Origin of the sequence: Mesorhizobium sp. B4-1-4 (assembly GCF_006439395.2) — a bacterium.
Classification (GTDB): Bacteria; Pseudomonadota; Alphaproteobacteria; order Rhizobiales; family Rhizobiaceae; genus Mesorhizobium.
In genome coordinates this window covers 2,546,114-2,658,548 of record NZ_CP083950.1, presented here as the reverse complement: position 1 = coordinate 2,658,548, position 112,435 = coordinate 2,546,114, and the positions used below count along the sequence as shown (strand labels likewise).

General features: G+C 63.8%; 107 protein-coding genes, 1 tRNA gene, 2 pseudogenes and 1 riboswitch. Of the genes and pseudogenes, 76 read left to right on the top strand and 34 right to left on the bottom strand.

Annotated elements, in window-relative coordinates; genetic code table 11:
- The first annotated feature begins 793 nt into the window (after positions 1-793).
- The gene (locus tag FJW03_RS12910; RefSeq protein WP_140767309.1) at positions 794-2,326 is read left to right on the top strand and encodes an acid phosphatase; all 1,533 of its coding nucleotides are present in this window, start codon (positions 794-796) and stop codon (positions 2,324-2,326) included.
- A gap of 44 nt (positions 2,327-2,370) precedes the next feature.
- Here the strand turns inward: FJW03_RS12910 and FJW03_RS12905 are convergent, their stop codons facing one another.
- Positions 2,371-2,928 carry a DUF922 domain-containing Zn-dependent protease gene (locus FJW03_RS12905; protein WP_140767312.1) on the bottom strand — a complete coding sequence of 186 codons (558 nt, stop codon included), beginning with the start codon at positions 2,926-2,928 and terminating at the stop codon, positions 2,371-2,373.
- A gap of 149 nt (positions 2,929-3,077) precedes the next feature.
- Here FJW03_RS12905 and FJW03_RS12900 point away from each other — a divergent pair, with 149 nt between their 5' ends.
- From FJW03_RS12900 to FJW03_RS12880, 5 genes are all read left to right on the top strand, one after another.
- Positions 3,078-3,572: a hypothetical protein gene (locus FJW03_RS12900; protein WP_226890644.1), complete on the top strand. Its 495-nt coding sequence runs from the start codon at positions 3,078-3,080 to the stop codon at positions 3,570-3,572.
- A gap of 262 nt (positions 3,573-3,834) precedes the next feature.
- Complete coding sequence (locus FJW03_RS12895) at positions 3,835-4,017, top strand: hypothetical protein (RefSeq protein ID WP_226890643.1); 183 nt, start codon at positions 3,835-3,837, stop codon at positions 4,015-4,017.
- An 84-nt stretch (positions 4,018-4,101) separates the two neighbouring features.
- Complete coding sequence (locus FJW03_RS12890) at positions 4,102-5,271, top strand: PLP-dependent aminotransferase family protein (protein ID WP_181173390.1); 1,170 nt, start codon at positions 4,102-4,104, stop codon at positions 5,269-5,271.
- Between the two features lie 108 nt (positions 5,272-5,379).
- A complete protein-coding gene (locus FJW03_RS12885) occupies positions 5,380-5,997 on the top strand; it encodes a C39 family peptidase (protein WP_140767307.1) in 618 nt (205 codons plus the stop codon).
- A 15-nt stretch (positions 5,998-6,012) separates the two neighbouring features.
- A complete protein-coding gene (locus FJW03_RS12880; protein WP_140767306.1) occupies positions 6,013-7,092 on the top strand; it encodes a D-alanine--D-alanine ligase family protein in 1,080 nt (359 codons plus the stop codon).
- Between the two features lie 163 nt (positions 7,093-7,255).
- Here FJW03_RS12880 and FJW03_RS12875 read toward each other — a convergent pair whose 3' ends face one another.
- A complete protein-coding gene (locus FJW03_RS12875) occupies positions 7,256-7,693 on the bottom strand; it encodes a hypothetical protein (protein WP_226890642.1) in 438 nt (145 codons plus the stop codon).
- A gap of 140 nt (positions 7,694-7,833) precedes the next feature.
- On the opposite strand from FJW03_RS12875, the gene FJW03_RS12870 reads away from it, so the two are divergent.
- The gene (locus tag FJW03_RS12870; protein ID WP_140613197.1) at positions 7,834-8,100 is read left to right on the top strand and encodes a hypothetical protein; all 267 of its coding nucleotides are present in this window, start codon (positions 7,834-7,836) and stop codon (positions 8,098-8,100) included.
- A 69-nt stretch (positions 8,101-8,169) separates the two neighbouring features.
- Entirely contained in the window at positions 8,170-9,276 is a 1,107-nt protein-coding gene (locus FJW03_RS12865) for a sensor histidine kinase (protein WP_140767304.1), read from the top strand.
- 137 nt (positions 9,277-9,413) lie between these two features.
- Here FJW03_RS12865 and FJW03_RS12860 read toward each other — a convergent pair whose 3' ends face one another.
- From FJW03_RS12860 to FJW03_RS12840, 5 genes are all read right to left on the bottom strand, one after another.
- Positions 9,414-9,644: a DUF378 domain-containing protein gene (locus tag FJW03_RS12860; RefSeq protein ID WP_140741595.1), complete on the bottom strand. Its 231-nt coding sequence runs from the start codon at positions 9,642-9,644 to the stop codon at positions 9,414-9,416.
- 198 nt (positions 9,645-9,842) lie between these two features.
- Positions 9,843-10,088 (bottom strand): DUF982 domain-containing protein, encoded by a 246-nt coding sequence (locus FJW03_RS12855; RefSeq protein WP_140613195.1) that lies wholly within the window; start codon positions 10,086-10,088, stop codon positions 9,843-9,845.
- A gap of 166 nt (positions 10,089-10,254) precedes the next feature.
- On the bottom strand, positions 10,255-10,458 hold the full coding sequence (locus FJW03_RS12850) for a hypothetical protein (protein WP_140767303.1): 204 nt from the start codon (positions 10,456-10,458) through the stop codon (positions 10,255-10,257).
- Positions 10,459-10,559: 101 nt separating this feature from the next.
- A tRNA-Gln gene (locus FJW03_RS12845) sits at positions 10,560-10,633 on the bottom strand.
- Positions 10,634-10,670: 37 nt separating this feature from the next.
- The gene (locus FJW03_RS12840; protein WP_181173389.1) at positions 10,671-10,967 is read right to left on the bottom strand and encodes a hypothetical protein; all 297 of its coding nucleotides are present in this window, start codon (positions 10,965-10,967) and stop codon (positions 10,671-10,673) included.
- A gap of 672 nt (positions 10,968-11,639) precedes the next feature.
- Between FJW03_RS12840 and FJW03_RS12835 the strand changes: the two genes are divergently transcribed.
- Positions 11,640-11,936: a hypothetical protein gene (locus FJW03_RS12835; protein WP_140767302.1), complete on the top strand. Its 297-nt coding sequence runs from the start codon at positions 11,640-11,642 to the stop codon at positions 11,934-11,936.
- Between the two features lie 87 nt (positions 11,937-12,023).
- Positions 12,024-12,158 carry a hypothetical protein gene (locus FJW03_RS30035; protein WP_264296522.1) on the top strand — a complete coding sequence of 45 codons (135 nt, stop codon included), beginning with the start codon at positions 12,024-12,026 and terminating at the stop codon, positions 12,156-12,158.
- 129 nt (positions 12,159-12,287) lie between these two features.
- On the opposite strand, the gene FJW03_RS12830 is transcribed toward FJW03_RS30035, so the two are convergent.
- The 4 genes from FJW03_RS12830 to FJW03_RS12815 all read right to left on the bottom strand — a co-directional run bounded on the left by FJW03_RS12830 (position 12,288) and on the right by FJW03_RS12815 (position 13,607).
- Positions 12,288-12,533 (bottom strand): DUF982 domain-containing protein, encoded by a 246-nt coding sequence (locus FJW03_RS12830; RefSeq protein ID WP_140767301.1) that lies wholly within the window; start codon positions 12,531-12,533, stop codon positions 12,288-12,290.
- Between the two features lie 12 nt (positions 12,534-12,545).
- Entirely contained in the window at positions 12,546-12,782 is a 237-nt protein-coding gene (locus FJW03_RS12825; protein WP_140613191.1) for a DUF982 domain-containing protein, read from the bottom strand.
- A 122-nt stretch (positions 12,783-12,904) separates the two neighbouring features.
- On the bottom strand, positions 12,905-13,348 hold the full coding sequence (locus tag FJW03_RS12820) for a GFA family protein (RefSeq protein ID WP_140767300.1): 444 nt from the start codon (positions 13,346-13,348) through the stop codon (positions 12,905-12,907).
- Between the two features lie 79 nt (positions 13,349-13,427).
- On the bottom strand, positions 13,428-13,607 hold the full coding sequence (locus tag FJW03_RS12815; protein ID WP_140613189.1) for a DUF3606 domain-containing protein: 180 nt from the start codon (positions 13,605-13,607) through the stop codon (positions 13,428-13,430).
- Positions 13,608-14,309: 702 nt separating this feature from the next.
- Here FJW03_RS12815 and FJW03_RS12810 point away from each other — a divergent pair.
- On the top strand, positions 14,310-14,738 hold the full coding sequence (locus FJW03_RS12810) for a DoxX family protein (protein WP_140767299.1): 429 nt from the start codon (positions 14,310-14,312) through the stop codon (positions 14,736-14,738).
- 48 nt (positions 14,739-14,786) lie between these two features.
- Here FJW03_RS12810 and FJW03_RS12805 read toward each other — a convergent pair whose 3' ends face one another.
- A complete protein-coding gene (locus FJW03_RS12805; RefSeq protein ID WP_140613187.1) occupies positions 14,787-15,092 on the bottom strand; it encodes a hypothetical protein in 306 nt (101 codons plus the stop codon).
- A 190-nt stretch (positions 15,093-15,282) separates the two neighbouring features.
- Here FJW03_RS12805 and FJW03_RS12800 point away from each other — a divergent pair, with 190 nt between their 5' ends.
- The 10 genes from FJW03_RS12800 (at position 15,283) to FJW03_RS12755 (ending at position 21,403) form a co-directional block, all read left to right on the top strand.
- Entirely contained in the window at positions 15,283-15,651 is a 369-nt protein-coding gene (locus tag FJW03_RS12800) for a phospholipid-binding protein (protein ID WP_140767298.1), read from the top strand.
- 496 nt (positions 15,652-16,147) lie between these two features.
- A complete protein-coding gene (locus tag FJW03_RS12795) occupies positions 16,148-16,531 on the top strand; it encodes a hypothetical protein (protein ID WP_140767297.1) in 384 nt (127 codons plus the stop codon).
- A complete protein-coding gene (locus tag FJW03_RS12790) occupies positions 16,524-16,910 on the top strand; it encodes a hypothetical protein (RefSeq protein WP_140767296.1) in 387 nt (128 codons plus the stop codon). Before FJW03_RS12795 ends, FJW03_RS12790 begins: the two co-directional genes overlap by 8 nt.
- Before the next feature lie 97 nt (positions 16,911-17,007).
- Positions 17,008-17,562 (top strand): terminase large subunit domain-containing protein, encoded by a 555-nt coding sequence (locus tag FJW03_RS12785; RefSeq protein ID WP_264296521.1) that lies wholly within the window; start codon positions 17,008-17,010, stop codon positions 17,560-17,562.
- 230 nt (positions 17,563-17,792) lie between these two features.
- Positions 17,793-19,076 carry an IS4 family transposase gene (locus tag FJW03_RS12780; protein ID WP_181168954.1) on the top strand — a complete coding sequence of 428 codons (1,284 nt, stop codon included), beginning with the start codon at positions 17,793-17,795 and terminating at the stop codon, positions 19,074-19,076.
- Positions 19,077-19,207: 131 nt separating this feature from the next.
- Positions 19,208-20,365 carry a glycosyl hydrolase 108 family protein gene (locus FJW03_RS12775; protein ID WP_140766434.1) on the top strand — a complete coding sequence of 386 codons (1,158 nt, stop codon included), beginning with the start codon at positions 19,208-19,210 and terminating at the stop codon, positions 20,363-20,365.
- A gap of 2 nt (positions 20,366-20,367) precedes the next feature.
- Complete coding sequence (locus FJW03_RS12770; protein WP_140609077.1) at positions 20,368-20,568, top strand: hypothetical protein; 201 nt, start codon at positions 20,368-20,370, stop codon at positions 20,566-20,568.
- Positions 20,565-20,804 carry an ABC transporter permease gene (locus FJW03_RS12765; RefSeq protein ID WP_140609075.1) on the top strand — a complete coding sequence of 80 codons (240 nt, stop codon included), beginning with the start codon at positions 20,565-20,567 and terminating at the stop codon, positions 20,802-20,804. The genes FJW03_RS12770 and FJW03_RS12765 overlap by 4 nt, the downstream gene beginning before the upstream one ends.
- On the top strand, positions 20,789-20,983 hold the full coding sequence (locus FJW03_RS12760) for a hypothetical protein (RefSeq protein WP_140609073.1): 195 nt from the start codon (positions 20,789-20,791) through the stop codon (positions 20,981-20,983). Before FJW03_RS12765 ends, FJW03_RS12760 begins: the two co-directional genes overlap by 16 nt.
- A gap of 102 nt (positions 20,984-21,085) precedes the next feature.
- Entirely contained in the window at positions 21,086-21,403 is a 318-nt protein-coding gene (locus FJW03_RS12755; protein ID WP_140609140.1) for a hypothetical protein, read from the top strand.
- A 158-nt stretch (positions 21,404-21,561) separates the two neighbouring features.
- Here the strand turns inward: FJW03_RS12755 and FJW03_RS12750 are convergent, their stop codons facing one another.
- A complete protein-coding gene (locus FJW03_RS12750) occupies positions 21,562-22,269 on the bottom strand; it encodes a hypothetical protein (RefSeq protein ID WP_140609071.1) in 708 nt (235 codons plus the stop codon).
- A 196-nt stretch (positions 22,270-22,465) separates the two neighbouring features.
- On the opposite strand from FJW03_RS12750, the gene FJW03_RS12745 reads away from it, so the two are divergent.
- Both FJW03_RS12745 and msrA read left to right on the top strand, forming a co-directional pair.
- Positions 22,466-23,980, top strand: a complete 1,515-nt coding sequence (locus FJW03_RS12745; protein ID WP_140609069.1) for an ArnT family glycosyltransferase — start codon at positions 22,466-22,468, stop codon at positions 23,978-23,980.
- Positions 23,981-24,136: 156 nt separating this feature from the next.
- Positions 24,137-24,655 (top strand): peptide-methionine (S)-S-oxide reductase MsrA, encoded by a 519-nt coding sequence (gene msrA, locus FJW03_RS12740; RefSeq protein ID WP_140609067.1) that lies wholly within the window; start codon positions 24,137-24,139, stop codon positions 24,653-24,655.
- A 172-nt stretch (positions 24,656-24,827) separates the two neighbouring features.
- Here msrA and FJW03_RS12735 read toward each other — a convergent pair whose 3' ends face one another.
- Positions 24,828-25,136 carry a hypothetical protein gene (locus FJW03_RS12735; protein WP_140609065.1) on the bottom strand — a complete coding sequence of 103 codons (309 nt, stop codon included), beginning with the start codon at positions 25,134-25,136 and terminating at the stop codon, positions 24,828-24,830.
- A gap of 183 nt (positions 25,137-25,319) precedes the next feature.
- A riboswitch (TPP riboswitch) is annotated at positions 25,320-25,433 on the top strand.
- Here FJW03_RS12735 and FJW03_RS12730 point away from each other — a divergent pair.
- From FJW03_RS12730 to FJW03_RS12715, 4 genes are all read left to right on the top strand, one after another.
- A complete protein-coding gene (locus FJW03_RS12730; protein WP_140609063.1) occupies positions 25,424-26,032 on the top strand; it encodes a YkoF family thiamine/hydroxymethylpyrimidine-binding protein in 609 nt (202 codons plus the stop codon). (Overlaps the previous riboswitch by 10 nt.)
- A gap of 265 nt (positions 26,033-26,297) precedes the next feature.
- A complete protein-coding gene (locus FJW03_RS12725; protein ID WP_140609061.1) occupies positions 26,298-27,134 on the top strand; it encodes an ABC transporter permease in 837 nt (278 codons plus the stop codon).
- A complete protein-coding gene (locus FJW03_RS12720) occupies positions 27,131-27,895 on the top strand; it encodes an ABC transporter ATP-binding protein (RefSeq protein WP_140609059.1) in 765 nt (254 codons plus the stop codon). Before FJW03_RS12725 ends, FJW03_RS12720 begins: the two co-directional genes overlap by 4 nt.
- A 27-nt stretch (positions 27,896-27,922) precedes the next feature.
- Complete coding sequence (locus FJW03_RS12715) at positions 27,923-28,948, top strand: ABC transporter substrate-binding protein (protein ID WP_140609057.1); 1,026 nt, start codon at positions 27,923-27,925, stop codon at positions 28,946-28,948.
- Positions 28,949-29,101: 153 nt separating this feature from the next.
- Here the strand turns inward: FJW03_RS12715 and FJW03_RS12710 are convergent, their stop codons facing one another.
- A complete protein-coding gene (locus FJW03_RS12710; RefSeq protein ID WP_181165568.1) occupies positions 29,102-29,941 on the bottom strand; it encodes a hypothetical protein in 840 nt (279 codons plus the stop codon).
- A 378-nt stretch (positions 29,942-30,319) separates the two neighbouring features.
- Between FJW03_RS12710 and FJW03_RS12705 the strand changes: the two genes are divergently transcribed.
- The 17 genes from FJW03_RS12705 (at position 30,320) to FJW03_RS12625 (ending at position 45,838) form a co-directional block, all read left to right on the top strand.
- Entirely contained in the window at positions 30,320-30,955 is a 636-nt protein-coding gene (locus FJW03_RS12705; RefSeq protein ID WP_226890641.1) for a methyltransferase family protein, read from the top strand.
- A gap of 345 nt (positions 30,956-31,300) precedes the next feature.
- Positions 31,301-31,864, top strand: coding sequence for a hypothetical protein (locus FJW03_RS12700; protein WP_140766433.1), 564 nt, complete (start codon positions 31,301-31,303; stop codon positions 31,862-31,864).
- A 322-nt stretch (positions 31,865-32,186) separates the two neighbouring features.
- Positions 32,187-32,351 (top strand): DUF3309 family protein, encoded by a 165-nt coding sequence (locus FJW03_RS12695; RefSeq protein ID WP_140609053.1) that lies wholly within the window; start codon positions 32,187-32,189, stop codon positions 32,349-32,351.
- A 416-nt stretch (positions 32,352-32,767) separates the two neighbouring features.
- The gene (locus FJW03_RS12690) at positions 32,768-33,493 is read left to right on the top strand and encodes a GntR family transcriptional regulator (protein ID WP_140609051.1); all 726 of its coding nucleotides are present in this window, start codon (positions 32,768-32,770) and stop codon (positions 33,491-33,493) included.
- A 3-nt stretch (positions 33,494-33,496) separates the two neighbouring features.
- Positions 33,497-34,537 (top strand): ADP-ribosylglycohydrolase family protein, encoded by a 1,041-nt coding sequence (locus FJW03_RS12685; protein WP_140766432.1) that lies wholly within the window; start codon positions 33,497-33,499, stop codon positions 34,535-34,537.
- On the top strand, positions 34,534-35,508 hold the full coding sequence (locus FJW03_RS12680; RefSeq protein ID WP_140766431.1) for a PfkB family carbohydrate kinase: 975 nt from the start codon (positions 34,534-34,536) through the stop codon (positions 35,506-35,508). The genes FJW03_RS12685 and FJW03_RS12680 overlap by 4 nt, the downstream gene beginning before the upstream one ends.
- Before the next feature lie 40 nt (positions 35,509-35,548).
- Complete coding sequence (locus tag FJW03_RS12675) at positions 35,549-36,610, top strand: ABC transporter substrate-binding protein (RefSeq protein WP_140766430.1); 1,062 nt, start codon at positions 35,549-35,551, stop codon at positions 36,608-36,610.
- A 67-nt stretch (positions 36,611-36,677) separates the two neighbouring features.
- A complete protein-coding gene (locus tag FJW03_RS12670) occupies positions 36,678-37,547 on the top strand; it encodes an ABC transporter permease (RefSeq protein ID WP_181173327.1) in 870 nt (289 codons plus the stop codon).
- Complete coding sequence (locus tag FJW03_RS12665) at positions 37,547-38,335, top strand: ABC transporter permease (protein ID WP_140766429.1); 789 nt, start codon at positions 37,547-37,549, stop codon at positions 38,333-38,335. Before FJW03_RS12670 ends, FJW03_RS12665 begins: the two co-directional genes overlap by 1 nt.
- On the top strand, positions 38,335-39,402 hold the full coding sequence (locus tag FJW03_RS12660) for an ABC transporter ATP-binding protein (protein ID WP_140766428.1): 1,068 nt from the start codon (positions 38,335-38,337) through the stop codon (positions 39,400-39,402). Before FJW03_RS12665 ends, FJW03_RS12660 begins: the two co-directional genes overlap by 1 nt.
- 232 nt (positions 39,403-39,634) lie before the next feature.
- Positions 39,635-40,885, top strand: coding sequence for an aconitase X (locus FJW03_RS12655; RefSeq protein ID WP_140609041.1), 1,251 nt, complete (start codon positions 39,635-39,637; stop codon positions 40,883-40,885).
- Entirely contained in the window at positions 40,882-41,331 is a 450-nt protein-coding gene (locus tag FJW03_RS12650) for an aconitase X swivel domain-containing protein (RefSeq protein WP_140609039.1), read from the top strand. Before FJW03_RS12655 ends, FJW03_RS12650 begins: the two co-directional genes overlap by 4 nt.
- Before the next feature lie 160 nt (positions 41,332-41,491).
- Entirely contained in the window at positions 41,492-42,580 is a 1,089-nt protein-coding gene (locus FJW03_RS12645; protein ID WP_140609037.1) for a Gfo/Idh/MocA family protein, read from the top strand.
- 57 nt (positions 42,581-42,637) lie between these two features.
- Positions 42,638-43,552 carry a sugar phosphate isomerase/epimerase family protein gene (locus tag FJW03_RS12640; RefSeq protein WP_140609035.1) on the top strand — a complete coding sequence of 305 codons (915 nt, stop codon included), beginning with the start codon at positions 42,638-42,640 and terminating at the stop codon, positions 43,550-43,552.
- 18 nt (positions 43,553-43,570) lie between these two features.
- Positions 43,571-44,650, top strand: coding sequence for a fatty acid desaturase family protein (locus tag FJW03_RS12635; protein WP_140766427.1), 1,080 nt, complete (start codon positions 43,571-43,573; stop codon positions 44,648-44,650).
- A gap of 28 nt (positions 44,651-44,678) precedes the next feature.
- Positions 44,679-44,993: a MocE family 2Fe-2S type ferredoxin gene (locus FJW03_RS12630; protein WP_140695105.1), complete on the top strand. Its 315-nt coding sequence runs from the start codon at positions 44,679-44,681 to the stop codon at positions 44,991-44,993.
- Between the two features lie 44 nt (positions 44,994-45,037).
- Positions 45,038-45,838 carry a 3-methyl-2-oxobutanoate hydroxymethyltransferase gene (locus FJW03_RS12625; protein ID WP_140609029.1) on the top strand — a complete coding sequence of 267 codons (801 nt, stop codon included), beginning with the start codon at positions 45,038-45,040 and terminating at the stop codon, positions 45,836-45,838.
- Here the strand turns inward: FJW03_RS12625 and FJW03_RS12620 are convergent.
- Positions 45,803-47,314: an HAL/PAL/TAL family ammonia-lyase gene (locus FJW03_RS12620; protein WP_140766426.1), complete on the bottom strand. Its 1,512-nt coding sequence runs from the start codon at positions 47,312-47,314 to the stop codon at positions 45,803-45,805. The two genes, FJW03_RS12625 and FJW03_RS12620, sit on opposite strands and share 36 nt — an antisense overlap.
- Positions 47,311-48,312 carry an ornithine cyclodeaminase family protein gene (locus FJW03_RS12615; RefSeq protein ID WP_140695114.1) on the bottom strand — a complete coding sequence of 334 codons (1,002 nt, stop codon included), beginning with the start codon at positions 48,310-48,312 and terminating at the stop codon, positions 47,311-47,313. The genes FJW03_RS12620 and FJW03_RS12615 overlap by 4 nt, the downstream gene beginning before the upstream one ends.
- 117 nt (positions 48,313-48,429) lie before the next feature.
- On the opposite strand from FJW03_RS12615, the gene FJW03_RS12610 reads away from it, so the two are divergent.
- The 7 genes and pseudogenes from FJW03_RS12610 to FJW03_RS12580 all read left to right on the top strand — a co-directional run bounded on the left by FJW03_RS12610 (position 48,430) and on the right by FJW03_RS12580 (position 55,405).
- Complete coding sequence (locus FJW03_RS12610; protein ID WP_140766425.1) at positions 48,430-49,875, top strand: DHA2 family efflux MFS transporter permease subunit; 1,446 nt, start codon at positions 48,430-48,432, stop codon at positions 49,873-49,875.
- Positions 49,876-49,951: 76 nt separating this feature from the next.
- Positions 49,952-50,191 (top strand): annotated as a pseudogene (locus FJW03_RS12605) (carboxymuconolactone decarboxylase family protein); the annotation flags it as partial.
- Between the two features lie 184 nt (positions 50,192-50,375).
- Positions 50,376-51,212 carry a metallophosphoesterase family protein gene (locus tag FJW03_RS12600; protein WP_140766424.1) on the top strand — a complete coding sequence of 279 codons (837 nt, stop codon included), beginning with the start codon at positions 50,376-50,378 and terminating at the stop codon, positions 51,210-51,212.
- The gene (locus tag FJW03_RS12595) at positions 51,209-52,366 is read left to right on the top strand and encodes an ABC transporter ATP-binding protein (RefSeq protein ID WP_140766423.1); all 1,158 of its coding nucleotides are present in this window, start codon (positions 51,209-51,211) and stop codon (positions 52,364-52,366) included. Before FJW03_RS12600 ends, FJW03_RS12595 begins: the two co-directional genes overlap by 4 nt.
- Complete coding sequence (locus tag FJW03_RS12590) at positions 52,359-53,282, top strand: carbohydrate ABC transporter permease (RefSeq protein WP_140766422.1); 924 nt, start codon at positions 52,359-52,361, stop codon at positions 53,280-53,282. Before FJW03_RS12595 ends, FJW03_RS12590 begins: the two co-directional genes overlap by 8 nt.
- Positions 53,279-54,115 carry a carbohydrate ABC transporter permease gene (locus FJW03_RS12585; RefSeq protein ID WP_140766421.1) on the top strand — a complete coding sequence of 279 codons (837 nt, stop codon included), beginning with the start codon at positions 53,279-53,281 and terminating at the stop codon, positions 54,113-54,115. The genes FJW03_RS12590 and FJW03_RS12585 overlap by 4 nt, the downstream gene beginning before the upstream one ends.
- A gap of 24 nt (positions 54,116-54,139) precedes the next feature.
- Positions 54,140-55,405, top strand: a complete 1,266-nt coding sequence (locus FJW03_RS12580; protein WP_140609014.1) for an ABC transporter substrate-binding protein — start codon at positions 54,140-54,142, stop codon at positions 55,403-55,405.
- A 52-nt stretch (positions 55,406-55,457) separates the two neighbouring features.
- Here FJW03_RS12580 and FJW03_RS12575 read toward each other — a convergent pair.
- The 3 genes and pseudogenes from FJW03_RS12575 to FJW03_RS12565 all read right to left on the bottom strand — a co-directional run.
- Positions 55,458-55,892, bottom strand: a pseudogene (locus tag FJW03_RS12575) (amidohydrolase family protein); the annotation flags it as partial.
- Between the two features lie 45 nt (positions 55,893-55,937).
- Complete coding sequence (locus tag FJW03_RS12570; RefSeq protein ID WP_140609012.1) at positions 55,938-56,936, bottom strand: ABC transporter permease; 999 nt, start codon at positions 56,934-56,936, stop codon at positions 55,938-55,940.
- Between the two features lie 60 nt (positions 56,937-56,996).
- Positions 56,997-57,740, bottom strand: coding sequence for an ATP-binding cassette domain-containing protein (locus FJW03_RS12565; RefSeq protein ID WP_140766438.1), 744 nt, complete (start codon positions 57,738-57,740; stop codon positions 56,997-56,999).
- A 454-nt stretch (positions 57,741-58,194) separates the two neighbouring features.
- On the opposite strand from FJW03_RS12565, the gene FJW03_RS12560 reads away from it, so the two are divergent.
- Complete coding sequence (locus FJW03_RS12560; protein WP_140695131.1) at positions 58,195-59,184, top strand: sugar-binding protein; 990 nt, start codon at positions 58,195-58,197, stop codon at positions 59,182-59,184.
- Positions 59,185-59,373: 189 nt separating this feature from the next.
- Entirely contained in the window at positions 59,374-60,156 is a 783-nt protein-coding gene (locus FJW03_RS12555) for a FadR/GntR family transcriptional regulator (protein WP_140766420.1), read from the top strand.
- A gap of 252 nt (positions 60,157-60,408) precedes the next feature.
- Here FJW03_RS12555 and FJW03_RS12550 read toward each other — a convergent pair whose 3' ends face one another.
- A complete protein-coding gene (locus tag FJW03_RS12550; RefSeq protein ID WP_140766419.1) occupies positions 60,409-61,347 on the bottom strand; it encodes an NAD(P)-dependent oxidoreductase in 939 nt (312 codons plus the stop codon).
- Positions 61,348-61,465: 118 nt separating this feature from the next.
- Between FJW03_RS12550 and FJW03_RS12545 the strand changes: the two genes are divergently transcribed.
- Together FJW03_RS12545 and FJW03_RS12540 are read left to right on the top strand one after the other, a co-directional pair.
- Entirely contained in the window at positions 61,466-62,362 is an 897-nt protein-coding gene (locus FJW03_RS12545; RefSeq protein ID WP_140766418.1) for an NAD-dependent epimerase/dehydratase family protein, read from the top strand.
- Positions 62,363-62,464: 102 nt separating this feature from the next.
- On the top strand, positions 62,465-63,241 hold the full coding sequence (locus FJW03_RS12540) for a FadR/GntR family transcriptional regulator (RefSeq protein WP_140766417.1): 777 nt from the start codon (positions 62,465-62,467) through the stop codon (positions 63,239-63,241).
- Between the two features lie 14 nt (positions 63,242-63,255).
- Here FJW03_RS12540 and FJW03_RS12535 read toward each other — a convergent pair whose 3' ends face one another.
- Positions 63,256-63,546 (bottom strand): DUF3175 domain-containing protein, encoded by a 291-nt coding sequence (locus FJW03_RS12535; RefSeq protein ID WP_140609000.1) that lies wholly within the window; start codon positions 63,544-63,546, stop codon positions 63,256-63,258.
- Positions 63,547-63,706: 160 nt separating this feature from the next.
- On the opposite strand from FJW03_RS12535, the gene FJW03_RS12530 reads away from it, so the two are divergent.
- The 7 genes from FJW03_RS12530 (at position 63,707) to FJW03_RS12500 (ending at position 71,613) form a co-directional block, all read left to right on the top strand.
- A complete protein-coding gene (locus FJW03_RS12530; protein ID WP_140766416.1) occupies positions 63,707-64,936 on the top strand; it encodes an MFS transporter in 1,230 nt (409 codons plus the stop codon).
- Between the two features lie 156 nt (positions 64,937-65,092).
- The gene (locus tag FJW03_RS12525) at positions 65,093-66,127 is read left to right on the top strand and encodes a LacI family DNA-binding transcriptional regulator (RefSeq protein ID WP_181173326.1); all 1,035 of its coding nucleotides are present in this window, start codon (positions 65,093-65,095) and stop codon (positions 66,125-66,127) included.
- Positions 66,128-66,351: 224 nt separating this feature from the next.
- The gene (locus tag FJW03_RS12520) at positions 66,352-67,479 is read left to right on the top strand and encodes a sugar ABC transporter substrate-binding protein (protein WP_140608996.1); all 1,128 of its coding nucleotides are present in this window, start codon (positions 66,352-66,354) and stop codon (positions 67,477-67,479) included.
- Positions 67,480-67,554: 75 nt separating this feature from the next.
- Complete coding sequence (locus FJW03_RS12515) at positions 67,555-69,102, top strand: sugar ABC transporter ATP-binding protein (RefSeq protein ID WP_140766415.1); 1,548 nt, start codon at positions 67,555-67,557, stop codon at positions 69,100-69,102.
- A complete protein-coding gene (locus FJW03_RS12510) occupies positions 69,099-70,079 on the top strand; it encodes an ABC transporter permease (RefSeq protein WP_140766414.1) in 981 nt (326 codons plus the stop codon). Before FJW03_RS12515 ends, FJW03_RS12510 begins: the two co-directional genes overlap by 4 nt.
- Positions 70,076-71,062, top strand: a complete 987-nt coding sequence (locus FJW03_RS12505) for an ABC transporter permease (RefSeq protein ID WP_140766413.1) — start codon at positions 70,076-70,078, stop codon at positions 71,060-71,062. Before FJW03_RS12510 ends, FJW03_RS12505 begins: the two co-directional genes overlap by 4 nt.
- Before the next feature lie 2 nt (positions 71,063-71,064).
- A complete protein-coding gene (locus FJW03_RS12500; RefSeq protein WP_140608988.1) occupies positions 71,065-71,613 on the top strand; it encodes a gluconokinase in 549 nt (182 codons plus the stop codon).
- On the opposite strand, the gene FJW03_RS12495 is transcribed toward FJW03_RS12500, so the two are convergent.
- From FJW03_RS12495 to FJW03_RS12485, 3 genes are all read right to left on the bottom strand, one after another.
- Entirely contained in the window at positions 71,608-72,750 is a 1,143-nt protein-coding gene (locus FJW03_RS12495) for a hypothetical protein (RefSeq protein ID WP_140766412.1), read from the bottom strand. The genes FJW03_RS12500 and FJW03_RS12495 overlap by 6 nt on opposite strands.
- A gap of 9 nt (positions 72,751-72,759) precedes the next feature.
- Entirely contained in the window at positions 72,760-73,209 is a 450-nt protein-coding gene (locus FJW03_RS12490) for an RrF2 family transcriptional regulator (protein ID WP_023768256.1), read from the bottom strand.
- 251 nt (positions 73,210-73,460) lie between these two features.
- Positions 73,461-74,447 carry a sulfate ABC transporter substrate-binding protein gene (locus FJW03_RS12485; protein WP_140766411.1) on the bottom strand — a complete coding sequence of 329 codons (987 nt, stop codon included), beginning with the start codon at positions 74,445-74,447 and terminating at the stop codon, positions 73,461-73,463.
- A gap of 222 nt (positions 74,448-74,669) precedes the next feature.
- On the opposite strand from FJW03_RS12485, the gene FJW03_RS12480 reads away from it, so the two are divergent.
- Positions 74,670-74,942 (top strand): antitoxin, encoded by a 273-nt coding sequence (locus FJW03_RS12480; RefSeq protein WP_140766410.1) that lies wholly within the window; start codon positions 74,670-74,672, stop codon positions 74,940-74,942.
- A gap of 8 nt (positions 74,943-74,950) precedes the next feature.
- Entirely contained in the window at positions 74,951-75,340 is a 390-nt protein-coding gene (locus tag FJW03_RS12475; RefSeq protein ID WP_413466490.1) for a type II toxin-antitoxin system VapC family toxin, read from the top strand.
- Between the two features lie 7 nt (positions 75,341-75,347).
- Here FJW03_RS12475 and FJW03_RS12470 read toward each other — a convergent pair whose 3' ends face one another.
- The 4 genes from FJW03_RS12470 to FJW03_RS12455 form a co-directional block, all read right to left on the bottom strand.
- Positions 75,348-76,403, bottom strand: coding sequence for a sulfate/molybdate ABC transporter ATP-binding protein (locus FJW03_RS12470; protein ID WP_140766409.1), 1,056 nt, complete (start codon positions 76,401-76,403; stop codon positions 75,348-75,350).
- 70 nt (positions 76,404-76,473) lie between these two features.
- Positions 76,474-77,358 (bottom strand): sulfate ABC transporter permease subunit CysW, encoded by an 885-nt coding sequence (gene cysW / locus FJW03_RS12465; RefSeq protein WP_140766408.1) that lies wholly within the window; start codon positions 77,356-77,358, stop codon positions 76,474-76,476.
- The gene (gene cysT, locus FJW03_RS12460) at positions 77,351-78,202 is read right to left on the bottom strand and encodes a sulfate ABC transporter permease subunit CysT (RefSeq protein WP_140608974.1); all 852 of its coding nucleotides are present in this window, start codon (positions 78,200-78,202) and stop codon (positions 77,351-77,353) included. Before cysT ends, cysW begins: the two co-directional genes overlap by 8 nt.
- A gap of 17 nt (positions 78,203-78,219) precedes the next feature.
- Positions 78,220-79,248: a sulfate ABC transporter substrate-binding protein gene (locus FJW03_RS12455; protein WP_140766407.1), complete on the bottom strand. Its 1,029-nt coding sequence runs from the start codon at positions 79,246-79,248 to the stop codon at positions 78,220-78,222.
- 54 nt (positions 79,249-79,302) lie between these two features.
- On the opposite strand from FJW03_RS12455, the gene FJW03_RS12450 reads away from it, so the two are divergent.
- Entirely contained in the window at positions 79,303-79,473 is a 171-nt protein-coding gene (locus tag FJW03_RS12450; RefSeq protein WP_181168847.1) for a hypothetical protein, read from the top strand.
- A gap of 15 nt (positions 79,474-79,488) precedes the next feature.
- Here FJW03_RS12450 and pbpC read toward each other — a convergent pair whose 3' ends face one another.
- Positions 79,489-81,579, bottom strand: coding sequence for a penicillin-binding protein 1C (gene pbpC, locus FJW03_RS12445; protein ID WP_226890639.1), 2,091 nt, complete (start codon positions 81,577-81,579; stop codon positions 79,489-79,491).
- 212 nt (positions 81,580-81,791) lie between these two features.
- Positions 81,792-87,272 carry an alpha-2-macroglobulin family protein gene (locus FJW03_RS12440; RefSeq protein WP_140766976.1) on the bottom strand — a complete coding sequence of 1,827 codons (5,481 nt, stop codon included), beginning with the start codon at positions 87,270-87,272 and terminating at the stop codon, positions 81,792-81,794.
- A 281-nt stretch (positions 87,273-87,553) separates the two neighbouring features.
- On the opposite strand from FJW03_RS12440, the gene FJW03_RS12435 reads away from it, so the two are divergent.
- From FJW03_RS12435 to FJW03_RS12410, 6 genes are all read left to right on the top strand, one after another.
- Positions 87,554-89,482, top strand: a complete 1,929-nt coding sequence (locus tag FJW03_RS12435; protein ID WP_140695168.1) for an autotransporter assembly complex protein TamA — start codon at positions 87,554-87,556, stop codon at positions 89,480-89,482.
- A gap of 1 nt (position 89,483) precedes the next feature.
- Positions 89,484-95,537, top strand: coding sequence for a translocation/assembly module TamB domain-containing protein (locus FJW03_RS12430; protein ID WP_140766977.1), 6,054 nt, complete (start codon positions 89,484-89,486; stop codon positions 95,535-95,537).
- Between the two features lie 252 nt (positions 95,538-95,789).
- Complete coding sequence (locus FJW03_RS12425) at positions 95,790-97,448, top strand: ABC transporter substrate-binding protein (RefSeq protein WP_140608963.1); 1,659 nt, start codon at positions 95,790-95,792, stop codon at positions 97,446-97,448.
- Positions 97,449-97,597: 149 nt separating this feature from the next.
- Positions 97,598-98,632, top strand: a complete 1,035-nt coding sequence (locus FJW03_RS12420; RefSeq protein WP_140766978.1) for an ABC transporter permease — start codon at positions 97,598-97,600, stop codon at positions 98,630-98,632.
- 11 nt (positions 98,633-98,643) lie between these two features.
- Positions 98,644-99,801 (top strand): ABC transporter permease, encoded by a 1,158-nt coding sequence (locus tag FJW03_RS12415; protein WP_140608959.1) that lies wholly within the window; start codon positions 98,644-98,646, stop codon positions 99,799-99,801.
- Between the two features lie 50 nt (positions 99,802-99,851).
- The gene (locus tag FJW03_RS12410) at positions 99,852-102,197 is read left to right on the top strand and encodes an ABC transporter ATP-binding protein (protein ID WP_140699398.1); all 2,346 of its coding nucleotides are present in this window, start codon (positions 99,852-99,854) and stop codon (positions 102,195-102,197) included.
- A gap of 107 nt (positions 102,198-102,304) precedes the next feature.
- Here FJW03_RS12410 and FJW03_RS12405 read toward each other — a convergent pair whose 3' ends face one another.
- Positions 102,305-102,895 (bottom strand): transglycosylase SLT domain-containing protein, encoded by a 591-nt coding sequence (locus FJW03_RS12405; protein WP_140699400.1) that lies wholly within the window; start codon positions 102,893-102,895, stop codon positions 102,305-102,307.
- Positions 102,896-103,112: 217 nt separating this feature from the next.
- Here FJW03_RS12405 and FJW03_RS12400 point away from each other — a divergent pair, with 217 nt between their 5' ends.
- Together FJW03_RS12400 and FJW03_RS12395 are read left to right on the top strand one after the other, a co-directional pair.
- Positions 103,113-104,651 carry a trimethylamine methyltransferase family protein gene (locus tag FJW03_RS12400; protein WP_140766979.1) on the top strand — a complete coding sequence of 513 codons (1,539 nt, stop codon included), beginning with the start codon at positions 103,113-103,115 and terminating at the stop codon, positions 104,649-104,651.
- Positions 104,652-104,890: 239 nt separating this feature from the next.
- Positions 104,891-107,317 (top strand): GcvT family protein, encoded by a 2,427-nt coding sequence (locus FJW03_RS12395; protein WP_140766980.1) that lies wholly within the window; start codon positions 104,891-104,893, stop codon positions 107,315-107,317.
- Between the two features lie 22 nt (positions 107,318-107,339).
- Here FJW03_RS12395 and FJW03_RS12390 read toward each other — a convergent pair whose 3' ends face one another.
- The gene (locus FJW03_RS12390) at positions 107,340-107,732 is read right to left on the bottom strand and encodes a DoxX family protein (RefSeq protein WP_140608947.1); all 393 of its coding nucleotides are present in this window, start codon (positions 107,730-107,732) and stop codon (positions 107,340-107,342) included.
- A gap of 222 nt (positions 107,733-107,954) precedes the next feature.
- On the opposite strand from FJW03_RS12390, the gene FJW03_RS12385 reads away from it, so the two are divergent.
- Positions 107,955-108,443 (top strand): hypothetical protein, encoded by a 489-nt coding sequence (locus tag FJW03_RS12385; RefSeq protein ID WP_140766981.1) that lies wholly within the window; start codon positions 107,955-107,957, stop codon positions 108,441-108,443.
- Positions 108,444-108,519: 76 nt separating this feature from the next.
- Here the strand turns inward: FJW03_RS12385 and FJW03_RS12380 are convergent, their stop codons facing one another.
- Complete coding sequence (locus FJW03_RS12380) at positions 108,520-109,296, bottom strand: VOC family protein (RefSeq protein ID WP_140766982.1); 777 nt, start codon at positions 109,294-109,296, stop codon at positions 108,520-108,522.
- A gap of 274 nt (positions 109,297-109,570) precedes the next feature.
- Here FJW03_RS12380 and FJW03_RS12375 point away from each other — a divergent pair, with 274 nt between their 5' ends.
- A complete protein-coding gene (locus FJW03_RS12375; RefSeq protein ID WP_140766983.1) occupies positions 109,571-110,935 on the top strand; it encodes an NAD(P)-dependent oxidoreductase in 1,365 nt (454 codons plus the stop codon).
- Between the two features lie 2 nt (positions 110,936-110,937).
- Positions 110,938-112,251 (top strand): NAD-dependent dihydropyrimidine dehydrogenase subunit PreA, encoded by a 1,314-nt coding sequence (gene preA / locus FJW03_RS12370; RefSeq protein ID WP_140699422.1) that lies wholly within the window; start codon positions 110,938-110,940, stop codon positions 112,249-112,251.
- The last annotated feature ends 184 nt before the right edge of the window (positions 112,252-112,435 follow it).

Here is a 112,435-nt window from a genome sequence, read left to right as displayed (position 1 = left end):
ACCTTGTCTCCGGCACAAACAGGAGGGTTAGGGTGGGGGTCCCTCTTCGCAAGAATCCACATGCGATTACCCTGCCCCCCGCAAGAGGCCGCAAGGGGGGAGATCGGTAGGTTTAGCGGCAGCTCCCTTCAAACTTTGGTGATTGGCAGAGGCGGCTGTCACCCCTTGTGGGCAGGGCGAGCGCAGAAGGATTCTTACGCAGAAGGACCCCATCCTAACTTGCCGGGGCGAGCCACGGGTCTCGCCCGTCCTACGGACCCCCACAAAAGGGAGGGAATGCTGCCGCGCGCCCTTTGATCCTATTTTAGTGCCGAGCTTCGGCAATCTGCCGAGATCAGCGCCCACAGAGTCTCCCTCTCCCTTGTGGCACGGCTATCGCGTATGGAGTCTTGCGAAGAGGGACCCCCACCCTAACCCTCCCCACAAGGGGGAGGGAATGCTGCCGCGCGCACCTTTACTTACGCCTTGGGATCGAAAACCATGCTCAATTTTGCCAGGATCGGCGTCAACGGAAGTCTCCCTCCCCCTTGTGGGGGTCCGAAGGACGGGCGAGACCCGTGGCTCGCCCCGGCAAGTTAGGGGTGGGGGTATTCGTAGGGCGAAAGCCTCGGCTTTCCATATGCGATTGCCGTGCCCCATGCGGGAAGATGTTCGGCAGAATAGAGGGGGCGCTGTCCCGCCAGCTTTCTTCGTGCCTCCTTGCGTCATCCTTGTCCTGTCACAAAGCTGACAAGCGCCGGCCCTAGCGTCGAACAGTTCCTCCAGCCATCCCCAGCCACGAGGCATCTTCCCCATGACCCGATCCTTCCTTTCTCTCTGCCTCGCCTCCACGGCGCTGGCATCGTTCGCTGGCGCTGCCCACGCCGCCCCTCCCGGCTACGACAAGATCGACACAGTCGTCGTCATTTATGCCGAGAACCGCAGCTTCGATAATCTTTATGGCGGCTTCCCCGGCGCCGACGGGCTCGCCAATGTTTCGGCCGACCAGGCGCGCCAGCTCGACCGTGACGGCAAGCCGCTTGCGGAACTGCCGCCGGCCTGGGGCGGGCTGACCGGCAAGGGCGTGACGCCGGCGATGACGGAGGCCCAGACCGCGCATCTCGCGAATGCCGTCTTCTCGATCGACGACCCCAAGGGTTTCAACGAGAATATGGCGGTCGTCACCCGCGACCTCTGGCACCGCTTTTATCAGGAGCAGATGCAGATCGATGGCGGAAAGAACGACAAGTTCGCCGCCTGGGCTGATTCCGGCGGCCTGGTGATGGGCCATTATGATGGCTCCAGCCTGCCGATGTGGTCGGTGGCGAAAAAATATGTGCTGGCCGACAATTTCTTCCAGGGCGCGTTCGGCGGCTCCTTCCTCAACCACTTCCAACTCGCCTGCGCCTGCGCGCCGTTCTATCCGCATGCCGACACCAGCCCGGCGAAGGGGCAGATCGCGGCCGTCGAGGCCGACGGCAAGACGCTGAAGGTAGCCGACAATTCGCCGGCCTCGGCATTGGGCGGGGCGCCGAAATTCGTCAATGACGGCGCCATCACGCCCGATTTCTACGCCGTCAACACCATGCAGCCGCCCTATCAGCCGAGTGCCAATAAGCCGGTCGAAGGCGGCGACAAGGCGCTTGCCGACCCGGCGCAGCCGAGCACGCTGCCGCCGCAGCACGACATCACCATCGGCGACCTCCTGTCGCTGAAAGGCATCGACTGGGCCTGGTATGCCGGTGCCTGGCAGGCCACGCTCGACGGCAAGAACGCGACGCCGGTGCCGAATTTCCAGTTCCACCATCAGCCGTTCAACTATTTCACGGCCTACGCGCCCGGCACCGCTGCGCGGACCGAACACCTCAAGGATGGTGGCATGGGGGGCTCCGAGTTCATCAAGGTGATCGACGAGGGCAAGCTTCCGGCTGTCGCCTTCTACAAGCCGCAGGGCAACCTCAACGAGCATGGCGGCTACACCGATGTCACCAGCGGCGACCAGCACCTTGCCGATCTCGTTTCGCATCTGGAGAAGAGCCCGCAATGGAGCCACATGCTGGTGGTCATCACCTATGACGAGAATGGCGGCTTCTGGGATCATGTCGCGCCGCCCAAGGCCGATCGCTGGGGCCCGGGCAACCGCGTCCCAGCCTTCATCATCTCGCCCTATGCGAAAATGGGCACGGTCGACCACACGCAGTATGACACGACGTCGATCCTGCGCTTCATCACGGCGCGTTACGACTTGCCGGTGCTCTCCGGCATCGTCGCCCGTGACAAGGCGCTTGCCGTGAATGGCGAGCCGCCGATGGGGGATCTGAGCGCGGCACTTGACCTGAACCGGTAAAGGCGGCCGAGGCAAAAGGGGCCATCGCGTCGCGAAGGCCCCTCTCAGCCGCCAGTGACCAAGGCAAGAATGAGCTTCTGCAGATTGCCGCCCTGACCGAGTTCGACGCGGTCGAAATCGCGGCTGGACTGCCGCTGCGCCTGCGAGAGTTCGGACAGGCGCTTGGTCATTTCAGTCCGGATTTTGCTGCATTGGGGATCATCCGGGACCGTGAGGCCGACGGTCGCCGCCTCGATCTTGCGCACCATGTCGACAATGCTCGCGCCATGCACTTTCTCATGGGCGCTGACGCCGGCGAGGAAAACCTCCCAGTTCTTCTGGACGGCTGACGGCAGCGGCGCGGTGGGACTGGGCAAGGTGTAGGTGATGATCAGCTTCGGCTTGGCCGACACCAGCACGCAGGCCCCGCCACGCGCCTGATAGTCCCTGGTCCAGGTCAGCTTGAAATTGGTGTGTGCGATGGCGCGGGCAATGCCAACATTCGGCCCGTTCTCGCCGATCGACCGGTAGAGCTCCAGCCCCGACTGGCCCGATATGGCATAGGTCTCCACCGTCTCGACCGGCTTCCAGCCGGCCGCGGCGGCTGCCAGGGGCCAGGCCATCAGCGCGACCGGCAAAAGACGCAGATGAACATGGTTTCTCGGCACCACTCTCTCCAAATCGGGACCGGATGTTTTGCCGAACAGGGCAATGTCGCCGGACTGCTTTTCCTATATGCTGCCGGCGGGTGCTGCAATGTGCGAGGGAAGTCATGAAAGCGGGATACTTCTTCGTTTGTGCCATGACCGTATTGCAGGCCGCGCAACCGGCTGCTGCCGCATCGTGCAGCGGCTGGAACGCGAAGATGGAGGAAGACGAGGGCGGCAGCGTGCTGACCGCCTCGGTCTGCGGCGGGCCGAAAGCCGATGCGCGCCTGATGCTGACCTGCTTCGATAATCCGGTGCTGAGCTATGATCTGGGCGCCGGCGGCCAGCAACTGGAGCCCGGCATCAGCGGCGCCTTCGATTTCAAGGCCGACGGCAAGACGGTGACCAAGACACTGCAGCTTGAAGCCATGTACAATTATTTCGTGGCGGACCTGGCCAAGACCGATCCGCTGCTCGACCTGTTGCGCGGGAAGGGCGAGGTGAGCGTGAGCGCGGACAAGTATGGTGCGAACAGCTTTCCGCTGAAGGGCTCGGGCGGGGCCATCGGCAAGGTGCTGGCGCAGTGCGGCAAGACCAAGCCGGCCGATGATGCGGATTGAGTCTGAAAGGTCGCGCCGCCCCTCATTGTCCTGCCGGACATTTCTCCCCGTATAGTGACGGGGAGAAAGGCGCCGGCCGCGACGCCGGCGTCCTTTCCGCAGCGTTGATAATTGGCGAAATCAGCGGCGAGAGCGTCCTTCTCCCCGTCACTATACGGGGAGAAGGTGCCGGCAGGCGGATGAGGGGCAGCGCAAGCCTTTACCCTTGATCTCCAACCTCTTCCGCTTGCCGTTGCCGCCCCCTGGCCGTATCTCATCCACCATGACCGACATCCAGTTCCGCAAGGCGCAAGCCTCCGACCTGCCAGCCATTGTCGCCAAGCTCGCCGACGATCCGCTGGGCGCTGCCCGGCTTCTCGCGCGTCGTCCGTCCCGGGTCGTCAGCGGCTGGCGTATGCGGGAATTCTTTCAGGCTCTATTCAATTTGCCGGCAAGAGGGATATAGGTCAGCTAAGTTGACCTATATTCGAAACATCCGGGGAGGCGTGTCTTGACCCTTTTGAACCTGTTGGCTTCGCGCTCCTCGCGCATGAAGGCTTCCGAAATCCGCGAACTGCTGAAGCTGCTCGACCAGCCTGATATCATCTCCTTCGCCGGCGGCATCCCCGATCCGTCACTGTTTCCGGCCGATGCCATCCGCGATGCCTATGCCGAAGTGCTCGGCGGCGCGGAGGCGGGGGCGGCGCTGCAGTACCAGGTCTCGGAAGGCTATCTGCCGCTGCGGCGCTGGCTCGCCGGGCAGATGGGCAAGCTTGGCGTCGCCTGCGACGAAGCCAACATCTTCATCACCTCCGGCTCGCAGCAGGCGCTGGATTATCTCGGCAAGCTGTTCCTGTCGCCCGGCGACACCGCGCTGGTGACATGGCCGACCTATCTCGGCGCGCTGCAGGCCTTCAACGCCTACGAGCCGCGCTATGACCGGCTGCGGCCGGAAGGCGGCAACATGACGCCTGATGCCTACCGCGCGGCGGCGGCTGCGAATGGCGGCAAGGTCAAGTTCGCCTATCTGGTGCCCGACTTCGCCAACCCGACCGGCAACACGCTGGACCGGAAGCAGCGCGAGGCCGTGCTCGACCTCGCAGGCGAACTCGACATCGCCGTCATCGAGGATGCCGCCTACCGCGCGTTGCGCTATGACGGGGAGGGCGTGCCGCCGATCCTGGCGCTCGACTGCATCAGGTCCGGCGGCATCGACAAGGCGCGCACGCTCTATTGCGGCTCGTTCTCGAAGATCCTGTCGCCGGGCATGCGCGTCGGCTGGGTGTGCGCGCCGCGCCATGTGGTGGAGAAGCTGGTGCTAATGAAGCAGGCTTCCGACCTGCACAGCCCGTCGATCAATCAGCTGGTCATGCACCGCGTTGCCGAATCGGTGTTCGACGACCAGGTGGAAAAGCTGATCGGCGCCTATCGCGAGCGCCGCGACGGCCTGCTTGCCGCGCTCGAGGCCAACATGCCCGACGGCGTGACCTGGAGCCGCCCGGAAGGCGGCATGTTCGTCTGGGTGACGTTGCCGGAAGGGACCGACGCCACCGAGCTGCTGGCACGGTCGGTGAAGGAGGCGCGCGTCGCCTTCGTGCCCGGCAATGCCTTTTATGCCGACGGCAGCGGACGCAACACGCTGCGGCTGTCCTTCACGCTGGCCGACCGCCGCGCGGTGACCGAGGGCATCCCAAGGTTGGCGGCCCTGCTGAAGGGGTAATCCCGCCGCGCCAGAGGTCCAGGGCCGTTGTGCGTGCCCTTGATGCTGCCGCCTTTTTTCTTCGTATCTCGTATACGAGATTGGATTGGGCCGCACCCGAGGAGCCGCATGAAACCATTGCCTGAAGCCGTACCGTTTTTCAGCCAATGGGAGACGCCCGACATGACACTGGCCGTGCTCGCCGAAGGGGCCGACATCGCGCTGCGGCGGGATCCGTTGTGGCGGGGTTCGGGTGCTGAAACGTTCGACGAATACGCTCTCTGGGCCGCCAACATCTGCGGCATGGCGTGTCTCAAGATGATCCTGGCGACGCGCGGCGAGATCGTGCCGACGGTCGAACTCGCCAGGCAATGCACTGGATATGGCGGCTATGTCGTCAGCGAGGGATCGATCAAGGGGCTGATCTACGCGCCCTTCGTCACTTTCGTGAAGGCGGAGTTCGGCCTGGACGCCGAGGCGATGACCGGTGTCGCGACAGCGGACATTCCGGCGATCCTTACCCGCTCGCGCTTCTTCATCGCCTCGGTCAGCAGCTCGATCCGCTGGCCCGAGCGCGAGCCGCGATCGAAGGGCGGTCACCTGGTGCTGGTCACTTCGGCATCCGATCAGGGTTTTCGCTTCCACAACCCGTCCGGCCATACCAGCGCCACACAGGCAAACGCAGTGTTGGCGCCATCCGATTTCGACCGCTTCTTTGCCAATCGCGGCATTGCCGTCGCCATTTGAGTTCGAGGGATTTCCATGAAGGACAAGATCAGGGTTGCCATCCTCTATGGCGGACGCTCGGCCGAGCATGACGTCTCGCGCCTGTCGGCGGCCAATGTGCTGAAGGCGATCGACCGGACGCGCTACGAAGTGGTCCCGATCGGCATTTCCAGGGAGGGCAAATGGCTGCTGCAACCGTCGTCCGATGCCATCGGCGACGGGGCAGGGGCTCCGCTGTCGGAGGATGGCCTCGAGGTCGCGCTGCTGCCCGGCGGCAAGGGCAGGCTGGTGGCCGCGCCGCAGGATGGAGCGCAGCCTGAACTGCCGCCGGTCGAAGTTGTCTTTCCTGTGCTGCACGGTCCGTTCGGCGAGGATGGCTCGGTGCAGGGCTACGCCGAAATTGCCGATGTCGCCTATGTCGGCTGCGGCATCCTCGCCTCGGCCGCCGCCATGGACAAGGATGTCGCCAAGCGGCTGATGCGCGAGGCGGGGCTTGCGGTTGCCCGCTCCGTCACCGTGCATCGAAACGATGTCGGTTCGTTCCAGGAGATCGCCGGGATGCTTGGACTGCCGTTCTTCGCCAAGCCGGCGCGCCAGGGCTCGTCCTTCGGGGTGAGCAAGGTGAATGACAGGGACGGTTTCGACGAGGCCGTCGAAACGGCTTTCCGCTACGACGGCAAGGTGCTGGTCGAGGAGTTCGTCGAAGGGCGCGAGATCGAGTGTTCGGTGCTGGAGCGGGCCGACGGCTCGCTCACGGTGTCGCTGCCCGGCGAGATCATCCCGGCCGGCAAACATGGCTTCTACACCTATGAGGCGAAATATCTCGACGCCGACGGCGCGGTGGTCAAGGTGCCCGCCGATGTGCCGGCCGCGATTGCCGACGGGGCGAGGGACAGGGCCACGCGGGCTTTCCGGGCGCTCGGCTGCGAGGCCATGGCACGCGTCGATTTCTTCCTGCGCGCCGACGGTTCGCTGCTGGTCAACGAGGTCAACACGCTTCCCGGCTTCACCGACATTTCGATGTACGCCAAGGCGCTGGCGGCAACGGGCATCGGCTACAGCCAGATCATCGACGTGCTGATCGAGCACGCGCTGGCCAGGTATGCGACGCGCTGACGGTCGATCCCGTTCGGGAGCATGTCCTCCCGGTCATGGCTGGTAGCGCAAGGCATCGACCAGCAGTTTGAAGGCCGGCTGGGCAATAGAAGTGGCAGGCCGGCGGCGGCGGTGTCCATTTGCCCAGCGCCTTGACCCGCCGCCCGATTTGGCGTTCGCCGGACTATTGCACCGAGACATGTTGACGAAGATCGGGCGGGACCATCGCGCCCTCGCCACCATCCTCGGCGAAACCATTTCCAGGCAAAGCCAATCCATTGCCTTGAGCGTCGAATTCTATCGGCGCGCCAAACAGTTGGGCGGCCTGCAGGACCAGATATTCGATATCCTCAAGGGCGACGTTTTCCACAAGGTTCCTGACCCTGACCTGCTCGGCCACCGCGGTGATGTTGACGATGCCCCTGTGGAATGCCGTCCGGACGGCCGAATTGACGTCATCGCGCAGGCGCATGGAGAAGTTGTACCGCATCGAAGCCTCCCACAGGCGATCGGTTTCTATTTTGGTGGGAGCATGCACCCATGGCCGACCCCTGACAAGTGGAAATTTGAAAATGTGCAAATAAATCAGCCAGTTAGCACATTCATGCAAACGTGCAACCAACGTCTGATCCCCATCATGCGCGGGTTGCGCTGTTCACCCATTGGCAGGACTTGACGCAGGATGGGAGCAATCCTAACTATGAGCTAAATGAGATAAATACTAACTAAGCGTATTTTTAGTCCTGAGCGAGGAAACGCGCAATGGCTGAACTGGAACGCCCGGAACGATTGCAGATCATGCTCACCGCGGACGAGCTGGCGGCCCTGGAAAACTGGCGCTTCGAAAAGCGCATGCCGAGCCGTTCGGCGGCGGTCAGGGAGTTGCTGCGGCGCGGTCTTGCCTCCGAAGGCTTCCTGACGGCGGAGCATGGCGTCAAGTCACAGGAATTCGGCGTTCTCATGCCCGACAGCGGGAACGGCAAGGTAACCGATCAGCCCGGTAAAGCGGCCGATCGGTCGTCGGAGTGAGGGGCGCTTCGGCTGACATGCGCCAACTGCACGGGGAGCGATTGCCTTGATCCGTTTGCGCGCTACCTCATGGCAATGAGCGAAATCGTGGCGGCGGTAACCGGCATTGTGGACGATGAGAGGCAGGACGCGACCGCCGATGCGCGTCTCGCGGCCATTGTCGATTCCTCCTTCGACGCCATCATCAGCAAGGATCTCAACAGCATCATCACCAGCTGGAACTCGGCGGCCGAGCGCATGTTCGGCTACAGCGCCGAGGAAGCGATCGGCCAATCGATCCTCATGCTTATCCCCGATCACCTCAAGGGCGAGGAAACCGAGATCATCAGCCGGGTTCGCAGTGGCGGACAGGTGGCAAGCTATGAGACGACCCGGCGGCGCAAGGATGGCGTGCTCATCGCCGTCTCGCTGACCGTGTCGCCGATCAAGAACGCGCATGGCGAGATCGTCGGCGCCTCGAAGATCGCGCGCGACATTTCCGCCGCCAAGGAGAGCGAGCGCCGGATCAGGCTGCTGATGCGCGAGGTCAACCATCGCGTCAAGAACCAGTTCGCCGTCATCCTGTCGATGGTGAGGGAGACGAGCAAGCGTTCGAGCGATCCGCGTGAGTTCGAGGAACTGATCCGTGCCCGCATCATGGCGCTGTCGCGCTCACATGACCTGCTTGTGACCTCGGAATGGGCGGGCGCCAGCCTCTTCGACTTGATCCAGGAACATTTGAAGCCTTTCGGCCGCGAGGAACAGATAACGCTCTCCGGCCCGGTTCTGACGCTGCAGTCGAACGCGGTGCAGAATCTCGGCATGGCTTTCCATGAGCTTGGCACGAATTCGTCCAAATACGGCGCGCTGGGCACCGAAGAGGGCCGGGTCGAGATCACCTGGACGATCGGCCCGGGTGACCAGGGTTCGCGTGCTTCAGGCGAACGGGAATTCCAGCTATTGTGGGAGGAGACATCCAAGCCCCGCCCAGGAACCAGGCGCGACGAGACCGCGCGCAAGGGTTTCGGCACGGTCGTGCTGAAGCGGGTAGCGCCGCAGTCACTCGGCGGCTCCGCCGTCCTGGAGCGATTGCCCGGTCATCTCAGTTGGCGTCTCAACGCGCCGCTGACCTCGATTATCGTGCCGCAAGTCGGCTCCGAGGCCGACAACGACGCCGCGGCGGGCTTCGGCCCCTGAAGAGCGTCCCGGTTGACGCTGGTCTGGCCGTCGGGAGCCGTGTCGGTCGCGACGGGGCAATCACGGTTTTGTTCAGTGCCGCTTAAGCGGCCTCATACGGGTGGGGCGGCGGGCTTCCCACCGCCCCACCTTACCGGTCACGGATGATGGAGATGCCTTTCGGCATCGACTTCTCCAACCGTGAAGCTCTGGAATCCCGGCATCAACTGCCATATGGCGGCAAGGCCGATGATTACATAGGCCAGGCGAGCCAGGGTAGCTCCCCCGAAAACCATGCCGATCACGTCATGGCCCGTCAAACCCATGACCAGCCAGTTGAGACCGCCAAGGATGATGAGGGCGAGAGTGACGAGGTTCATGACACGCATAGACGCCTCCTGATGTTGCCTGACAAACGTCTGCGAAAAAAACGCCTGTGGTTTCAGGCAGTTCCATTGGTCACGACATTGTGAACGATGGCGACGATCCGTGAGTGCCTCGCGAAACCAGGCCGGCGGGGTGGGACGGACCATTCGAAAGGCCGTTCCAACAGCCCGCCTCGGCGCCAAGACGAGTGGCGGGGCAACTCACTCGACCAGGATATGCGCCTCGCGCGCGGCCTCGACGAAAGCTTCCCTGGCAGTATCGGGAGAGACGTCGCCACTTGTCGCACGGCGGCAGGCGCGCAGTGCCGACTGATGCTTCGGGCTACCGGCGTCGCGCCAATGTGTCGTCAGCAATTCGATGGCCTGCTGTGTATTGGACAGGTTGCGGGTGGCCCCGGTGACGCCGACCGAAACCACCACGGGCTTGGAAAACCACGCGGTTTGCATTGGAACCTCGACAAGGTTGCGGGCTTAGAACGCATACCGCGGCAGGTGGTTTCATGCCTGCAATCACTCTAGCGTGAGGCCAGGGAGCATCCGCCCGTGGCATGGCTCAAGGCCTGTTTGACGCAATTGCGGTCGCAAAACCGTTTCACGCTTTTCCTGGAATGCTTCAAAGGATGTTGGTCGTCACCTCGACGATGATCGCGGCAGCTTCCAGTTTGCCGTCGGGGACGTGCACGACGCGCGAGACCCGCAGGTCCTGGGGACTTCCGTCGACCGACAAGGAAACCCTTTCTCCAATCCGCGGCACCGCCTGGAAAATGGCGTTGGTGGCCGGCCGGTTGTCGATGGATATACGGCAGTTGACGGTCATGGAATGTCTCCTGTCTAGCCATGCCCCCAATCGTCAACGCCGGGTCCATCGAATGGTTTCAGGAGGGGCGGCGCAAAACCGGTGCTGCCCTGATGAAGGGCTGGTTCCCGCTCATGGGCTCGAACCACGATTCACGCCTTCAAAGGGCGCTGTCCTACCATTAGACGAAGCGGGAGAAGCGAGAACGGTTATGACGCCGGCGCGGCGGAGCGTCAATTCGGGAAGTTGTTGACCGGCTCTTCGCAGTGATAGACCGGGCAATGCCCGTCGCGGGACGGGATATAGGCCGACATCGGCACTTCCGGCCAGTCGCATTCATTGCCGAACTGCCTGACATAGCGGTCATAGGTGTTCGGACCAGTGGTCAGCACCACGGCGCGATGGCTCTGGATCATGGCGCGGATCTCGGTGCAGCTCATGCCGCGGCTGTCGGGCCGGGCCTCGGCCAGATTGGTCGCCGCGAGCATGGGGACCAGGGTCATCAACAGGATTCGAACGCGAGCGGACATGGCGGTTTCTCTTGGTTCTGACGCGGTGTCGGGCTCTCGAGGCAACTGCGGGCGCAAGACCGCTTCACACCTTCCGGGAGTTGCCCGAGCGGACATGCATTGTCGCATAAAACCCATTATCTGTCCGCCAGTTCCGCGACAGGCTGTGCGTTGCGCATGGCGGGGCTCCCGCGCAACCAAATCATGCCTCGCGCATTGCTGGGCATGGACGGCAGGAAGCCTTACGAAACACCCCAATGGCGGCCCGGAAATGAAGGCCGCGAAGCTATGTGCTGTTCCTTCTGCGGCGGTCGCGACCACCGCTACGAGGAATGCCCGCAAAGGGCCGATCCGCCTGCCACGACGTCCGAGGATGACGCGGTAAGATCTTGCTGACCCGGCCATGGCCCGTTGCGAAAACTTGCACCACATCAGATCAGACATGGCCGCATGGGCATGATGCCCTGGCCTCGGGTTCCCGGCACGCTGTTGCGGACGCGGTCGGCGAGTAGGGCCAGGCATGCCTTCAGTCAACGTGACGGCCGCGCGTTGTCCGGATCGGCTGACGGCCTTGCCGGCGCCAGCGACGCTTCCAGCTGGCGGGAGGGAAGTGGCCAACCTTTTCGGCCGATGGACGTTGTTCCTGCGAAAGGAAGGCCGCCGTGGGCGGCCGCGTTAGAAAAGGAGGCCGGGATGAAACCTCTCGCCATCGCGTCCCTGATGTTGGCGCTGGCAATGCCGGCGGCGGCGCAGACGCAGCCGAACACCGACAGCCAGGCGAAACAGACCGACAAGTGCCGTGCACAGACGGATCAAGGCGGCAAACAGCCGCTTGGCGGCGGCAATTTGACCGAAAAACTCAATGATTGCGGCGGCGTGCTGAAGCCGCCGCCCACCGGCGACCAGGGCATGGCCACGCCGGCGCCTGACGAAGGCAATACACCGATCATCAAGCCGGGCGAAGTGCCGGCGCAGCCGCCCCAGAAGTAAAAGCCAATTCGTCTGCATTGCTGGGCGGAGGAACCTCGTACAATGCCAAACGTTTCTTTTGACAATTGGATTTGAAAGGAACGGATCGTGAGAGATATTGTCATCACCGCCACGTTTCTTGCTTCCATCGCCATCGTGATCGCCTTGATGCTGATGGCGCCGAAGAGTTTCGGGTTCGAGACCTCCCATCCGATCGTGAGCGGCGATCTGCCTTCCCCATAATCAGGAGCGGTTCGGCAACAGAAAAGGCAGGCGGGAATTGGCCTGCCTTTCTGTTCTTGAAACCGGACTGTTTCTTTGTCCTGGCGCGATTGCGGACGGAAACCGCTACGCAATTTTCCTGGAACTGCTCTAACGAACGAGAAGGCCGGCGTGATCGCACAGCGCCGTGAAGGCCTCCTGTGCCTGGGCCGCGCCGGCATTGCTTTCGAGCGCCGCCTCGATCTTTTCGCGCGCGGCCTGATAGAAGGGACCGCGCTTGGCATGCGGCCAGTCGATCAGGATTTCACTGGCGTCCTGAAGCGTGGTCACCTCACGGATCGTGTCCGAGCCGTGGGGCTTGACCCGCATCGGGGTCGGCAGCATCAAATCGGCCATTGGTTTTGCCCGCTATTGCAGGATCCGCGCTTCGCGCGCGGCGTCGATCATTGCCTCCATCGCCTTTTCCGGCGCCGTCCAGCCGTCCAATGCATCGCGGCAGCTGCGCCACGCCGCCCGGTATCGCCGGCCCCGACCGGCCGGCCAGTCGCCGAGGCATTCCAGACCCTCCCAGGCGCTGCGCACCACGCGCTCCCGCTCGGGGGCGAATTTCAGGCGGATTGGTCGGGGAAACATCTTGTCGTTCAACGGTGGTCTCCGTGACTGGTAATGTCGCCCAGCCGAGCTGCGTTTTCTGGAGAACGCCATGCAGGAAGGGCGGCGGATAACGCCGCCGACAACGGAGGGTTCCAATCCCGAAAAATCAATTTTCAGTCGTGCGCGACGACGTCCGACAGAGGTCTGGCCGCCGGCAAATCGGCGTCTGGCGCCTCCGGCCGGTCATGCTCGAACTGTTCGGTGCCGGGCAAGGCATGCAGCCAGGCCTCGCGCCGGCCGATCCACAATTCGTACTCGGGAGTAAGGTCGGTCGGCGCGACGTCGAGGCTGCCAAGCATCACCTCGGCCTCCTTGTCGCTAACCCAGGCAAGGCGGCCGCCGCAGGTCGGGCAAAAGCTGCGCGTGCCATAGGAGGCAACTTCGCCCGATGTCTCGAAAGCGTCGCGCGGCCAGATGGCAAAGGCCGAATAGACCGAGCCGCCCGCCTTGCGGCAGTCCTTGCAGTGGCAAAGACCGACCCGCGACGGCCGGCCGGTGACAACGAACTGCACGCCGCCGCACAGGCAACTGCCGGTCCTGCGTGTGGTGTCGGACATGATAGCGGCTCCTCCGTCAGTCTGGCCTCCGTCAGGCTGGCCCCGTCACTCTGGCTTCATCAGCCTGGCATGCCGCCGGCTATCCGCGCGCGGCCATGTGGTTGTCAAGCTTCTTCCTCGAAGGGCCGTAGCGCTTGATGATGGTCTGGGCTTCGCTCTGCGGGATGCCGTATTTGCGGGCGAAGGCGGCGACCTCGTAGGTCTCCTCGCTCGAAACCTGCTTGCGGTCCTGTTTGATCTTCGATTTGTCGTCGGGCATGCCAGGCCTCGCTTTCCGTCCGCGGCCGGTCGCGAAGGCGTCGAACCCCTGGTTCGCCACGCGATGCCGCGGTCAGACATAACAGCGATCGACGCCGCTGGTTCCATGGAAGGCGGCGGACGGACCGGATAAGGTCTGCCTGGCGCCGGTCGCAAGCGATCCGGTTCAGGCCGAGGGGCAGACGGGGTCGGCGTCGTGCCGGCTGGCGTCGCCGCATTCGGCGCAAGGCGCGCTTACGCCAGGGCAGCCGCGCTGGTGCGTGCCGGCCGGGCAGCAAAGGCCATTGGAACTCGTCCAGCGCGGGCATTGGAAAACCTGCCCGGTGCCACCGCAGCCACTGCATTCCATAACCGGTGACCGGACCAGAGGGGACACCATCCCCAATCTGACGCTCGCGCCCAATTTTTTTATCCACCCAACACTGCACCGGTTATACCAGTGCATTAGCCCCGCCTTGACCATAGCACGATCATGGTTACGGACAAGTTCGTGATTTCGTCAGCGCCGCATGACGCGGCGCGCCGATGGCCAAGGCCTTGGCCAGGCCTGATCCTTCCCTTGAACGCTGGGGTACATCAGCTGGCAAACCGGAATCGGTTGTGTCGGATTGGCCAGGGGGACAGCCGGGGAAAAATTTGCCGAGGCCTGTCGGATCGGTGCCCGGCGGCACGTCCTGTGGGCGAACCAAACTGGAGAACGACCATGCCTTCGCAAATCGCTCAATCGTCGTGGCAGACCGCGGCCCTTCTCATTGCCCGCCTGATCTTCGCCGCCGTCTTCCTCATGGCGGTGACCTTCAAGTTCATGGGCATGGGTGCCACCGCGGGCTACATCGCCGCCGCCGGTTTTCCGTTTCCGCTCTTGCTCGCCTGGTGCGCGGCGATCCTGGAGGTTGCGCTGGTGCTGTGTTTCCTCAGCGGAGCCTTCTTCTCGCAGGCGGCCCTTATCGCCGCGGCCTATGTGCTGTTCCTGGCCTTTGCCTTCCACGGCCCCAGCCACTGGGCCGGCAACCAGGCCGAGTTCGGCTTTTTCGTCGACCATTTTTCCTTCCTGGCCGGCCTGCTGTTTGCGGCGGTGCACGGACCGGGAAGGATGCTGGCGCTGAACCTGGGATGGCCGGGGAGGGCGTGAGGCCGAGACCGCTGTCCCCCGGCCGATACGGCCCAGGCCGGTCTGGGTTCACATCTGGTCGTTATAGGCCTCTTTCATCTGGCCCACCATGCGGGCCAGCTTCGAAAAGGAGGGTATGTCAGCCTCCGGCTGACACTGGTTGGCCAGCTCCAGCAGCCTGATGGGAAAATTGACGGCGTCCCTGCTCGACGACGACATGCCTTCGGATCGTTCCTCGCTGGTCTCGCTGGCTTCGGCTTTACGCAAGGCGATGTCGATTTCCTCGGCCGACAGTACCCCCTTTCGGACAAGGGCGTGGTTGATGGCGGCGATGGCCATCAGCAGACCTTCGATTTGCAGATTGGCGACGTTCATGGTTTTGCTCCCATTCGATGGATTCCAAACGCATGAAGGCCTATTCCGATCCGGATGACGGTGCGATGTCCCCTTGATCGGGCGGCTGACGTTCCATCGGGCGCGCCGCGATGGAGCCGCGTGTCCGCGATGCCTTGTGCGGGAAAAGAGACTATGATGGCGCGGGCCGGGTAGGAAGCAGGAGGTGTGTATGCGACTTGCTCTAGCCTTTGGTTTTATCATGGCGATGACGACGGCCGCGTCCGCCGGCATGACGATGACGTTCGAATGGGGGCCGACAGCCAAGTGTTTTGATCCGAAATCGCCGCCGATAACACTCTCGGGCGTTCCCGCCGGGACGAAGACCCTGGCGTTCAGGATGACCGACCTGGACGCGCCCGACTTCAAGCATGGCGGTGGGCAGGTGGCCTTCGCCGGCCAGAAAACCTTGCCCTACGGAACCTTCAGCTATCGCGGGCCATGCCCGCCCAAACCGCACACCTACGAGATCTCGGTGACGGCGCTCGATGACAGCGGCAAGATTCTCGCCACGGCGAAGGCGCGAAAGCGTTTTCCGTGACACTGGGGTGCAACAGCGTCGGGGCCGGATCCACCATTCGGGATCGTGCGCCATCTCGCCGGTTTTACGCAATCCGGGCGGAAACCGGCCGCGCACTTTTCCCGGGCTGCTGAAAGGCCGGCATGCATGTCAGATTCGGATCACGCCGGTTCGACGCGATGTGAATTTTTTCCTAGGAAATCGTTGACCGGCTGAGGGCAGCCATGCTACATATTCGGCCATGGTGCTGATTTGCGCCAACGACCCGCCGCCGAGGCGGGTTTTGTGTTTCTGGCGCTTTGGGACCTCGGCTGCAACTTGTGCGCCAGCGCTCTCCGGCGCCCCCCCTGTCCTGCCGGACATCTCCCCCACCGGTGGGGAGATTGGCCGTCATCCCGGCTTTCGCCAATCGCCCAAGCCGCCAGATCGGGCGAGGCGCCCGAACCGCAATTCCCCCCAGAAGGGGAGGCAGGACAAAGGGGGCGCGACAGAACTTCTGCGAGATGTGAGAACCCTCATGCCACGTTACGCCACCATCATCACCGACGATGACGGCCGCGAGGTCGTCAGCGCCATTGGCGAGTTCGAGGGCGCGGCGCCGCAAGCGCGCCTGTGGCGGATCGAGCAAGTCGCATCCGGCGTGCTGATCGGCATGCTGTGGGACGCGGCCGGTGGCTTTTGCTTTCCGCAGCCGGGCAGCGGCGCGCGCCTTGCTGGCCTTACCCTGGCGGGGCTCAGGGCCCGAACCAAGGCGACGAAGCCCGCCGGGACGGCAAAGCCGAGGAAGCGCAGGAAGAAGCCCGCCCGATCGAGGAAACCGGCAAGGCGGGTGCCGAAGGCGGGCAGGGCGGTCTCCGCCAGCGATACCGCAGTAAAGGCGATAGGCGAGGCCAATGGCTGATGAAGTCGCCGCCAGGCCGGCACGGCGCAAAGCAAGGCGTAAATCCGTCGCCAACCCGGCCTCTGCCCCAAAGTCCCGCCCCAAGCGGACGAAGAAAACGCTCGGCGATGATTTCCTGACCGCGGTGCGGGCCGATTTCCGCGCGCACGGCGCCGGCGTCATCGCCGAGGTGCGGGCCGACAAACCGGACCAGTATCTGAAGATCGTGCTTTCCGTGCTGCCTAAGGATTTCGATGTTGCCGTCAACCAACTGGATGCCCTGAGCGATGAGGAGATCCGCAGCCGCATCCGCGCCCTCGAGGCCGTCCTCAGGCCGTTCCTCGACGAAACTGCTGAGCTCGGCACAGGCGGAATATCTGGCGCTGCTGGCGGAGCTTGACCGCCGACGTCGCTCCAACCAACTGGCCTCTTATGAGCCGTACAGACGCCAGGCGGAATTTCACGCGGCCGGCGCCCAAAACCGCGAAAGACTGTTCATGGCCGGCAACCAGCTCGGCAAGACCCGGGCCGGCGGCGCGGAATGGGCCATGCATCTGACCGGCCGCTACCCCGGCTGGTGGCAAGGCAAGGTCTTCGAGACGCCGGTCCGCCTGTGGGCCGCCGGCGTGACCGGCGAAGGCACGCGCGACAACCCGCAGCGCGTGCTGGTCGGCCCGCCGCAGCAGCAGGCGGCCTGGGGCACCGGCATGATCCCGGCCGATGCCATCGCCGACACCATCATGGGCCGCGGCGCGCCGGGCGCCCTCGACAGCGTCGTGGTGCGCCATGGCGGCGGCGGCGATTTGCAGGCGGGCGAGAGCGTGCTGTCGTTCAAGAGCTTCGAAAAGGGCCGCGAGAAATGGCAGGGCGAGACGCTGCACGGCGTCTGGTTCGACGAGGAGCCGCCGCTCGACATCTATTCCGAAGGCCTGACGCGCACCAATGCGACTGGCGGCATCACCATCGTCACCTTCACCCCGCTGCTCGGCATGAGCGATGTGGTGCTGCTGTTTTTGTCGGCGGGTGAGGTGGAGAAGATGGGCAAGGGGTGAACGCTCTCTTCCTTCTCCCCTTGTGGGCTAGCGTGCGCACACATCTGCTTCGGAGGGGTGTCAAGGGACGTATTGGCCGGGCGGCAGATGGGGCTTGAAGGGTTGGAATCGTGTGTGATTCTGTAGCTGCCATTGTTGATTCGGGAGATTTCGACGATGGCACCGCTGCTTGGATACTTCGGCGACCTGCGCTTGCAAAAAAGGGGAGCATGGTGCTGGAGCGCATGTGCATGCGCATCAGCGCGGGCATGCGTCGGCTGGCCGATACACGCGCGGAACAGGTTGCGTTCACGCGGCTGTTTGGCAATCCCAACGTGACGGTGCAGGAGATCGTGCGCACGGCGGCGGCGCAAACGGCCAAGGCGGCGGCCGGCCGTCATGTGCTGATCATCGAGGACAGCAGCGAGATCAACTATCAGGCCAAGGCCTCGCGCAAGCGCGGCCTCGGATGTGTCGGCAACGGCAAGGATATCGGGCTGTTCGTACACCCGGCTCTGGCCGTGGATGCCGGCGACGGGTCGGTGCTGGGCCTTGCGGCGGCCACGATCTGGCGGCGCCGGGGGCAGAAGGCGGACGACTACCAGGCCCTGCCGATCGAAGCCAAGGAAAGCTACAAATGGATCGCCACCGCCACGGCGGCCCGCCAGGCGCTGACCGACACGCCGCTCCTCACCGTGATCGGCGACCGCGAGGCCGACATCTACGAGGTGCTGGCAAGGCTGCCTGACGAGCGCACGCATGTGCTCATGCGCGCTGTGCGCGATCGGGCGCTGGGGGAAGAGGGCGGCCGCTTGTTCGGCGAGATAGCCAAGACGCCGGAAGCCGGCCGCATCGCCTTCGATCTGCAGGCGCGTCCCGGCCGGCCGGGACGCAAGGTGCACCTGGCCGTTCGCTTCGCCGAGGTCACCTTGCGCCAGCCGCGCCTTGGGGCCGACCGCCGCGATCCGCGCGCGGTCAGGCTCAATATCGTGGAAGTGCGCGAGATCGATCCGCCTTCGCCCAAGGACGCGGTGATCTGGCGGCTGTTGACAACCCACACCGTCAAGACACTCGCCGATGCCATCGCCATCGTCGATCTCTACCGGTCGCGCTGGACCATCGAGCAGTTGTTCCGGACCTTGAAGTCGCAGGCCATCGATCTGGAGGAAAGCCTCATCGCCGATGGCGATGCACTCGAACGTCTGGCTGCAACCGCGCTGATCGTGGCCACCAGGGTTATGCAACTCGTGCACGGGCGCGACGCGGCCGGCCAGACCCTCAGGGCCACACGCCTCTTCAATCCCGCCGAGATCGCCGTTCTGGACGCGCTGGTCGCCAGGCTGGAAGGCAAGACCCAAACGCAGAAGAACCCGCATCCGCCACACACGCTCGCTTGGGCGGCCTGGTGCATTGCCCGGCTCGGCGGCTGGAACGGCTATCCAAAGGAGCGCCCGCCGGGCCCGGTCACCTTCAGCAACGGCCTCAAACGCTTCCACGCCATTGTTGAGGGCTTCGTCCTTGCAAACCCATACTGACCACCGCCAAATCAAATGTGTGCGCACGCTAGCCCACAAGGGGGAGGGAACGCTGCCGCGCCAACCGCAAAAGATAACGCCTTCACAGAGCGATACAGCCAAGGCTTAGCAAGCTGATTCCGGAACTCCCCATGTCCCGTCACGTCACCTTCATGACCATTGACGACGCCGCTCACTACAGCGCCGAGCAGCGCGCCGCGATCGTCGCCGCCTACCCCGCGCATGAGCGCGAGGCGCGGGCGCGCGGCATTCCGGTGCTGGGTTCGGGCCGCATCTTTCCGGTAGCCGAGGCGCTGATCGCCTGCGAGCCGTTCCGGCTGCCGCGCTACTGGCCGCGCATCGGGGCGCTCGATTTCGGCTGGGACCATCCCTCGGCCGCGGTCGAGCTCGCCTGGGATACGGAGACCGATGTCGTCTATGTCACCAAGGCCGCCAGAGCTTCGCAGCAAACACCCGCCATGCAGACACTGACGCTGAAGCCCTGGGGCGCTTGGCTGCCCTGGGCATGGCCGCGCGACGGCCGCCGCGAAACGCTGGAGGGCGCGGGCACCGCGCTGGCGAAGCAATATGCCGCGCATGGGCTCAACATGCTGCCCGGCCACGCCCGCTTTGCCGACGGCTCGGTCTCGGTCGAGGCCGGTCTGATGGAGATGCTCGACCGCATGCAATCCGGCCGCTTCAAGGTGTTTTCCACCTTGATGGACTGGTTCGAGGAGTTCAGGCTCTATCGGCGGTTCTATTGGGACGCTGTGCTCGGTGCCGAGCTGCCTGATGGCGTCGACTACGCCGTGTTCGATTTCGCGGTGAACAGTGGGCCGGGCAGGGCGGCCAAATACTTTCAGGCAACCATAGGCGTCTCCCAGGACGGACGCATCGGGCCGGCGACGCTCGCGGCAGTCAGGGCAAAGCCGGCCGGCGTCGTCATTGACCAACTCTGCGATGCGCGACTGGCGTTTCTCAGGCGATTGCCGACATGGGCGACATTCGGGCGCGGCTGGTCCGATCGCGTCAGGTCGGTGCGGGCCCAGGCCCTGCTGATGTCGGCCCCCGCGACAGTGCCCGCGCCGGTGCAGCCTGCAAAGCCGGCGCCCGCGCCTGAACCGGTCCAGCGATCGCCTCGAGTCGAAACACCCGCTGGCGAGGCGCCCGCGGCCGAACCGGTATCGCCGGAACCTCACCGCCCCGGCATCCCGCTTGCCGCAAAGACAGGTGGGTTCGTCGCCGCCTGCCTGCTGCTTGCCTATGCCGCCTGGCACCACATCACCGTCGCCCTGCAAGGGATATTCTGATCATGGCCACCGTCATCCAGCCGACCATCCGTCCGACCAACAAGCTGACGGCCGCGACCATCGCCGCCGCGGCAGTCTCGGTTTCCGGCGTCTTCGTGCGCAACATCTGGCCAGCCTGGTATGACGCCGAGACGTGGGCCACGCTTCTGCCGATCGCCGTCTTTGCCGTCGGCTATCTGGTCAAGGACGCACCGAACCAATGAGCGCGCTCCTCGCTTTCCTGCTCGGCAGTCCAACCATTCTGGGCATCGGAGCGGCCGTCCTCGCGGCACTCGGTTGGGGCGTTCGCCAGCGGCTGGCCGGCGAACGCAGCGAGCTTGCCCGGCAGGCCGCCGCCGAGGCCGCTGCGCGCGAAATCGCCGACCAGGTCCAGAACGATATCGGCGCGCTGCCGGCCGCCACAGCGCGAAAGGAGCTCAAATCATGGGCAAGGGATTGATGCTGGTGTCGGTCCTGGCCGTGATGGCCGGCTGCACAACCGTCAAGGGCGGGTTCTGCGCGGTATCCAGCCCGCTGCGCCTGTCGGCGGACGCCGTCGATGCGCTGTCGGACGCCGAGGTCAAGGCGCTGCTGGCGCACAACCGCAAGGGCGAGAAACTGTGCGGGTGGAAGCCATGACGGTCGTGGCACTTCCCCTGGATCCAGCCATGCTGCTCGGCGTATTGGCTTTTTCGGCGCCGGATCGACCTTCGACTTCCTCATCGCGAGGACGATGAAATGATGCATGACTTCTTCGATCTGCTCGGCATCAAGGGACCGGTCGTCGCCGCCGGTCTTGCCGGGGGCGTGCTGCGCGCGCTGTCGCGGCATCGGTACAAGCTGCGCGAGATGGTGGCGTCGCCGATCTGCGGCGCGCTCGCCGCCGCCTATCTGACGCTGCCCTTGGTCCAGTATTCCCGCGCCACGGGCCTGCCGCTGGCCAATGACGACACGACCACGCTGGCGGCGGCTTTTCTCATCGGCGTCTGCGCCATGTGGATCTCGGATATTCTGTTCGAGGTGATCGTTCGGAAATTCAGGCCAGCCCCGGAGGAATAGCCCCCGTTCTACCAGCGTCGACAACCGTGCCTGATGGCCCGGTCGATTGGAAGCCCGCCTCGGTTCGCCGGGGCGGGCTTTTTTGCGTTTGTGGCTCCTGATCGGCCGCTGCCATATCCCGGCGCTGAGGGCCCCGCCCGCATCCGGCTGGAGTTGCATCAGGCGAGGATGTTGACGGCGCGGGCCGCGACCAGCGCGATCGTCAGCAGCGAGATCATCGCCTCCGCCATCATCAGCAGCTTGGCGCGTTGCGAGAGCGGCAAGGTGTCGGTCGGCGAAAACGCCGTCGCGTTGGTGAAGGCCAGGAAGAAATAGTCGACGAAGCCCGGCAGCCAGTCGCGGATCTCGCGGTCGCTCAGGGTCATTTGCGGGAACAGGAAATCGGAATGCGCGCGTGTGACAAGGCCGCAGGTCGGCGGCCCGCCGCGGTCGGTGCTCCAGAACCACAAGGCAAAGACGATGACATTTGTGACCCAGATGTTGAGCGCATCGACCAACAGCGTCTGCCCGCTCGAGCCGGCATGGCCCGCCAGCAGCGCGCGCACCAGGAACACCAGTGAACCGCAATTCATGACGCTGATGACGCCGGTCATCACCAGGGCTGTCCTGCGGATCATGACGCGAAACCGGCCGACCAGATACCAGTGCTCCTCCTCGACCGCCTTCTGGGTGGCGACCTGCGTCCAGGCAGTAGCAACCGACAGGGGCACCAGCAGGGCAGCTTCCAGGGCCGGCGCCAGCCAGCGCGGGCCGAAGGAAAGATCGTTGATGACCAGAAGCTGCAGGCAGATGATGACAAGCACCGCGGCACGCGCCAGCCAGAAGTCGAGCGCGCGATGGTGGATGACGGCATGCTGGTGACGCATCGAGTGTCCGGGAAGTTCGGAGGGGATCGGGTGTGCGGGCTGGTTGCTCGGGGAGGCGGTGTTACGCCGAAATTCCTGCTCAATCTTGGTGTCGCAATGGCACGCAGGTATACTTTTTTGTAAGCTTTGATGTTAGGGCTGTTCGGCAAACTGGGCGATGTGGTTTAAGCGCCGCATGGTGGGAATAGATGACTCCATGGATCGTTGGGTGCCGGCAGGACTGCCCGGCACGGGCCTGGACTTGTCATCGGTCTGGCGTGGCCTGCTTCGTCATCCCTGGTATTTGCTGGCGCTTTTGTGCCTGGCGCAGATCCTGTGCTGGACGGTGGTGCCATCGCTGGTCAATCCCGCGCCGCCTGGCGACGTCGTGGAAGGCTTCATGTGGGGCCGCGAATGGGTGCTTTTGACCTACAAGCATCCGCAGCTTCCCGCCTGGCTGCTCGAGACCAGCCATCTTCTGACCGGATCGTTCCGCTGGCCGCAATATCTGCTTGCCCAGCTGACGATCTCCACGACTTTCGTCCTGGTCTATCTGCTGGCCCGCGACATGCTGGGGCGAAACCGTGCGCTGGCTGCCGTCTTGCTGCTGCCGTCGGTCTATTTCTTCGGCTGGCCAACCCCGCAATTCAATCATGACTACGCGCAGATGCCGTTCTGGGCGGCTATCTGCTGGCTGCTCTGGCGCGCCGGCCGCGGCGGCGGGCCGGGCTGGTGGCTGGCGCTCGGACTGGTGTCGGGCGTCGGGCTCTATGCCAAGTTCTCCACCGGCCTGCTGCTTGCCTTCGGTGCACTCTGGCTGCTGTGCGACGCACGTGCGCGCAGCCGGTTGGCCACGCCTTGGCCATGGCTTGGTCTTGCCGTTTTTCTCGCCGTGGCCGCGCCGCTGGCCATTGAGCTCTATCGCATCGATTTCTTGCCGCTGACCTATTTCGCCTACCGCGACGCGTGGGTGACCGAACACCGTGCGCGCCTCTATTATATCGGTGTCCAACTGGCCGGGCTCTCAGGCTTCCTCCTGGTGCTGGCCATATCGGGGCTGCTGCGGCGCACGCCAGCTCCACAAGAGCCCGTCGAGCGCGGCAAGCTCGCCTATCTCGTGTGGATGGGGCTCGGGCCGGCGATGCTGATCATGGTCGCCTCGTTGTTCACCGGCACCGGCGAGTCCTGGGGCGCGCCGATGTACAATCTCATTGGCGTCGTGGTGCTCGCTTTCCTTGGCCATCGGCTTGGCGCCGTCGAGATGCGAAGGCTGGCGATCTGCGCCTTCATCTGCATCCTCACCATGTCAGGCGCCTATGCGGCCATTCGCTGGACGAATTGCAACATAAGGGGGCGCATGGATGCTGTCTGCTGGCCGGCGCAGCCCATCTCTGACGAGGCGGAGACGATCTGGCACGCAGCGGCACCTGGCCGGCTCGACATTGTCGGCGGCGATACCAATCTGGCCATGCTGGCCGGCCTCAATGCGTATGACAAGCCGTCGATCTTCACCGACCTGAATATGAAGTTCGCGCCCTGGATCACAAGCCAGCGGCTGCATGACCACGGCATGCTGATGGTCTGGTCTGGTCGCGGCGTACCGTTGCCGCTGCAGGCATGGCTGGGCAACATCCCGGTCAAGACCGTTCTTTTCAACTGGTCGCGCGGGGCGCCGCCAATAGCCATCAACTTTGCTGTCATTCCGCCCGGCACGCAGTATCCGCGCGGCTGAAGCCTGTCGTCCGGTTCCACTGGCCGAGGCCGCCGCCCATTCCCAGGCGACTGGACGAAACGGGCGGCAATGCCCATTTATGGGGCAACTCAATTTTCTTTGCGCAATTCCTGACGGGACGTCAAACAGCCGGAATTGCTTTTTGGGAGACGAAACATGGCGACTTCGAGCGAACGAGCGGTACTTGCCGGCGGCTGCTTCTGGGGCATGCAGGATCTGATCCGGCGCTTCCCGGGTGTCCTTTCCACCCGGGTTGGCTACAGTGGCGGCGATGTGCCGAATGCCACCTATCGCAATCATGGTACCCACGCCGAGGCAATCGAGATCAATTTCGATCCGGCCAGGATCAGCTACCGCACCTTGCTGGAATTCTTCTTCCAGATCCACGATCCGACGACGCGCAACCGGCAGGGCAACGATGTCGGGATGAGCTACCGTTCGGCGATCTACTATACCAGCGACGAGCAGAAGCGCGTCGCTGAAGACACCATCGCCGACGTCGATGCTTCCGGCCTGTGGCCGGGCAAGGTCGTCACCGAAGTCGCGCCGGCCGGTGCGTTCTGGGAGGCCGAACCCGAGCATCAGGACTATCTGGAGAAGTATCCCAGCGGCTATACCTGCCATTTCGTCAGGCCCGGCTGGAAGCTGCCGGTTCGCGAAAAGGCAGCATCCTAACGTTTCGGGCACAAGGCATCGAACCTTAGTTACGTCCAGAAGGACGCTTCGGTCGATACCGAGCGGGATCCCTGATCCGGTGCAAATCCCTTTCGGGAGCGTTGGGAACGATATCGAAACAGAGAAAGCCGCCAGGCATCCGCCCGGCGGCTTTCTCTGTTTGGGCAATGACTTATTTGCCGCAGTTCTTGTCGTTCAAGGTCGGCGCCGTGGCGTTGCCACTGGCATCGGACTGCGCACCTTGCGGGTTGGTCGGGCAATTCCGGTCCGCATTGGAGTTCATGTCGCCCGGCGCGATGGTCGTGCTGTTGGTCATTGCCGGATCGAGCGTATCAGGCGAAGCTGGCGTACTCGGTTCTACAGTGACCGACTTGCCGCTGCCGCCAGAGCCATCGGTGCCGCTCGCGCTATTGCTTTGCGCCATCGCGGAACTGGCAAGAGCGACAGTGAGCGCCGAAGCTGCGAGGATTTTCATGAACATGGCTGGTCTCCATTTTCCGTGAACTTGTCGCGTAGCGACTGGCGGGACAACCTCTCGACCTGGTGAAGGTTCCCGGAAAATTTCGCGCCGGCGCAGCCCACTGCCACTGCTCTGGCGCAACGCTTTTGGCGCAGCTCGCCGAAAAAAACCGCTTCCCCAATCGATCGAATGGTGCTTTAACGCGCTCATCCACAGGGGTGCTCCGTACGGTCGGGGCTGAGACGGGGGCGGCAAGCCCACAGACCCTAGAAGCTGATCTGGGTAATACCAGCGGAGCGAGGCGGGCGATGTTTTCAGGCGCACAGATTTCCCTATATCCCATGGCCGACGATTTCGTCGGCGTCATCCTGGGCGCGCTCGACGCGCTCGATCCCTACCGGGACAGGCTGCGGATCGAGACCGACGACATCGCGACGCTGCTGGTCGGGCCGCCCGAAGTGCTGTTTCCGGCCATGCGCGATCTGTTCGTGGCGGCGGCGAGAAGCGGCAAGCATTGCGTACTGTCCGCCGCCGTCTCACGCGGCTGCCCGGGCGAGCCGGACGATCCGATCTGCCGCTCCGACGAGATCGGCGGCCCGACGATCCCGCTCGACGAGCGCAAGCTGGCCGCGATCCGCGCCGTGCAGTCGACAGCTTCGACCGACCAGCCGGCGGCCGCGCAATTCTCGCTCTATGTGATGGGCACCGGCGACCACATGGACGAGATCTATGGCTGCATCGACTTCCTGAAGCAGTCGGGCGTCTTCGAGCGCTCCAAGCATTTCTGCACCAAGCTGCGCGGCGATGCCGGCGCGATCTTCGCCACGCTCAACGAAGCTTTCTGCCGCTTCGGCCCGGGCGCCGGCCACGTGACCCTCGACATCACCATTTCGGCCAACAGCCCGACCGGGGTTTGAGCGGCGCTTGGCCGCCGTCGAGGATATTGTCGTGGTTGGTTCGTTTGATCCGCCTGGGAAAGGTGCTCCTACGCCCAGGCGTCTGCCACAGGGAGCAGCGAAGCCGTTGGTGATTGGCGAAGGCGGCGATGACGGCCGATCTCCCCCCTTGTGGGGGAGATGCCTGGCAAGGCAGAGGGGGGCGCTGTCCCGCCGACCTATCAGGTGGTTACGCTCAGCACCTTCAGCACAAGTCTCGAAGGATGGCGTTCCTTCGCGCCCCCCTTTGTCCTGCCGGACATCTCCCCCACAAGGGGGGAGATCGGCTGTCACCGCCGCTTTCGCCAGAGCAGCCCCCGCGGCCCTCGCTTTCGCCCTGCTGCTTGCCGCCTGGGAGCTCTACGCCCGCTTCGGCGGCATCGCGCCCACCGTGCTGCCGGCGCCGTCGCGCGTGCTGGCGCAGGCGTGGGAGAACCGCGCAGCGCTGGCCGACAACACGCTGCCCACCATTCGCGCCACGCTGGCCGGCTTTGCCTGCTCGCTCGCCGCCGCTTTCGTGCTTTCAACGGTGGTCGATTTCCTGCCGAGGCTGCGGCGTGCGCTGTTCCCGATCCTGATCGCCAGCCAGACCTTGCCGCTGGTGGCGATCGCGCCCTTGGTGGTGCTGTGGTTCGGCTTCGGGCTGCTGCCAAAGATCCTGCTCGTCGCGCTGGTCACCTTCTTCCCGATGATGGTGGCACTGGTCGAAGGCTATGCGTCGACCAGCAAAGAGATTGCCCAGATGCTCGCCGCCATGGGGGCGAGGCGCTGGCGCATTTTCTGGCTGGCTCGCCTGCCTTCGGCGCTGCCCTATTTCTTTGCCGGCCTGCGCATTTCCATCACCTATGCCGTGGTCGGCGCGATCTTCGCCGAATATGCCGGCGCGGCGAAGGGGCTGGGCATCTACATGCTCAGCGCCAAGAACAATTTTCGGCCCGACCTGGTGCTCGCCGCGGTCGCCGTCAGCTCGGCGCTGACGCTTGCCTTGTTCGGACTGGCGGTGCTTATCCAGCGCCTTGCCATGCCGTGGGAAAGGGCTGGGTGCGATGCAAAGCCGGAGCCGACCGAGGAGGACCGGCCATGACCCGGCTGGAACTCCGCGACGTGCGCAAGAACTTCGGCGCGCTCGAGGTGCTCTCCGGCATCTCGATGACCGTGGACGATGGCGAGTTCGTCTCTATCCTCGGGCCGTCCGGCGCCGGCAAGTCGACGCTCCTCCAGTTGCTGACCGGTGCGATTGCGGGCGAGGGCGAGATGCGCTTCGACGGCGCGCCGCTGGACGATCACGGCCGCCATTTCGCTTTCATGCCGCAGCGCGACGCGCTGATGCCATGGCGGCGCGTCATCGACAACGCCGCGCTTGGACTGGAGGTGCAGGGCATGAGGCGCCGGGCCGCGCGCGAGCGGGTCGCGCCCCTGTTCGCCGAGTTCGGCCTTGCCGGCTTCGAGCGCGCCTGGCCGGCCGAACTGTCCGGCGGCATGCGCCAGCGCGCCGCCTTGCTGCGCACCGTGGTGCAGCAGCGCGACATGCTTCTGCTCGACGAGCCTTTCGGCGCGCTCGACGCGCTCACCCGCACGGCCATGCAGCGCTGGCTGGAGAAGATGTGGGCGAGCCATCGCTGGACGGCGCTGCTCATCACCCATGACGTGCGCGAGGCGGTGCTTCTGTCCGACCGCATCTATGTGCTGTCGGAGCGGCCTGCGCGTGTCGTTGCCGAAGTGGCCGTGCCGCTACCGCGCCCGCGCACCGAAAGTGCAGCGCTCGCCCGCGAGGCGGCGGCAATCGAGGCCAGCATCCTCGACACGCTGCTGGGGGCAGGCCGAACCGAATTCCCGATCGTTTGATGGCCCGATTGTTTGATGGAGAGAAAAATGACTGAACTCAACCGCCGCCAGGCGCTGCTCCTGGCTTTGGCCGCCGGCCTGCCGCTGGCTTCGCTCGCCGGGGCCGCACGCGCCAGGGCGGAAGCGCAAAAAATCACCGTCGCGCTCGACTGGACTGTCAACACCAACCACATCGGTCTGTTCGTCGCTCGCGACAAGGATTTCTACCGCGATGCCGGGCTCGATGTCGAAATCCTGCCCTATGGCGATACCGGCTCGGGCACGCTGGTCGCCAACCGCGTCGCTGATTTCGGCATTTCCGGCGCGCTCGGCCTGTTCACGCAGAAGAGCGCGGGCGCGGATCTCAAGGCGGTCTATGCCGTCGTCCAGTCGGAGACCGGCCGCGTCGTCTTCAACGCCGACCGCGCCGCTATCAAGAGCCCGAAGGATCTTGACGGCCTGACCTATGGCGGTTTCGGCAGCGCCTGGGAGAACGCGCTGATCTCGACCATCATCCGCCACGACGGCGGCAAGGGCGATTTCAAGACAGTGACGCTCGGTACCTCGACTTATGATGCGCTGGCGAGCAGCGCCGTGGATTTCACGCTGGAAGTCTCGACCTGGGAAGGCGTGGAGGCCGGGCTCAAGGGCCTGAAGCAGCGCAGCTTCCGCTACGCCGACTACGGCGTGCCGGACGAGCACACCACCTTCATCGCTTCCAGCAATGCGTTCCTGTCGGCTAATCCAAAGGCGGCCGCCGCCTTCGTGCAGGCGACACGGCGCGGCTACGAGTTCGCCGTCGACCAGCCGCAAGAGGCCGGCGACCTCTTGATTACCGCGAACAAGGATACGCTCACCAATCCGGCTTTGATCCAAGCCTCGCTGAAGGCGCTGAACGACGGTCATTTCCTGAAGAGTGCCGCCGGCGCTATCGGCACCATCGACAAGGCCAAGGTCGAGGCGATGGGCGGGTATTTGTTCTCGTCGGGAATACTGCTCGATGGCAATGGCAAGGCGCTGAAGCAAAAGCCGGATTTCGAGGGGTATTTCACCAACGAGTTTGTAGGCGCCTGAGCGAAGGAACGCGGCGTCCGGTCAAGACACGTCAGCCGCCGCGCCTAATTCTTCGCGATGGCGTAGAGCAGGGCGGTTTTGATGTGCCACCCAGGCTCGCCTTGCAGCGACAGGGCGGCGGCGTAGAACTTCGCGACGGCGGGGCAGAGACCCTCAAAGTCCTGGTCTACGTTCGCGATGGCGTCCATCTCGACCGGCGTGCCGCCGCTTCTGATGAAGGCGTCGGCGACCAGCGACCAGTCCTGATCGCTGGGCATGGCCGCCGGCAAACCGCTTCTTTTTGGCTGCGCCGAAGGCGTTGAACAGCGTGGCACCAATCTTGTCCGGGTGAGCCAGGAAATCGTGGCCGGGCGCGCTGATCGCGTCCGGCCCATTGCGCAGGTAATTGTTGCACGTGGCAGGCGTTTCTCGTGCCATGACATGATTGAGCATGTCGAGCTGCGCGGAAAGCGCTTGCGAGACCTCGCTGTCCGGCGCTGAAGTCAGGAGCGGTGTATATCTTTGCCTCAGATCGGCGACCGCCTGTCTGCTGACATTGCGCACTTCTGTTCCACTTCCGGTCTGGGCCGCGGCAGTGATCTTGCGCAGCATCGCATCGTAATCGTCCGGAAATTCCCGGGCGATCGCCTTGAATATCTGGAGGCCCTGCTTCCGGATCTCGGCATCGACGTCGGCGGTGGTCCTCGGCTGGGGCGGCCTCGCCACCGTCTCGTAGAGATCTGAAGTATGCCGAAGCCTGCTTGTTATCGACGCAATCGCCTCGCTGTAATCGGCGATCGACCGATCGTAATCCTGCTTGTCGTCCCGGGCGACGGCCCGATAGATGTATGCGGTGGCGCGGATGCTCGGCGGCTCCGCGGTGTCCTCGGCAATCGCCGTGCAGGCGGCTATGCGCTTGTCCGGCTCGACACTCTCGCCAATGCAGGCTGCATAGTCCTTCTCTGACGCGAGGGCCGGTGCGTTCAGCGCAAGGATAACCGCAAGCCCAGCCAATTGCCGCCGTTTGAGGAGGTCTTCGCCTGCACGAATGATATGATAGCAGCGGCGACTAGCCCCGCACCCTTCCAACTCGCCATTTGGCTGGTCCTCCCCCGAAAACCCTGGTCCACTTCAGCGGTAATCCGCCTATTGTTCTTTATTTGTTCCGCAATGCAAGCATAAATTGCAATATAGCAGACACAGTTTGCATCGCGGTTCCCGCAGCCCGCTCGCTGGTTGAGGGCGTTGCTTCCCGTTCAATCCCGATCTGACCTTGCCGGTTAACCGCCCGGCAATGGTTGCGTGCAAAGGTCGCCGCGAGGGATCATCGGGGTGTTTGCCTTGCTTATGCCAAAAAGTGAAGCGCTCTCGCGTGCCAACCGGGACGGGGTTTTGTCCGAAGCGCGCAAGCGCGAGATCCTGACCGACCTGCGCGAAGGCTTCTTTCGCGCCTGCGCCCTGGCCTGCGCGGGACTGTTCGTCTATCGCGGCGTCTATCAACTGCTGGAGGATCCGACCCGGCTCAACGTCGCGCTGGTTGCGATTTCCGAGATACTCACCTTCACCTGGCTGCTTTTGTCGCGGCGTCCGGTGACGCGTGACTGGAATCCGCTTGCGGTCATCGTCTCCGTGACCGCAAGTTTTGGAGTAGCGTTGATCAGCCTCAAACCTGGCATGGCGCTTGTTCCAGTCTACATCGCCGCACCGCTGCAGGTGATCGCGTTGTTGTTTGTCATCTGGGGCAAGATATCGCTGGGCCGCTCCTTTGCCATCCTGCCTGCCAATCGCGGCGTGATGACGGGCGGCGCCTACCGGCTTGTGCGGCACCCGATTTACGCCGGCTATCTTGCCGGACACGTGCTCTACCTGCTGTCGGCCTTTTCCTTCCACAATCTCGCGGTCTATGCGGTCATCACCTACATGCAGTTGTATCGGATACTACGCGAGGAGGCCCTGCTGGCCGCCGAGCCGGAGTATCGCGCCTATATGGAACGTGTGCGCTACAGGCTGTTCCAACGGATATTCTGAAGGCAAGGTTAGCCGACCTGTTTGGATTGATTGGTCGCCTTCCGGCGACCGGCACGCGATTTTCGTGCTATCCGCGGAGCCGCACACCGACAATGACGGGATCTCCTCAGCGGCTAAAATCGCTTTTCTTTCCGAATAAATGATAATACCGATAACATCGGTTTCGACCAAGAAATATTTTCTGCGAGTATGGTGCATTTTTATTATTTTTATAAGTTCCCCATTCAAGCAATAAATACCATCATATTTACAAATATACCCCGCTTTGAACCAAAGATCATCTCCGACGTAGCTGTGATTGCAATCGGCGGTGCGCCGACTGCCTTAGCGCAACAGGAGAGTGTTATGACTTTTACTATCAAGACAGTCGCCAGTGTGTTGGCGGGAAGTGCGATAGTCGTCGTCCTTTCGATGCCGGTGAGTGCAGCGGGGCTAGGTGTCAGCGCCTCGGTGGGTGGTAGCGGCGGTGTCAACGCTGGTGTCGGCGCCAATGGAGGCGGTGGCGGGGGTGGCAATGCTGGCGTCGGCGCTTCCGTTGGCGGCAGCAACGGCGTCAATGCCGGTCTTGGTACCGGTGCCGGCGGCTCGAATGGCAATGCTGGGCTCAGTGCCTCCATCGGCGGCAGCAACGGCATCGGCGCGAACGCCAATGTCGGCGGCACGAGCGGCATCACCGCCGGGCTTGGCGCCAATGTTGGCGACACGAGCGGCATCGGCATCGGCGGAGCCAATCCGAGCAGCCTGTCAAACCCCACCAATCCCAGCCAAACGAGCTTGTCCGGCACCGTGGCCCAGATGTCTAACAGCCAGGTGGTTCGCATGAAGAAGCGCTGTGTCGACGTGCTGAGCAACGAGGGCGCTTACGATCGCGACCTGCGCCAACTCTGCCTGTTGATCGCCCGCCGCTGAGCCCTCAGGATGAGCAGTGCGGAACCAGCCGCGAGGCTTTCAAGCGCACTCTCCTAGCCTCCGGCCGGTCGGAAAGTCCGTCGCTCCTGGCGGGCTTTCCGCGTCATTGGGTCTTCTCAGGTCGCCCCGAATGATCGCTCCTCGCCTTGGATCCGCAACCTATCACGGCGCCAAGAGGGTGGAGCTAACTCATTTGACGAACCCTTCTTGCTTGGCGATCCTCGCGGGGGCGGAACGGTAAGGCCGCTCGAGCGTTCTCATCTTCGAACATCGCAGCAAGCGATGTCTAACCGGCGCACGAGCGCACAAAGGAGCGGGAATCATGAGCTTAGGCACCATACTCATCATCCTTCTAGTCCTTGCGTTACTTGGCGGCTTCAGCGGACTCGGCGGCGGGCCGTTCTACGGAACCGGCTATTATGGGGGCGGCGGACTCGGACTTGTGCTGCTGATCGTCATCATCCTTGTCGTGCTCGGACGCATCTAGAGGCGCGATTCGATCCATGGTGATCGCGATTTCGTGACCGTATCGATATCGTTGCGCACCGGATTGTGATGGAAAAAGCCAGCTTGTGATCCGGTATCGCGCGAGATTCAGGTATGGTGGTGGCGGTCCACACCCCCCGTGGAAACAAGAGGAGAGGGTCCCACCCCTTATCCTCCTCCAAGGCCCGCCCCGGCTTCCCGGAGCGGGCTTTCTTTTTCTCTGGACACGGTGTCGACGCCTTGCCGACCTTGGCGCCGTGGATGTCGAGCGTTGCCTGCTTGGCGGTGGCTGCCTGCCAGTCCGTGCTCTCAGCTTGCCTGCGTTGATGCGGGGGGCATTCATCGCTTGATCGTTGACAGAGCTGCCGCGTCAGAGTAGTGAACAGGATTATACAGGTTCACTGGACAGGTGCCCATATGAAGCGCGGCGCGATTCAGCTCTCTCCCGGTACGGGCAAGCCCGAGCAGATCGCCACCGTTCTGGAGCATGAAATCCGCTCCGGCGTGCTCGGCTTCGGCGATCGCCTGCAAAGCGAGAATGAACTCGTCCAGCGCTTCTCCGTCAGCCGCAACACGGTCCGCAAGGGCCTTGAGGAACTGTCCAGCCGCGGGCTGATCACCACCAAGGTCGGTATCGGCTCCTTCGTCACTTTCGACGGCAAGCCGGTCGACGACGCGATCGGCTGGTCGCGGGCGCTGGCCAATGCCGGCGCCAATGCCGAGACAAGGACGCTGCGGCTCGAGGTGATCGAAGATGCGGGGCTTGCCGCGCTGCTTGAGATCGAAAGCCCGTTCTTCATCGCCGTCGATCGTGTACGCACCAATGCCAGAGACGGTCATGCGATCTCCATCGAGCGCAGCCGCCTGCCGCTGTCGCCGGAACTCGAAGACGTTCCGCTGCGCGGCCTGCGCGAGGGATCGCTGCACCAGACGCTGCGCGCCGCCGGGCTCGTGCCCGACCATGGCGAGGAGTGGATCGGGATCGAGATGCTGAATGCCGAGGACGCGGCCATCCTCGGCTGCCCTGAGGGCACGCCATTCCTGCGTGGCCGCCGGTTGACCCGTGCCGCTGATGACCGGCCGATCGAATATGTCACCAGTCTGCTCAACCCAGCGCATTTCGCGCTGCATATGAGGTTCTGAGCGATGTCGGACAAAGCGACGGACATGATCGACCGCGCCATGGGCGCTCTCATCGGCGGGGCGCTGGGAGATGCGCTCGGCATGCCGACCCAGCTTCTGTCGCCGGCGCGGATCGCCGAGCTGTACGGTCATGTCGAGGATTTCGTAGCGCCCGTTGCCGACCATCCGGTGTCGAAGGGGCTGGCGGCCGGCACCATCACCGACGATACCGAACAGGCGCTGCTGCTTGGCCGCATCCTCATCGAATCGGGCGGCCGCTTCGACCACACGCGCTGGGTCAATGCGCTGCTCGACTGGGAGCGTGACGTCAAGGCGCGCGGCAGCTACGATCTGCTCGGGCCGTCCACCAAGCGCGCCATCGACGCCATCAACAATGGTGTGCCAGCCGAGGACGCGGGGCGTGGCGGGGACACCAATGGTGCAGCCATGCGCATCGCGCCGGTCGGCATCATGATGCCGGTCGAAGCGCTGGAGGCTTTGGTCGCCAAGGTGGCCGAGACCTGCCGGGCGACACACAACACCTCGATCGCTGTTGCCTCGGCCGCTGCCGTCGCGGCCGCTGTCAGCTGCGGCGTTTCCGGCGGTGACTGGCGCGCCGCCTCCGACAGTGCCGTCGTGGCGGCGGGGCGAGGAGCGACGCTCGGCTACTGGGTGACCGGCGGCGATATCGCCGCGCGTATCGTCTGGGCGCAGGATCTGGTGCGTGGCAAAGCGACGAGGGACGCGATCCGGCTGATCACCGACCTGGTCGGCACCGGCGTCGCCAGCCAGGAGTCCGTTCCGGCCGCCTTCGCGGTGCTGGAAGTCACCGGCGGCGATCCCTGGCAAGCGGCGGTCATCAGCGCCAATCTCGGCGGCGACACCGACACGATCGGCGCTATTGCGGCCGGCATGGGGGGCGCCTGCACTGGTCTTTCGAAGTTGCCGCGACAGCACGTCGCGCGCCTCCTTGGCATCGACGTCGAGCAAGTTCGCGAACTCGCCGGCGACCTCGTCGCGGCGCGATTCGCGAAAACCGGCTCCGGCAAGGATGCGGCGGCATGAGTGGGCGGCTCGTCCATATCGGCAGCGCGGTGGTCGACTACGTCTACCGCATCGATGCCTTGCCGGCGCCGGGCACGGAGAAGACGGCGTCGAGCTATGACCAGGTCGCTGGCGGCGGCTTCAACATGATGGTCGCGGCCAGCCGGACCGGCATGACAGTGGCGTTTGGCGGCCAGCTCGGCAGCGGGCCGAATGGCGATTTCCTGCGCTCCGCCTTTGCCGCCGACGGCATCGAAACGCTGACGCCGCCATCGCCTGCCATGGACAGCGGCAATTGCGTCGCGATGATCTCAAGCGATGCCGAACGCACCTTCGTGTCCTGGCCTGGTGCGGAGAGCATTCTTAGCCTCGACATGATGGCGCCCGTGGTTGTCTCGCCGGGCGACTGGGTGTTCACCTCGGGCTATACGCTGAGCTATCCCGGAAGCCGCGAGGCGCTCACCGAATGGATCGAGGCGCTGCCTGCGCAGACCCCTTTCGTCTTTGACCCGACCCCGGTCATCTCGCACATTCCGTGTCCTATCCTGTCGCGAGTGCTTGCTCGTACGACTTGGCTAAGCTGCAACGCGACGGAGGCCGCCGAGATTGCCGGCCCCGGTGACATCGAGGCACTCGCGGAGCGACTGCTTGCGGACCATTGCCCGAAAGCCGACGGCGTCATCATTCGCAGCGCCGCCAAGGGCTGCCATGTACGATTGGCGGATGGTTCCGCCCAGACCATTCCCGGCTTCAAGGTCGCGGTCGTCGACACCAATGGCGCCGGCGACACCCATATCGGCGCTTTCGTCAGCGCGCTGTCGAGGGGTGTTCCGCCGTTCGAGGCGGCGCGCTACGCCAATGCGGCGGCCGCCATTTCGGTCACCCGTCATGGCGGTTCGTCGGCGCCGACCAACGCCGAAATCCAGACTTTCCTGGGCGAGGGCGTGGCCGGCGCGCCCGGCCAGGTACAGAAGGCCCATCAGACAGCCTGACAAGCCCGGGAACCGGGCAAACCAAAGAGAGGAACGAACCATGCGCATGCTCAATTTGACTGCTTTGCTGACGGCGACCGCCGTCGTCACCTCCGCCTTCGCCTTCGCCGCCAACGCTGGTGAAGTGCATGTGCTCAACTGGAAGGGTTATGGCGCCGACGAACCCTGGGCCATCGAGGCGTTCGAAAAGGCGACCGGCAACAAGGTCGTCAACGACTTCTTCAATTCCGAACAGGAAATGCTGACCAAGATCCGCACCAATCCGGGTCTCTACGACGTCGTCATGATCAACGCCGCCTTCAACGACCAGGCGATGGCGGAAAAGCTGATCCAGCCGATCGATACCTCGAAGCTGCCGAACTATGCCGACATCAGCAAGGACAAGGCCGGGTCGCCGATGCTCGACCATGACGGCAAGGTCTATGGCGTGCCGTGGGTCTGGGGCCTGACGGCGCTCGCCATCAACGAAAAATCCTTCGACAAGCCGCCGACGTCGATCGCCGAGATGTGGAATCCGGCGCACAAGGGCCGCGTCATCATCCGCGACGATGCTGTCGAGGCGGTACAGTTCGGCGCCATCGCCACCGGCCAGAACATCAACGACATCAAGGATATGGGTGCGGTCAAGACCAAGCTCACCTCGCTGATGCCGCAGATCAAGACCTTCTGGAGCTCGGAAAACGACTGGAACCAGATGGTCGCCTCTAACCAGATCGATATCGGCACCTACTGGAGCGGCTCGGCCGACCGCGCCAAGACCCACTTCAAGCTGCCGGTCTCGCTGGTCATCCCGCAGGAAGGCGCCGTCGCCTGGCTCGACGCCTTTTCCATTCCGGTCGGTTCGAAGAACGTCGCCGGCGCTGAGGCCTTCATCAACTACATGATCGACCCGAAATTCTACGTCGAATGGGTCACCAAGGTCGGTGCTCCCGTCTCCGCCAACACCAAGGCCGTGGATGCACTGCCGGAGGACGCTTTCAATCGCAAGGTGATGGGTGATCCGGCGGTGGCCAAGCGCATCCAGTTCCAGGCGCCGATCACCGACGCCCAGCGCGAAGCCTATCTGGCGCTCTGGCAGCAACTCAAGGTCGACGTGAAGTAGCACCCACATCCGGACCAGCCGGCAACTCGCGCCGGCTGGTCCTTCAATCCTGGGGAGGAGGGTTATCATGGCAGTGCAGGGGGCAGTTGCGTCACGCGGCGGGCTGAGATCGGCGCTGCCATTGCTGGCGCCGGCCTATCTCTGGCTGACGGTGGCGATCTTCCTGCCTCTTTCCGCCATGGTCTTTTTCTCCTTCATGACCGACTTGCCTTTGTCGGGAAAGCCATGGGCCTTCACGCTTGGCAACTATGCCGCATTCTTCTCGCAGAGCCTTTATCTGACATTGCTCCTGGCCTCGCTGCGCCTCGGCCTTGAAGTGACGCTGTGGTGCATCGTCATCGGCTATCCGGCGGCCTACGTGCTGGCCAAGGTACTGAAGGGCAGAAGCCGCGAGGCGATCTTCCTGCTTGTCATCCTGCCGTTCTGGTCGAACGGGCTGGTGCGCATCTTCTCCTGGGCGATGGTTTTGCGCGAGGGCGGCATCCTCGACACTGCGCTCAATGCCGTGCTGCCGTTCAAGATCAACATCGACCTCATGTATTCCTATCCGGCGGTCATCATCGGACTGGTGCACTCCTATGTGCCCTATATGGTGCTGACCTGTTATCTCACGCTGCAAGCCATCGACGACTCGCTGATCGAGGCCGGGCGCTCGCTCGGCGCCTCGCGTCTTCAGGTGCTGAAGCGGGTGATCATCCCGCTGTCGATGCCCGGTCTTGTGGCGGGCGCCGCGCTCATCTTCGTGCCGGTCGTCGGCTCCTTCATGGAGCCGCGCATCCTCGGCGGACGCACTGGCACTTTCTACGGCACCATCATCGAGGACCAGTTCGTCGCCGTGTTCAACTGGCCGCTTGGGGCGGCGCTGTCCTTCATCCTGCTGGCCGTCGTGCTGGTCATCCTGGCGATCGCGTCGCCGGTGCTGCGGAGGGCGACGTGATGGCGACGACACGTATCCTCGAATGGCTCGGCCGGCTCTATATCTTGCTGCTGCTGGCCTTCCTCTATCTGCCCATCATCATCATGGCGTTGATGTCGTTCAACGTCTCGCCCTTCTATCAGCTGCCGTTCGAGTGGACGACCGAGTGGTACGCCTCGCTCTGGCAGAACGACCAACTGATCGCGGCGACCTGGAACAGCATCGAGATCGCCGTCATCACGACAGTCATCTGTGTGGTTCTTGGCACGGCCGCGTCGCTGGCGCTCTTTCGTTACGAGTTTCGCGGCAAGAAATTGCTGCAGGCGCTGCTGTTTCCACCGATCGCCATTCCGTGGCTGATCACCGGCACGGCGATGCTGATCTTCTTCTTCGGCGTCGGCATCGGGCGCGGCCTGTTCGCCATCCTGCTCGGCCATGTCGCGCTGGCGCTGCCCTATGTCATCGTCGTCGTCTCGGCCCGGCTGCAGACCTTCGCGCCGGAGCTGGAAGAGGCGGCGCGCTCGCTTGGCGCCAATCAGTGGCAGGTGACGATGCGCGTCACGCTGCCCTGGATCATGCCGGGCGTCATCGCCGGCGGGCTGTTCGCGTTCGCCGTTTCGTTCGACCAGTTCGTCGTCTCCTACTTCCTGTCGACGCCCGGACAGACGACGCTGCCGGTCGAAATCTATGCCGCGATCCGCAAGGGTTTCACGCCCGAGATCAATGCGGTCTCGACGATCATCATCGTCGTGTCGATGGCGCTGATGCTGCTTACGGCGCGCTTCTTCAAATTCGGCGGAGAGAAATAATGGCCGGCGTGCAGGTATCGAACGTCTCGCGCAGCTTTGGCGCGCACAAGGCGCTGGACGATGTCTCCATCGATTTCGCCGATGGCGGCTTCTATGCCCTGCTTGGCCCGTCCGGCAGCGGCAAGACCACGCTGCTGCGCCAGATCGCCGGTTTCGACTTTCCCGACTCGGGCCGTATTTCCATCGGCGGTGAGAGCGTCGAGCGGGTGCCGGTGGAAAAGCGGCGCATCGGCATGGTGTTCCAGAATTATGCGCTGTTTCCCAATATGAGTGTCGCCGACAATATCGCCTTCGGCCTGTCGGTGCGCGGCGCGGCGAAGGCTGTGATCGCCACGGAAGTGCAGCGCGCGCTCGACCTCGTGCAACTCGGCAAGCTTGGCGCCCGGCGCCCGCACCAGCTCTCCGGCGGCCAGCGCCAGCGCGTGGCGCTGGCGCGCGCGATCGTCACCAAGCCGCGCGTGCTTTTGCTCGACGAGCCGCTCGGCGCGCTCGACAAGGCGCTGCGCGTCGACATGCAGATCGAGTTGAAGCGCATCCAGCGCGAGATCGGCATCACCACCATCTTCGTCACCCACGACCAGGAAGAAGCGCTGACGATGAGCGACCGCATCGGCATTCTGCGCGACGGCCGGCTGGTGCAGGAAGGACCGCCGGAGGAAATCTACGACCGGCCAAAGAGCGAATTCGCCGCCACCTTCCTCGGCGACGCCAACATCTTTCGCGGCGACGCGACCGGCAACGGTATCCGCCTGCCGGACGGTACGGCCATCGCGGCCGGCGCGGGTAACCGGTTGCCAGCCGGCGCCAAGGCAAGTTGTGCGGTGCGGCCCGAGCGCATCCGCATCGACACCGATGCCGAGGCCATGGATGCCGCCAATGCCAATATGCTCAGGGGACAGGTGTCGAAGCGCATCTTTGCCGGCAACAACAGCACCTATTTCGTCGAGCGTGCCGGCCAGACGCTGAAGGTCATCGTGCAGAACACCGGCGTGGACCGGCTGGCGGAAGGGCAGGACGTGGTGCTGCGCTGGTCGCCGGAGAGCACGGTGCTGATCGCGGGGGATTAGGTCGCTGTCGATAGATGGGCCGCTGGCGTTCCTTCGCGCCCCCCTCTGTCCTGCCGGACATCTCCCCCACGAGGGGGGAGATCGGCTGTTATCGCCGGTTTCGCGGAATTCCACGTTGCAAAAAGTGCAATAAGGCCGAAGCTGCCAATCTCCCCCCTCGTGGGGGAGATGTCCGGTAGGGCAGAGGGGGGCGCTGTCCCGCCATACTGTCGAGTAAGCTTCTGGAGTACCGATGACTTTGGAATTGACTGTCGGAGATCAATCCATGCTCGACGGCGAGCAAGGTCCATCGGCCGCAGCCGCCATGAAAACCCTCGTCGCCTTCTCCAAAGCCGTCGGAGCAGGCAGCCTGCTCGACATCACCGGCGCCCATATCGATGGCTGTCTCTATCACGGCAAGGCAGGGCTCGATTTCGTCGAACGGCTGGTCGAGGGCGGCGGCCGCGTGCTGGTACCGACGACGCTCAATGTCGGCTCGTTCGACCTCATCCATCCAGGCATGGTGAAGATGGCGGCAGCGGAGGAAGTGCCAGCGCGACGGCTGATGAAGGCGCATCTGGAGCTTGGCTGCCAGGCGACCTTCACCTGCGCGCCCTACCAGACGCGGTTCCGGCCCGAATTCGGGCAGCAGATAGCCTGGGGCGAATCCAACGCCATCGTCTTCGCCAATTCGGTCATCGGCGCGCGTACCAACCGCTATGGCGACTTCATCGATCTGTGCTGCGCCATGACCGGACGCGCGCCGGCCTGGGGCTTGCATCTCAGCGAAAACCGGCGCGGGCGCATCCTGTTCGAACTGGCGGTTGCCGATCCGGAACCGAGCGACAGCCTGTTTGTCGGCGTCGGGCTGATCATCGGGCAAGCAAGCGGCGATCGTGTCCCGGTTGTCACTGGCCTGCCGCAACCGCGCGACGAGGACCAGTTGAAGGCGCTGGGTGCCGCGGCCGCAACGACCGGCGCCGTGGCGCTGTTTCATGCGGTCGGCATCACGCCGGAAGCGGAAACGCTTGATGACGCATTCCAGGGCATGGCGCCCGAGGAGACTATCCGTATCAGCCGTGCCGACGTCGATCATGCGTTGGCCAGGCTGTCTGGAGTGGCCGACGGTGCGCCGCTCTCGGCCGTGTCGCTGGGCACGCCGCACTTTTCCCACGAAGAATGGATGCGCCTGTTGCCCATGCTGCGCGAGGTCGCGCCTGGCAAGGGCATTCCGATCTATGTCAGCACCGGGCGGGCGACGCTGACGCGGCTGCAGGAGGAGGGCGCGCTTGACGGCATGGAGGCGTTCGGCCTGATCCCCGTCGCCGACACCTGCACCTATGTCACCGCGATCCTCGAACGGCTCGACGGCGTGGTTATGACTAATTCCGGCAAATGGGCACATTACGCGCCGGGCAATATCGGCGTGACTGTCGCTTTCGCCGAGATGAGGGATTGCATCCGTTCCGCCGCTGTCGGGCATGTCGTGCGAGGTACGTCATGAGCAAGCTGATCGAACGAGCAGGCAGCTTCCAACTGATCGGCGCAGCAGAGGGACACAGCTTGGTGTTTTCGCAGCCGCTCAGCTTCTGGGGTGGCATAGATGCCGAAACCGGCGACATAACAGATCATTCGCACCCCGGCCTCGGCCAGAACGTCGCCGGCAAGATCCTCGTCATGCCGAGCGGGCGTGGGTCGTCTTCCTCGTCCTCTGTCCTGGCCGAGGCGATCCGCCGGGGCACGGCGCCCGCAGGTATCCTTCTGGAGAGGCCGGACCCGATCCTCGCCGTCGGCGCCATCGTCGCCGAGTTTCTTTACGGGATCAGTATGCCGCTCGTGGTTTGCGACATTGCGGGCATCGCCTCCGGCGGGCGCATTGCGATCGGTGCTGGCGAGGATGGCGGGGCGGTCGTCAGCTTTGTCGATGCCGCGGTCGCTGAGGTTCAATAAGATAGAACATCACTCTTCGACGCCGCGCCCAACTGAGCCGTCCTTTTTGCATTTGAACCTTCGCGGCTCTCACCTCCATTGTGCTGATGGGAAATGATGGTGCAGGCCTTGGCCGATGCCGGGGCCATGGCGTTATATCCAGTTTCTCGGGGAGGATTGGATGGCGAGCATGGGTTTCGAGCCGGACGTCAAGGTGCGCGCCAGGGAATACCGGATCGGCTGCGTCGGCGCCGGTATGATCATGGCCGAGTGCCACCTGGGCGCTTACGCCCAGGCCGAATTTCCAGTGGTGGCGATCGCGTCGCGGACGAAGGCCAGCGCCGAGAAGGTCGCCACACGCTGGGACATCCCGACCGTGCATGACACGCCGGAGCAGCTGATCGAAGACAACAATGTCGAGATCGTCGACCTTGCCTTTCCTCCCGACCAGCAGCCGGCGTTGATCCGCCACGCGCTCAAGCAGAAGCACATCAAGGCGATCCTGGCGCAGAAGCCGTTGGCGCTGTCAGTCGAGGAAGCCGTCAAGCTGCGCGACGAGGCGGCGATTTCAGGCAAGATCCTCTCGGTCAACCAGAACATGCGCTACGACCAGTCGATGCGCGTGCTGAAGCAGATCATCCACAGTGGCGCGCTCGGCGACATCGTCTTCGCGCAGATCGACATGCACGCGATCCCGCACTGGCAAGCCTTCCTCGCCGATTACGACCGGCTCACACTTGCCAATATGAGCGTGCATCATCTCGACGTGCTGCGCTTCCTGTTCGGTGATCCCCTGGAGATCACCACGTTAACGCGCAAGGATCCGCGCACGACGTTCGAGCATTCCGATGGCATCACGGTGTCGACCTTGCGGTTCCCTTCCGGCGTGCTCGCTGTGTCGCTGGAGGATGTGTGGTCCGGGCCCCGTCAGCAGGGCTATCGAGACGATCAGCACATCAACTGGCGCGTCGACGGCACCAAGGGTGTCGCCAAGGGCACGATCGGCTGGCCGACAGGCGTGGCATCGACCTTGACCTATGCCTCGACCGAGACGACCGGCGGAGAATGGGTCAGTCCGAGCTGGGACACGATGTGGTTCCCGCACGCCTTCATCGGCGTGATGGAGCAGCTTCAATATGCCGTAAAGACCGGCACGCCGCCGGCGCTGTCGGTCGCCGACAACGTCAAGACCATGGCGCTGGTCGAAGCCGGCTATCGCTCGATGGCAAAAGGCCGCACCGTCAGGCTCTCCGAAATCTCGACCGACTGAACATCCGGCCACGGATTAGTATGGCCACTGAATCGCTTACCGGGAGGACTTCACCCCATGATGCAGGCAGGTATCTTTACAGGCTATTTTCCTTACGAGCTGGATGAGGCCGCCAGGCGCATCCGCGGGCTCGGTTTCAACACCGTGCAGCTCGACCTGCATTTCAGGGATATCGACCTGTCGGCGGGACAGATCACCAGGGATAAGGCAAAAAAGGTCCGCGATACATTCCGCGACCACAATCTGCCGGTCTGCTGCATTTCAGGCTACACCAACATCATCCATCCCGACAAAGCCGAGCGCGAAAGGCGCGTCGGCTATCTCAAGGAGATCATCCGCAACGCGCGCGATTTCGGCTCGCCCTATGTGATCTCCGAAACCGGCACCTACAACACCGAATCCGACTGGGTGCATCATCCCAGGAACAAGACCGAAGAGGGTTTCGAGGAATGCCGCAAGGTGATCTCCGACCTTGCCCGGACGGCCTATGACCACGGCGCGGTGTTCCTGCTCGAAACCTATGTCAACAATGTCGTCGGCTCGGTCGAGGAGACGGTGAAAATGTTCGCGCAGGTCGATCACCCCGGGCTCGGCCTGTTGATGGACCCGACCAATTATTTCGAGGCCCACAACATCGATCGCATGGACCAGGTGCTGAACCAGGTGTTCGACACGCTGGCCGAAAAGATCAGGATCGCGCACGCCAAGGACGTCAAGCGCTCGGGCGGCGACAAGTCGGAAAAGCATGCGGACATCGGCGACGAGAACGCCCATGAGGGGCTGACATTCCGTGGCGTCGGCGAGATCGAACTGCCCGCTCCTGGTCTCGGCTCGCTCAACTACGATCTCTATCTCAGACGGCTCAGCGAGAAGCACCCGAACATCCCTGTCATCATCGAGCATCTGACCGAGGACGACGTGCCGCGCGCCAAGACATTTCTGGACGGGAAATTCCGCGCCAACGGCCTTTGAGGCCAGCGGGAGAAGACGATGGCGAAGCGCGACTACAGCCTGGTCGGCGAAAGCACACGGATCGCGATCGAGACCGGCCTGGCCTCGGCCGAGTGGTATCACACCGACGTGCCGCGCAAGGCGATGAAGGAGTTGATGCGGCGCTGCGACGGCCCGGCGATCCGCGACACGGCGATCTGGCTCGCGGCGATCCTGGGCTCGGCCGCCGGGATCGTCTGGTTCTGGGGCTCGGGGTGGGTGGTGCCGTTCCTGTTCGTCTACGGCGTGCTCTACGGCTCGTCCAGCGACTCGCGCTGGCATGAATGCGGCCACGGCACGGCGTTCCGCACGCGCTGGATGAACGACGTGGTTTACCACATCGCCTCCTTCATGCTGATGCGCAATCCCGTGCAATGGCGCTGGAGCCATGCCCGCCACCACACCGACACCATCATCGTCGGCCGCGATGCCGAGATTGCCGTCATGCGTCCGCCGGACCTGTTGAAGGCGGCGCTGGCCTTCACCGGCATTCTCGACTTCCGCTATTCGCTGCCGACGCTTGTGCGCCAGGCTTTCGGCACGCTGTCTGACGACGAGAAGAGCTACATCCCGGAGATGGAACAGCCCAAGGCCGTGGTCGCGGCCCGCTGGCATGTCGCCATCTATGTCGCGACGATCGCTCTCGCGATCGGGCTTAGATCATGGGTGCCGCTGGTGCTGATCGGTGTGCCGCGCCTCTACGGCACCTGGCATATGGTGACGACCGGCCTGCTGCAGCATATCGGCCTTGCCGACAATGTCGTCGATCACCGGCTCAACACCCGCACCGTCTACATGAACCCGATCAGCCGGTTCATCTACTGGAACATGAACTACCATGTCGAACACCACATGTTCCCGATGGTGCCCTATCACGCGCTGCCAAGGCTGCACGAACTGATCAAGCACGATTTGCCGGAGCCGAACCCGTCGATGTGGCATGCCTATCGCGAGGTCTGGCCGGTGCTGCTCAGGCAGCTGAGATACGAGGACTATTACCTCAAGCGTGAACTGCCGCCGACGGCCAGACCCTATCGCGGCGAGTTCCATGGGGCCGATATGTCGGCGGCGGCCGAGTAGCGATCGCCAATGTCGTGAGGAGCCCGAGATGGCCAATTGGGTTGAAGCGTGCGCGGTGGACGACGTCGAGGAAGAGGATGTCATTCGCTTCGATCATGGCGGCCGCACCTTCGCGGTCTACCGTTCGCCGGATGACGAGTTCTTCGCCACCGACGGCTATTGCACGCATGAGAAGGCGCATCTGGCCGACGGGCTGGTGATGGACGACATCATCGAATGCCCGAAACACAATGGCCGTTTCAACTACAAGACCGGCCAGGCCAAGGGCGCGCCGGTCTGCGTCAATCTCAAGACCTATCCGGTCAAGGTCGAGGCCGGTAAGGTGATGATCGAGATCGACTGATCGGCCGACATGGCATCCCCAACACAATGAAGGAACAAAGTTCGATGAGCCGAAAGAGACCGACCGTCGCCGATCTGCGCGCGATGAAGGGTAAGCGCCAACTGACCATGCTGCGTGTTCTGACCCTGGACGAGGCCGAGGCCGCCGAACGGGCAGGGGTCGACATCGTCTCGGTGCCGCCCGAACTGGTGCTCAACCCGCAATACCGCGATGCAGCCCCCAGCCTGTTCACCATGCCGGGCGAGAATTTCTTCGAGATCGGCACGGCGGATGATTTCGTCCGCTGGGCCTTCCGCCTCTACAAGGCCGGCGCCGACGCGGTCTATTGCAGCGCCGGCTACGCCACCATCAAGCGGATGGCCGACGATGCTATCCCCGTTATCGGCCATGTCGGCCTCATTCCATCGCGCGCGACCTGGACCGGTGGCTTCAAGGCCGTCGGCAAGACCGCCGACGCCGCCATGCAGGTTTTCGAGGCGGTGAAGCAACTGGAGGCGGCCGGCGCCATCGGCGCCGAGATCGAAGTGGTGCCGGTCGAGGTGGCGAAGGCGATCTCGGAGCGTACTCCGCTCATCATGCTGTCGATGGGGGCGGGCACGGGCTGCGACGCGCAATATCTGTTCGCCGAGGATATTCTTGGCCAGAACCGTGGTCACATGCCCCGCCATTCCAAAGTCTATCGCAACTTCGCCGCCGAGTGTGACCGGCTGCAAGCGGAGCGGGTCGCCGCATTCTCCGAATATGTCGCCGACGTCAACAGCGGCGCCTATCCCGAGGACAGGCACATCGTGCACATGGATCCGGCCGAGCTACGCCTGTTCCTGGACAAGGTCAGCCTGATGTAAGGTCCAATTCCCGCTGGCAAGCGCGGCATGGAGCGCTTCGGCGTCGATGCCGAGCGGCCTGTCCTCCTTCAGCACCGGGACGAGCGCACGGATCCCCGCGTGGACGGCCGATATACGTGGTGCCAGCACCAGCCCTTCACGCAGGTCGACGGCCTGGGCGGCGGCCATCAGTTCGAAGGCGATCAACCGCCGCCACAGCATGATCATCCCGGCGCATTTCGCAACGGCGAGCGGCGACTGGGTCGCGTGGTCCTCGACGCCTTCCGAGATGGGCAGGAAATCGAGCATCACCGGATTGGCCTTGTGGCGGATGGCGGCCAGGATCGAGGTCACCGTCTTTTGCAGCGGCACGAAACCAGCCGACGCGCCGCCGACCGGGGAGAGATATTTTGGCAGGCCGTTACGACCGGAACCGGTGAGCTGGATGAAGCGGGCCGCACTCGCCGCGGCGCATTGCGCGATCGCCAGACTGAGCGTCTCGAAGGCGAGCGACAGGGCAGCCGTGTGGAAATTGCCTGTCGACATCACCACGCCGTCGTCGCCGAGCACCAGCGGGTTGTCGGCCGCGGCATTGAGCTCGATCTCGACGGCCCGCTTTGCCTGGGCGATTGCGTCGATCAGCGCACCGTGGATCGATGGCATGCAGCGGATCGAGAGCGGGTCCTGCAGGGTTGTCGGCGCCGGTGCCTCGTCGCGGGCGAGAAGATCATGCAGCGCCTTGGCGGCTTCCTGCTGGCCGGCCGCCGGGCGTGCCATGTGCAGGCGCGGATCAAGGATGGTGCGGTTGGCGCCGATGCCTTCCATGGTCAGCGCGCCGGCCTGCTGCTGCTGGACAAGGGCCGACAGCGTATCCGTCACCACGAGCGCGCCGCTGCCGGCGGAGACCGCCGAGGCGTTGACGAGCGACAGCCCGTCCTTGGGCGCTAGGCGGATCGGGGCAAGGCGGGCCATCATCAGCGCCTTTGCCGCCGGCATTCGTCGTCCCTGATAATCGGCCTCGCCTTCACCGATCAGCAGGCGGGCGAGCGCGGTCATCAGCACGAGGTCGCCGGCGCCGATGGAACCGAGCGACGGCATCACCGGATGGACACCGGCATTGAGGGCGTCGACCAAAGCGACGAACACGGCAGGCGAAAGGCCGGAGCCACCGGCCGAAAGCATCGATGCGCGCGCGACCATGGTGGCGCGGACAGTCTCGGTCGGCAGCGTTTCGCCGACCGCTCCGCTGCGCCCTTCCAGCAATTGGCGCTGGAAAGCGCTGGCGTCGCCTTCGACCGTCGTGCCGAGATTGGCGCCAAGTCCGGTGTTCAGGCCATAGATATGCTGGCCAGAGGCGGCGGCATGATCGAGCACTTTTCGCGCCTCTTCCAACCTGCCGATGACATCGGGTCCGATTTCCACCTTGCGCGCTTCACGGGCGACCGCGGCGACATCGCCTGTGCCGATGCGGGCTCCGGTGAGGACCAGCGCGCTCATGCGAAGCGCAGCCTCTGGCCGATGCCTTGGGCTTGCGCCTTGGACAGCATCGCCTTTCCGAGCGCAATGTCGGAGAGCGACAGGCCGCGATGCCAGAACAGGATTGTTTCGTCGTCGCTTTCGCGACCCGGCTTTAGACCGGCGGCGATCTGGCCAAGCTCGGCATGCAGCGTCTTTTCGCTGAGCCGCCCGGTCTCGACATGGGCCCGCAGCGAGCCGAACTTGCCGCCCTTGCACTGGCCCCAATCGTCGACGACCATCTTCTGCATGATGTCGGTCAGCGACAGTTCCACCGCGCTCATCGTGCCATAGGGTACCACAAGCGCGCCGGGCTTGATCCATTCGGTCTTGAGTAGCGGCTGCGGCTCCGGCAGACGCGAGGCCTCGACGACGATGTCCGCTCCCTTGACGCAGCCTTCCCAGTCGGCCACCGCCGTTACCGTCTTGCCGAGATCGGCCGACAGTTTGGCGGCAAAGCCGTCGCGGCTTTCCGGGCGGCGCGAATGGACGCGGATCTCGTCGAAGTCGCAGAGATGGTCGAGCAGCCGCACGTTCCAATAGGCAGTGCCGCGCGCGCCGATATGGGCCAGCACCTTGGAATTCCTGCGCGCCAGATGCTTGGCGCCGATGGCGGTGACCGCGCCGGTGCGCATGTCGGTGATGACGGTGGCGTCGAGAATGGCGCGCGGCGTGCCGGTGCGCGGATCCAACAGATTGAGGATGCCGAACTCGGACGGCAGTCCGTGCAGATAGTTGTCGACATAATCGCCGACAATCTTCACGCCCGCCGCATCGAGCGGCGCCACATAGCCGCGCAGCACGTTGAAATGGCCGTGGAAGGACGGGTCGGGCTCCAGGTGGACGCGCGGCTCGATCACCGTCTGGCCCTTGCCCTGCGCCACGAGCCCGGCCTCGACCGCGCCGATGATTTCCGCATCGGTCATGGCAAGGGCGTCGATGTCGAAGGCATTGAGATAGTCGATATAGATGGGCTTCATGCGCGCACTGTTCCTCGGGAGCCCCCACTCCCTCCATAACAGGCAAACAGGCGATACGAAAGTTTGTTGGATAACCTATGGACTGAGCCAGCCGGATGCTGTTCAAACCGGGTCGTCATGACTGCTCTTTCCCAAGACGAAGCCCCACCTCAACCCACGACGACAGCAGCAACAAACGCGCGGCGCGTGGCGCTGATCGTTGCCATCGCCTTCTTCATGCAACTGCTGGATTCGACGATCATCTCGACGTCGCTGCCGCAGATGGGCGCCTCCTTCGGCGTGCCGGCAGTGGCGATGAGCATCGGCATCACCGTCTACATGCTGACCATGGCGGTGTTCGTGCCGCTATCGGGCTGGCTCGCCGACCGGTTCGGCGCGCGCAACATTTTCCTCGTCGCGATCGCGCTGTTCACGCTGGCCTCGCTTGCCTGCGGCTTCTCCCGGGACCTGACAGAATTCGTCGCCGCACGCGCCGTGCAGGGCCTGGGCAGCGCGCTGATGACGCCGGTCGGGCGCATTCTTGTCTTGCGCAATGCGTCGAAATCCGAACTGCTCAACGCCACCGCGCTGATCACCTGGCCGGCGCTGTTCGCGCCCGTGGTCGGGCCTGTGCTTGGCGGCTTCATCACCACCTATCTGTCCTGGCACTGGAATTTCTTCATCAACATCCCGCTTGGGCTGATCGGGCTGGGGCTTGTCGCCCGCTTCGTCCCCGGCGACCGTGAGGCCGATCCCAAGCCGCTCGATTGGCCGGGTTTTTTCCTGACCTCGCTCGGGCTCGCCTGCCTGCTCTATGGCCTCGAGCGCTTCGCGCATCCCGAGGATGGCATGCTGCCGACGGTGCTGCTGATCGCGGCGGGGATCGTCGTCGGCTGGCTGGCGGTGCGGCATCTCCGGCGCGCCCCGCACCCATTGCTCGACCTGTCCTCGTTCAAGGTGCAGACCTTCGCCATCTCGACGCTGGCCGCCGGCACCATCTTCCGGGTGGCGATCAACGCGACGCCGTTCCTGCTGCCGCTTTTGTTCCAGGTCGGCTTCGGCCTCTCGCCCGTAGATGCCGGCATGATGATCCTGGCCTATTTTCTCGGCAATCTTGGCATGAAGACGGTGACGACGCCGACGCTGCGGCGTTTCGGTTTTCGCTCGGTGATGGTCGTCAACGGCATCACCGCCTCGGCCTCGATCATGGCCTGCGCGGCGATCTCGCCGCAGACACCGCAGGCCCTGGTTGTCGTGCTGATGCTGATCGCCGGTCTGTCGCGTTCGATGCAGTTCACCGCGCTCAACACGCTGGCCTTTGCCGATATCGCCGCGGCGCAGCGCAGTTCGGCGGCGACGCTGTCGTCGATGCTGCAGCAGGTGGCGATGCTGTTCGGCGTGGCGGTGGCGGCGGCGACCCTCAACCTGTCCCAGATCGCCAGGGATGGGCCGGCACTCGACCTCGTCGATTTTCGAATCGCCTTCCTCGCGATCGGCGCCATCGGGCTGGTGGCGGCGCTGCGTTTCCTCGTGCTGCCGCAAGGGGCAGGTGCCGAGGTTTCCGGTCACGCGGCGAGGAATTGAAATCGAATTTTCCAGTCGACGCGTAGGTGAATTCCGCACCGATCGTTTGCCTTGATGCGATGCTTTCGCGCATCCCGATCTCGTCAACAATTTCTGGCGCGGGCTGGCCAATGATCCGGTGTCGACGGCGAATGATTGCTCCTACTGTGTCCGCTCGCACACGTACTGTGTCTACTCGCACACGGCGGCGGCGCGGGCCATGGGCATGACCGAGGCGCGGCATGGCGAGCTGGTTCGATCATCGGCTGGCCGCCCAGACCAATCATCTGGTTACGGGATGCAGATTCCGGTCGATCCGCAATTCGAAGTGAAGTGAGATGAGGCTTCCCATCTCCCACAAAGGGAGAAGGGATCAGCATCACGCCGCCAGCCGGCCGATATGCACGGCGGGAACTTTTGTCCCCATGCTGTTAAGGAAGTGACATGTAACGGCACTATGGAAGCCTCACGCGAAGTGGTCGCCTGGGGTTCTCCAGCGTCGGCCCCGCAGTGGAGCCGTCATGAAAATCGTTCAGATCACCGACACCCATTTCAGCCCGACGAAGCCACACTTCAATGGCAATTGGCAGCCGCTGGCGGCCTGGATCGAGCAGAGCGGCGCCGACCTTGTCATCCACACCGGCGACCTCAGTGTCGACGGCGCCGACAGGGACGATGACATCGCCTTCTGCATGGATCTGATGCAGGAAATCTCGAAGCCGATGCTGATCGTGCCCGGCAATCACGATGTTGGCCATCTGCCCGGATCGCTGCAGCCGGTCAATGCCGGGCGGCTCGATCGCTGGCGCCGGCTGGTCGGCCCCGACTACTGGATGGAGGACGCCGGAAGCTGGCGGCTCGTCGGGATCGACAGCCTGCTGATGGGTTTCGACGACGCCGAGGAAGAGGCGCAGTTCGAATGGCTGCGGACCATGCTGGAAAGCCGCGGCGGCCGGCGCGTCGCGCTCTTCGCCCACAAGCCGCTCTTTATCGACGAACCGGGTGAGGGCGATACCGGCTACTGGAGCGTCCGCCCGGCACACCGCCAACGCCTCTACGATCTGATCGCCGCTCACGATGTCGCGCTGTTTGCAAGCGGTCACCTGCACCGGGCGTGGCAAGGCAAATACGATAACACGTCGCTGGTGTGGGGCCCATCGGCGGCCTTCGTCGTCGGCGACATGGAACGCGATATGCCGGGCGAGCGGCTGCTCGGCGCTGTCATGCATGATTTCGGCGACACGGTCTCCAGCGAGATCGTCGCTATTCCAGGCATGACCATTCACGTCCTCGACGATGTGGTCGAGGAGGTCTATCCGCACGAGGCGCACAAGGTTCGAAAGCGGGTCGCGTCATGAGCGCGCTCTCGCTTCGCGGCCTGAAGAAGTCGTTTGGCGGCAACGCCATCCTGAATGGAATCAGCCTCGATGTGGAACCCGGCGAGTTCATTGCTCTCGTCGGTCCTTCGGGGTGCGGCAAGAGCACCTTGCTGCGTATCCTGGCAGGGCTCGACCATGCCGACAGCGGCGAAATCGTCGTCGGCGGCAAGGACATGTCGCCGGTCGCCGCGGCCGACCGCAACATCGCCATGGTGTTCCAGTCCTACGCGCTCTATCCGCATCTCACCGCCGGCCAGAACATCGCGGTTCCCTTGGCCATGAAGCGGCTGAGCGGGGCGCAGCGCTTGCCGGTGATCGGCTCATTGCTGCCCGGCCAGAAAGATATTCGCGCCGGTATTTCACGCGACGTGCGCGAAATGGCGACTGTCTTGAAGATCGATCATCTGCTCGACCGCAAGCCGGGGCAGATGTCGGGTGGCCAGCGGCAGCGCGTGGCGCTGGCGCGCGCCATGGTGCGGCAGCCCAGCATCTTCCTGATGGACGAGCCGCTTTCCAACCTCGACGCGAATCTGCGCGTCCATGCGCGCGGCGAGATCGTCGAACTGCACCGCCGCGCCGGCGTGCCGACGCTCTATGTGACGCACGACCAGGCCGAGGCACTTTCGATGGCCGACCGTGTGGCGGTGATGATCGGCGGCAATCTGCTGCAGCTGGCCGCGCCCGATGTGATATACAACGATCCCGCCCATATCGAGGTCGCGCGTTTCGTCGGCCAGCCGAGGATCAACATCGTCCAGGCGCAGGCCGAAAGCGGCCGCGTCGGCTTCGAGGGCATCCGGCTGGCCCTGCTGGAGAAGGTGGCGACCGGTCCGGTCAGCCTCGGCATTCGGCCTGAGTTCGTGAAGCTGTCACCGAACGGGCGGAGCGGCATTGCCGGGCGGATCGAGCGTCTCGAATTCCTCGGGTCGGAAGTCATTGCCCATTGCCGGCTCGACGCCTCCGGCGAGACCGTCATCGCCAAGCTCGTGCCGCACGAGGCGAGGGAACTGATCGCGGGAATGCCGGTGGGCGTCCTTGTGCCCATCGAACAGGCCATGGTCTTTGGGCCGGAGGGAAGGCGTCTGCGCATCGCCGGCACGACGGGCGCGCGGCAGGAGCCGGCCTATGTCTAGCGTTGCGGTGCCGGGCAGGGTCCCGAGTGCCGCCGCGCTTCGGCAGCGCAGCGAAGACCGGACCGCCTGGCTGCTGGCATTGCCGGCCATCGTGCTGTTGCTGTTGTTCGTGCTCTTGCCCGTGGCCGCCGTCATCTTCCTCGGCTTCACCGATTTCGAGCTCGGCTATGGCAAGTTTCGCCTGGTCGGCTTCGAGAATTACGCACATCTGCTGGGCGACCGCACCTTTCGTCGATCGCTGTGGAACACATCGGTCTATACGGCGATCGTCGCGCCGGTCTCGATCGTGCTTGGCCTGGGCGTCGCCCTGCTGATCGAAGGCGAGGGGCGCGCGCGCGGCTTCTTCCGCACCGTTTACTTCCTGCCCGTCGCCTCGCTGATCGTCGCCATGGCGACTGTCTGGCAATATATCTTCCACCCGACGATCGGGCCGCTCAACGCGCTGCTTTCGCTGGCCGGCATTCCCGGCCCGAACTGGCTCGGCGCGTCGAATACTGTCCTCTACAGCCTGTCGATCATCGGAATCTGGCAGTCGGTCGGTTTCAACATGGTGCTGTTCCTGGCCGGCCTGACGGCGATCCCGCGCGAGCTCTACGCCGCTGCTCACGTCGACGGCGCGAGATCGGCGCTCGACCGGTTCTTCCTGGTCACTTGGCCGATGCTCGGACCGACGACGCTGTTCGTCGTCACCATCAGCATCACCAATGCGGTGAAGGTTTTCGAAACGGTGAAGATGCTGACCGATGGCGGCCCCAACAAGGCCTCCGAAGTGCTGCTCTTCACCATCTATCAGGAAGGGTTCGTCTATCTGCGCGTCGGCTACGCCTCGGCGATGACCGTCGTCTTCCTGGCGATCCTGGTCGTGCTGATGCTTCTGCAATACCGCGTGCTCGATCGGCGGGTGCACTACACATGACAAGCACCCCCATCCCCGCAGGCCGCATCATCCGCTTCGCGCTGCTTTCGCTTGGCGCGCTGATGATCCTCGCGCCCTACATCTTCATGATCTCGACGGCGGGCAAGACGCAGAGCGACATCTTCACGTCGTCGCTGTCGCTCATCCCCCAGCATTTCTACTTCGCCGAGAATTTCGCCAAGGCGCTCAACAAGGTGCCCATGGCAACGCTTTTGTGGAACGGCGTGGTGGTGTGCGGCCTGATCTTCTTCTTCCAGGTCGCGGTCGCGATTCCTTGTGCCTACGCCATGGCCAAGCTGAAGTTCCGGGCCGCGCGGCTGATGATGGTGCTGGTCATGCTCGGCCTGCTGGTGCCGATCCATGCGACGGCGCTGCCGCTTTATGTCGCCTTCGACAGACTGTCCCTGCTCAACAGCTACACCGCGCTGGTGGCGCCGTTCACCATATCGGTGTTCGCGATCTTCATGTTCCTGCAGTCCTTCCGCGCCATGCCCGACGACCTGCTACACGCGGCACGGCTCGACGGAATGTCCGAGCTCGGCATCGTCGCGCGCGTCATCGTGCCCAATGCATGGCCGGCCGTCACCGCATTCGCGATCTTTTCCGTCGTTGCGCACTGGAACGATCTCTACTGGCCGCTGATCGTCGTCAGCAAGCAGGCCTACGCCACGCCGCCGCTCGGCCTGATGTATTTCCGGGCCGCCGAGGCCGGCGACGACTATGGCGCGCTGATGGCCGCCACGCTGATCATCACCCTTCCTCTCGTCGCCGCCTTCCTGCTCGCGCAGAAGCGGTTCGTCGAAGGGATCACCATGACCGGTCTCAAAGGCTGACCGGACCAACAAGGAGCACGAGCAATGAAGCATTTCTCAAGGATCTTTGCCGCAACGGCGCTGTCGCTGGCGGCGGCCCTTCCGGCCTATGCCGAAACGACGCTGACGGTTCACTATCCGATGCCAGGCTTCTTCAAGAACGTGATGGACACGATCTCGAAGAAGTTCATGGAAGAAAATCCCGACATCAAGATCCAGTTCGCCAGCCCGTCGGCGACCTATGAGGAGGGTATCCAGACCATTCTTCGCCAGGCCGGCACCGACGAAATGCCCGACATCACCTTCATCGGCCTCAACCGCCTGCGCATGCTCAACGAGCGCAACGTCGCCGTCGATCTCGGCCCGATGGTCAAGAAGGAAGGCAACATGGCGGAGCTCGGCTTCTCCGACACGATCCTGAAGCTGGCCCAGGTCAACGGCAAGCAGGTTGGCCTCGCCTTCGCCACCTCAAATCCGATCATGTATTACAATGCCGACCTGGTGAAGGCGGCCGGCGGCGATCCGGACAATCCGCCAAAGACCTGGGACGAGGTGATCGCGCTCGGCGGCAAGATCAAGGCGCTCGGCAACGGCGTCGACGGCATCGATTTCCGCTGGCAGGGCGATGACTGGATGTTCTCGGCGCTGCTGTTCGGCGCCGGCGGCAAGATGCTGAACGACGACGGAAGCAAGGTCGCCTTCAACGGGCCGGAAGGCGAGAAGGCGGTGGAGATCCTCGAGCGGATGGTGAAGGAGGGCGGCATGCCGGTCTTCACCAAGCCGGCTGGCGAACAGGCTTTCGCGGCCGGCAAGGTCGGCTTCGAGTTCCAGACCACCGGCGCCCTTGTCAACACGATCAAGAATGTCGGCGACAAGTTCACGTTGCGGACCGCCAAGATTCCGCTGATCGATCCGGTCAATGGCCGTCTGCCGACCGGCGGCAATGCCGTGGTCATCCTGACCAAGGATACGGCCAAGCAGGACGCCGCCTGGAAGTTCGCCAAATTCGCCGCCGGTCCCTATGGCGCCTCGGTCGTCGTGCCGGGCACGGGCTACGTCCCCAACAACGAGCTTGCGGCGAAATCCTCCGACTATCTCGGCGATTTCTACAAGAAGAACCCGCTCTTCCAGGCCGGGCTCAGCCAGATGCCGCTGATGGTTCCGTGGTACGCCTTCCCCGGCACCAACGGTGTGAAGGTCACACAGACGATCGTCGACAATTTGTCGCGGATCGTCGACCAGTCGGCGTCGCCCAAGGACGCGCTCGCCGACGCGGCGGGCGACGTCGAAGGCATGCTGCCGACGCAGTAAGGATCGCCACAGGCTTTTGCCTTCTCCCACGGGAGAAGGCAAGGTCCGGCGCTCACACAGGCTTGTAAACTCGCTCCGCCGTGTTCCAGAAGATATCAGCTTGTGCCGTCGGCCCATGTTTCGCGACCGCATCGCGGTGCGCCTTGATCAGCTCGGCGTGACTGGTCCAAAGCTTCTCGATCGGAAAGTTCGAGCCGAACATCAGATGGTCCGAGCCCAGAATGTCGATGGCGTTGTCGACGATATAAGCGATCAAGGCGGGGTCCTTGCGGTGGACGAACGTGCCAAGACCTGAGAGCCTCGCGTAGAGATTGGGTGCCGCCGACAACGTGCGCAGGCCGCCTTTCCAGGCCTCGGTGGTTTCCTTGTCCATGCCGGTCAGCATACCGGCATGGATGAGGATGAAATTGGTTTCGAGATTTTCCCCAACCAATGTCAGCCCGTCCTTCATCTGAGCAGGGAAAAGCTGCAGGTCGAAGGACAGGCCAGACTGAGCGACAGGCACCAGAACGAATAAGGCTTCGACGCGCTCTCAGTCGCTGCGCCTGAAATTGCGGATGCGGTCGAACAGCACCGCCAGCAGGATGGCGCCGCCGATGAAGGTGCCTTGCCAGAAGGCATTGATGCCGAGCAGGCCAAGGCTGTTGCGGATCACCTCGATAAGCGCCGCGCCGACAATGGCGCCGAAGGCTGTGCCGACGCCGCCGGCCAGGTTGGCGCCGCCGATGACGGTGGCGGCGATCACCTGCAGTTCCATGCCGGTGCCGAGATTGGTGGTGACGGCGCCCAGCCACCCGGTCTGGATGATGCCGGCAATGCCGGCCGACAGCGCCGAGATCATATAGACGGCGACCTTGATCTGCTTCACCGGGACGCCGGTCAGCGTCGCCGCATGCTCGTTGCCGCCAATGGCGAAGATATGCCGGCCGAACTTGGTCCAGCGCAGGATGAAGCCGGTGATCAGCGCCAGGAGGATCATATAGAGCACCGGATTGGCGATGCCGAACATCCAGGCGCCGCCGCCCAGCGCCAGGAGCTTGTTGTGGTCCGGGCCGAACTGGAAGACGACCGTGTTGTTGGAGGCGACCATGGCCAGGCTACGGGCAATGGACAGCATGCCGAGCGTGACCACGAAGGGTGGAAAGCCGAGATAGGCGATCAGGAGGCCATTGAAGGCACCGATGGCGAGCGCGGTGGCGATCGAGGCCAGGATGCCGACCTCGATCGAATAGCCGGCGTGCATGGTCACGGCCAGCACCATCGAACACAGGCACAGCACGGACCCGACCGACAGGTCGATGCCGCCGGTGATGATGACAAAGGTCATGCCGAGCGCGACAATGGCGACGAAGGTGATGTTGCGGGTGATGTTGTAGAGGTTCTTCGAGGTGGCGAAGGCGTCGGTGGCGAACGACAGGAAGACGCAGGCCAGGATAACGGCAATGACCACCCAGAAGGTCTGGCTGGAGAACAGACGCGACAGGAAAGTGTGCTGCTTCTGCGCTATCGTCTGGTCAAGGGTGACTGCCATTATCGTTCTTTCCTGCCAGCGCCGATGCGTGCCGGCGTGGTGAAATGCGGTTTTTCGCCATCATGCCACCTGCTCGATGGCGCCGGTGATCAGCCCGGTGACTTCCTCGGGCGAACTGGACGCGATCGTCTTGTCAGCGACCTTGCGGCCGCGCCGCATGACGATGACACGGTCGGCGACATCGAAGACATCGGGCATGCGGTGACTGATCAGCACAACGGCAATGCCCTGATCGCGCAGATGGCGGATCAGGTTCAGCACTTCGGCGACCTGCCTGACCGAGATCGCCGCCGTCGGCTCGTCCATCAGCACGATCTTGGCTTGGGACAGCATGGTGCGGGCGATCGCGACTGCCTGGCGCTGGCCGCCCGACATCTGCTTGACCAGGTCACGCGGCCGCGTCTCCGACTTCAGTTCGGCGAAGAGCTGGCCGGCGCGCTTGTACATGGCGGCATAGTCGAGGATGCGGAACGGACCGACGCCGCGCCGCAGCTCGCGGCCGAGATACACATTGGCGGCGGCCGTCAGATTGTTGCACAGCGCGAGGTCCTGGTGGACGATCTCAATGCCGTGCTGGCGGGCTTCCGCCGGCTTGTGCAGGATCAGTTCCCTGTCGTCCATGCGCATGACGCCATGACTCGGCCGGAAATTGCCGGCGATCATCTTGACCAGCGTCGACTTGCCGGCGCCGTTGTCGCCCATCAGGCCGACGACCTGTCCGGGCTCGATCGACAGCGACACGTCATTGACCGCCTGGATGGCGCCGAAATGCTTCGAGATGTTGGTGAGTTCGAGAACCACCACCAGCCTTTGCCTCCCCGTGCCTTGCCGCATGCCCATGGCCGGCGCAGCCTTTTTCGCTTTCCTCCAGCTCCTCCCTGGAACAGCGATGCCGTCATTTACGCAAATGGCCGCGCGGGCGTCAATTGTCGGATGAATAGGAACCGGCAATTGTCAGATGAATACTGCGATGCTGTTTTGAAAAATCCGTTTTGTAGGACAAATTGCAATTGACGTTGACGCTTCGCCGTTATTAGCTTGGCGCCGGAGGAAGACATGCCGTCTCCCTGACGCCATCATTGCCGGCGGGAGCGGCTGAAGATTATCGATCGTGCTGGCGATTGCCGGTCCGCTCGCATCTGAAAATGCTTATCGGCCTGGCTTGGTGGCACGAGCGCTCGCGCCTTTGTCATCTCGTATCCGGGCTGGTTCGTGTGGCGGGCACGCCGTGTCCGTCTGTTTCCAAGGGAGGACTGACATGAGGAAAACAGTTTTGCTCGCCGCCGTCGCCGCCATGGCGCTGGGCGCCGGGCCGGCTCTGGCCAAGAAGCAGGTCGTCATCGTGGTGAAAGGTCTCGACAATCCGTTCTTCGAGGCCATCCATCAGGGGTGCGAGAAATGGAACAAGGAAAACGCCAGCGCAGAATATGAATGCTTCTACACCGGTCCGGCGTCGACTTCGGATGAGGCAGGCGAGGCGCAGATCGTGCAGGACATGCTGAGCAAGCCCGATACGGCGGCGATGGCGATTTCGCCGTCCAACGCGCCGCTGATCGCGCAGACGATCAAGAGCGCCAACCCGACGATCCCGATCATGACCGTCGACGCCGACCTGACCAAGGAGGACGCTGCCCTTCGCAAGACCTATCTCGGCACCGACAATTATCTGATGGGCAAGAAGATCGGCGAATACATCAAGAAGGCCAAGCCGAAGGGCGGCACGATCTGCACCATTGAGGGCAATCCGGCTGCCGACAACATCCTGCGCCGCGCGCAAGGCATGCGCGACGCGCTGTCCGGCAAGGAAGGACTTGCGGCTTTGGCAGGTGAGGGTGGCTGGACCGAAGTGGCGGGTTGCCCGGTGTTCACCAATGACGACGGCGCCAAGGGCGTGCAGGCGATGACCGATATCCTTGCCGCCAATCCCAAGCTCGACGCATTCGGCATCATGGGCGGCTGGCCGCTGTTTGGGGCGCCGCAGCCCTACCGCGACCTGTTCGGGCCGTTGAAGGACCGGATCGCCAAGAACGACTTCGTCATAGGCGCCGCCGACACGATCGGCGACGAGGTGGCGATCGCCAGGGACGGCCTCGTCACCGCGCTGGTCGGCCAGCGGCCGTTCGAGATGGGCTACAAGGCGCCGTCGGTGATGATCGATCTGATCAAGGGCACCAAGGTCGCGGATCCGGTATTCACCGGTCTTGACGAATGCACCAAGGACACAGTCGACACCTGCATCCAGAGGTAGGTTTCGACTCCGGGGGTGCTCGGAAGCGAGCGCCCCCGTTCTATCGAAGTCTTCAAGAAGACGCTGTGGTTTGGAGCCTCTGGCTCCGGCTTCGACGCGTCCACAGTTTGGATTTTCGGCTACAGGATCGGCGCGCCTGCGTAGGTTCGGATCAATCCGGACGACAGCCGGCCGACTATTGGAACGTGGATGCCGCACGAGAAGGCGAAGGGAAAAGCCAGCCAGGCCAAGGCGCCAGCGGGTCGCGACCAGCTTGCCGTGCGCAGGGCGGATGCGGCGCACTTTCCCGGGTTCAGCGTTCATGCTTCGCTCGCCAGCGAGATTGGTCTCCGGATCGTGCGCGGCGACTATCCGCCCGGCAGCATCCTGCCCAACGAGGCCAGATGGGCCGAGACCTTCAATGTCAGCCGCTCGGCGGTGCGCGAGGCGATCAAGATGCTGATGGCCAAGAGCCTTTTGGCATCAAGGCCGAAGATCGGCAGTTGGGTCGAACCGAGGGAACGCTGGAACCTGCTCGACCGCGACGTGCTTGGCTGGTACGCCACGGCGCCCGATCGCGAAGCGTTCCTGCGCACCGTGCAGGAGTTCCGCCACATCATCGAGCCGGAAGCGTCCGCCTTCGCGGCCATGCGGCGCAGCGACGAGCAGATGGCCGAGATCAGCCTAGCCTGCCGCGAGATGGGCGAGGCGTCGAGCCTGCCGGAGCGCATCCGCGCCGACACCCGCTTCCACCTCGCCATCCTGCGGGCCTCCGGCAACGATCTTCTGGTCCCGCTCGGCGTGCTGATCGAATCCGCGCTCGACCATCTTTTCGTCTTCACGACGCGACAGGTCGGGGACCAGGGGCGGGCGCAGAAGCTGCACGAGGCCATCGAGAAGAACATCCGCCTGCGGCGTCCGGCGGCGGCCCGCAATGCCGTGCACAAGCTGCTCGCCGACACCGATGAGAGGATTGGAAGAGGGCGGCGGTGACCCAAGGCAGGTGGTGGAGGTGGCTCACGACATAGGTTGGCGCTGCCCCTCATCCGCCTGCCGGCACCTTCTCCCCGTAAAGCGACGGGGAGAAGGGGGCCAATCGCACCCTCTGCGCTTTTTTCAAAACGCCGACGATTGGCGAAATCGCAGATGACGGCGTCTTTCTCCCCGTCACTATACGGGGAGAAATGTCCGGCAGGACAATGAGGGGCAGCGCAGCCTTTGTTAGAAGTGTCAGCGTCCAGGCTCTCAAATCGTCTGTTTCTTGCCATCCTTCGTCGGCATCAGGTCGACGCCGTTGACCTTGCCGATATGGGTCGCCAGCATCGGCACGAACTGCTCGGCCGGACCTGTGGCGTGAGCGCCGGCGAAGGAATTCTTGGTGGCGTTGCCGAGCGGGTTGGCGATGCCGGCCGCACCCGCCATGGACTCCAGATAGGTCAGGTCCTTGAAGGCGTTGGCGACGGTGAATTTGTGGGCGTCGCGGTCGCCTTCCAGCGTCCAGCGCATGAAGGTCTGGTAGAAGGGGCAGTCCATGCGGCCGTTGCGGATGACGCTGTCGAAGCGCGGCGGCGAGATACCGACCTTTTCAGCCAGTGCCAGCGCCTCGGAATAGATGGCGGCGTAGCCGAGCGAGATGAAATTGTTGAGCAGCTTCATGCGATGGCCATCGCCGGTGTCGCCGATATGGACGATGCGGCCAGCCCAGGTTTCGATCACCGGCTGCACCCTGGCAAAGACGACGTCGGGCGCGCCGACCATGGCATCGAGCGTGCCTTCCCAGGCTTCCTTCGGCGTGCGGCTCAACGGCGCGTCGACATAGTCGATACCAAGGGCCTTGAGTTCGGCCGCAAGGGCCACGGTGGAGACCGGGTCCGAGGTCGAGCAATCAACGAGGACCGAGCCTTTCTTCAAGCCTTCCTTGAGGCCGCCGGGGCCGCGGATGATGGCTTCCACTTCGCGCGAACCGGTGACGCAGATAAACACGATATCGGATGCCGCCGCTACGTCGCGCGACGTCGACGCTTCCTCGGCACCTCGGCCCAAAAGGTCTTCCGCCGGTTTGCGGTTCTTGCGACCAAGGAATGTCAGGGGATAGCCCTTGTCGACGATGTTCTTGGCGATGCCGTGTCCCATCAGGCCAAGGCCGATGAAGCCGATCTTTTCGCGCGCGGCGGTGGTGTTCATGTCATCCGTCCTGTTGGGATTATCGATAATTGCGCTGTCGTTTTAGCCTTGAGCGGTTGCGAAATGCAATATTGTCTGACAATAGACGGGAATTCCAGAGCCTGTGATGGAGACCAGAATGACGAAGCGCATCATGTTCACCGGCGGCAGCGGCAAGGCTGGACGCCATGTCGTGCAATATCTTGTCGAGCAGGGCTGCCAGGTGCTCAACATCGACACCAGGCCGCTCGACAATCCCAAGGTCCGCACACTGATCACCGACATCACCGACAGCGGGCAGGTATTCAACGCGCTGTCGAGCTATATGGGCCTGCATGAATTCGATCCGTCGCTGCGTCCCCAGCCGGTCGATGCCGTGGTGCATTTCGCCGCCATCCCGCGCATCATGATCACGCCCGACAATGAGGTGTTCCGCATCAACGCGATGGGCACCTATAACGTCATCGAGGCCGCGGTGAAGCTTGGCATCCGCAAGGTCATCATCGCCTCTTCAGAGACGACCTACGGGCTGGTTTTCGCCAACGATCCGCGCAATCCAACGCATTTCCCGCTCGACGAGGAGTATGACGTCGACCCGATGGACAGCTACGCGCTATCCAAGATCGTCAATGAGAAGACGGCGCGTGCCTTCGCGCTGCGCAGCGGCAGCGATATCTATGCCTTGCGCATCGGCAATGTCATCGAGCCGCATGAGTATTCTCTATTCCCGAAATGGTTCGCCGATCCGGGTTTCCGCAAGCGCATTGCCTGGAGCTATATCGATGCGCGCGACCTTGGCCAGATCACGCTGCGCGCCATCGAGAAGGATGGGCTCGGCTACCAGGTGTTCAACGCCGCCAATGACGACACCTCGTCGGACTTGCCGACGGCGGAACTGCTCAAGCGCTTTTATCCCGGCGTGCCGGTCAAGGGCGAGCTTGGCGAATACGAGACGCTGCTGTCGAACCGCAAGGCCCGCGACATGCTCGGCTTCCGCCCGGAGCACAGCTGGCGCAAATATGTGAAAACGGCCTGAGCGAGCGAGCAGGCGGGGCTGGGTTGTGCATAGCGGCGGGCTTTGCGGCCCAACCGCCCGCGGGTGCTTGACAGCTTCCGCAAACCGGCCTTTCTGAAGTGTATGCGGGACGCAAAGCCGAACAAGGAAAAATCGCCGAAAAAGGCGACAGCCGCCGAACGGTCCTCCGGTGTTCGCCGGCCCGACGCAGCGCGGATTCCTGGCGCCAGCGTGCACACGTCGCTGGCGAGCGAAATTGGCCTGAGGATCGTGCGCGGCGACTATCCGCCCGGCACCATCCTGCCCAATGAAGCGAAATGGTCGGAGACCTTCAGCGTCAGCCGCTCGGCAGTACGCGAGGCGATCAAGATGCTGATGGCCAAAAGCCTGCTTGCCTCACGCCCCAAGATCGGCAGTTGGGTCGAGCCCAAGGAGCGCTGGAACCTGCTCGATCGTGACGTGCTCGCCTGGTACGCGACCTCGCCGGATCGCGAAGTGTTCCTGAAAACCGTGCAGGAGTTCCGCCATATCATCGAGCCGGAAGCGACGGCATTCGCCGCCATGCGGCGGACCGACGAGCAGATGGCCGAGATCAGCCAGGCCTGCCGCGAGATGGGGGAGGCGGCCAGCCTGCAGGAGCGCACGCGTGCCGACACGCGCTTCCACCTCGCCATTCTGCGGGCCTCCGGCAACGACCTTTTGGTGCCGCTCGGCGTGCTGATCGAATCCGCCTTCGACCATCTCTTCACCTATACGACGCGGGCGGTCGACGACCTGAATTACGCGCAGAAACTGCATGAGGCGATCGAGAAGAACATCCGCCTGCAGCGGCCGGACGCGGCCCGCGCCGCGGTGCGGAAACTGCTCGCCAACACCGACCACGTGATCAAATCACGCTAAGCCCGAGCTGACCGCTAATCCTCTTTTTCGCGGCCGAAGGCCACGCGAAGTTCGTCCTTGGCGCGCTCGAGCACTTGTCTGCGTGCGGCGGGCAGGTTCTTGCCGGCGCGGTTGATGTAGAAATTCAGCATCGACATGGCGGACTGGAATGGTTCGGCCTTGCGGCGATGACTGTGTTCGGCCGAGCGCTTGAGCGACGCAGCGATCTTCTTGGCATCGTCGGATTCGAAGATGTGATCCTCGAGATCCATCGCGTTGCTGTGCTCGGTCACTTCGGCCGACCATTTCTTCTTGGTTGCGGTCATGACGGGGCTCCTTTGCAGGGTTGCTGGTCGCAAAACTCCATGGATTGGCGTCGGTTCCCGCGTCCCGCCTGCTCTGGAGCCACCGATTTGCCCGCCGTGGCGCTGCTGTAGACCCAGAATGCGCCGATAGTGGCGGCAACGGCAGCCGACAGGAAACGCCTTGACCCGAACCGACTTGAGCCGGCCACTCCCCGGTATCGACAGCTCCTATGCCTGGATGCGGCTCGCCATCTCGATGCTGCTGGCGACGATCGGCGGCGTCGGCATGTGGGCCGTTGTCGTGGTGCTGCCCGCCGTGCAGGCCGAGTTCGGCATCGACCGCGCCGCGGCATCCATGCCCTACACCGCGACCATGGTCGGCTTCGCCGCCGGCAACGTGCTGGTCGGTCGGGCCATCGACCGCATGGGCTACTGGATGCCGGCACTGCTCTCGTCGGTCGCGCTCGCCGCCGGCTTCCTGCTCGCGGCGCTGTCGACATCGATCCTGCAATTCACCCTTGCCCAGGGGGTGCTGATCGGTGTCGGTACGTCAGCGATCTTCGGCCCGCTGATTGCCGACATCTCGCACTGGTTCAACCGTCGGCGCGGTGTCGCGGTGACCGCGGCCGCGGCCGGCAACTATCTTGCCGGGACGATCTGGCCGACCATCATGCCCACGCTGATGAAGGCGGAAGGCTGGCGTTTCACCTATGCGGCGATCGGTATCGTTTGCCTGGTGACCATGGTGCCACTGGTGCTGATGCTGCGGCGCGGCGCTCCGGAAGTGGCCGCCGCCGGTTCGCCAGGAAGCCGGCTGGTGCAGCCGATCTCCCTGTCGCCCGCGGCGCTGCAGGTGCTGCTGGTCGTCGCCGGCCTGGGCTGCTGCGTGGCGATGTCGATGCCGCAGGTGCACATCGTCGCCTATTGCATGGATCTCGGCTACGGCGTGGCGCACGGCGCCGACATGCTGTCGATCATGATGGCGGCGGGCGTCGTCAGCCGGCTTGCCTCGGGCTTTGTCGCCGACCGGATCGGCGGTGTGAAGACCCTGCTCATAGGCTCGGTGCTGCAGTGCCTGTCGCTGTTCTTCTACATCCCGTTCGACGGGCTCGCTTCGCTCTATGTCGTCTCTCTGGTCTTCGGCCTGTCGCAGGGTGGCATCGTGCCTTGCTACGCGATCATCGTGCGCGAATACATGCCCGCCAGGGAAGCCGGCCAGCGCATCGGCATCGTCATGATGGCGACCATCTTCGGCATGGCGATCGGCGGTTGGATGTCGGGCTGGATTTACGACCTGACCGGCTCCTACGCCGCCGCATTCCTGAACGGCATCGCCTGGAATCTGCTCAACATACTGGCCATGGTGCTGGTGCTCTGGAAGGCAAAGCACAGGACCGCCGTAGCGGTCTGAGGCAAGGGAGGGGCGTGGCCCTCGATCGCCTCGGCTTGACAATGGCCAGTCGCTGAGCGACGCCAGAGGCCAAGGGGCGCGGCAGCAGGCCGGTGAGATGACGACAGCTGGAATGATCGTATTGCAGGCGCGCTTCGGCGGCCATGCGCACGGGCCATGGCCTTGATCAAGCCGCGCTCGCGCCGCGGAGGCGGCCGCCCGACCATAGCGGACGTCGCGCGCAAGGCCGGCGTCGGCGCCATCACCGTGTCGCGCGCGCTGCGCGAGCCGGAACGGGTCAGCCAAGATTTGCGCCGCCAGATCCAGGCCGCTGTCGACGAACTCGGCTATGTGCCGGATCCCAATGCGCGGGCGCTTGCTTCGGCCCGCGCCGAGGTGTTCGGCGTGCTGGTGCCGTCGCTTACCAACAATGTCTTCGCCGAGGTGGTGCGCGGCATCTATGACAGCCTGTCGGACAGCCCGTTCCGCATCCAGCTTGGCAACACGCATTATTCCGGGCTGGAGGAAGAACGGCTGCTGCAGGTGTTCGGCTCCCAGCGGCCCGCGGCGCTGATCGTGGCCGGCATCGACCAGACGCCAGCCTCGCGAAAGCTGTTAGAGACTGCCGGCTGCCCGGTGGTGCAGGTCATGGAGACCGGGCCCGATCCGATCGACATGATGGTCGGCTTCTCGCATCTCGACGGCGGCAGGACGGCGACCGAACATCTGATCGAGGTGGGGTATCGCCGCATCGGCTTCATCGGCGCGCGCATGGATCCGCGCTCGCAGCGGCGTCTGGCCGGCTACCGCGGGGCGATGGAGAAGGCCGGCCTGTTCGATCCGCGTCTGGTAACGACCACGCCGGTGCCGTCCAGAGTATCGCTTGGCCGCGAACTGTTTCGCGATGCCCTGGCCAAGATGCCGACGCTCGACGGCGTCTTCTGCAACAATGACGACATCGCACTCGGGGTGCTGTTCGAATGCCACCGCGCCGCGATCGGAGTGCCGAACACAATCGGCATCGTCGGCTTCAATGATCTTGACATGATGCAGGTGGCCTTTCCTTCGATCACCAGCGTCCGCACACATCGTTATGAAATCGGCAGGCGCGCGGTCGCCATGGCGCTGGCGGCGATCGCCGGTAACAGGCCGCAGGAGCGGATCGTCGACCTCGGCTTCGAACTGAAACGGCGCGAGAGCACGGCACGCTGAACACGCTTTCGAGAACGCCCCCGAATGGTGCTTTACACAGCGCCATGGTAGCGCTACCATTATTCCTGAACAGAGTGTTGAGCCTCAGGCGCCAAGTCTGTTTATTATACATAAGCAACAGCTAAAGCTTGTTTATTATGGATAATATGAAGGGGCCAGCCGGAAACGCGGAAATTCCATAAAACTGAAACGACAAATCAGAACTGCAATCGGGAGGATTATCGATGATCAAGTCACTTGTCGGTGGCATCGTTGCCGCCAGTGCGTTCGTCATGCTCAACTCGGCCGCCATGGCCGCCGGCCCGGAGATCGTCTCCGGTCCCGCCGCCCAGGCCGACTGTTTCGCGCCGTGGAGCGCGGACACGAAATTCTTCAAATATCCGAAGAAGGAAGGGCCGTACCGCATCGCCTTCGCCAATGGCTATATCGCCAACACCTGGCGCATCCAGATGGTGCAGACGGCCAAAGCCTATGCGGCGCAGCCCGACGTCAAGGCAAAGATCAAGGAATTCAAGGTCGTGTCGACCGGAGAGGATGTGCCGGCGCAGATTTCGGCGATCAACAATTTCATCGATTCCGGCTATGATGCCATCGTCACCGACGCGCAGAACCCGACCGCTTTCGGCCCGGTCATCAAGCGCGCCAAGGAAGCCGGCATCGTGCTGGTCGCCTTCGACAACATCCTCGACACCAAGGACGCCATCAACGTCAATGTCGACCAGAAGGGCCTTGGCGAATTGTGGGCCAAATGGCTGGTCGAAAAGGTGCCGAATGGCGGCAAGATCCTGGAAGTGCGCGGGGTGGCCGGCACCTCGGTCGACACCGACCGCCACAACGGAATCCACGAAGTGCTGGATGCTTCCGGCAAGAAATGGGCCGTCACCGAAGTTGCCGGTAAATGGGATGACGGCGTGGCGCAGAAGGTGACCGCCGACGCGATCGCCACCAACGGTCCGTTCGACGGCATCACCGGCCAGGGCGGCGACACCGGCATCGTGCAGGCGATGATCGACGCCAAGCATCCATTCGTGCCGTTCGGCGGCGAGACCGAAAACGGCTTCCGCAAATTCTGCGCGGCGCATTCGGCCGACGGCTTGAAGTGCACCTCCGCCGGCTCCGGCCCGGCCCAGGTCGCCGTCGCTATCAAGACGGCCATCGCGGCACTCGAAGGCGAAGTGGTGCCGCAGGAGGTGAAGCTGCCCCTGGCTGTCGCCACGGATCCGGACATGAAGGAAGGCACGGATTACTTCCCGAAAGAGTCGGACAACTTCTTCGTCGGCAATTCCTTCCCGACCTGCGGCATCAATTTCAGCGCCCAGGAAATCATGGGGCAGACCAAGGAAAACCAGTAATCGCTGGCCATCGTCTGGCGCCGCGGCTCACCCCTCGGCGCCAGCCTGCAATCCCATGATCGCCCTGGAGGGTTGATGGACGGTGCGGCTCCTCTCTTTCGCATGGAAGGTATTTCCAAGCGCTATGGCGGCGTGCGCGCGTTGGAAAAGGCCGAACTTTCAGTTTCCACCGGCAGCATCCATGCCATCCTCGGTGAAAACGGTGCCGGCAAGTCGACGCTGATCAAGGTCGTGGCCGGCGTCGTGGCGCCCGACGAGGGCCGCATGCTGTTGGATGGGCGTGAGGTGACCTTCGCCTCGCCGGCGGCGGCAAACCAGGCCGGCATCGTCTGCATCTTCCAGGAGCTCTCGCTCATCCCTGAGCTCAGCGTCGCCGACAACATCGTCATTTCCGACCCGCCCAAGCGCTTCGGCATGATCGACCGCAAGGCCCAGCGCCGCATCGCCGAGGACGCGCTGGCACGGGCGGGCGCGGCCGACATCCATCCGCTGGCGCTGGTCAGGGACCTGCCGCTGTCACGCCGGCAGATGGTCGAGATCGCCAAGGCGCTGGCCAGGAAGCCGCGCATCCTGATCCTTGACGAAGCGACCTCGGCGCTGACAGCCGGGGATGTCTCGAAGATATTCGGTGTCCTGAAGCGGCTGCGTTCGGAAGGGCTGGCGCTGCTCTATATCTCGCATCGCATGAACGAGATCGCCGAACTCGCCGACCAGTGCACGGTGTTCCGCAATGGCCGTAACGTCGCCAGCTACAAGGCCGGCTCGAAGAGCGACAACGAGGTGGTCGAGCTGATGATCGGCCGCGAATACAGCCACATTTTTCCGCCCAAACTGCCGGCGGCTCCGGCCAGTGCCGCCCCTAGGCTCGAGGCGCGCAAGCTCAGTTGGACGGACCGGCTGGACAACATCTCGCTGAGCGTCAGGGCAGGAGAGGTGGTTGGGCTTGGCGGCCTCGACGGCCAGGGCCAGCGTGAATTGCTGCTCGCTTTTTTTGGCGTACTGCGCGGTCTGTCCGGTCAGATCCTGATCGACGGCAAACCCGTTGCGATCACCAGTCCCGCCACGGCGCGCGAGGACGGCATCGGCATGGCGCTCATCCCCGAAGACCGTAAGACCGAGGGCCTGATGTTGCCGATGACGGTGCGCGAGAACCTGTCTTTCGCCTCGCTCGACCGGCTGTCGAAGGGCGGCATCATCGACCGCGCCGCCGAACAGCGGCTGATAGACGATATGGTTGGCCTTCTGGCGATCAAGACCGCCGGTCTCGACATTCCGGTCGGCGCGCTGTCGGGCGGCAACCAGCAGAAGGTGGTCATCGCCAAATGGCTGATGCGCCAGCCGCGCATCATCCTGCTCAACGATCCGACGCGCGGCATAGATGTCGGCACCAAGCAGGAGATCTATCAGCTGATGCGCAAGCTGGCGGATGCCGGGGCGGCGATCCTGTTCTATTCGACAGACTATGACGAGCTGATCGGCTGCTGCGACCGGGTTCTGGTACTCTATGACGGAGCGGTCAAGCGCGAACTGGTCGGCGCCGAGATCACCGAGCGGGCGCTGATATCGAGCGCGCTCAACATCCATGGCGAGGAGAGCCCGGTGGGCCTGGGAGCGGAGGCGTGAAGGATTGGCGCTACTGGCTGGCCGAGCAACGTGGAACGCTGCTGGCGCTCGGCATCTTTATTGCCATGTTCGTCATCTATACCTCGAACCATCCGGCCGGCTTCACCTCCAACGTGGTACAGACGGCGGCGAACAAGGGCGTGCTGCTTGCCTTCGTCGCCATGGCGCAGACACTGGTGGTGATCACCGCCGGCATCGACCTGTCCGTCGGCATGATTTTTCTCCTCACCAACTGCCTGGCTTCCTGGCTTGTGGTGGGCACTCCGATCCAGACGGCGCTTGGCGTGCTTGCCGTGCTAGCGGTCGGCCTTCTGTGCGGCGCGATCAACGGCGCCATCGTCATCTACGGAAGGCTGCAACCGATCGTCGCCACCATCGCCACGGGGGCGATCTATTACGGTATCGGCCTCCTGCTGCGGCCCTTTCCGGGCGGTTCGGTCAATGAGGACCTGGCCGATGCGTTGACGGGCCGCGTGTTCGGCGTTGTGCCGGCGAGCCTTGTCGTGCTCCTCGCCATCGTGCTGGTGATCTGGGGGCCGTTCAGCCGCTCGGTGCTTGGCCGCGCGGCCTACGCGGCGGGGTCGTCGGAGACTGCGGCCTATATGTCCGGCGTGCCGATCCGGCGCGGCAAGTTCGCCGCCTACACGCTGGCCGGGCTGCTGGCGTCGATCGGCGGGCTGTTCCTCACCTTCTTCACCTATACGGGCGAGGCGGCCTATGCCAGCGGCAACGCCTACACGCTGTTCTCGATCGCCGCCGTGGTGCTGGGCGGCGTCTCGCTGTTCGGCGGCAAGGGCAGTGCCGTCGGGGCCATTTTCGGCGCGCTTGCCTTCCGCACGATCGGCGATTTGTTGTTCGTCTTTGATTTCGATCCGCTCTGGCAGCCCTTGTTCCAGGGCATTATCCTGCTGGTCGCGGTCAGCCTCGGCGCCTTCGCCCTGTTTCGGGTCCGCAACCGGCTGGAGTGGTTCCTGTGAGCGAAACGACGCTTGGCGGCATTGCCGGCCGCATGCCGAAATTCATCCGGCGCGCCGATCCGGCGGTGCTGACGGCCTTTGCCTGCATTGTGCTGCTGCTGTTGCTGGGCAGCCTCTATTCGCGCAGTTTCCTGTCGCCTGAATATCTTTTGCAGCAGCTCAAGGTGGCCTCGTTCCTGGGCGTCATCGCGACCGGCATGATGCTGGTCATCCTGCTTGGCCAGATCGACCTGTCGGTGCCATGGTCGGTGGCGGCGGGAGCGATGATGGCTTGCGCGGCCGCGGCCTACGGTCCGGCCGGCGTGGCACTGGCCATCCCGTTCGGCATCTTCTGCGGCGTGCTGATCGGCATCGTCAACGGCATCGGCGTCGCCTATCTGCGCATCCCCTCGATGATCATCACGCTCGCCACCAACGCCGTCGCGCAAGGGCTGATGGTCGTCTATACCGGCGGCTTCTCGCCACAGGACTCGGCCACGGGCGCCATGCGATATCTTGCGACAGGCTTTACCATTCCCGGCGTTCCCAACGCGGTCATCATCTGGGCGCTGATCGGTGCGGCGATGGTGTTCGTGCTGACCCGCACCGGCTTCGGCCGCACCGTCTACGGCATCGGAAACCGCGAGCGCGCGGCCTATCTCTCCGGCGTCGATACGCGGCGCGTGGTGATGATCGCCTTCGCCGTCTCCGGCGGGCTCTCCGCCTTCGGTGGCGTGCTCCTGGCCGGCTACGCGTCCAAGGCGGCACAATCGATGGGCGACGCCTACCTGCTGCCGTCGATCGCCGCCGTCGTGCTGGGCGGCACCTCGATCCTGGGCGGGCGCGGCTCCTATCTTGGCACCGTTGCCGGCGTCATCCTGATCACGCTGCTGCAATCCATCCTGTCGGTCATGCAGATGCCGGAAGCCGGACGGCAGATCATCTATGGCGTCGTCATCGTGGCCATGCTCTTGCTTTATGGCCGCGCGCCGGCAAGCCGCTGACAGTGGATGAAGAGGCAGCACAGGCGCCGACGGGCGCTCCCGGCTCGGCGCCTCCGGCCATCGTGGTGATGGGCGTCGCGGGCTGCGGCAAGTCGGCCGTCGGCACCGCGCTGGCCGCTGCGCTGGGTGCGGCCTTCATCGAAGGCGACGGACTGCACCCGCCTGAGAATGTCGCCCGCATGGCACGCGGCGAGCCGCTCACCGACCAGCTGCGCGAAGGCTGGCTCGATGCGATCGGCGAGCGCATCGCGGCGTCGGTTGGCAGGGGGCAAGGCGTGGTCGCCGCCTGCTCGGCGCTGAAGTGGGGTTATCGCGCTCGCCTGCGCCGCTTTTGCCCCGACATCGTCTTCCTCTATCTGGAGATCGATCCCGCCACCGCCAGGCGGCGCGTCGGCAACCGCAAGGGCCATTTCATGCCGGCGAGCCTTGTCGACAGCCAGTTCGCCATCCTCGAACCGCCTGGGGTGGAGGAACGCGCATTGACGCTCGACGCGACGCGCCCGGTCGACGAACTCGTCACCGACGCGGTCCGTTCGATACGCCGGTCATGAGGCTTCTTCGGCGCCGATCCCGACGCTTGGAGCCGCCTCTGTCAGCCGCTGGCGCCCGGACCAGGACATCATCTGCTCGGGGCAATGTTTCAGAGCCTGCAGCAGACAGTCGCGCTTCAGCAGGATGTAATGCGCCTGCAAGGCAAGGTTCTTCGCTCCGTCCCTGGCTGGGTCTGTCGCCGATGTCGCCGGCAGCAGTTCGGGGCTGATCACGGCGCGGTAGTCGCGGAAGGGAACCGTCTCGAAAGTCGACATGGCAAACAGCGGCGTCTTGCTTCTGGCGGCGAAATTCGCCGGTGCCGAGGCCAGGTGCGTCCAGCCGCTCTCCCCCATGGCGGCCTCGGTAAAGGTCGAGCCGGCATGGATGGTGTTGGTCATCAGCACAACGCCGTTCTGCCTCAGGATCTTCTGGATGCGGATCGTGACCTGATAGGCGTCATGGCGATCGAAGACGATCCGGCTTTTCAGGAACCGGTTTTCGACACGGACCATCGCCGGGTTGAGGAAGCGCAGGCCGAAAGGCGTTTCCGACACGCCATGCGTGTTGACGCTCACCTGATGCGCTTCGATGCCGGCCTCATGCAAGGCGCGCTTGCCGATGATGGTCTGGGCGGTGAACTGATCACACCAGAGGATGGCGCCGTGGCCGCGCCGCAGGGCGGCCTGCAGTCCGTCGAGCCCCTCCAGCCGGATCACAGGTGACCAGCGTCTGGCAGCCAGATGTGCGGCAAGCTGCAAGCGGCGGCGATGGTGGGCGGCGAGCAAGGCCTCGAACAGCTTGCGCGCGTCGATGCCGTCACCAAGCACTGCGCGCACGGCGCCGGCATAGCCGGAAAAGTCCTTGCGCATATGGCGCTTCTGGCGAAGCCGGGACGCCCGGTCGCAGATCGGCGCCCACCAGCGCACCGGCAGCACCGCCGCGACCGCCAGATAGAAGACGGCAAGCAGGCCTTCGCGAAAATCCCGGTTGGAAAAGCGGCGCAGCCTGCCGGGATGAACCAGCTTGCGGCTGAAGAAACGCACATCCTCGGCATATTCCGGGACAAAGATGTCGGCGATGATTTCAGTGCGAAAGCTGGCAGCCGATGGCTGCTTGCGGGCGGCTTTTCGGGATTTCGTAAACCTCGGCAGCCTCATCCACCGGCTCTAGATCTGGGATGTCAACTCGACCGGAAAATCATCATTGTCGGCATCGCGCATGGCGGCGAGGCTGCGATTGTCCAGCACCTCGGCGATTGCCTGGCGCACTTCCAGCATCATGTGCCGGACCTGACAGGTGGCCTCGTCGCAATCCTCGCAGCGCTGATATTGCGTGCGGCTGGCGCAAGGGATCGGCGCCAGCGGCCCGTCGAGCACGCGTACGACGTGGCCGATCTTGATCTCGGAGGCGGGGCGGGCGAGGCGATAGCCGCCTTCCTTGCCCTTGCGGCTTTGGACGAAGCCGGCATTGCGCAATTCGCCCAGGATGGCGTCGAGGAATTTCTTCGGGATGTTGTTGGCGACGGCAATGTCGTTGACGAAGGCCAATTGGCCAACCGGAAGGCTGGAAAGATGCACGAGGGCCTTGAGGCCGTATTTGCCCTTTTTCGTCAGCATGCCCAAGTCAACCCGCTAAAAACCCCAACCACCCGCATCTGGCGGCTGTTTGTGTGTAAATGATGACGCTTTTCCCGCGCGCTGCCGTTTCGCGACAACAAGTCGCCGGATGGCACGTTAGGCACAAACGCGTTGATTCTTTGTAACGTTTTGCATTGCGCCGGCAGAATCCCGGCCGGAACCGGCTGCCGGCCCATAAACGAAAAAGCCGGCAAAGTGCCGGCTCTCTCCGCGTCGCAGTGCTGCAGCTCTCAGCGGCTGCCATAGGCCTGGTCGAGCAGGCCGCCGGCGGCGAAATGCTCCTTCTGGATATTGCCCCAACCGCCGAAAACATCTTCCACCGTCAGCAGCCGAACATCGGGGAAATCGGCCTTGTACTTGGCGGCGACGGCGGGGTCGCGGGCCCTCAGGCCATTTTCGGCGGCTATGTCCTGGCCCTCTGGCGTGTAAAGGAAGTCGAGATAGGTCTTGGCCAGATCACGCGTGCCGTGCTCGTCGGCGACCTTGTCGACGATCGCCACCGGGAATTCGGCCCGCAGGCTGACCGAGGGCGTGACCTGCTCGAATTTGTCGTTGCCATATTCCTTGCGGATGCCGCGTGTCTCGGACTCGAACGTGATCAGCACGTCGCCGATCTCGCGCTGCACGAAGGTGGTGGTCGCGGCGCGCCCGCCGGTGTCGAAGATCGGCACGTTGTTGAACAGCCTGGTGATGAACTCCTTCACCTTGGCGTCGTCGCCCTTGAAGGCTTCCTTGGCGTAGGCGGTCGCTGCCAGATAGGTGTAGCGCGCATTGCCGGAGGTTTTCGGGTTGGGGAAGATCACCTGCACGTCGTCGCGCACCAGATCGTTCCAGTCCTTGATGTGTTTGGGATTGCCGGCGCGCACCAGGAAGGACGGCAGCGAATAGAAGGGCGAGGCGTTGTCGGGAAAATCTTTCTGCCAGTCGGCGGAGACCAGACCTTTCTTGACCAGGAAATCAATGTCGGTGACCTGATTGAAAGTGACGACATCGGCGCCAAGGCCTTCGGCGATGGCGCGCGCCTGGGCCGAGGTGCCGGCATGCGACTGGTCGATGGTCACGCCCGGATGCTTCTCGATGAACGCCTTGTTGACCTGGACGAACAGTTCGCGGCCGACGTCATAGGAGGCGTTGAGCAGCTTGTCGGCCGACCAGGCTTGAGAGGATGCGAGGAACAGGCCGGCGACGGTCGCGATGCCGAGGAAAAATCGCTTCATGAAAACAGGCTCCGGATGCAATGCGCTTATGGCTCTCACCATAGCCGGGGTGTGGAGTGCGCGACGAGGCATGCGGGGAGGCTCTGCGCCCGGGCCGTGAGAAAAGACGCGGGCGAAACAGCGTCTGATTGGTATTTCGTTCCAACCAGCCGGTCGGGCGGTCTCGCGCATTGTATTTGCTTTTTTATGCATATACATTTGGCATATGCAAAGGAGCCAACAATGCCCCAGCACCGCCAGTCAACGACGAGGCCCAAAGAGGCGAAGCTGTTCCGCAACAATCGAAGCCAGGCAGTGCGCATTCCCGTCGAGTTCGAGCTTCCGGGCGACAGGGTCCTGATCAGTCGGGAAGGCGACCGTCTGGTCATCGAGCCGGTTCGCAGGCCGGGTCTCACCGCGCTGCTTGCCCAGTGGGCGAACGAGCTACCGCTCGGTCCCGAGGACGATTTCCCTGAATTCGACGACGCGCCTGTCAAACCCGAGGACATTCTTTGATACGGTTCATGCTGGACACGAACATTATCAGCGACATGATCCGAAACCCGGCTGGCAAAGCCGCGAGTACCGTGTTGCGTGTGGGGGACTCCGCAGTGTGCACCAGCATCGTGGTCGCCTCGGAATTGCGGTATGGCTGTGCCCGAAAGGGATCGGCAAAGCTGCTCAAGAAAGTTGAGGAACTTTTGGCTGAGATTCCTGTTTTGCCGCTCGATGTGCCGGCGGACGCCGGTTACGGCGCCATACGCGCCGAATTGGAAGGCCTCGGCCAACCAATTGGCCACAATGATCTCTTCATTGCTGCCCATGCCTGCGCTCTTGGTATCACGCTGGTAACGGCCAACACTGGAGAATTCACCCGGATCAGCGGGCTGAAGGTTGAAAACTGGCTGGCTTGACGCTCATTCAGGCCGTCACGTTTATGACTTTCGGAAACAGCTTCCAGCGTCCCGGCCTGAAAGCAACCCGGCTTTTCTGCGCCGCCGGGTGGTCGACGGGTAACTCTATCTCGACGCGCTGGCGCTCGCCGCCGATCTCGAGTTCCACCCGCCGGGTGCCGGCAACGCGGCGGCTGGCGGCGACGGTGCCGGCGATGCAGCCGCTGCAGCCGTCGAGCAGTTCGACATCGTGCGGACGGAAGTACAGCGTCGCATCGCCCGAAGGCGCACGCGGCGCCGGCAGCCCGATCGGACGGTCGGCGAGCCAGATTTCGCCATTCTCGACCTTGACCGGAAGCGAGCTCGATTCACCGATGAAGCCGTAGACGAAGGGAGAGTTTGGGGTGTCGTAGATGTCGTCGGCGGTGCCGACCTGCTCGATGCGGCCCTGGCTCATCACCACCACGCGATCGGCAAGCTCCAGCGCCTCTTCCTGGTCATGGGTGACGAAGACGGTGGTGTGGCCGGTGCGGTCATGGATTTCGCGCAGCCAGCGGCGGAGTTCGCGGCGCACCTGCGCATCGAGTGCGCCGAACGGCTCGTCGAGCAGCAGCACCTTGGGTTCGATCGCCATGGCGCGCGCCAGCGCGACACGCTGGCGCTGGCCACCGGAGAGTTGCGCCGGGTAGCGCTTCTCCAGTCCCGAAAGCTGGACGAGATCGAGAAGCTCGGAGGCACGGCGGCGGATTTCCGCGGCCGGCGGCCGCGTCGGCCCGTGCCGGACCTTCAGGCCGAAACCGATATTATCGGCCACGGTCATGTGCCGGAACAGCGCGTAGTGCTGGAACACGAAGCCGACATTGCGTTCCTGAATCGACTTCTGCGAAGCATCCTCGTCGCCGAAGAAGATCTTTCCGCGCGTCGGCCGCTCCAGCCCGGCGATCAGCCGCAGCAGCGTGGTCTTGCCCGAACCGGAGGGCCCCAGCAACGCGATCAACTCGCCGGACTTGATGTCGAGCGACACGTCGTGGAGCGCCGGAAACCGCTCGAATTCCTTGCGCACGTTGGCAACGCGAACTTCCATCAACAGTCCCTTTGTAGTGGATGGATCTCGTTATCCCAAAACCGGTAGCCACTTTTGGGCGACTGCATTGCTAATGCCCGCGCGTCGCGGCGAGTTCGGCGCCGTAGCGCATCTCGAGCAGTGTTTTCAACACCAGCGTGACAAGCGCGAGGCCGGCCAGCAACGAGGCGACGGCAAAGGCGCCTACGGCATTGTATTCATTGTAGAGGATTTCGACATGCAGCGGCATGGTGTTGGTCAGGCCCCTGATATGGCCCGAAACCACCGAGACCGCGCCGAACTCGCCCATGGCGCGGGCGTTACACAACAGCACGCCATAGAGCAGGCCCCATTTGACGTTGGGCAGCGTCACATACCAGAAGGTCTGCCAGCCATTGGCGCCGAGGGAGAGCGCTGCTTCCTCATCGCCATTGCCCTGTTCCTGCATCAGCGGGATCAGTTCGCGGGCGACAAAGGGGAAGGTGACGAAGATGGTGGCGAGCACGATGCCCGGCACGGCGAACAGGATGACGATGCCGTTGGCCTTCAACCAGGCGCCAAGCAGCCCCTGGGCGCCGAACATAAGCACGTAGACCAGTCCCGATATGACCGGCGAGACCGAGAAGGGCAGGTCGATCAGCGTGGTCAGGAAGGCCTTGCCCTTGAACTCGAACTTGGCGATCGCCCAGGCCGCGGAGATGCCGAAGACAATGTTGAGCGGCACCGAGATCGCCGCCACCAGCAGCGTCAGCCGGATCGCCGAGCGCGTATCGGCGTCGCCGAGCGATTGCGTGTAGGCGCCGACGCCTTTGGCGAGCGCTTCATGGAAGACGATGATCAGCGGCAACAGCAGGAAAATGCCCAGAAAGGCGAAGGTGACGACCATGAGCACGGCTTGCGCCGGGCGGCTTTCGGTGACCGCCGCCGAGCGGCTTTCATGATACAGCTCGTAGGATTTGATCTCGGGATCAGCCATAGCGCTTGCGGCTCCATGTCTGCACGAGATTGACGACCAGAAGCATGATGAAAGACAGCAACAACATGATCGCCGCGATCGCGGTGGCGGCGGGGTAGTTGTACTCCTCAAGCCGGATGACGATCAGAAGCGGCGCGATCTCGGATTTGTAGGGCAAGTTGCCGGCGATGAAGATGACCGAGCCGTATTCTCCGACACCGCGCGCGAAGGCGAGCGAAAAGCCGGTGATAATGGCTGGCGCAAGGCCTGGAAACAGCACACGGGTGATGATCTGAAACCGGTTCGCGCCAAGCGTGGCGGCGGCTTCCTCTACCTCCTTGTCGATTTCCTCCATGATCGGCTGCACAGTGCGCACGACGAAGGGCAGGCCGATGAAGACCAGCGCGATGACGATGCCTGATGGCGTGTAGGCGACCTTGATGCCGAGCGGCATCAGCAATTTGCCGATCCAGCCGTTCGGTGCATAGAGTGTGGTCAGCGCGATGCCGGCCACCGCCGTCGGCAGCGCGAAGGGCAGGTCGACCATGGCGTCGACAATGCGGCGGCCGGGAAAGCGGTAGCGCACCAGGACCCAGGCGACGAGCGTGCCGAAGATCACATTGACGGCAGCCGCGATGAAGGCGGTGCCGAAACTGATTTCCAGCGCATTGGTGGTGCGGCGATCGATGGCGATCGCCCAGAAATCGGTCCAGCCGAGGGCGGCCGAACGCCAGATCAGCCCCGACAAGGGGATCAGGATGATGAGGGTGAGGTAGGCAAGCGAGAAGCCGAGCGTCAATCCGAAACCCGGAATGACGCTCGGCTGTCTGAACCGCCACCCCGCCTGCGCGGGTGCTGTGGTCATGTTGTCCTGGTCTATTCTTACTGGGCCGGCTTGTAGATCTGGTCGAATATACCACCGTCGGCGAAATGGTAAGGCTGGGCTTTTTTCCAGCCGCCGAACAGCGGGTCGTCGATGGAGATCAGCTTGATATCCGGGGTCTTGGGGAGATCCGCCGGCGCTACGAGTTCGGGCTTGGCCGGCCGATAGTGGTTCTTGGCGATGATCGTCTGCCCCTCCTTGGAATAGAGGTAGCTCAGATAGGCTTCAGCGACCTTGCGCGTGCCCTTGGCATCGACATTGGCATCGACGATCGCCACCGGCGGTTCGGCCAGGATCGAGGTCGGCGGATAGACGATGTCGAAATTGTCGGCACCGAATTCGTCAAGCGCCAGGTAGGCGTCGTTTTCCCAGGCAATCAGCACATCGCCCAGGCCTTTTTGCGCGAAGGTCACGGTCGAGCCGCGCGCACCGGTGTCGAGTACCGGCGCATTGGCATAGAGCTTGCCGACGAATTCCTTGTTCCTGGCCTCGTCGCCGCCGTCGTGAGCGTTGGCGTAGGCCCAGGCGGCCAGATAGTTCCAGCGTGCGCCACCCGAGGTCTTGGGGTTGGGCGTGATCACCTGGACGCCGTCCTTCACCAGATCGTTCCAGTCGTGGATGGCTTTGGGATTGCCCTTGCGGACGAGGAAGATGATGGTCGAGGTGTAAGGCGCTGAATTGTTCTCGAATTTCGTGCGCCAGTCGGGATTGATCTTCTTCGACTTCGAGACGATGGCGTTGATGTCGCCCTCGAGCGCCAGCGTCACGACGTCGGCGTCGAGGCCATCGATGACGGCGCGAGCCTGTGCGGCCGACCCGCCATGCGACTGCTGGATGGTCACCGTCTCGCCGGTCTCGGCCTTCCAATGCGCGGTGAAGGTCTCGTCATAGGCTTTGTACAACTCGCGTGTTGGATCGTAGGACACGTTGAGAATGGTGGTGTCGGCAAACGCGAAACCGAGCGTGCCGAACTGGACAGATGTGGCGATCAGCGCGCCGAGCAGCTTCATGAAATGAGGTTTGGTCATTTCTGCCTCCATTGAACTGCTTAAAATCTACCAAGTTGATAGAAATTAGATGCAATGAATGTTGCCTTTTTTGCCCTTCTGGAGAAAATCTTCGACGACATCGGGCTGTGTCGCGAAATGTTTTCCTCATCCATGCTCGGTGAGGATCGATATCCGTCACCCAGCCTCGCGATCGGCATGGGCAATAATCTTCCAAACTCTACCTACAAAAAATCAATGCGCTGAATCGCCTGGCCTCGTTTATTCAACGAAAACCTTCACGCTGGCCGCCCGTCCCACGGCGTCGATCACGGTCAGCGTCGAATAGCCAGCGCCGTCCGGTTGCCAGGTCGCCGTGCGGCGGCGGTCGATACCAACCAACGGCTTGCCGTTGGCAAGCCAGCGGAATGGGGCGCGGCCGCCCTGCAGCTTGAGCACCAGCGGCGTGGCATCGGCAGAAGTGGTGCCGAGATCGACGCGGGCGCCGTCCGGTGGAAAGACGATGGTTGGGGCCGGCTCGGTCGGCGTTGCCTGCACGAGACCGTCCGAACCGGCGCCGAAGCGGGCAAGTGTTACCGGCAGGTCCTCTCGCCTGGGGGTGAAAGCGCCGGGCGGCTTGCCCGGCAGCGGCACGGTGGCAAGGCCGGAGCGGACAAAGCCTTCGAACAGGATGGGCGCGGCCGAGACATAGCCGGAGAGACCGGGCACAGCGCCGGCGTCGGGCCGGCCAACCCAGACGCCCAACACATAGCGGCCGTCGAAGCCGACCGACCAGGCGTCGCGGTAACCGTAGGAGGTTCCGGTCTTGTAGGCGATGCCACGCTGCAAGGCGCCTTCCGGCGGCTTGACCCCCGACAATATGTCGATGATCTGCCAGTTGGCCTGGTCGTTGAGGATGGTGGTGGCCGAGCTTTCGGCATTGGCCGGTTCGGTGCCATCGTGCAACGTGTGCGTCTTGCCGCCATTGGCGAGCCCCGTATAGAGCTGGACCAGATCGCGCAGCGTGACGCCAACCCCGCCGAGGCCAATGGCCAGGCCCGGCGCCTCATTGACCGGCAGGATCGGGTTGACGCCCGCCTGGCGGAAGCGCGCGGTCAACCGCGCCGGGCCGACGGCGTCGAGCACGCGGATCGCCGGCACATTGAGCGACAGTTGCAGCGCCTGGCGGATGCTGACGTCACCCTGGTAGCCCATGTCGAAATTCCTCGGCCTGTACCCGCTGAAATCGACAGGGCTGTCCTCGATCAGCGTTTCCTGCGCCACCAGCCCCTGTTCGAAGGCGAGGCCGTAGATGAACGGCTTCAGCGTCGAGCCGGGCGAGCGCACGACCTTGGTCATGTCGATCCAGCCGGAACGGCTGGCGTCGAAGAAGTTAGCCGAGCCGACTTCGCCCAGAATGTCGCCGGTGCGGGAGTCGGCCAGCACCATGGCGACGGAGAGACGCGGCCCAAGCTTGGCGGCGGCGTCGCGCGCCACCTGTTCCAATCCTTGCTGGACGCTTTTGCGGATCATCAGCTTGAGCGGCTGTCCGGGCACGGCTTTCGGCAGCATCGCATAGGAGGCATGTGCCGCCAGCGCCGGCAAGGTGCGGCGCAGGCCCGACACATCGTCGAGTGCTGCGCGTCCCGCCTCGCGCTCGCCGATCAGGCCGGATGAGACCATGCGGCTCAGCACTCGGTCGCGGGCGGCATGGGCGATTTCGAGGTTGCGGTCAGGCCGGCGCTTTTCCGGTAATTGGGGCAGGGCGACGAGCAGCGCGGCTTCAGAGACGGTGAGCCGCTTCGGCTCCTTGCCGAAATAGGCGAGCGAGGCGGCGCGCACGCCTTCGAGGTTGCCGCCATAGGGCGCCAGCGTCAGGTAGCGTTCGAGGATCTCGCGCTTGGACAGCCGCCGCTCGATCTGGATGGCGCGCAGCATCTGCTTGATCTTGGAACCGATGCTGCGGCTTTCGCGCGGCTCGATCAGGCGCGCAAGCTGCATCGACAGGGTCGAGCCCCCGGAAACGATGTGGCCGCTGGTGACGAGCTGGCCGGCGGCGCGGCCAAGCGCCAACACGTCGACGCCGTCATGATCCCAGAAACGCTTGTCCTCATAGGTGACCAGCATATCGACGAACTGCTTGTCGACCTGATCGAGATGGGTTTCGAGCCGCCAGTAGCCGTCCGGCGTGGCGAAGGCGCGCAATAACTGGCCATCGCGGTCCTGGACCTCGGTGGAGACGGCGAGTTTCTTGGGAAGCGGGGGCGGGAAGGCGCGGTCGAGCTCCCAAAGGGCTGCGAAGGAAAGAGCCAGGAAGCCGGCGCAGGCACCAGCGGTTATGGCGGCGCGGCGAAGAAATTTTCTGGAGAGCATCGCGCCGCCCCTCATCGCCCTGCCGGGCATTTCTCCCCGTATAGAGACGGGGAGAAAGAGGCTGTTGCTGATGGTTTCGCCAATCGCCAGCGTTGCAGAAACAGCGGCGAAATTCGCGGCAGTCCCCTTCTCCCCGTCACTATACGGGGAGAAGGTGCCGGCAGGCGGATGAGGGGCGGCGCCATCGTCCTGTTCATAGTTGTCAGCACACCTTACGGCGCCTTGATCTCCATCATGCCGGTGGCGGTGCGGGCCGAATATTGCGGCCGGTACATGTCCTCCACCGTTGCCGCGGGATGGGCGTAGGTGCCCGGCGTCACGGCGCGCACGACATAGGCGAGCGTCAGATTGTGGTCATGGTCGCCATCGGCCGGGTTGAACGCCGCAACGAAACGGTCGTCGCGGAATTCGAGATGGGCGGCGTCGGTCTGTGCCAGCCAGGAGAAGTTCGTCAGCTGGGCACTGGAGACCAGGCCGGGGTTGTCGATCTCGAAGCCGGCCGGCAGAAGGTCGGTGACCAGCAGGCGCGAGGGCCAGCTGTTCTGCTCCGTCACCTTGAGCACGACGACATAGCGTTCGTTCTGCGTTGCCTCCGTCACATTGGCTTCGGTGCCGTCGAGCTTGTAGTAGGTGCGCGCGATGGTGAAGCCTTCACCGCCGGCCGGCAAAGGCTGGACCGGCGACGCCACGGTGGTGACGACGGCCTGCAGCGGGGTCTTGCCGGTGTTGGCGATTTCGAGCGGGCTGTCGACGAGGTCGGAGCCGTTGACCTGGTTGGAATAGCCGCCGGAATGCGGCGCGCCGTTGACGGTCAGCGTGATGGAATCATTGCCTTCCTTCAGCGCACGAGCCGACAGCAGCATCCAGGATTCGTCCTGGGTGCCGGTCCAGCGGGCTTCGGCCCGTTCCCTGGTCACCAGCTTGATCAGCTCGGGCACGATCGTCGACACCGGCTTCGATTCCGCCGCCAGCGCCAGCATCGCCGCGCCGTCACGCAGCGGCGAGCCGTAGTCGGAGCGGTAGTAGTCGTAGTCGGTAGTCGACTTGGCAAGCTGCAGCGCGGTCTTGAACGTCGCCTCCGAGCGCTGGGTGTCGCCGTAGAGCGCCAGGCTCGCCGCCAACTGGGCGACGGCCATCGGACTCGAGAAGGCTTCCAGCTGGGTGTCGGCATAGTAACGCAGGTCGCCGATCGAGGCCTTTTTGTTGCGGGCCAGGACATAGAGGGCGTAGGCGATCTCGCTGCCGCGGTCCTGTACGCTCTGGTCATAGCCGAGCGAGTTTTGCAAATTGTTCAGCGCCTGGTTCATGGCCTGGGCAGGCACGTCGTGTTTCTGCTCACGCGCCCGGGTCAGGAACTCGCTGACATAGGCGTCGAGCCACAGGTCGCCGGAGCCGGGTCCCCACAGGCCGAAGCTGCCGTTTGAGGATTGGTAGCTCAGGACCTTGTAGATGGCATCCTGGACGCGGCCATGCAGGTCTGGATCGCTTTCCATGCCGATGCCGGAGGCCATCTCGTTGACGTAGAGGAGCGGCATGGCGCGGCTGGTCGTCTGCTCGGCGCAGCCATAGGGATAGCGGTCGAGCGTCATCAAGAGCGAGGGCACGTCGAAGGCAGCCGCCTGCGAAACACCGACGCTGACGGAGGCGCCATCAAGCAGGCTTGCCGCCAGAAGCTCCTTGTCGACGCGAAGCGCGCCGCCATTGCCCTTAAGGTCGACCACCAGGCGGGTGGTGACCGGCAGCTGTGCCGGGCGCACCGGCACATAGAGCGTCTGCTCGACTTTGATGCCGTCGGCATGGGCAAGCCGGATGGTCAGCGAGGCATTGCCCGCCGTCTTGGCGATCAGAGGCACGGTCAAGGTCTGGCGCTTGCCCTGGGCGAGCGTCAGCTTCTGGGGCAGGGGCTTGTCGCCGGTCGACAGGTCGCCCGTGGTGTCGATCGACAGCGCGTAGTCGCCGGCAGGGCCGTCGGTGTCAGCCACGTCGAGCCGCATGACGGCGTTGTCCCCAGGGGCGAGGAAGCGCGGCAGGCCGGCCGTGATCACCACGGGATCGCGCACGATCACATCCGACTGTGCATGGCCGACGGCATCCTTGGTCCAGGCGACGGCCATGACGCGCACGGTGCCGTTGAACTGCGGAATGTCGAAATCGATCCGCGCCTTGCCGTCGGCGTCGAGTTGGACAGGGCCAGAGAAGAAGGCGACCAGCTTTTCGGTGGGCGGGCTGCCTTGCGCCTGCATGTTGGCGCCGTCACCGCCGGTCCGCAGCTTGCCGGTGGTGCCTAGCGAGCCGTCGATCAGGCGGCCGTAGATGTCGCGGATCTCCATGCCCAGCATGCGCTGGCCGAAGAACCAGTTCTCAGGGTCCGGCGCCTTATAGTTGGTCAGGTTGAGGATGCCGACATCGACGGCCGCGACCATGACATAGGCATTGCTTCCCGGCTGCACGCCGGCCACGGAAACCGGAATCGACAGCTGTCGGCGCGGCATGGTCTTGTCCGGCGGCGCGAGCGCAACGGCGAGCTTCTTGGCGCCCGGGTCGACCTTCAGCCATTTCACGCCGATGGCGCGGGCCGGCATGCGGCTCTCTTGGGCATCGCCCGGCCGGAACAGTGTCGCGGTGACATAGGCGCCGGCACCCCAGTCGTCGCCGACCGGAATGTCGACGGTGCTGCCGCCGGCCGGCACGGTCGCCGTGATGGTCTTCAAGAGCTTGTCGGAACCGATGTTGATCAGAAGTTCGCCCGCAAAATGCGGCGAGACCTTGAGCTTGGCCACTTCGCCGGCGGCGTAATTGTCCTTGTCCAGCGCAATTTCCAGGCCGTCAGGCGTTTCGGTGGTGGTCGAGGCGACGTACCAGCCGGCGTCGAATTCATAGCTGGTCGCCGGTCCCTCGGGGTCCGAGGTTTCGACCTCGAGCCGGTACTGGCCCCAGTCGACCGGTAAGGAGACGGTGGCGTCGCCATCGGCGCCGAGGTCGACCTGGCCGTTGGCGATCGACTTGGTGAAGGTGACCGGCTCGTAGTTCCACGAATTGTTGGAGCGGTACCACTGGTAATTGCGTTCGACCTTGACCAGTGTCCAGCGCGCGCCTTTCAGCGCCTCGCGCTTGCCGTCGGGATCGACGGCGATCAGGCTGAACTTGGCCGTGCCGCCCTGTGGCACCTCATTGTCGGCGAAGTCCGGGCGGATGCCGATCATGTGGCCTTGCGGGCGGATACCGATGTTGAGCGACCGTTCGATGGCGCGGCCACCGGCTTCGCGCATGCGCACCGTCACCTTGCCGTCGACCAGCTTGGTGGTCGAAGGCAACTGGTCGACCGAGATCGGGAAGGTCGCCTTGCCGTCATCGCCGACCACCGGCAGATTGGCGAGCGGCGTGACCGTGGGCTCCGCCGACTGTTCATCGGCGAGGCCGAAGGAAAAATCGGGGAAGCGGTCCCAGTCGCGCGACGTCGACAGCGTCAACTCACCTTCCAGCGCCAGACCCGCCGCCGGCGCGCCGTAAAGGAAGCGGCCATCTATGTTGATGTTGGCGGTTTCGCCCCGCGCGATCTCCTGCTTGTCGGCCTTCATGTCGAATTCGATGCGATCCGGCACGAAGTCCTCGACCAGGAACATCTGGCTAGCCACCGCCGGCTGCTTGGGATCGGTGTGGATCGACACCGACCAGGTGCCGCGCATCGCATTGGGTTCCAAAGGCAGGTCGACGGCGTGGCCGCCGGCCGAGGCGCCGTCGCTGACGATCCGGCGGTCCTCGACACCATCCGGGCGCGAGAAGATGAAGGTCAGCGGCAGGTTCTCGACCGCCTTGGCCGCGCCGTCGCGGGCAAGGGCGGCGACATGGACATCCTCGCCGGCGCGGTAGATGCCGCGTTCGGTCCAGGCGTAGACATCCAGCGCACCGGGTGCCGCGCGCCCGGTGACACCACGGTCGGACAGGTCGAAGCCGGCCTTGGACATGTCGAGGAAGACGAAATCATTGTCCCCTTGCTTCGCCATCAGCACGGCCGGTGCCATGCCGCCATCGCCGCGCGTCAGGCCGGGATTGAACACGGCATGGCCGTCGGCATCCGACGTCGCGGTGCCGAGAACCTCGTTGTTCCTGGCAACCAGCGTCAGTTCGGCGCCGGCAATCGGCTTGGCGGAGCCGAGCGAACGGGCAAAGACGTTGAGACCGTCCTGGCCGGTATAGGTCGACAGGCCGATGTCGGAGACGACGAACCACTGCGTGGCCAACGAATTGTAGCTGTCGCCCTTGTCGTTGACGGCTTGGGCGGTCAGCACATAGACGCCGGGCTTGCGCTGCGGCAGGGCTTCGTCGACCGGAAAGGAGGTGGTGACCTCCTTGTTCAAATCGTTGACGATATCGAGCTGGCCATGCCAGACCGGCGCGCCCATCTGCTCGGAAACGGTGGAAATGTCATAGCCGTCGAGCTGGTGCAGGAACTGGTAGCCCGACAGAAGCTGCGCCAGCGAACGGTCGCCGATGCGGAAGAGCTTCATCTCGGCGGCGTTCATGTTGACGGTGACGACCGGAATGCCGCGGCGCGCGCCGGCCGGCAGCACGAAGCTGTCGCCGGTGAAGCGGGCGGACGGCGCGCGGTCCTGCACATAGATCGACAGCACCACGGGGGCGGCGGTGACTTCGCCGATGGCGGCCGGCAGGCCGGCGCGGAAGGTGACGTCATAATGCTGGCCGTGTTCGAGGCCTTCGACGCAGATCTGCTTGTCCTTGGCCTCGACGCCCTTGGGTGGCGCGTTGTCGACGGTCACGAACTGCGCGTAATCAACACCGGTCTTAACCAATTCCTCGGAGAATTGCGCGCAGATGCGTGGCGCGCTGGTGTCGGCATCGACGCTATGGTCGATGACGCGGAAACCCTTGCGGGCCTTCAGATCGGCATACTCGGCCTGGACGGAAGGCGAAGCCACGAGGGCAAGGCTCGCCTCATAGGCCTGCAAGGCCGGGCGGTAGAGGTCACGTTTGTCGAGGCCGGCGCCGAGCAGCGCCAGCACGTCGGCGCGCGTCTTGGTGGTGCGCAGCAGCTTGTAGGCGTTGAAAGCGGCGGAAGTGCCATTTGCCGGCAAAGTGGAGGCTTCGGATGTGTTGGCGGCAGGCTGCACGGCCAGCGTTTCGCGCGCCAGGTCGAGCCAGAGCTGGCCGTCGTCCGGCATCACCGAGACCGCGGCCTCGTATTTCTGCATGGCGGAGTGATGGTCGCCGGTCAGCACGGCCTGCTCGGCGGCATTGGTCAGCGCCGCCATGCCTTCGGTCGGCTTGGTAAAGGCGGGACCGAGCAGTTTATTGCTGTATTGCTGAGCCTGGTCGGCCATCCAGTTGGGGAAGAAGGCAAGCTCCGGCGGCGCGCCGATATCGGGATCGCCGTCGATGTTGACGATCTTGCCCGCAACCGCACCATTGAAGGGCTTCAACTGGTTGTAGTCGGATTTGAGAAAGCACCATTTGGCCTTGGTGTTGTAGGTGAAGGCACGGCAGGCCGGATCGCCAAGGCAGGTCGTCTTGCACTGGTCGAGCGTGACGTTCTGGTCGGATCGGAGGTCGAAACCGAAATAGTCGGAATTGTCCGTTGTTGCGATTTTTCGCGCCTCGGCCGCTTGCGCCACAGTACCCAAGGCAAAAAAGAGAAGGATGAGAATCGACAGACCACGAGCCGCGCGCATTGCCATAACACCCTCCAGACAATTGCAGACGTCCGGGCATGATCAAGCTTCAGTCAGGCTTGTCAACGCGCGGGCGCGGCAGGTTTCCGCCTGCCAACGGTTTATTTTCCGGCCGATCACCGGTATGCGGGCAATAACCTCCATAGGACAGGGGATCACGCATTCTTGCGGTGTCGCAAAAGGTGTGAATTCCAAGCCCGTCCTATTTCAGACAATTGGATTGTGGCCCCTTTACGAGCGCTTCAGAACTTCATTCCAATTTTAGTTTTGTGGACTAGGTTGTCTTAATGCCGGCGCATGAAAAGCAGATGTCAGGGGGTACCGCGCCAGGGCGCGGGCTTCCTCGCGCCCTGCTTTTGGCCGTGATGTGCTCGACGGCGCTGGTCGCCGAATCGAGACCAGCGGCCGCGTTCGAGCTTTTCGGCATCAAGCTGTGGGGTTCCTCCAGCGACGAAGACGCCGATATTGTCGATCCCTTGCGTTACGCGGTGACGCTCTCCGCGCCCGACGCCGACAAGGATCTCGTCAAGAAGCTCGAAAACGCCTCGGCCCTGAAAGGCGACGAGGACCGCCCCGTCTCGGGCTCGCTCGGGCTGATGGCCAAGGCGCGCAGCGACCGCGAACAGCTGGTAGCGGCCCTCTATGCGGATGCCCGCTATGAAGGCGTGGTCACCATCACCATCGATGGCAAGCCGCTCGACGCGTTGCCGCCGGACGCCGAATTCAAGGGTCCGCAGCCCATTCCGGTGGCGATCAATATCTCGACCGGCCCCAAATTCACACTCGGCAACATCCGGCTGGAAGGCGACGCGGCTGGCCTGATGGGCGCCGACTATGGCCTGATATCAGGCGGCGACGCCGGCTCCGGCGCGGTGCTCAAGGCCGAAGCATTGGTCGTGCGCACGCTGAAGGAGCAGGGCAGGCCGCTGGCCAAGGTGACGGACCGCCAGATCGTCGCCGACCACGCCACCTCGACGCTCGATGTGACGCTGACGGTCGCTGCCGGCCCGGTCGCAGGCTATGGCGCGACCACGGTGGAAGGCACCGAGAAGGTCGACCGCGACTTCACCGAATACATGACCGGGCTGAAGCGTGGCAGGCAATACTCCCCGCAGGAGATCAGCGATGCGCGCGACAGGCTGCTGGGGCTCGAGGTCTTCAACAGCGTGACGTTCAAGGAAGCCGACAAACTGGACGCCGACGGCAACATCCCGATCGGCGTCCAGGTCAGCGAGCGCAAGCCGCGCTATTTCGGGCTTGGCGGCACGTTTTCGAACACCGAGGGCCTCGGCCTGGAAGGCTATTGGGGACACCGCAACCTGTTTGGTCGCGCCGAGAAGCTGCGCATCGACGGCGCCATCAGCGGCATCGGCAACAACAATCTGTCGGACCTGAACTACAATGCCGGAATCATGTTCGAGAAGCCCGGCGTGATCGGACCGGCCTCGAAGTTCTTTGCCAGTGTGAAAACGGTCTTCGAGCACCCGGACGCGTACGACCATTTCTCGGTCAAGGGCAGCACCGGCCTGTCCTATGAACTCGACAAGAAGCAGACCGTTTCGGCCGAGGTGGCGCTCGACTATTCACGCATCCGCGATGCCTTCGGCAAACACACTTACCTGATCGCCAGCGTTCCCCTGCAGTATGTCTATGATAACAGGGACAGCCGGCTGAACCCGACCAAGGGCTTCAGGGTACTGGCCTATGCCGAGCCCAGCTACGACATTCTGAGCGGCGCGGCCTTCCTCAAGCTGAAGGGCGAGGGATCGGCCTATCAGTCGCTGGATACGGCCTCGAAATTCGTCCTGGCCGAACGCGTCTCCGTCGGCTCGATCGTCGGCACGGGGCTTGAGAATGTCCCGGCCGACAGGCGCTTCTATTCCGGCGGCGGCGGCTCGGTACGGGGCTATGCCTATCAGGGCATCGGTCCCAAGGATTTCACCGGCCAGCCGATCGGAGGCCTGTCCTTCTTCGAGACCTCGGTTGAGATGCGCATCGCCGTCACCGACACGATCGGCATCGTGCCGTTCGTCGATGCCGGCACGGTATCGACCAAATCGGTTCCCAACTTCTCCAACGTCAAGGTCGGCGCCGGCGTCGGCCTGCGCTATGTGACGCCGTTCGGGCCACTGCGCATCGACGCCGCCGTGCCGCTCAACCGCGACCCCAGCGATCCGCATTTCGGCATCTATGCCGGCATCGGACAGGCGTTTTGAGATGAGGACGGTCTGGCGCATCCTTCGCATTGTCCTCTACACGCTGCTGATCGTGGTCGCGGGGGCGATCGGCGCGCTGGTCGTGCTGACCAAGACCGAACGCGGACGCGACAATCTCGCCGGCATCATTTCGCGCCTGGCCTCGAGCGACGACCGCAAGGTCACCGTCAGCGGCATCGACGGCATCTGGTCGGGCGCGCTCAGCGTCGACCATGTCGTGCTGGAGGACCGCGAGGGTGCCTGGTTGGTGGCGCGCAAAGTGGCGGTCGACTGGTCGCCGCTGGCGCTGCTGTCGAAAAACTTCAGCGCCGACCGCATCGCGGCCGACCGCATCGAACTGGCGCGGCTGCCGGTGGCCAGCACCCAACAGCCCGCGCAGAGCGGCACGACGACGCTGCCTGTTTCCATTGATATCAAGCAGATCGACTTGCCCGAAATCGCGCTTGGTCAGGAGCTGGCTGGCAGCGGCATCGCCGAGCTTGCGGCGAAGGGATCGGTCAAGGCCGAAGCCACACCGCTGGCGGTCGAGACGGTGCTCAATGTTACCCGCCATGACGGCAAGCAAGGCAAGGTTGACGCCAAAATCCACTTTGCGCCGGCCGACAACAGGCTTGACCTCGACCTTAAGGCTTCGGAGCCGGCGGGCGGCATCATCGCCAATCTGCTCAAGCTGCCCGATGCGCCGCCCGTCGACATAGTCGCATCAGGCACCGGGCCGCTCGCCAACTGGAACGGCATAGCCACGTTCACCGTCGACGGTGAGATCGTCACTCAATTGACGGGCCGTCACCAGTCCACCGACAAGGGCAGCCATGTCGAGGCCAAGGGTGACGGCGACTTCGCCGGCTTCCTGCCGGAGAATTTGAAGCCCCTGTTTGCCGGCAAGACCAGCTTCGATGTCGCGGGCACCGCCACATCAGCCGGTGGTATCAGCGTCGACCGGGCCAATATCGACAGCGACGCCATGCATGGCACCGCCACCGGCATCGTCGATCCCGCCGGCGCCAGCGATCTCTCTGTCCAACTCGCCGCCAAGGGCCCGCCCGTCGTGGTCAGCGTCGGCAGCGAGGCGCAACCGATCACGCTGGCGATCAAGAACGCCACCGCCCGCGCCTTTGGCGACGGCAAGGCACCGATTATCGACATCGGCGCCTCCTTCGTTTCGATCGTCGCCGGCGGCACCCGGCTCGACGATCTGGCGGCGCAAATCCACTCCGACGGTTTCGACATCCAGAATCGCGCCGGCCCGGTTGCGGTGAAGCTGGAGGCTGGCGGCCTGAAAACCGACGTCGCGACGCTGGCGCCGCTGGTCACCGGCAAGGTCGACGTCGATCTGGCCGGTTCAATCAGCAAGGACGCCATTGCCATTGACCAGGGCACGCTGCGGTCCGATGCGCTCAACGCTTCGCTGACGGCGACAGTGGCGCTTGCCGACCTGTCGATGCAACTCAAGATGAACGCCGACGCCGTGGCGACGGCCTTGCCGCCTCAGATCGCCTCGGTGCTCGGCGGGCGGGTAAAATTCTCGGCTGCCGCGACCCGCGATCCGCAGGGATCGTTCGCCGCCAATTCGATCGAACTCACCTCCGGATCGCTTAGCGCCAGCGGCACCGCCAGCATGCACGGCACGGACATCCAGGCCGACATCAAGGGCAAATTGGGCGACGTTTCGGTGTTGTCGCCGACGGTCGGCGTGCCGGTTGCCGGCGGGGTCGATTTCGCGCTGTCGGCAAGCGGCGCCATGACGGCGCCCGATTTCACGGTATCAGCCGACAGCGACAGCCTGACGGCCTCGGGCCGCACGGTAAAGGCGATCAAGCTGACGGCGAGCGGCAAGGCCGACATATCGAGCCCTTCCGCCACCGTCTCGCTGACCGGCGCCGTCAACGACCAGCCGCTCGACATCAAGGCGGCGCTGGTCACCAGCGAGGGCAAGCGTTCGATCAACGGCTTTCTCGTCTCGCTGGGCGACAACAAGGTGTCTGGCGACCTGGCGCTGGACGACAAATACATGCCTTTGGGCACGCTCACGCTTGCCGCTCCCGCCATCGATCAACTGGCCGCGCTCGCCGGCCAGGCTGTGACCGGCGATATCAACGGCAGCATCGTCTTTGCCAAGGAAGGCGATGCGCCCTCGGTGGCCATTGACGCCAAGAGCACATCGATCGCGCGCGGCGAGGTGACGGCCAAGACGATCGCCGTCAATGCGCTCATCGCAAACTTTCTCAAGGCGCCGGCGATCTCGGGCACCATCAAGGCCGATACGGTCACTTCGGGCACCACCGAAATCAGTGGCATCGGCGTCGATCTGAAGCGCGACGGCGACTGGACCAATTTCACCGGCGGCGCCACCATCGCGGGCATTCCGGCGACCGCTGCCGGGCGGGTGAAGATCGCCGATGGGACCACCAGTGTGGAGATCGCCTCGGGCGAGGCCACGGTTCGCGGCATCAAGACAGCGCTCGCCAAGCCTTCGTCACTGACCATCGCCAATGGTACGACCAACATCGAGAAGCTTGCGCTCGATATTGGCGGCGGCTCGATGACGCTGTCGGGCAGCGCCGGCCAGACGCTCGATCTCGCGGCACAATTCTCGGCGCTGCCGGCGGCCCTTGCCAATGAATTTTCGCCCGGCCTCGATGCCGCGGGCACGCTCAGTGGCATCGCGCAAGTGACCGGAACGCCGGCTGCTCCGGAGGTCCGGTTCAACGCGCAACTCGCCGGTGTCGAAACCAGCCAGACGCGCCAGGCCGGGCTCGGGCCGCTCGGCATCGATGCCGTGGGCGCCTACACCGTCGTCGGTGGCGTCACTCTTGACCATGCCACGCTCTCCGGCGACAAGATTTCCGGCCAGGCCGCCGGCACCATCAATCCGAACGGAGCCAGCGATTTCGCGCTCGATCTCACCTCGTCCGGCCCCAGCCTGCCGCTGACGGTCGGAAGCCCGGAAAGCCCAGTCAAGATCGAGGTGCGATCATTGTCGGCCAAAATCGCGGGCGAAAGCACGCATACCCGGCTGGACTTTGCGGCGATCCTGCCCTCGGTCACCACCAGCCCGGCGAAAGTGGACGGGCTGTCGCTGGCACTGCACTCGGATGCGTTCGATCTCAAGAACCGGGCCGGGGCGGTTTCCGGGACGGTATCGGTGGACAAGGTCGGTCTCGACAATCCCACGATCGCGCCGCTGATCGCCGGCAAGGTGACGGCCGCGCTCAGCGGGCGCCTGACAGCCGATGCCATGGCCATCGACAGCGGCTCTCTCAAGAGCGATGCGCTGAACAGCCAGGTCTCCGGCCAGGTATCGCTGCGTGATGGCGCCATCGATCTCAAGCTGAAGGCGGATGCCCCGTCATCGGCCTTGCCGCCAGCGGCGCGAGGCATGCTCGGTGAACGGGCGCAGATCAGCGCCGCGATAAAGCGCGATCCCAATGGCGCTATCAACGTCGATGGGTTGAAGCTGATCTCCGGCGCGCTGAGCGCCGAGGGGCAGGCGAGCCTTGCGGACAACAAGGTGGCCGCCGACATTACCGGCGCTCTTACCGATATTTCCCCGCTGTCCAAGGACGCCAAGGGTGCCATTGCCTTTGCGCTGACTGCTCAGGGGCCGGCCACCGCCCCCGACCTGTCGCTGACCGTCAATAGCGATCGGCTTTCGGTGGCGTCGCGCGAGATCACCGGGCTGAAGCTGACCGCCACCGGCAAGGCGGATGCCATCAACCCGGCTGCGAATGTGCAACTGACCGGCAATGTCGCGGGACAGGCCTTGCAAGGCAGTGCCGTGCTGGCGACGGCGAACGGCAAGAGCGCCATCAACGGCCTGCTTCTGTCGCTGGGCCCAAACAAGATCTCCGGCGATCTGGAATTGGACGACAAGTTCGTGCCTGAAGGCACAATCTCGCTCGACCTGCCCGATATCGGGCCGCTTGCCGCGCTGGCGCTGGAAAAGGCCGAAGGCGACGTGCGCGGCACGATCGCCTTTTCGAAGAACGGCACGGCACCCCAGGTCGCCATCAAGGCGGCCACCGCCTCGATCACGCGCGGCGACCTCCAGGCGAAAACCGTTTCCATCGATGCGCTGATCGCCAACTATCTTGCGGCGCCGGTGATCTCGGGCAAGATCCATGCCGACACCGTCATATCGGGCGGCACGGTGATCAGCGGCATCGATGTCGATCTGAAGCGTGACGGCGACTGGACCGGCTTCTCCGGCGGCGCCACGGTCAAGGGCATTCCGGCCAAGGCGGCTGGCCGGGTGAAAGCCGCCAACGGCACGACGACCATCGAACTTGCTTCCGGACAGGCGACTGTCCAGGGCATCCAGGCGGTCATTGCCCAAGCCTCCACCGTCAGCATCGCCAATGGCATCACGACGCTGGACCGGCTGGTGCTCAACCTTGGCGGCGGCACGGCGACGGTGACCGGCAAGGTCGGGCAGACGCTCGACATCAATGCCACGCTGGCCAAGGTGCCGATGTCGCTCGCCAACAGTTTTTCGCGCGGCCTCGATGCGGCGGGTTCGATTTCGGGTACGGTGAAGGTGACCGGTGCGCCAGCGAGTCCGGCGGTTGCTTTCAACATCGACGCGGCTGGCGTGCAGACGTCGCAGACCCGCGGCGCCGGTGTCGGCGCGGTCAGCGTTTCCTCGTCCGGCACCTTTGCCGCCAACAAGCTCACCTTCAATGCCAATGTCGGCGACGGAGCCGGCCTTGGCCTCAAGGGCGGCGGCACGGTGACGACGGCGGGCACGCCGGCGCTGGTGCTCGATTTCAATGGCGGCGTGCCCTTCGGCATCCTCAGCCAAAAGCTTGCCGCGCAAGGCCTGTCGCTGACGGGAACGGCCAAAGTCAATGTTCAGGTGCGCGGTCCAGCGACGTCGCCGGTCATCGGCGGCAGCGTCAGCACCTCCGGCGCGCGGCTCGTCGATGCGCGCTCGGGCCTCGCCGTCAACGATATCGCCGCCGACGTCTCGATTGGCGGCGGCGTCGCCAGGATCAACCGGCTGACCGGAACATTGTCGACGCGCGGCAGCCTGTCGGCCAGCGGCACGGTCGGCATCAATCCGGCGCAAGGCTTCCCGGCCGACCTGTCGATCAAGCTCACCGACGGCCGCTATACGGACGGGCGCGTGGTGACCGCCAATCTTGGCGGCGACCTGACGATCAAGGGCCCGCTGACGTCGGCGCCGGCGATTGCCGGGACCGTCAACCTGGCCAAGACCGTCATCACCGTTCCCGACAAGCTGCCGGGCTCGCTTTCGGAGCTCGATGTCAAGCACAAGAACGCGCCAGGCGCGGTCAGGGCGCAGGACAAGGCGCTGCGGCCGGCGACGACGAGCGGCAAGAGCGGCGGCAGCGGTCTCGCGCTGGACGTCACGGTCAACGCGCCGAATCAGATCTTTATCCAGGGCAGGGGTGTCGACGCCGAACTCGGCGGCTCGCTGAGGCTGACCGGTCCGGCTTCGTCGCCGCAAGCTGTCGGTACCTTCACCCTGCAGCGCGGCCGGCTGTCGATCCTCGGCAAGCGGCTGACCTTCACCGAGGGCACGGTCGGCTTTTCCGGCTCGCTGGTGCCTTATCTCAACCTGACCGCGACAACGGCGACGGCCAGCGCCACCGTCACCATCGTGGTGTCGGGCGAGGCGACAAATCCGAAATTCACCTTCACTTCGGTGCCGGCGCTGCCCGAGGACGAGGTGCTGGCGCAACTGATCTTCGGCCGTTCGATGTCGAATCTGTCGCCGCTGCAGATCGCGCAACTGGCCGAAGCGGCGGGGCAACTGGCCGGTGTCGGCGGTTCGACCTCGTTGCTGGAAAATCTGCGCAGCGCCATCGGCGTCGACGATCTCGATGTCACCACCGACGAGAAGGGCGGCACGGCGGTCTCGGCCGGTAAATACCTGAACGACCGTACTTATGTGACCATCCAGAAGGGCGACAAGCCGGGATCGGGCAAGGCGGCCATCGACCTCAATGTCGGGCGCGGCGTCAAATTGCGGGGCGAGGCGACGGATGCCGGCGAGGCCAAGGGCGGCATCTTCTACGAAAGGGAATATTGAGGGTCTGGCCCTCACCATGGCCGGGACTGGCGCTGTCGTAAGCTGTGTAAATGTCTCTGTTTAATGGCCCGAAGAGATTTTGGCGAAATCTGGGCGCACTAGCAATTTTGCGCCAAGACTGTCGTTATCGCGCGAACCGCTCTCTTTCCAAAGTTGCACATTCGCTAACATGTTCCCAATCCATGCCGTCTTTGACATCACGGCCCGGATGCGGAATGTTAATCGGCGGAAAGCCAACAATGGGAGTTAGTGATGACAATCTACAAGAGTAATGGCGACAGCGTTCCGGATCACATCCTGGCCATGGCCGAAGAAGCCAAGGCGGGAACGGTGGATCGGCGCGAATTCCTGGCGCTCGCCAGCATCTTCGGCGCTTCGACCGCCATGGCCTACGGCCTGCTCGGCCTTGCCGCGCCGACACCGGCCAAGGCCGAGGACGTGCAGGGCAAGAAGGGCGGCGTGATCAAGGTCGCCATGTCCGTCAAGGATCCCAAGGATCCGCGCACGGCCGACTGGTCGGAAATCGCCAATGCCGAACGCCAGGCGCTCGAGCCCCTGGTGAAGTACACCCACCAGTACACGTTCGCGCCATATCTGCTGGCAAGCTGGGACATCAACGACGACGCCACCGAGTACACGCTGCATGTGCGGCCTGGTGTCGAGTGGAACAATGGCGACAAGTTCACCGCCGACGACGTCATCTACAATTTCACCCGCTGGGCCGACAAGGCCGCGGAAGGCAATTCGATGCCGGGCCGCCTCGGCAGCCTCGTCGACGAGAAGACCAAGAAGCTGAGCGAAGGATCGATCGTCAAGGTCGACGACATGACCGTCAAGCTCAAGCTCAGCAAGCCCGACATCGCCCTTATCGCCAATTTGACCGACTATCCGGCACTCGTCGTGCACAAGACCTTCGATGCGAAGGGCGCCAACTTCAAGAACTGCCCGATCGGCACCGGCCCATTCGAGCTCGTGTCCTACGATGTCGGCCAGAAGGTGGTCTACAAGCGCCGCGAGACCGGCAAGTGGTGGCAGGGCGAAGTCTTCCTCGACGGCGTCGAGTTCATCGACTACGGCACCGATCCGGCCGCGACGGTTTCGGCGTTTGAGTCGGGCGAAGTGCAGACCAACCACGAGACGACCGCCGACTACGTCAAGATTATCGAAGGTGTCGGCGCCCCGGTTTCGGAAGTGGTGACGGCGGCGACCGTGGTGTCGCGCTTCAACGTCAACGCCAAGCCCTATGGCGACCAGAAGGTGCGTCAGGCGATGTGCCTGGCAGTCGACAATTCAGTGGTGCTGCAGCTCGGCTACGGCAATGCCGGCACGCCGGCTGAAAACCACCATGTGGCGCCGATCCATCCGGAATATGTCAAGCTGCCGGAGATCAAGCGCGATATGGCCAAGGCCAAGCAGATGCTGACGGAAGCCGGGGTGATCGATTTCGAGCACGAGCTGATCAGCAATGACGAGGACTACCACAAGAACACCACCGACGCGATCGCGGCTCAGCTGCGCGAAGCCGGCATCAAGGTGAAGCGCACCGTGCTGCCGAGCTCGACCTTCTGGAACGACTGGACGAAATACCCGTTCTCGGAAACCAACTGGAACATGCGCCCGCTGGGTATCCAGGTGATCGCCATCGCCTACCGCTCTGGCGAAGCCTGGAACGAGACGGCCTATGCCAATCCGGATTTCGACAAGAAGGTGGGCGAGGCGCTCGGCATCGCGGATGCGGAGAAGCGCAAGGTGGTGATGAAGGACATCGAGCAGACGCTGCAGGAATCCGGCATCATCATCCAGCCGTACTGGCGCAAGCTCTACATCAACATCAAGCCCGAGGTGAAGAACCACTCGATGCACCCCACCTACGAGCACGATTTCGGCAAGGTCTGGCTCGACAAGGCGTGACCCGCAGCTTGATGAATACAAGGGCATTTGAGCCCTCGTATTCGCAGGACCGTCGCCGTTGCATTGGATGCAGCGGCGGCGCCACGTCACAGGGTTTTCGACACAGGGTTGACCAGATCTGACCCCAACCCGGCCGGCAGGGGGGCACAATGTTCTCATTCATCATCAGGCGCATCGGCACGATTCTGCTCACGATGCTGTGCCTGACGCTGGTCGTCTTCTTCCTCGTCAATCTCGAACCCAACCTGAAGAAGCTGGCGATCAGCCAGACGGAAATGCACACGTCGGCCGAGCAGCTCGAAAGCTGGCTGGTCAATCATGGCTACCGCCAGAACTTCTTCGTGCGCTACGGCCAGTGGCTGGGCGTCGTGCCCAAGCAGCCGATCACAGATCCGGCGACCGGAAAGACCACGCAGCGTTTCTCCTTCTGCAACGATCCGGCCGTGCCGACATTCTCCGGCGTGATCGAGGGCGATTTCGGTTGCTCGACCAAGTTCAAGACCACAGTGGCGGCCAAGCTGTTCCCGGCGCTCGGCGCCACCGGCATTCTGATGCTGTGCGTGCTGGGGGTGATGGTGCCGGTCTCGCTGCTGGTCGGCATCCTTGCCGGCATGCGGGAGGGGTCACGCACCGATCGCGTGCTGTCGGTCGCCTCGATCGCCTCGACGGCGACGCCTGAATATGTGTCTGGCGTCATCTTCACCGTCATCTTTGCCTCCTGGCTCGGCTGGCTGAACGGGTCGGCGGCGTCAGCGAGCCAGGGCATCACCTTCTATAACTTCACGCTCCCGGTGATCACGCTCGCCATCTATGGCATCGGCTACATCGCCCGCATGACGCGCGCCTCGATGGTCGAGGTCATGACGCAGCAATATATCCGCACCGCGCGCTTGAAGGGCCTTTCCTTCCGCGGCGTGGTGGTCAAGCACGCGCTGCGCAACGCACTCATCGCGCCCTTCACCGTCATCATGCTGCAGTTCCCCTGGCTGCTCACCGGCGTCGTCATCGTCGAGGTGATGTTCCGCTACCAGGGCTTCGGCTACACGCTGGTCGAGGCGGCCGGCAACAACGACATCGATCTTCTGCTCGGCTGCTCGCTGGTCTCGGTGTTCATCGTCCTGATCACGCAGCTCATTTCCGACGTCGGCTACGCGTTCCTTAATCCGCGCATCCGGGTTCAGTAGGGAGAAGGCGCATGCAAGCCCAATACATCAGCGGCTCCGCCATCATCCTCGAAGTGCTCTGGCGCTTCTGGCCGGTGTGGGTCGCGCTCGCCATCGTCATGGGCGCCAGCTTCCTCTACAAGAAGAAGCTGGCGCTCTACGGCCAGCTGTTCGACAGCGGCGTCGGCATAGCGGGCGTCTTTATCTGCCTGTTCTGGCTGTTCACCGCGATCTTCGCCTCGACCATCTCGCCTTTCGATCCGCTCGGCCAGATCCCGATCATGAAGGACACGCTGCCCGGCGCCATCGAACCACAATCGGGGCTCGTCTATCTGTTCGGCGGCGACAAGCTGGCGCGCGACGTCTTTTCGCGCATGGTCTATGGCAGCCAGATCGTGCTGATCATCGCGCCCGCGGCGACCGGTTTCGCGCTCATGGTCGGCATCACGCTCGGCCTGCCGGCCGGCTATTACGGCGGCAAGATCGATTCGATCCTGTCGTTCCTGGCCAACCTCGTGCTAGCCTTCCCGGTGATCCTGCTGTTCTACCTGCTGGTGACGCCGGGCATCATGGATACGCCGATCCCGTATGCTTTGGCCGGCGTCTTCTTCCTGTTCCCGATCATCTTCTTCTGCGTGCTGTTCTGGACCCGCTTCAAGAACCGGCCGGACCGGATCTACATCCTGCTCGGGCTGACACTCATCGTCGGCGGCTGGATTTATATCGGCCTTGTCTTCGACAGGGATCCGCTGAAGATCGTCCATATCGATCCCAACCAGCTCAACATCTTCGTGGCGGTGGTGTTCGCCTCCAGTCCCGGCGTGTTCCGCATCGTGCGCGGCCTGACCATGGACATCAAGACGCGCGACTATGTGGCGGCGGCGCAGACGCGCGGTGAATCGCCCTGGTACATCATGCTTTGGGAGATCCTGCCCAATGCGCGCGGACCGCTGATCGTCGACGCCTGCCTGCGCATCGGCTACACTACCATCCTGCTCGGCACTCTGGGCTATTTCGGCCTGGGTCTCGCGCCCGAGAGCCCGGACTGGGGCACGGCGATCAAGGATGCCAGCCGGCTGCTGCGCTCCTTCATCCACCCGGCGCTGCCGCCGACGATCGCGCTGATGTCGTTCGTGCTGGGGCTGAACCTGCTCGCGGACTCGCTGCGCGAGCAATCGATGAAGGATTGAAGGCGGGGTCCCGGATCCCGCCTGGCTAAGAACAAGGATTGGAGCGACCCATGAACGAGGCAGTTCGAAATCCGGCCAAGCCGACCAATGGGCCGACCAATGAGCCGATCATCGAGATCGAAAACCTGTCGATCTCCTTCTTCACCCGCAAGGGCGAGATCCCGGCCGTGATGGACTTTTCCTGCACGGTCATGCCCGGCGAGGCGATGGGCATCGTGGGCGAATCCGGCTGCGGCAAGTCGACCGTGTCGCTCGGCATCATGCGCGACCTTTCCAACATCGGGAAGATCGTCGGCGGCAAGATCAAGTTCCAGGGCAAGGACATGGGCGAGCTCTCCGAGGACGAACTGCGTTCGATCCGCGGCAACAAGATCGCCATGATCTACCAGGAGCCGATGGCCAGCCTCAATCCGGCGATGAAGATCGGCCAGCAACTGATGGAAGTGCCGTTGATCCACGACAAGGTGTCGAAGGAAGAGGCCCATAAGCGCGCACTCGAAATGGTGCGCTCGGTCAAACTTCCCGACCCTGAGCGCATGATGCGCTCCTATCCGCACCAGCTGTCAGGCGGCCAGCAGCAACGCATCGTCATCGCCATGGCGCTGCTGTCGAAGCCGGCGCTGCTCCTCCTCGACGAGCCGACCACGGCGCTCGACGTGACGGTGGAGGCGGGCATCGTCGAACTGGTCAAGGGGCTAGGCGAGAAGTTCGGCACCTCGATGATCTTCGTATCGCACAATCTCGGCCTCATCCTCGAGACCTGCGACCGCATCACGGTGATGTATTCGGGCGAGGCGGTCGAGACCGGCAAGATCAAGGACGTGTTCGACCGGATGCGCCATCCCTACACGCAGGGGCTATTCCGCTCGATCCCGCTGCCAGGCGCGGACAAGAACTCGCGGCCGCTGATCTCGATCCCCGGCCAGTTGCCGCTGCCGCATGAGCGGCCGAAGGGCTGCAATTTCGGCCCGCGCTGCCACCATTTCGTCGAGGGCGTCTGCAATGCCGCCGAAATCCCGATGGTCGAGGTCGCGGGACATGAAGGCCATTTCTCGCGCTGCGTGCGCTTCAACGAGATCGACTGGGAGGCGCTGCCGCCCGGTGCCAAGAAGGTCAACGAAAAGGTCGTGCCCGGCGCCCCGGTGCTCAAGATCGAGGATCTCAGGAAATACTACAAGGTTGGCGGCAGCGAGGTGTTCGGCTCGAGCGAAGGCCGCGTCGTCAAGGCCAACGAGACGATCTCGTTCACGGCGCGTGAATCCGAAACGGTCGCCATTGTCGGCGAATCCGGCTGCGGAAAATCGACGCTGGCCAAGGTGCTGCTCGGGCTCGAAACGGCGAGCTCCGGCATCGTCACGCTCGCCAACAAGGAAATCCAGTCGACCGGCATCGAGAACCGCAGCGTCGACACCGTGTCGTCGATCCAGATGGTGTTCCAGAATCCGTTCGACACGCTGAATCCCAGTCATTCGGTGGGGGCGCAGATCATCCGGACGCTGGAGAAATTCAAGGTCGGCAAGACGGTCGCCGACCGGCGCAAGCGCATGCTGGAACTGCTCGACCTGGTGAAGCTGCCGCGCGCCTTCGAGACGCGCAAGCCGCGCCAGCTTTCGGGCGGGCAGAAGCAGCGCATCGGCGTGGCGCGCGCCTTTGCCGGCGACGCCAAGGTGGTGGTCGCGGACGAGCCTGTGTCGGCGCTCGACGTGTCGGTGCAGGCGGCCGTGACCGAGCTGCTGATGGACATCCAGCGCAAGAACAAGACGACGATGCTGTTCATCAGCCACGACCTGTCCGTCGTGCGCTACATCGCCGACCGCGTCGTCGTCATGTATCTCGGCTACATAGTCGAGCAGGGCACGACCGATCAGATCTTCGCGCCGCCTTACCACCCCTATACCGAGGCGCTGCTGTCGGCGATCCCGATCGCGGACACCAGCGTGATCAAGAAGCACATCGTGCTCGAAGGCGACATCCCGTCGGCGATGAATCCGCCATCCGGCTGTCCGTTCCAGACACGCTGCGGCTACAAGAAGCTGGTGCCGGACAATTTGTGCGAGACCAAGGTGCCGCCGGTCAAGAACCTCGGCGATGGCCATATGAGCCTGTGCTGGCTCTCCGACGACGTGCTTTCGACGATGGAGCCGGTGATCAAGTTCGACAAGGACCATGCCGCCCAGGAGGGTGTGCCGGACGACGCGCCGCATGGCGCCGGCCCCGGCTTTGCCGGCACCCAGCCCAGCCGGCCGCATGGCAAGACGGGAAGTTTGGAGGCTGACCAAATCGGAGAGGCCGTCGAGGAAAACGAGGCTGTCATCCGAGCCCGTCGTCACGAAGTCCGCGACGAGGTTTCGGAAACCGGGGTTTCAAAGCCTGACGATACGACAAGGCGGCATTAGGCTCGAGCGGTTCAGCGTTTGGTGGAATCGTTGACCCGCTTTAGAGTTTGTAATTGCGGACGGGAAAACCGCCGCGCACTTTTGCTGGAATTGCTCTTGGCAGCGCGTCAGCTGCCGCATTGCCTCAGCTGTTCGGCATAGTCGCGGGCCATCTTGTCGGTGGCCCGGGCGTAGCTCTGCACCCCGGCGTCGCCACGGTTGCCGCGACCGTAGGCGGTCCAGCCGAGATAGTAGGCGAGGTAAAGGTTGTAGGTGTCGTTGCGGGCGACGCCGTAGCTATCGGCTGTTTTGGAGTGGTACCAGCCGACGAAGTCGACGGCATCGGCGAATTTGGTCCGCCGCGCCGCCCAATTGCCTGTTTCGTTCTGATATTGCGACCAGGTGCCGTCCAGCGCCTGCGAGAAGCCGGTGGCTGACGAGACGTGCTTCCATGGAATGAAGCCGAGCAGCTTGGTGCGCGGCGGCCTTGCGTTGCTCTTGAAGCCGGATTCCTTGCGCACCGTCGCCATCAGCACAGGGACCGGCACGCCGTATTTCTGCGAGGTGCGCTCGGCGGCCGACTGCCAATTGTCGAACCAGCCATCATTCTGGTCGAAGACGGCGCAGACATTGTTGATATGGCTGGGCGCGGTCGCGCACGCCGAAAGTGCCAGCAACACGCCAATCGCTACAATTTTACTAAAACTCGATCTACGCATTGGATGAGCAATAGGCCGAAATCATAAAGGGAATCTTGCTGCCGCCATTAACGCATCGCCAGCGCGGGCGCTTCAAAAAATGCGATATCGTTATTTCGACGTGGGTTGCCGCTCTTTATAAAGTGGCGTCATGGAAATGCCGCCGTCGCTAAAATCACGTCTGCAAATGGCGTATTCCTGACAGACCGGCCGGTCGGCCACGGCTTTGATGTCGGGCATGAACGAGCCAAGACGCAAGCGCGGCGCCGAGCGCACCAGCAACAGGGGGCCAGCGCCCATTCCGCAACTGCCGCCCCGGCGGGTGAGGAATCCCTATCCGCCGATGGCGTTGCTGTCCGCCGACCAGATCGAGGCAATCCACCAGGCGTCGATGCACGTTCTGGAGAATTTCGGCATCGAGGTGATGAGCCCGCGGGCGCTGTCGCTGTTCGAGCAGGCCGGCGCCAAGGTCAACCACGCAACGGCCAATGTCCGCATCGATCGCGGCATGGTCGACGAGGCGCTGAAGACGACGCGGTCCAGCTATCGCCTAACGCCGCGCAATCCGGGCAACGCCGTTCACCTGGGCGGCAACACCATCAATTTCACGCTTGTTGCCGGTCCACCCAATGTGCACGACATGGAGCGTGGCCGGCGCGCCGGCAATCTGCGCGACTATGCCGACCTCACCCGGCTGGCGCAGCATTTCAACTGCGTCCACATGCTCGGCAACCAGGTCTGCGCGCCGGTCGAGCTGCCGGCCAATTCACGCCATCTCGATACCTACTTCACCAATCTGACGCTGACCGACAAGAGCTTTCATGTCTCGGCGATCGGTCGGGGCAGGGCGCTGGACGGCATCGAGATGATGGCGATCGCGCGCGGGCTGACGCTGGACCAGATGCGTGACGATCCGGGCATCGCCACCATCATCTCGGTCAACTCGCCGCGCCGCTTCGACGAGATGATGGCCGAGGGGCTGATGACGATGGCCGAGTACGGCCAGTCTGTGGCGGTGACGCCGTTCACGCTGATGGGGGCAATGAGCCCGGTGACGCTGGCCGGCGCGCTGGCGCAGCAGAATGCCGAGGCACTGTCCGGCGTCATGCTGACGCAATTGGTGCGGCCGGGCGCGCCGGTGATGTACGGCGCCTTCACCTCCAATGTCGACATGAAGTCCGGTGCGCCGGCATTCGGCACGCCGGAGAACACCAAGGCCAATATTGCATCGGGACAACTGGCCCGGCGCTACGGGTTGCCGTACCGGACGACGCCGGGATCGGCCTCCAACGCCGCCGATGCGCAAGGCGCTTACGAGACGCTGATGGCGCTCTGGGGCGCGGTGCTCGGCCACGGCAATCTCGTCTACCATGCAGCAGGCTGGCAGGAGGGCGGGCTGACGGCGTCCTTCGAAAAGTTCATCATCGATGTCGAGATGATCCAGCACATGATGGAGTTCCTGCGCCCGATCGTGGTCGACGAGGCCGAGCTTGCCGTCGAGGCGCTGGGGGCAGTGCCGACCGGCGGCCATTTCTTCGGCGAGCCGCATACGCTGGAGCGCTATGCCACCGCCTTTTACCAGCCGATGCTGTCCAACTGGCAGAACTACGAGACCTGGCAGGAGGCCGGCGGGCTTGACGCGACCGCGCGCGCAACGCGGCTGTGGAAGAAGGCGCTGGAGGATTATGTCGAGCCGGTCATGGATATCGCCGTGCGCGAGGCGTTGGAGGCGTATGTGGCGAAGCGGCGCGAGGCGATCGGGCAGGGTGAGCCGTGATGCGCAGAGGTTTGCGCGCGCACACCCCCCTCTGCCCTGCCGGGCATCTCCCCCTCAAGGGGGGAGATTGGCTGTCATTTTTTCTTTCGCCAATTACCGTTGAAAAGGGTGATGCGGCGCCCCCATTGTTAATCTCCCCCCTTGAGGGGGAGATGGCCGGCAGGCCAGAGGGGGGCGCCTGGCGCTGCCATTCCGATTCACTCCTTCTTCTCAACTCACTGAACTAACGAGAAAAATCCATGAAATCGCATGCAAAGGTCGTGGTCATTGGCGGCGGTGTCGTCGGGTGTTCCGTGCTGTTCCATCTTGCCCGCCACGGCTGGACCGACGTGGTGCTCCTGGAGCGCGACGAACTGACCTCCGGTTCGACCTGGCACGCGGCGGGCGGCATGCACACGATCAACGGCGACCCCAACGTCGCCAAGCTGCAGAAATACACCATCAACCTCTACAAGGAGATCGAGGAGCTCTCCGGTCAGGCGACCGGGGTGCATCTGACAGGCGGCGTGCTGCTCGCCGCGACCGAGGCGCGGCTGGACTGGCTGCGCGGTGTCGTCGCCAAGGGCCGTTATCTCGGCATCGACCTCGAGGAAATCTCGGCGAAAGAGGCGGCCGAATTGATGCCGCTGCTCGACCCCAAGCAGTTCGTCGGAGCGGTCCGTAACAAGGAGGACGGCCATCTCGACCCTTCGGGCGTGACGCACGCCTATGCCAAGGCCGCGCGCAAGCTCGGCGCCGAGGTCGAGCGCTTCACCAAGGTCGAGGACATCGTGCGGCGGCCCGACGGGATGTGGCGCGTCATCACCAACAGGGGCGAGGTGGTGGCCGAGCATGTCGTCAATGCCGGCGGTCTGTGGGCACGCGAAGTCGGCCGGATGGTCGGGCTCGAACTGCCGGTTCTGGCCATGGAGCACATGTACCTGATCACCGAGGACATGCCGGAGGTTGCCGACTGGAACGCCAAGACAGGCACCGAGATCATCCACGCGGTCGATTTCGACGGTGAGCTGTATCTGCGCCAGGAGCGCGGCGGCATGCTGATGGGGACCTATGAGAAGGCCAACAAGCCATGGTCCGAATACCAGACGCCGTGGAATTTCGGCCATGAATTGCTGGCGCCGGACATCGACCGCATCGCACCGTCGCTGGAGGTCGGCTTCCGGCATTTCCCGGCCTTCCAGAACACGGGCATCAAGCAGATCATCAACGGGCCCTTCACTTTCGCGCCCGACGGCAACCCGCTGGTCGGGCCGGTGCGCGGCCTGCCGGGCTTTTGGGTCGCCTGCGGTGTGATGGCGGGATTCAGCCAGGGCGGCGGCGTCGGCCTGGCGCTGTCGAACTGGATGATCGAGGGCGATCCCGGCGCCGATATCTGGGCGATGGATGTGGCGCGCTACGGCGACTGGGCGACGATGGCCTACACCAACGCCAAGGTGCGGGAGAACTATTCCAGGCGCTTCTCGATCCGCTTTCCCAATGAGGAATTGCCGGCCGGACGGCCGCTGAAGACAACTCCGGTCTACGACCTGTTGTCGGCCCGGGGCGCGCAATGGGGCGTCGCCTACGGGTTGGAAGTGCCGCTCTGGTATGCGCCGGAGGGCGTCAAGGACGAGTTCTCATGGCGCCGTTCGAGCGATTTCGCCCATGTCGCCAGCGAGGTCGCAACGGTGCGCAATGGTGTCGGCCTGTCGGAGATTTCGAGCTTCGCCAAATACAAGGTGACGGGCGAGGGGGCGGCGGCCTGGCTCGACCGGATGCTTGCCTGCAAACTGCCGAAGCCCGGCCGCATGACGCTGGCGCCGATGCTGAAGGACGACGGCAGACTGATCGGCGATTTCACGCTGGCCAATCTCGGAGCCGATGGCTGGTTCCTCGCCGGCTCGGGCATCGCCGAGGAATACCACATGCGCTGGTTCGAGGCGCATCTGCCGAAGGACGGTTCGGTGCGCATCGAAGCGCTGGGAGCGAAACTCACCGGCCTCGCCGTCGCTGGGCCGAAAGCGCGGGATGTGTTGGTCAAGGTCAGCCGTGCGGATGTCTCGAACGCAGCGTTTCCGTTCATGGCGGTCGCGAAAATGGATATCGGCATGGCGCCATGCCTTGTCGGCCGCGTCAGCTACACCGGTGACCTCGGCTACGAGATCTGGGTGGCGCCGGATTATCAGCGTGCGGCGTTCCAGGCGCTGATGGCGGCCGGCGCGGAATTCGGCATCGGCCTGTTCGGTTCACGCGCGCTCAACGCGCTGCGGCTGGAGAAGAATTACGGCTCGTGGGGACGCGAATACAGGCCGATCTACGGGCCGCTGGAAGCCGGGCTCGACCGCTTCGTTGCCTATGGGAAGGAGGCCGATTTCATCGGCAAGGCGGCGGCACTCGCCGAGCGCAAGCAGGGCGGCAAGCTGCGCCTGCGCACTTTCATCGTCGAGGCCGACGATGCCGATGTCATCGGCGACGAGCCGATCTGGTTCGGCGGCGCGGTGCGCGGCTGGGTGACCTCCGGCGGCTACGCGCATCATTCCAAAAAATCCGTCGCGGTAGGCTATGTGCCGAAGGAGATCGCCGACGAGAGCGACGGGTTCGAAATCGAGTTGCTGGGCAAGCGGCATGCGGCGCGCATCCAGGCCACGCCACTGTTCGATGCGAATTTCGAACGGATGCGGGGGTGAGGTTCACCCCCGCACGGGGGCATCATGCGTTGCGTTGGTTGTCGAGCGCGAAGGCTCCGGCGCCGGCAAAGACGAGATAAAGGAAGATGAAGCAGAACGAGACCGCCGCGTCGCCGCTGTTGTTGACCGGGAAGAAGTCGCGCGGCATGTGCGCCGAGAAATAGGCGATTGCCATTTCGCCGGCCAGGAGGAACGCGACCGGACGGGTGAACAGGCCAAGCGCCAGCAGGATGCCGCCGGCGAATTCAAGGATGCCGGCAGTCGTGGTCAGCCCGGTGAGGGCGTGGGCTTGGGCGCTTGCCGGGAAGTTGAACAGCTTCTGGCTGCCATGTTCGATGAACTGCAGCGCGGTCATGATGCGCAGCACGCCGAGCGCCTGCGGCTGGTATCTGGCAAGACCTTCGAAAAGCTTCATCTAGAACTCCGTCTTGTCCCTCCCGGCCCGGCCATAGAGCATCCCCGAAAGCCGGACCATTCACAACGTTCGCACCGGTATCAATTGTCGGTGAGGAGGACATGATTGGGCAGACAAAGAAGGCGAAGCGAACCGATTGGTTGCACTGGTCATCTTGCATCGTGGCGCTATAGTTGGCGCAAATCTCTCCCGATCCGCCATTTGGTCCTATGGAGTCCCGCCATGAAGACACTCGTTCTTGGTTTTGCAGCCATGCTGGCGGCGACGACCGCCGTCATGGCCGAGGACGCGGGGTGTGAGGCCTTCAAATGGCCGGTGACGCGCGAACAGGCGCTGTTTCCCGCGGCGCCGGCAACGCCGTCGGGGGCAACGCTGGCGCTCGGTGCGGCAGCGGATCTCGCACTGGTGCCGGTCGAGAAGGCCGGCTTCGCGATGCGGCCCGAGCATGCGCCAGCGCCGGGCACGTTTGGCGCCGTCGCGAGTGTGGCCGTGCCGCCCGAAGGGAGCATCCAGATAAGCCTGTCGGGCGAGGCCTGGATCGATGTCATCCAGGATGGCAAGGCCGTGAGATCGGCAGATTACAGCGGCGTCAAGACTTGCCCGGGTATCCGCAAGAGCGTGCGCTTCAAGCTTGCTGCCGGCCAGGCCACCCTCCAGTTCAGCGGTGCGAAGAAAGCTGATCTCAAGGTCGCCGTGCTGGCGCCGGAATAACGGGCGCCAGCCGGGACCGCCGTTCGTCGGCGACGTGATGAATGGCCGTCTGTTCGTGCGAGCCGTCGCAGTTCCCTTAACGTCCCGGCGCCATCAGCGCGAAATGGGCGCCCAGCGGATCCTGGCACTGCACGATCCAGCTGCCGCCGGGGACCTCCATCGGCCCCATCAGGACCTTGCCGCCATTGTCGGTCACGCGTTTGGCCGCCGCGTCGATGGCTGTCACGTTGAAATAGAACTGCCAGACCGGCACCGGGATCTGCTCCGGCTTGTTCATGATGCCGCCGCCGGATTCGGGGCCGGCCGTGAAGGTCTGATAGATGCCCATCGGCCCCATGTCGAAATCCCCGGCATTGGCCCAGCCGAACTGGCTGGAATAGAAATCGAATGCGGCCTTCCAATCCGACGTGTAGAGCTCGTGCCAGCCGATATGACCGGGCGTCGCGGCCGGCACGACGGGTTGGTCCGGACCGTTCGGCTGCAGGAACATGAAGGTCGCGCCTTGCGGATCGGCGACGACGGCGAAGCGGCCGACGCCTGGAATGTCGTCGGGCTGGCGATGAACGGTACCGCCAGCTTTCTGCAGCGATGCCGTGGCGGCATCGACGTCCCTGGTATGGATATAACCCAGCCAGGCGGGCGGCATGCCCATCTTGGCCGCGTCCTCGGGTATCGTCATCAGGCCGCCGACGCCTCGCTCGCCGACATTCATGACGATGTAGCGCGGCATGCCGGGAGCTTTGTCAAAGGGCTGCGCCGTCCAGCCGACAACCTTGGTGTAGAATGCCTCGGCGGCGTCGAGGTCCGTGGTCATCAGCTCGTACCAGAAGAAGGGCATTGGGGATTTCGGCATTGTCGGTCTCCTCACCTTTGTGCGTCGATCGTGTTTCGATCCATCATAGGACGATCTTCGAGACGGAAATCCGACAACTTTGCGCAAAGATAGGCCGTTGAGTAAGGTGTTTCGTCCGCGATGCTACGGATCGCCCGATTTCAGCCGATAACATGAGTAAATAAGTCATGTTATTATCGAAGTTTTTCAGCGACTTACCCAGAAAATTGACCAATTGATAAAAAAATAAAACGTGCTAGCCTTCCCCAAAACGAAAAACCATGGGGAACTGAAAATGCCAGAAGGCCAGTTCAAGGAAGGCATTGCCGGCGGACGACTTTCGCCCGATCAGTATGCGGACAATTTTTCCGACCTGCATCCGCCGCTCGATCACCACGAGGCGCTGGTCGAATCCGACCGCTGCTATTTCTGCTACGACGCGCCGTGCATGAATGCATGCCCGACCTCGATCGATATCCCGCTGTTCATCCGCCAGATATCGACCGGCAACCCGATCGGGTCGGCCAAGACCATCTTCGACCAGAACATTCTTGGCGGCATGTGCGCCCGCGTCTGCCCGACCGAGACGCTGTGCGAGGAAGTATGCGTTCGCGAAGTGGCGGAAGGCAAGCCGGTGCAGATCGGCCGGCTGCAGCGCTACGCCACCGATATCGCGATGGGCGAGAACAAGCAATTTTATCCGCGCACAGCGGCGACGGGGAAGACGGTCGCCGTGGTCGGCGCCGGCCCAGCCGGTCTAGCCGCCGCGCACCGGCTCGCCCGCCATGGCCATGACGTGACCATCCTGGAGGCGCGCCCGAAAGCCGGCGGCCTCAACGAATACGGCATCGCCGCCTACAAGAGCGTCGACAATTTCGCGCAGGCCGAGGTCGACTACGTCACCGCGATCGGCGGCATCGACATCCAGAACGGCAAGGCGCTGGGCCGCGATTACCAGCTCTCCGACCTGATCCGCAATTATGACGCGGTGTTCCTCGGCATGGGGCTTGGCAGCGTCAACGCGCTGCGGGCCGATGGCGAGGATGCCTCCGGCGTCACCAATGCGGTGGAGTTCATCGCCGAACTGCGGCAGGCTAGCGATCTCTCGGGCCTGCCGGTTGGTCGCCGCGTCGTAGTCATCGGCGGCGGCATGACGGCGATCGACGCCGCCGTGCAATCGAAGCTGCTTGGCGCGGAAGAGGTGACCATCTGCTACCGGCGCGGCCAGGAGCACATGAACGCCTCCGAATTCGAACAGGATCTGGCGGCCGCGAACGGCGTCACCATCCGCCACTGGTTGCAGCCGAAGCGGGTTGTCGCTGACGGCGGCAAGGTGTCGGCAATCGAACTCGAATACACCGCGCTCAAGGGCGACAGGCTCGTCGGCACCGGCGAGACGCTGACGCTCGTCGCCGACCAGGTGTTCAAGGCCATCGGCCAGAGCTTTGTCCCGGCCGCCCTCAACGGCAGCGGAGAATTGATCGAACTCGAAGCCGGCCGCATCAAGGTCGATGCGGAAGGGCGCACCTCGCTCGCCAAGGTCTGGGCCGGCGGCGACTGTATTTTTGGTGGTGACGACCTGACCGTCTCGGCCGTGGCGCAAGGGCGCGATGCGGCCGAGTCCATCCACCGGGCACTGACCTTTAACGGGAGGGCGTGAGCATGGCAGACATCCGTAATAATTTCGTCGGCATCAAATCGCCCAATCCGTTCTGGCTGGCCTCGGCGCCGCCGACTGACAAGGCCTATAATGTCATCCGCGCCTTCAAGGCCGGCTGGGGCGGTGTCGTCTGGAAGACGCTGGGCGAGGAAGGTCCGCCCGTCGTCAACGTCAACGGCCCGCGCTACGGCGCGATCTGGGGTGCAGACCGCCGTCTCCTCGGCCTCAACAATATCGAACTGATCACCGACCGCGACCTGCAGACCAATCTGCGCGAGATGAAGCAGGTCAAGATGGATTGGCCCGATCGCGCGCTCATCGCTTCGATCATGGTGCCTTGCGTCGAGGAAAGCTGGAAGTCCATCCTGCCGCTGGTCGAAGAGACCGGCGCCGACGGCATCGAGCTCAATTTCGGCTGCCCGCATGGCATGTCGGAGCGCGGTATGGGCGCGGCCGTCGGCCAGGTGCCGGAATATATCGAAATGGTGGTGCGCTGGTGCAAGCAGTACACGCGCATGCCGGTCATCACCAAGCTGACGCCCAACATCACCGACATCCGCAAGCCGGCGCGGGCAGCACATGCCGGCGGCACCGACGCGGTGTCGCTGATCAACACCATCAATTCGATCACCGGTGTCGACCTCGACAATTTCGCGCCGATGCCGACCATCGACGGCAAGGGTTCGCATGGCGGCTATTGCGGTCCGGCGGTTAAGCCGATCGCCATGAACATGGTGGCCGAAATCGCGCGCGATCCCGAAACACGCGGCCTGCCGATCTCGGGCATCGGCGGCATCACCACCTGGCGGGACGCCGCCGAATTCATGGCGCTCGGCGCCGGCAATGTGCAGGTGTGCACGGCGGCGATGACCTACGGTTTCAAGATCGTCCAGGAGATGATCGCCGGTCTCGAAAACTGGATGGACGAGAAGGGTCACCGCTCGCTCGACGACATTATTGGCCGCGCCACGCCCAACGTCACCGACTGGCAATATCTCAACCTCAACTATGTCGCCAAGGCGCATATCGACCAGGATGCCTGCATCAAATGCGGTCGCTGCCACATCGCCTGCGAGGACACCTCGCACCAGGCGATCACCAGCATGGTCAACGGCGTCAGGCATTTCGAGGTGATCGAGGCCGAATGCGTCGGCTGCAATCTCTGCGTCAACGTCTGTCCGGTCGACAACTGCATCACCATGGAGCCGCTGGCAGCCGGCGCGATGGACCAACGCACCGGCAAGCCGGTGTCGCCGGTCTACGCCAACTGGACCACACACCCGAACAACCCGATGGCCAAGGTGGCAGCGGAGTAGCGGCTGCTGGTCGTAACGTCGGTTGAGTCAGTCGCCCCGTCTTTGCACGGGGCGATTTTCGTAATGCTTCAATTTGTGGGTTGGCGCTGCCCCCTCATTGTCCTGCCGGACGTTCGTCGTTCGAAAAGCCAAGCAATTGGCTTTTCGTCCGCTGCGCGGCCCACTTCTCAACTCCCCGTATAGA

What these genes read in the sequence shown, in the direction of transcription:
- FJW03_RS12580 (WP_140609014.1), top strand. Translation starts at nt 54,140, where the DNA reads ATGAAGCATTTCTCAAGGATCTTTGCCGCAACGGCGCTGTCGCTGGCG.
- FJW03_RS12495 (WP_140766412.1), bottom strand. Translation starts at nt 72,750, where the DNA reads ATGAGGCTGCCGAGGTTTACGAAATCCCGAAAAGCCGCCCGCAAGCAG.
- FJW03_RS12810 (WP_140767299.1), top strand. Translation starts at nt 14,310, where the DNA reads ATGCCTTCGCAAATCGCTCAATCGTCGTGGCAGACCGCGGCCCTTCTC.
- FJW03_RS12375 (WP_140766983.1), top strand. Translation starts at nt 109,571, where the DNA reads ATGCCAGAAGGCCAGTTCAAGGAAGGCATTGCCGGCGGACGACTTTCG.
- FJW03_RS12715 (WP_140609057.1), top strand. Translation starts at nt 27,923, where the DNA reads ATGACTGAACTCAACCGCCGCCAGGCGCTGCTCCTGGCTTTGGCCGCC.
- FJW03_RS12435 (WP_140695168.1), top strand. Translation starts at nt 87,554, where the DNA reads ATGCCGGCGCATGAAAAGCAGATGTCAGGGGGTACCGCGCCAGGGCGC.
- FJW03_RS12410 (WP_140699398.1), top strand. Translation starts at nt 99,852, where the DNA reads ATGAACGAGGCAGTTCGAAATCCGGCCAAGCCGACCAATGGGCCGACC.
- FJW03_RS12665 (WP_140766429.1), top strand. Translation starts at nt 37,547, where the DNA reads ATGGCGACGACACGTATCCTCGAATGGCTCGGCCGGCTCTATATCTTG.
- FJW03_RS12870 (WP_140613197.1), top strand. Translation starts at nt 7,834, where the DNA reads ATGGCTGAACTGGAACGCCCGGAACGATTGCAGATCATGCTCACCGCG.
- FJW03_RS12430 (WP_140766977.1), top strand. Translation starts at nt 89,484, where the DNA reads ATGAGGACGGTCTGGCGCATCCTTCGCATTGTCCTCTACACGCTGCTG.
- FJW03_RS12720 (WP_140609059.1), top strand. Translation starts at nt 27,131, where the DNA reads ATGACCCGGCTGGAACTCCGCGACGTGCGCAAGAACTTCGGCGCGCTC.
- FJW03_RS12655 (WP_140609041.1), top strand. Translation starts at nt 39,635, where the DNA reads ATGACTTTGGAATTGACTGTCGGAGATCAATCCATGCTCGACGGCGAG.
- FJW03_RS12685 (WP_140766432.1), top strand. Translation starts at nt 33,497, where the DNA reads ATGTCGGACAAAGCGACGGACATGATCGACCGCGCCATGGGCGCTCTC.
- FJW03_RS12420 (WP_140766978.1), top strand. Translation starts at nt 97,598, where the DNA reads ATGTTCTCATTCATCATCAGGCGCATCGGCACGATTCTGCTCACGATG.
- FJW03_RS12785 (WP_264296521.1), top strand. Translation starts at nt 17,008, where the DNA reads ATGGCCGGCAACCAGCTCGGCAAGACCCGGGCCGGCGGCGCGGAATGG.
- FJW03_RS12450 (WP_181168847.1), top strand. Translation starts at nt 79,303, where the DNA reads ATGAATGTTGCCTTTTTTGCCCTTCTGGAGAAAATCTTCGACGACATC.
- FJW03_RS12470 (WP_140766409.1), bottom strand. Translation starts at nt 76,403, where the DNA reads ATGGAAGTTCGCGTTGCCAACGTGCGCAAGGAATTCGAGCGGTTTCCG.
- FJW03_RS12775 (WP_140766434.1), top strand. Translation starts at nt 19,208, where the DNA reads ATGTCCCGTCACGTCACCTTCATGACCATTGACGACGCCGCTCACTAC.
- msrA (WP_140609067.1), top strand. Translation starts at nt 24,137, where the DNA reads ATGGCGACTTCGAGCGAACGAGCGGTACTTGCCGGCGGCTGCTTCTGG.
- FJW03_RS12595 (WP_140766423.1), top strand. Translation starts at nt 51,209, where the DNA reads ATGAGCGCGCTCTCGCTTCGCGGCCTGAAGAAGTCGTTTGGCGGCAAC.
- FJW03_RS12895 (WP_226890643.1), top strand. Translation starts at nt 3,835, where the DNA reads ATGACCGACATCCAGTTCCGCAAGGCGCAAGCCTCCGACCTGCCAGCC.
- FJW03_RS12695 (WP_140609053.1), top strand. Translation starts at nt 32,187, where the DNA reads ATGAGCTTAGGCACCATACTCATCATCCTTCTAGTCCTTGCGTTACTT.
- FJW03_RS12675 (WP_140766430.1), top strand. Translation starts at nt 35,549, where the DNA reads ATGCGCATGCTCAATTTGACTGCTTTGCTGACGGCGACCGCCGTCGTC.
- FJW03_RS12755 (WP_140609140.1), top strand. Translation starts at nt 21,086, where the DNA reads ATGCATGACTTCTTCGATCTGCTCGGCATCAAGGGACCGGTCGTCGCC.
- FJW03_RS12525 (WP_181173326.1), top strand. Translation starts at nt 65,093, where the DNA reads ATGGCCTTGATCAAGCCGCGCTCGCGCCGCGGAGGCGGCCGCCCGACC.
- FJW03_RS12905 (WP_140767312.1), bottom strand. Translation starts at nt 2,928, where the DNA reads ATGGCCTGGCCCCTGGCAGCCGCCGCGGCCGGCTGGAAGCCGGTCGAG.
- FJW03_RS12765 (WP_140609075.1), top strand. Translation starts at nt 20,565, where the DNA reads ATGAGCGCGCTCCTCGCTTTCCTGCTCGGCAGTCCAACCATTCTGGGC.
- FJW03_RS12805 (WP_140613187.1), bottom strand. Translation starts at nt 15,092, where the DNA reads ATGAACGTCGCCAATCTGCAAATCGAAGGTCTGCTGATGGCCATCGCC.
- FJW03_RS12790 (WP_140767296.1), top strand. Translation starts at nt 16,524, where the DNA reads ATGGCTGATGAAGTCGCCGCCAGGCCGGCACGGCGCAAAGCAAGGCGT.
- FJW03_RS12750 (WP_140609071.1), bottom strand. Translation starts at nt 22,269, where the DNA reads ATGCGTCACCAGCATGCCGTCATCCACCATCGCGCGCTCGACTTCTGG.
- FJW03_RS12520 (WP_140608996.1), top strand. Translation starts at nt 66,352, where the DNA reads ATGATCAAGTCACTTGTCGGTGGCATCGTTGCCGCCAGTGCGTTCGTC.
- FJW03_RS12855 (WP_140613195.1), bottom strand. Translation starts at nt 10,088, where the DNA reads ATGCAAACCGCGTGGTTTTCCAAGCCCGTGGTGGTTTCGGTCGGCGTC.
- FJW03_RS12865 (WP_140767304.1), top strand. Translation starts at nt 8,170, where the DNA reads ATGGCAATGAGCGAAATCGTGGCGGCGGTAACCGGCATTGTGGACGAT.
- FJW03_RS12440 (WP_140766976.1), bottom strand. Translation starts at nt 87,272, where the DNA reads ATGGCAATGCGCGCGGCTCGTGGTCTGTCGATTCTCATCCTTCTCTTT.
- FJW03_RS12535 (WP_140609000.1), bottom strand. Translation starts at nt 63,546, where the DNA reads ATGACCGCAACCAAGAAGAAATGGTCGGCCGAAGTGACCGAGCACAGC.
- FJW03_RS12590 (WP_140766422.1), top strand. Translation starts at nt 52,359, where the DNA reads ATGTCTAGCGTTGCGGTGCCGGGCAGGGTCCCGAGTGCCGCCGCGCTT.
- FJW03_RS12475 (WP_413466490.1), top strand. Translation starts at nt 74,951, where the DNA reads ATGCTGGACACGAACATTATCAGCGACATGATCCGAAACCCGGCTGGC.
- FJW03_RS12690 (WP_140609051.1), top strand. Translation starts at nt 32,768, where the DNA reads ATGAAGCGCGGCGCGATTCAGCTCTCTCCCGGTACGGGCAAGCCCGAG.
- FJW03_RS12405 (WP_140699400.1), bottom strand. Translation starts at nt 102,895, where the DNA reads ATGCGTAGATCGAGTTTTAGTAAAATTGTAGCGATTGGCGTGTTGCTG.
- FJW03_RS12555 (WP_140766420.1), top strand. Translation starts at nt 59,374, where the DNA reads ATGCCGCACGAGAAGGCGAAGGGAAAAGCCAGCCAGGCCAAGGCGCCA.
- FJW03_RS12560 (WP_140695131.1), top strand. Translation starts at nt 58,195, where the DNA reads ATGAGGAAAACAGTTTTGCTCGCCGCCGTCGCCGCCATGGCGCTGGGC.
- FJW03_RS12540 (WP_140766417.1), top strand. Translation starts at nt 62,465, where the DNA reads ATGCGGGACGCAAAGCCGAACAAGGAAAAATCGCCGAAAAAGGCGACA.
- FJW03_RS12385 (WP_140766981.1), top strand. Translation starts at nt 107,955, where the DNA reads ATGAAGACACTCGTTCTTGGTTTTGCAGCCATGCTGGCGGCGACGACC.
- FJW03_RS12850 (WP_140767303.1), bottom strand. Translation starts at nt 10,458, where the DNA reads ATGACCGTCAACTGCCGTATATCCATCGACAACCGGCCGGCCACCAAC.
- FJW03_RS12885 (WP_140767307.1), top strand. Translation starts at nt 5,380, where the DNA reads ATGAAACCATTGCCTGAAGCCGTACCGTTTTTCAGCCAATGGGAGACG.
- FJW03_RS12600 (WP_140766424.1), top strand. Translation starts at nt 50,376, where the DNA reads ATGAAAATCGTTCAGATCACCGACACCCATTTCAGCCCGACGAAGCCA.
- FJW03_RS12415 (WP_140608959.1), top strand. Translation starts at nt 98,644, where the DNA reads ATGCAAGCCCAATACATCAGCGGCTCCGCCATCATCCTCGAAGTGCTC.
- FJW03_RS12795 (WP_140767297.1), top strand. Translation starts at nt 16,148, where the DNA reads ATGCCACGTTACGCCACCATCATCACCGACGATGACGGCCGCGAGGTC.
- FJW03_RS12615 (WP_140695114.1), bottom strand. Translation starts at nt 48,312, where the DNA reads ATGAAGCCCATCTATATCGACTATCTCAATGCCTTCGACATCGACGCC.
- FJW03_RS12400 (WP_140766979.1), top strand. Translation starts at nt 103,113, where the DNA reads ATGAACGAGCCAAGACGCAAGCGCGGCGCCGAGCGCACCAGCAACAGG.
- FJW03_RS12735 (WP_140609065.1), bottom strand. Translation starts at nt 25,136, where the DNA reads ATGTTCATGAAAATCCTCGCAGCTTCGGCGCTCACTGTCGCTCTTGCC.
- FJW03_RS12840 (WP_181173389.1), bottom strand. Translation starts at nt 10,967, where the DNA reads ATGTCCGCTCGCGTTCGAATCCTGTTGATGACCCTGGTCCCCATGCTC.
- FJW03_RS12645 (WP_140609037.1), top strand. Translation starts at nt 41,492, where the DNA reads ATGGCGAGCATGGGTTTCGAGCCGGACGTCAAGGTGCGCGCCAGGGAA.
- FJW03_RS12635 (WP_140766427.1), top strand. Translation starts at nt 43,571, where the DNA reads ATGGCGAAGCGCGACTACAGCCTGGTCGGCGAAAGCACACGGATCGCG.
- FJW03_RS12910 (WP_140767309.1), top strand. Translation starts at nt 794, where the DNA reads ATGACCCGATCCTTCCTTTCTCTCTGCCTCGCCTCCACGGCGCTGGCA.
- FJW03_RS12640 (WP_140609035.1), top strand. Translation starts at nt 42,638, where the DNA reads ATGATGCAGGCAGGTATCTTTACAGGCTATTTTCCTTACGAGCTGGAT.
- FJW03_RS12780 (WP_181168954.1), top strand. Translation starts at nt 17,793, where the DNA reads ATGCGCATCAGCGCGGGCATGCGTCGGCTGGCCGATACACGCGCGGAA.
- FJW03_RS12380 (WP_140766982.1), bottom strand. Translation starts at nt 109,296, where the DNA reads ATGCCGAAATCCCCAATGCCCTTCTTCTGGTACGAGCTGATGACCACG.
- FJW03_RS12455 (WP_140766407.1), bottom strand. Translation starts at nt 79,248, where the DNA reads ATGACCAAACCTCATTTCATGAAGCTGCTCGGCGCGCTGATCGCCACA.
- FJW03_RS12425 (WP_140608963.1), top strand. Translation starts at nt 95,790, where the DNA reads ATGACAATCTACAAGAGTAATGGCGACAGCGTTCCGGATCACATCCTG.
- FJW03_RS12630 (WP_140695105.1), top strand. Translation starts at nt 44,679, where the DNA reads ATGGCCAATTGGGTTGAAGCGTGCGCGGTGGACGACGTCGAGGAAGAG.
- FJW03_RS12760 (WP_140609073.1), top strand. Translation starts at nt 20,789, where the DNA reads ATGGGCAAGGGATTGATGCTGGTGTCGGTCCTGGCCGTGATGGCCGGC.
- FJW03_RS12485 (WP_140766411.1), bottom strand. Translation starts at nt 74,447, where the DNA reads ATGAAGCGATTTTTCCTCGGCATCGCGACCGTCGCCGGCCTGTTCCTC.
- FJW03_RS12730 (WP_140609063.1), top strand. Translation starts at nt 25,424, where the DNA reads ATGTTTTCAGGCGCACAGATTTCCCTATATCCCATGGCCGACGATTTC.
- preA (WP_140699422.1), top strand. Translation starts at nt 110,938, where the DNA reads ATGGCAGACATCCGTAATAATTTCGTCGGCATCAAATCGCCCAATCCG.
- cysT (WP_140608974.1), bottom strand. Translation starts at nt 78,202, where the DNA reads ATGACCACAGCACCCGCGCAGGCGGGGTGGCGGTTCAGACAGCCGAGC.
- FJW03_RS12900 (WP_226890644.1), top strand. Translation starts at nt 3,078, where the DNA reads ATGAAAGCGGGATACTTCTTCGTTTGTGCCATGACCGTATTGCAGGCC.
- FJW03_RS12820 (WP_140767300.1), bottom strand. Translation starts at nt 13,348, where the DNA reads ATGTCCGACACCACACGCAGGACCGGCAGTTGCCTGTGCGGCGGCGTG.
- FJW03_RS12700 (WP_140766433.1), top strand. Translation starts at nt 31,301, where the DNA reads ATGACTTTTACTATCAAGACAGTCGCCAGTGTGTTGGCGGGAAGTGCG.
- FJW03_RS12625 (WP_140609029.1), top strand. Translation starts at nt 45,038, where the DNA reads ATGAGCCGAAAGAGACCGACCGTCGCCGATCTGCGCGCGATGAAGGGT.
- FJW03_RS12860 (WP_140741595.1), bottom strand. Translation starts at nt 9,644, where the DNA reads ATGCGTGTCATGAACCTCGTCACTCTCGCCCTCATCATCCTTGGCGGT.
- FJW03_RS12650 (WP_140609039.1), top strand. Translation starts at nt 40,882, where the DNA reads ATGAGCAAGCTGATCGAACGAGCAGGCAGCTTCCAACTGATCGGCGCA.
- FJW03_RS12830 (WP_140767301.1), bottom strand. Translation starts at nt 12,533, where the DNA reads ATGGCCGATTTGATGCTGCCGACCCCGATGCGGGTCAAGCCCCACGGC.
- FJW03_RS12680 (WP_140766431.1), top strand. Translation starts at nt 34,534, where the DNA reads ATGAGTGGGCGGCTCGTCCATATCGGCAGCGCGGTGGTCGACTACGTC.
- FJW03_RS12610 (WP_140766425.1), top strand. Translation starts at nt 48,430, where the DNA reads ATGACTGCTCTTTCCCAAGACGAAGCCCCACCTCAACCCACGACGACA.
- FJW03_RS12800 (WP_140767298.1), top strand. Translation starts at nt 15,283, where the DNA reads ATGCGACTTGCTCTAGCCTTTGGTTTTATCATGGCGATGACGACGGCC.
- FJW03_RS12550 (WP_140766419.1), bottom strand. Translation starts at nt 61,347, where the DNA reads ATGAACACCACCGCCGCGCGCGAAAAGATCGGCTTCATCGGCCTTGGC.
- FJW03_RS12620 (WP_140766426.1), bottom strand. Translation starts at nt 47,314, where the DNA reads ATGAGCGCGCTGGTCCTCACCGGAGCCCGCATCGGCACAGGCGATGTC.
- FJW03_RS12770 (WP_140609077.1), top strand. Translation starts at nt 20,368, where the DNA reads ATGGCCACCGTCATCCAGCCGACCATCCGTCCGACCAACAAGCTGACG.
- FJW03_RS12515 (WP_140766415.1), top strand. Translation starts at nt 67,555, where the DNA reads ATGGACGGTGCGGCTCCTCTCTTTCGCATGGAAGGTATTTCCAAGCGC.
- FJW03_RS12660 (WP_140766428.1), top strand. Translation starts at nt 38,335, where the DNA reads ATGGCCGGCGTGCAGGTATCGAACGTCTCGCGCAGCTTTGGCGCGCAC.
- FJW03_RS12745 (WP_140609069.1), top strand. Translation starts at nt 22,466, where the DNA reads ATGGATCGTTGGGTGCCGGCAGGACTGCCCGGCACGGGCCTGGACTTG.
- FJW03_RS12480 (WP_140766410.1), top strand. Translation starts at nt 74,670, where the DNA reads ATGCCCCAGCACCGCCAGTCAACGACGAGGCCCAAAGAGGCGAAGCTG.
- FJW03_RS12390 (WP_140608947.1), bottom strand. Translation starts at nt 107,732, where the DNA reads ATGAAGCTTTTCGAAGGTCTTGCCAGATACCAGCCGCAGGCGCTCGGC.
- FJW03_RS12890 (WP_181173390.1), top strand. Translation starts at nt 4,102, where the DNA reads ATGAAGGCTTCCGAAATCCGCGAACTGCTGAAGCTGCTCGACCAGCCT.
- cysW (WP_140766408.1), bottom strand. Translation starts at nt 77,358, where the DNA reads ATGGCTGATCCCGAGATCAAATCCTACGAGCTGTATCATGAAAGCCGC.
- FJW03_RS12670 (WP_181173327.1), top strand. Translation starts at nt 36,678, where the DNA reads ATGGCAGTGCAGGGGGCAGTTGCGTCACGCGGCGGGCTGAGATCGGCG.
- FJW03_RS12395 (WP_140766980.1), top strand. Translation starts at nt 104,891, where the DNA reads ATGAAATCGCATGCAAAGGTCGTGGTCATTGGCGGCGGTGTCGTCGGG.
- pbpC (WP_226890639.1), bottom strand. Translation starts at nt 81,579, where the DNA reads ATGCTCTCCAGAAAATTTCTTCGCCGCGCCGCCATAACCGCTGGTGCC.
- FJW03_RS12835 (WP_140767302.1), top strand. Translation starts at nt 11,640, where the DNA reads ATGAAACCTCTCGCCATCGCGTCCCTGATGTTGGCGCTGGCAATGCCG.
- FJW03_RS12490 (WP_023768256.1), bottom strand. Translation starts at nt 73,209, where the DNA reads ATGCTGACGAAAAAGGGCAAATACGGCCTCAAGGCCCTCGTGCATCTT.
- FJW03_RS12815 (WP_140613189.1), bottom strand. Translation starts at nt 13,607, where the DNA reads ATGCCCGACGACAAATCGAAGATCAAACAGGACCGCAAGCAGGTTTCG.
- FJW03_RS12545 (WP_140766418.1), top strand. Translation starts at nt 61,466, where the DNA reads ATGACGAAGCGCATCATGTTCACCGGCGGCAGCGGCAAGGCTGGACGC.
- FJW03_RS12570 (WP_140609012.1), bottom strand. Translation starts at nt 56,936, where the DNA reads ATGGCAGTCACCCTTGACCAGACGATAGCGCAGAAGCAGCACACTTTC.
- FJW03_RS12585 (WP_140766421.1), top strand. Translation starts at nt 53,279, where the DNA reads ATGACAAGCACCCCCATCCCCGCAGGCCGCATCATCCGCTTCGCGCTG.
- FJW03_RS12880 (WP_140767306.1), top strand. Translation starts at nt 6,013, where the DNA reads ATGAAGGACAAGATCAGGGTTGCCATCCTCTATGGCGGACGCTCGGCC.